The sequence below is a fragment of the Streptomyces sp. NPDC053048 genome (assembly GCF_044547045.1).
Lineage (GTDB): Bacteria > Actinomycetota > Actinomycetes > Streptomycetales > Streptomycetaceae > Streptomyces.
In genome coordinates, this window is the sequence record NZ_JBITZS010000004.1 from 451,906 (window position 1) to 565,806 (window position 113,901).

The 113,901-nt window shown below is 66.6% G+C and carries 112 protein-coding genes, 1 tRNA gene and 1 pseudogene (2 of these 114 cut by a window edge); 44 read left to right on the forward strand and 70 right to left on the reverse strand.

Annotated elements, in window-relative coordinates:
• The 5 genes from ACIG36_RS12970 to ACIG36_RS12990 all read right to left on the reverse strand — a co-directional run.
• A protein-coding gene (locus tag ACIG36_RS12970) for an amidinotransferase (RefSeq protein WP_399926093.1) crosses the window boundary here: on the reverse strand, positions 1–950 show its 5' portion. It extends 172 nt beyond the left edge of the window; only the first 950 of its 1,122 coding nucleotides appear in the window; it begins with the start codon at positions 948–950; its stop codon lies beyond the left edge, outside the window.
• 173 nt (positions 951–1,123) lie between these two features.
• Positions 1,124–1,624 (reverse strand): hypothetical protein, encoded by a 501-nt coding sequence (locus ACIG36_RS12975; RefSeq protein WP_399926095.1) that lies wholly within the window; start codon positions 1,622–1,624, stop codon positions 1,124–1,126.
• A gap of 147 nt (positions 1,625–1,771) precedes the next feature.
• A complete protein-coding gene (locus ACIG36_RS12980; RefSeq protein ID WP_399926097.1) occupies positions 1,772–2,536 on the reverse strand; it encodes a class I SAM-dependent methyltransferase in 765 nt (254 codons plus the stop codon).
• Between the two features lie 72 nt (positions 2,537–2,608).
• On the reverse strand, positions 2,609–4,210 hold the full coding sequence (locus ACIG36_RS12985; protein ID WP_399926099.1) for a serine/threonine-protein kinase: 1,602 nt from the start codon (positions 4,208–4,210) through the stop codon (positions 2,609–2,611).
• On the reverse strand, positions 4,207–5,832 hold the full coding sequence (locus ACIG36_RS12990; RefSeq protein WP_399926101.1) for a protein kinase: 1,626 nt from the start codon (positions 5,830–5,832) through the stop codon (positions 4,207–4,209). Before ACIG36_RS12990 ends, ACIG36_RS12985 begins: the two co-directional genes overlap by 4 nt.
• 152 nt (positions 5,833–5,984) lie before the next feature.
• On the opposite strand from ACIG36_RS12990, the gene ACIG36_RS12995 reads away from it, so the two are divergent.
• On the forward strand, positions 5,985–6,371 hold the full coding sequence (locus tag ACIG36_RS12995; protein WP_399926103.1) for a VOC family protein: 387 nt from the start codon (positions 5,985–5,987) through the stop codon (positions 6,369–6,371).
• 63 nt (positions 6,372–6,434) lie between these two features.
• On the opposite strand, the gene ACIG36_RS13000 is transcribed toward ACIG36_RS12995, so the two are convergent.
• On the reverse strand, positions 6,435–7,760 hold the full coding sequence (locus ACIG36_RS13000) for a tetratricopeptide repeat protein (protein ID WP_399926105.1): 1,326 nt from the start codon (positions 7,758–7,760) through the stop codon (positions 6,435–6,437).
• 334 nt (positions 7,761–8,094) lie between these two features.
• Here ACIG36_RS13000 and ACIG36_RS13005 point away from each other — a divergent pair, with 334 nt between their 5' ends.
• Positions 8,095–9,768 (forward strand): FAD-dependent oxidoreductase, encoded by a 1,674-nt coding sequence (locus ACIG36_RS13005; protein ID WP_399926107.1) that lies wholly within the window; start codon positions 8,095–8,097, stop codon positions 9,766–9,768.
• A 443-nt stretch (positions 9,769–10,211) separates the two neighbouring features.
• Here ACIG36_RS13005 and ACIG36_RS13010 read toward each other — a convergent pair whose 3' ends face one another.
• A complete protein-coding gene (locus tag ACIG36_RS13010) occupies positions 10,212–11,294 on the reverse strand; it encodes a PP2C family protein-serine/threonine phosphatase (protein WP_399926109.1) in 1,083 nt (360 codons plus the stop codon).
• A gap of 123 nt (positions 11,295–11,417) precedes the next feature.
• Here ACIG36_RS13010 and ACIG36_RS13015 point away from each other — a divergent pair, with 123 nt between their 5' ends.
• Positions 11,418–12,116: a protein-L-isoaspartate(D-aspartate) O-methyltransferase gene (locus tag ACIG36_RS13015; protein ID WP_399926111.1), complete on the forward strand. Its 699-nt coding sequence runs from the start codon at positions 11,418–11,420 to the stop codon at positions 12,114–12,116.
• A 16-nt stretch (positions 12,117–12,132) separates the two neighbouring features.
• Here ACIG36_RS13015 and ACIG36_RS13020 read toward each other — a convergent pair whose 3' ends face one another.
• The 8 genes from ACIG36_RS13020 to ACIG36_RS13055 form a co-directional block, all read right to left on the reverse strand.
• Positions 12,133–13,191 carry a 2-aminoethylphosphonate ABC transporter substrate-binding protein gene (locus ACIG36_RS13020; RefSeq protein ID WP_399926113.1) on the reverse strand — a complete coding sequence of 353 codons (1,059 nt, stop codon included), beginning with the start codon at positions 13,189–13,191 and terminating at the stop codon, positions 12,133–12,135.
• Positions 13,192–13,234: 43 nt separating this feature from the next.
• The gene (locus ACIG36_RS13025) at positions 13,235–14,026 is read right to left on the reverse strand and encodes an ABC transporter permease (RefSeq protein WP_399926115.1); all 792 of its coding nucleotides are present in this window, start codon (positions 14,024–14,026) and stop codon (positions 13,235–13,237) included.
• A complete protein-coding gene (locus tag ACIG36_RS13030; RefSeq protein ID WP_399926117.1) occupies positions 14,013–14,903 on the reverse strand; it encodes a 2-aminoethylphosphonate ABC transporter permease subunit in 891 nt (296 codons plus the stop codon). Before ACIG36_RS13030 ends, ACIG36_RS13025 begins: the two co-directional genes overlap by 14 nt.
• Positions 14,896–15,993 carry an ABC transporter ATP-binding protein gene (locus ACIG36_RS13035; RefSeq protein ID WP_399926119.1) on the reverse strand — a complete coding sequence of 366 codons (1,098 nt, stop codon included), beginning with the start codon at positions 15,991–15,993 and terminating at the stop codon, positions 14,896–14,898. The genes ACIG36_RS13030 and ACIG36_RS13035 overlap by 8 nt, the downstream gene beginning before the upstream one ends.
• Positions 15,990–16,691: a phosphonatase-like hydrolase gene (locus tag ACIG36_RS13040; protein ID WP_399926121.1), complete on the reverse strand. Its 702-nt coding sequence runs from the start codon at positions 16,689–16,691 to the stop codon at positions 15,990–15,992. The genes ACIG36_RS13035 and ACIG36_RS13040 overlap by 4 nt, the downstream gene beginning before the upstream one ends.
• A 5-nt stretch (positions 16,692–16,696) precedes the next feature.
• Complete coding sequence (locus ACIG36_RS13045) at positions 16,697–17,827, reverse strand: TIGR03364 family FAD-dependent oxidoreductase (RefSeq protein ID WP_399926123.1); 1,131 nt, start codon at positions 17,825–17,827, stop codon at positions 16,697–16,699.
• 143 nt (positions 17,828–17,970) lie between these two features.
• Positions 17,971–18,747, reverse strand: coding sequence for a GntR family transcriptional regulator (locus tag ACIG36_RS13050; protein WP_399926125.1), 777 nt, complete (start codon positions 18,745–18,747; stop codon positions 17,971–17,973).
• Between the two features lie 33 nt (positions 18,748–18,780).
• On the reverse strand, positions 18,781–19,596 hold the full coding sequence (locus ACIG36_RS13055; RefSeq protein ID WP_399926127.1) for a DUF899 domain-containing protein: 816 nt from the start codon (positions 19,594–19,596) through the stop codon (positions 18,781–18,783).
• A gap of 105 nt (positions 19,597–19,701) precedes the next feature.
• Between ACIG36_RS13055 and ACIG36_RS13060 the strand changes: the two genes are divergently transcribed.
• Positions 19,702–20,118 (forward strand): VOC family protein, encoded by a 417-nt coding sequence (locus ACIG36_RS13060; protein WP_399926129.1) that lies wholly within the window; start codon positions 19,702–19,704, stop codon positions 20,116–20,118.
• A 207-nt stretch (positions 20,119–20,325) separates the two neighbouring features.
• Here the strand turns inward: ACIG36_RS13060 and ligD are convergent, their stop codons facing one another.
• The 5 genes from ligD to ACIG36_RS13085 form a co-directional block, all read right to left on the reverse strand.
• Positions 20,326–21,258 (reverse strand): non-homologous end-joining DNA ligase, encoded by a 933-nt coding sequence (gene ligD / locus ACIG36_RS13065; RefSeq protein WP_399926131.1) that lies wholly within the window; start codon positions 21,256–21,258, stop codon positions 20,326–20,328.
• Entirely contained in the window at positions 21,255–21,890 is a 636-nt protein-coding gene (locus tag ACIG36_RS13070) for a hypothetical protein (RefSeq protein WP_399926133.1), read from the reverse strand. The genes ligD and ACIG36_RS13070 overlap by 4 nt, the downstream gene beginning before the upstream one ends.
• Before the next feature lie 285 nt (positions 21,891–22,175).
• Entirely contained in the window at positions 22,176–22,628 is a 453-nt protein-coding gene (locus ACIG36_RS13075) for a pyridoxamine 5'-phosphate oxidase family protein (RefSeq protein WP_399926135.1), read from the reverse strand.
• Positions 22,625–24,313, reverse strand: coding sequence for a SulP family inorganic anion transporter (locus ACIG36_RS13080; RefSeq protein ID WP_399926456.1), 1,689 nt, complete (start codon positions 24,311–24,313; stop codon positions 22,625–22,627). Before ACIG36_RS13080 ends, ACIG36_RS13075 begins: the two co-directional genes overlap by 4 nt.
• Before the next feature lie 59 nt (positions 24,314–24,372).
• Entirely contained in the window at positions 24,373–24,714 is a 342-nt protein-coding gene (locus tag ACIG36_RS13085) for an ArsR/SmtB family transcription factor (RefSeq protein WP_399926137.1), read from the reverse strand.
• Positions 24,715–24,870: 156 nt separating this feature from the next.
• On the opposite strand from ACIG36_RS13085, the gene ACIG36_RS13090 reads away from it, so the two are divergent.
• Complete coding sequence (locus ACIG36_RS13090; protein ID WP_399926139.1) at positions 24,871–25,224, forward strand: zinc ribbon domain-containing protein YjdM; 354 nt, start codon at positions 24,871–24,873, stop codon at positions 25,222–25,224.
• 543 nt (positions 25,225–25,767) lie between these two features.
• Positions 25,768–26,760, forward strand: coding sequence for a dihydroxyacetone kinase subunit DhaK (gene dhaK, locus ACIG36_RS13095; protein ID WP_399926141.1), 993 nt, complete (start codon positions 25,768–25,770; stop codon positions 26,758–26,760).
• A gap of 181 nt (positions 26,761–26,941) precedes the next feature.
• Here dhaK and ACIG36_RS13100 read toward each other — a convergent pair whose 3' ends face one another.
• Both ACIG36_RS13100 and ACIG36_RS13105 read right to left on the reverse strand, forming a co-directional pair.
• Positions 26,942–28,351, reverse strand: a complete 1,410-nt coding sequence (locus tag ACIG36_RS13100; protein WP_399926143.1) for an NADP-dependent succinic semialdehyde dehydrogenase — start codon at positions 28,349–28,351, stop codon at positions 26,942–26,944.
• A 231-nt stretch (positions 28,352–28,582) separates the two neighbouring features.
• Positions 28,583–30,007, reverse strand: coding sequence for an MFS transporter (locus ACIG36_RS13105; protein WP_399926145.1), 1,425 nt, complete (start codon positions 30,005–30,007; stop codon positions 28,583–28,585).
• A gap of 759 nt (positions 30,008–30,766) precedes the next feature.
• On the opposite strand from ACIG36_RS13105, the gene ACIG36_RS13110 reads away from it, so the two are divergent.
• Entirely contained in the window at positions 30,767–31,636 is an 870-nt protein-coding gene (locus tag ACIG36_RS13110) for a hypothetical protein (protein WP_399926147.1), read from the forward strand.
• Positions 31,637–31,691: 55 nt separating this feature from the next.
• Here ACIG36_RS13110 and ACIG36_RS13115 read toward each other — a convergent pair whose 3' ends face one another.
• From ACIG36_RS13115 to ACIG36_RS13125, 3 genes are all read right to left on the reverse strand, one after another.
• Positions 31,692–32,171: an NUDIX hydrolase gene (locus tag ACIG36_RS13115; RefSeq protein ID WP_399926149.1), complete on the reverse strand. Its 480-nt coding sequence runs from the start codon at positions 32,169–32,171 to the stop codon at positions 31,692–31,694.
• A gap of 105 nt (positions 32,172–32,276) precedes the next feature.
• A complete protein-coding gene (locus ACIG36_RS13120) occupies positions 32,277–32,870 on the reverse strand; it encodes a hypothetical protein (protein ID WP_399926151.1) in 594 nt (197 codons plus the stop codon).
• A 66-nt stretch (positions 32,871–32,936) separates the two neighbouring features.
• The gene (locus tag ACIG36_RS13125) at positions 32,937–33,725 is read right to left on the reverse strand and encodes a glutamate racemase (protein WP_399926153.1); all 789 of its coding nucleotides are present in this window, start codon (positions 33,723–33,725) and stop codon (positions 32,937–32,939) included.
• A gap of 16 nt (positions 33,726–33,741) precedes the next feature.
• On the opposite strand from ACIG36_RS13125, the gene ACIG36_RS13130 reads away from it, so the two are divergent.
• A complete protein-coding gene (locus ACIG36_RS13130; protein ID WP_399926155.1) occupies positions 33,742–34,965 on the forward strand; it encodes a glycosyltransferase in 1,224 nt (407 codons plus the stop codon).
• A 13-nt stretch (positions 34,966–34,978) separates the two neighbouring features.
• Here the strand turns inward: ACIG36_RS13130 and ACIG36_RS13135 are convergent, their stop codons facing one another.
• Complete coding sequence (locus tag ACIG36_RS13135) at positions 34,979–36,253, reverse strand: TerD family protein (protein WP_399926458.1); 1,275 nt, start codon at positions 36,251–36,253, stop codon at positions 34,979–34,981.
• Between the two features lie 168 nt (positions 36,254–36,421).
• Between ACIG36_RS13135 and ACIG36_RS13140 the strand changes: the two genes are divergently transcribed.
• The 6 genes from ACIG36_RS13140 (at position 36,422) to ACIG36_RS13165 (ending at position 42,643) form a co-directional block, all read left to right on the forward strand.
• Positions 36,422–36,937 carry a DUF6643 family protein gene (locus ACIG36_RS13140; protein ID WP_399926156.1) on the forward strand — a complete coding sequence of 172 codons (516 nt, stop codon included), beginning with the start codon at positions 36,422–36,424 and terminating at the stop codon, positions 36,935–36,937.
• A gap of 87 nt (positions 36,938–37,024) precedes the next feature.
• Entirely contained in the window at positions 37,025–37,852 is an 828-nt protein-coding gene (locus ACIG36_RS13145; protein WP_399926158.1) for an MOSC domain-containing protein, read from the forward strand.
• A 157-nt stretch (positions 37,853–38,009) separates the two neighbouring features.
• Positions 38,010–38,612 carry a hypothetical protein gene (locus ACIG36_RS13150; RefSeq protein ID WP_399926160.1) on the forward strand — a complete coding sequence of 201 codons (603 nt, stop codon included), beginning with the start codon at positions 38,010–38,012 and terminating at the stop codon, positions 38,610–38,612.
• A gap of 108 nt (positions 38,613–38,720) precedes the next feature.
• Positions 38,721–41,117, forward strand: coding sequence for a right-handed parallel beta-helix repeat-containing protein (locus ACIG36_RS13155; RefSeq protein ID WP_399926162.1), 2,397 nt, complete (start codon positions 38,721–38,723; stop codon positions 41,115–41,117).
• Between the two features lie 120 nt (positions 41,118–41,237).
• Positions 41,238–42,107: a DeoR/GlpR family DNA-binding transcription regulator gene (locus tag ACIG36_RS13160; protein ID WP_399926164.1), complete on the forward strand. Its 870-nt coding sequence runs from the start codon at positions 41,238–41,240 to the stop codon at positions 42,105–42,107.
• A 41-nt stretch (positions 42,108–42,148) separates the two neighbouring features.
• Entirely contained in the window at positions 42,149–42,643 is a 495-nt protein-coding gene (locus tag ACIG36_RS13165) for an SRPBCC family protein (protein ID WP_399926166.1), read from the forward strand.
• Positions 42,644–42,733: 90 nt separating this feature from the next.
• Here ACIG36_RS13165 and ACIG36_RS13170 read toward each other — a convergent pair.
• A pseudogene (locus ACIG36_RS13170) lies at positions 42,734–43,303 on the reverse strand (pyridoxal-phosphate dependent enzyme); the annotation flags it as partial.
• Between the two features lie 87 nt (positions 43,304–43,390).
• Here ACIG36_RS13170 and ACIG36_RS13175 point away from each other — a divergent pair.
• The gene (locus ACIG36_RS13175) at positions 43,391–45,028 is read left to right on the forward strand and encodes a recombinase family protein (protein WP_399926169.1); all 1,638 of its coding nucleotides are present in this window, start codon (positions 43,391–43,393) and stop codon (positions 45,026–45,028) included.
• A 449-nt stretch (positions 45,029–45,477) separates the two neighbouring features.
• On the opposite strand, the gene ACIG36_RS13180 is transcribed toward ACIG36_RS13175, so the two are convergent.
• The 16 genes from ACIG36_RS13180 to ACIG36_RS13255 form a co-directional block, all read right to left on the reverse strand.
• Entirely contained in the window at positions 45,478–45,669 is a 192-nt protein-coding gene (locus tag ACIG36_RS13180; RefSeq protein ID WP_399926171.1) for a hypothetical protein, read from the reverse strand.
• Positions 45,662–45,820 carry a hypothetical protein gene (locus tag ACIG36_RS13185; RefSeq protein ID WP_399926173.1) on the reverse strand — a complete coding sequence of 53 codons (159 nt, stop codon included), beginning with the start codon at positions 45,818–45,820 and terminating at the stop codon, positions 45,662–45,664. The genes ACIG36_RS13180 and ACIG36_RS13185 overlap by 8 nt, the downstream gene beginning before the upstream one ends.
• Positions 45,820–46,071, reverse strand: a complete 252-nt coding sequence (locus tag ACIG36_RS13190; RefSeq protein ID WP_399926175.1) for a hypothetical protein — start codon at positions 46,069–46,071, stop codon at positions 45,820–45,822. Before ACIG36_RS13190 ends, ACIG36_RS13185 begins: the two co-directional genes overlap by 1 nt.
• A 7-nt stretch (positions 46,072–46,078) precedes the next feature.
• Positions 46,079–47,875, reverse strand: a complete 1,797-nt coding sequence (locus ACIG36_RS13195) for a DNA polymerase (RefSeq protein ID WP_399926176.1) — start codon at positions 47,873–47,875, stop codon at positions 46,079–46,081.
• A 71-nt stretch (positions 47,876–47,946) separates the two neighbouring features.
• Positions 47,947–48,294, reverse strand: coding sequence for a hypothetical protein (locus ACIG36_RS13200; protein ID WP_399926178.1), 348 nt, complete (start codon positions 48,292–48,294; stop codon positions 47,947–47,949).
• Between the two features lie 165 nt (positions 48,295–48,459).
• Positions 48,460–49,008, reverse strand: coding sequence for a hypothetical protein (locus ACIG36_RS13205; protein ID WP_399926180.1), 549 nt, complete (start codon positions 49,006–49,008; stop codon positions 48,460–48,462).
• Positions 49,005–49,811, reverse strand: a complete 807-nt coding sequence (locus ACIG36_RS13210) for a metallophosphoesterase (RefSeq protein WP_399926182.1) — start codon at positions 49,809–49,811, stop codon at positions 49,005–49,007. Before ACIG36_RS13210 ends, ACIG36_RS13205 begins: the two co-directional genes overlap by 4 nt.
• A complete protein-coding gene (locus ACIG36_RS13215; RefSeq protein WP_399926184.1) occupies positions 49,808–50,197 on the reverse strand; it encodes a hypothetical protein in 390 nt (129 codons plus the stop codon). Before ACIG36_RS13215 ends, ACIG36_RS13210 begins: the two co-directional genes overlap by 4 nt.
• Complete coding sequence (locus tag ACIG36_RS13220) at positions 50,190–50,606, reverse strand: DUF3310 domain-containing protein (RefSeq protein ID WP_399926186.1); 417 nt, start codon at positions 50,604–50,606, stop codon at positions 50,190–50,192. Before ACIG36_RS13220 ends, ACIG36_RS13215 begins: the two co-directional genes overlap by 8 nt.
• Positions 50,603–51,232: a topoisomerase gene (locus ACIG36_RS13225; protein WP_399926460.1), complete on the reverse strand. Its 630-nt coding sequence runs from the start codon at positions 51,230–51,232 to the stop codon at positions 50,603–50,605. The genes ACIG36_RS13220 and ACIG36_RS13225 overlap by 4 nt, the downstream gene beginning before the upstream one ends.
• Positions 51,126–51,521, reverse strand: a complete 396-nt coding sequence (locus ACIG36_RS13230) for a CHC2 zinc finger domain-containing protein (RefSeq protein ID WP_399926188.1) — start codon at positions 51,519–51,521, stop codon at positions 51,126–51,128. Before ACIG36_RS13230 ends, ACIG36_RS13225 begins: the two co-directional genes overlap by 107 nt.
• 111 nt (positions 51,522–51,632) lie before the next feature.
• Positions 51,633–51,941: a hypothetical protein gene (locus ACIG36_RS13235; RefSeq protein ID WP_399926190.1), complete on the reverse strand. Its 309-nt coding sequence runs from the start codon at positions 51,939–51,941 to the stop codon at positions 51,633–51,635.
• Entirely contained in the window at positions 51,934–52,371 is a 438-nt protein-coding gene (locus ACIG36_RS13240; protein WP_399926192.1) for an endonuclease VII domain-containing protein, read from the reverse strand. Before ACIG36_RS13240 ends, ACIG36_RS13235 begins: the two co-directional genes overlap by 8 nt.
• Positions 52,371–52,700: a hypothetical protein gene (locus tag ACIG36_RS13245; protein ID WP_399926194.1), complete on the reverse strand. Its 330-nt coding sequence runs from the start codon at positions 52,698–52,700 to the stop codon at positions 52,371–52,373. The genes ACIG36_RS13240 and ACIG36_RS13245 overlap by 1 nt, the downstream gene beginning before the upstream one ends.
• 43 nt (positions 52,701–52,743) lie before the next feature.
• Positions 52,744–53,601, reverse strand: a complete 858-nt coding sequence (locus tag ACIG36_RS13250) for an AAA family ATPase (protein ID WP_399926196.1) — start codon at positions 53,599–53,601, stop codon at positions 52,744–52,746.
• A gap of 84 nt (positions 53,602–53,685) precedes the next feature.
• The gene (locus tag ACIG36_RS13255; RefSeq protein WP_399926198.1) at positions 53,686–54,486 is read right to left on the reverse strand and encodes a RecB family exonuclease; all 801 of its coding nucleotides are present in this window, start codon (positions 54,484–54,486) and stop codon (positions 53,686–53,688) included.
• A gap of 616 nt (positions 54,487–55,102) precedes the next feature.
• Between ACIG36_RS13255 and ACIG36_RS13260 the strand changes: the two genes are divergently transcribed.
• Both ACIG36_RS13260 and ACIG36_RS13265 read left to right on the forward strand, forming a co-directional pair.
• Positions 55,103–55,954, forward strand: a complete 852-nt coding sequence (locus ACIG36_RS13260) for a helix-turn-helix domain-containing protein (RefSeq protein WP_399926200.1) — start codon at positions 55,103–55,105, stop codon at positions 55,952–55,954.
• Between the two features lie 93 nt (positions 55,955–56,047).
• On the forward strand, positions 56,048–57,046 hold the full coding sequence (locus ACIG36_RS13265) for a PhlD (protein ID WP_399926462.1): 999 nt from the start codon (positions 56,048–56,050) through the stop codon (positions 57,044–57,046).
• 53 nt (positions 57,047–57,099) lie between these two features.
• Here the strand turns inward: ACIG36_RS13265 and ACIG36_RS13270 are convergent, their stop codons facing one another.
• A complete protein-coding gene (locus tag ACIG36_RS13270) occupies positions 57,100–57,582 on the reverse strand; it encodes a hypothetical protein (protein ID WP_399926202.1) in 483 nt (160 codons plus the stop codon).
• A gap of 449 nt (positions 57,583–58,031) precedes the next feature.
• Between ACIG36_RS13270 and ACIG36_RS13275 the strand changes: the two genes are divergently transcribed.
• The 18 genes from ACIG36_RS13275 (at position 58,032) to ACIG36_RS13360 (ending at position 78,145) form a co-directional block, all read left to right on the forward strand.
• A complete protein-coding gene (locus ACIG36_RS13275; RefSeq protein WP_399926204.1) occupies positions 58,032–58,364 on the forward strand; it encodes an HNH endonuclease in 333 nt (110 codons plus the stop codon).
• 165 nt (positions 58,365–58,529) lie between these two features.
• Positions 58,530–58,602 (forward strand) — tRNA-Pro (locus ACIG36_RS13280).
• Between the two features lie 1,226 nt (positions 58,603–59,828).
• Positions 59,829–61,442, forward strand: coding sequence for a hypothetical protein (locus ACIG36_RS13285; RefSeq protein ID WP_399926206.1), 1,614 nt, complete (start codon positions 59,829–59,831; stop codon positions 61,440–61,442).
• Positions 61,443–61,700: 258 nt separating this feature from the next.
• Complete coding sequence (locus tag ACIG36_RS13290) at positions 61,701–63,077, forward strand: phage portal protein (protein ID WP_399926208.1); 1,377 nt, start codon at positions 61,701–61,703, stop codon at positions 63,075–63,077.
• A gap of 67 nt (positions 63,078–63,144) precedes the next feature.
• A complete protein-coding gene (locus ACIG36_RS13295) occupies positions 63,145–63,720 on the forward strand; it encodes a hypothetical protein (RefSeq protein ID WP_399926210.1) in 576 nt (191 codons plus the stop codon).
• Positions 63,721–63,733: 13 nt separating this feature from the next.
• Positions 63,734–64,792 (forward strand): hypothetical protein, encoded by a 1,059-nt coding sequence (locus tag ACIG36_RS13300; RefSeq protein WP_399926212.1) that lies wholly within the window; start codon positions 63,734–63,736, stop codon positions 64,790–64,792.
• Between the two features lie 902 nt (positions 64,793–65,694).
• Positions 65,695–66,048: a hypothetical protein gene (locus ACIG36_RS13305; RefSeq protein ID WP_399926213.1), complete on the forward strand. Its 354-nt coding sequence runs from the start codon at positions 65,695–65,697 to the stop codon at positions 66,046–66,048.
• Entirely contained in the window at positions 66,045–66,431 is a 387-nt protein-coding gene (locus ACIG36_RS13310) for a hypothetical protein (protein ID WP_399926215.1), read from the forward strand. Before ACIG36_RS13305 ends, ACIG36_RS13310 begins: the two co-directional genes overlap by 4 nt.
• Positions 66,432–66,560: 129 nt before the next feature.
• Positions 66,561–67,160, forward strand: coding sequence for a hypothetical protein (locus ACIG36_RS13315; RefSeq protein WP_399926217.1), 600 nt, complete (start codon positions 66,561–66,563; stop codon positions 67,158–67,160).
• A 10-nt stretch (positions 67,161–67,170) separates the two neighbouring features.
• On the forward strand, positions 67,171–67,461 hold the full coding sequence (locus tag ACIG36_RS13320; RefSeq protein ID WP_399926219.1) for a hypothetical protein: 291 nt from the start codon (positions 67,171–67,173) through the stop codon (positions 67,459–67,461).
• Positions 67,462–67,514: 53 nt separating this feature from the next.
• Positions 67,515–67,862, forward strand: coding sequence for a hypothetical protein (locus ACIG36_RS13325; protein WP_399926221.1), 348 nt, complete (start codon positions 67,515–67,517; stop codon positions 67,860–67,862).
• A 35-nt stretch (positions 67,863–67,897) separates the two neighbouring features.
• Positions 67,898–72,382, forward strand: coding sequence for a transglycosylase SLT domain-containing protein (locus ACIG36_RS13330; RefSeq protein WP_399926223.1), 4,485 nt, complete (start codon positions 67,898–67,900; stop codon positions 72,380–72,382).
• Between the two features lie 63 nt (positions 72,383–72,445).
• Positions 72,446–73,393, forward strand: coding sequence for a phage tail domain-containing protein (locus tag ACIG36_RS13335; RefSeq protein ID WP_399926224.1), 948 nt, complete (start codon positions 72,446–72,448; stop codon positions 73,391–73,393).
• The gene (locus tag ACIG36_RS13340) at positions 73,285–74,637 is read left to right on the forward strand and encodes a siphovirus ReqiPepy6 Gp37-like family protein (protein WP_399926226.1); all 1,353 of its coding nucleotides are present in this window, start codon (positions 73,285–73,287) and stop codon (positions 74,635–74,637) included. The genes ACIG36_RS13335 and ACIG36_RS13340 overlap by 109 nt, the downstream gene beginning before the upstream one ends.
• A 1-nt stretch (position 74,638) precedes the next feature.
• Positions 74,639–75,700 carry a hypothetical protein gene (locus ACIG36_RS13345; RefSeq protein ID WP_399926228.1) on the forward strand — a complete coding sequence of 354 codons (1,062 nt, stop codon included), beginning with the start codon at positions 74,639–74,641 and terminating at the stop codon, positions 75,698–75,700.
• A 2-nt stretch (positions 75,701–75,702) separates the two neighbouring features.
• Entirely contained in the window at positions 75,703–76,935 is a 1,233-nt protein-coding gene (locus ACIG36_RS13350) for a hypothetical protein (RefSeq protein ID WP_399926230.1), read from the forward strand.
• A gap of 65 nt (positions 76,936–77,000) precedes the next feature.
• Entirely contained in the window at positions 77,001–77,288 is a 288-nt protein-coding gene (locus ACIG36_RS13355; RefSeq protein ID WP_399926232.1) for a hypothetical protein, read from the forward strand.
• Between the two features lie 11 nt (positions 77,289–77,299).
• The gene (locus ACIG36_RS13360) at positions 77,300–78,145 is read left to right on the forward strand and encodes a peptidoglycan-binding protein (RefSeq protein WP_399926233.1); all 846 of its coding nucleotides are present in this window, start codon (positions 77,300–77,302) and stop codon (positions 78,143–78,145) included.
• Between the two features lie 1,239 nt (positions 78,146–79,384).
• Here the strand turns inward: ACIG36_RS13360 and ACIG36_RS13365 are convergent.
• From ACIG36_RS13365 to ACIG36_RS13445, 17 genes are all read right to left on the reverse strand, one after another.
• A complete protein-coding gene (locus tag ACIG36_RS13365) occupies positions 79,385–79,837 on the reverse strand; it encodes a hypothetical protein (protein WP_399926235.1) in 453 nt (150 codons plus the stop codon).
• Positions 79,838–80,141: 304 nt separating this feature from the next.
• Positions 80,142–80,765, reverse strand: a complete 624-nt coding sequence (locus ACIG36_RS13370; RefSeq protein ID WP_399926236.1) for a hypothetical protein — start codon at positions 80,763–80,765, stop codon at positions 80,142–80,144.
• Positions 80,766–80,791: 26 nt separating this feature from the next.
• Positions 80,792–81,604 carry a hypothetical protein gene (locus ACIG36_RS13375; protein WP_399926238.1) on the reverse strand — a complete coding sequence of 271 codons (813 nt, stop codon included), beginning with the start codon at positions 81,602–81,604 and terminating at the stop codon, positions 80,792–80,794.
• Positions 81,605–81,753: 149 nt separating this feature from the next.
• On the reverse strand, positions 81,754–81,966 hold the full coding sequence (locus tag ACIG36_RS13380; protein WP_399926240.1) for a hypothetical protein: 213 nt from the start codon (positions 81,964–81,966) through the stop codon (positions 81,754–81,756).
• A 497-nt stretch (positions 81,967–82,463) separates the two neighbouring features.
• Entirely contained in the window at positions 82,464–82,817 is a 354-nt protein-coding gene (locus tag ACIG36_RS13385; RefSeq protein ID WP_399926242.1) for a hypothetical protein, read from the reverse strand.
• 222 nt (positions 82,818–83,039) lie between these two features.
• Positions 83,040–83,384: an Lsr2 family protein gene (locus ACIG36_RS13390; protein WP_399926244.1), complete on the reverse strand. Its 345-nt coding sequence runs from the start codon at positions 83,382–83,384 to the stop codon at positions 83,040–83,042.
• A gap of 400 nt (positions 83,385–83,784) precedes the next feature.
• Positions 83,785–85,071: a hypothetical protein gene (locus tag ACIG36_RS13395; RefSeq protein WP_399926246.1), complete on the reverse strand. Its 1,287-nt coding sequence runs from the start codon at positions 85,069–85,071 to the stop codon at positions 83,785–83,787.
• A 647-nt stretch (positions 85,072–85,718) separates the two neighbouring features.
• Positions 85,719–87,185 (reverse strand): DUF3987 domain-containing protein, encoded by a 1,467-nt coding sequence (locus tag ACIG36_RS13400; RefSeq protein ID WP_399926248.1) that lies wholly within the window; start codon positions 87,183–87,185, stop codon positions 85,719–85,721.
• A 251-nt stretch (positions 87,186–87,436) separates the two neighbouring features.
• A complete protein-coding gene (locus ACIG36_RS13405; RefSeq protein ID WP_399926250.1) occupies positions 87,437–87,643 on the reverse strand; it encodes a hypothetical protein in 207 nt (68 codons plus the stop codon).
• The gene (locus tag ACIG36_RS13410; protein WP_399926252.1) at positions 87,640–87,903 is read right to left on the reverse strand and encodes a hypothetical protein; all 264 of its coding nucleotides are present in this window, start codon (positions 87,901–87,903) and stop codon (positions 87,640–87,642) included. The genes ACIG36_RS13405 and ACIG36_RS13410 overlap by 4 nt, the downstream gene beginning before the upstream one ends.
• 592 nt (positions 87,904–88,495) lie before the next feature.
• A complete protein-coding gene (locus tag ACIG36_RS13415) occupies positions 88,496–88,699 on the reverse strand; it encodes a hypothetical protein (protein ID WP_399926254.1) in 204 nt (67 codons plus the stop codon).
• Between the two features lie 229 nt (positions 88,700–88,928).
• Complete coding sequence (locus tag ACIG36_RS13420) at positions 88,929–89,255, reverse strand: hypothetical protein (RefSeq protein WP_399926256.1); 327 nt, start codon at positions 89,253–89,255, stop codon at positions 88,929–88,931.
• Positions 89,256–89,291: 36 nt separating this feature from the next.
• Positions 89,292–89,747, reverse strand: coding sequence for a hypothetical protein (locus ACIG36_RS13425; protein WP_399926258.1), 456 nt, complete (start codon positions 89,745–89,747; stop codon positions 89,292–89,294).
• A 310-nt stretch (positions 89,748–90,057) separates the two neighbouring features.
• Positions 90,058–90,336, reverse strand: a complete 279-nt coding sequence (locus tag ACIG36_RS13430) for a hypothetical protein (protein ID WP_399926260.1) — start codon at positions 90,334–90,336, stop codon at positions 90,058–90,060.
• Positions 90,337–90,418: 82 nt separating this feature from the next.
• Positions 90,419–90,739, reverse strand: coding sequence for a hypothetical protein (locus tag ACIG36_RS13435; RefSeq protein WP_399926262.1), 321 nt, complete (start codon positions 90,737–90,739; stop codon positions 90,419–90,421).
• 646 nt (positions 90,740–91,385) lie between these two features.
• Complete coding sequence (locus ACIG36_RS13440; protein WP_399926264.1) at positions 91,386–91,844, reverse strand: hypothetical protein; 459 nt, start codon at positions 91,842–91,844, stop codon at positions 91,386–91,388.
• Positions 91,845–94,354: 2,510 nt separating this feature from the next.
• The gene (locus ACIG36_RS13445) at positions 94,355–94,777 is read right to left on the reverse strand and encodes a hypothetical protein (RefSeq protein ID WP_399926266.1); all 423 of its coding nucleotides are present in this window, start codon (positions 94,775–94,777) and stop codon (positions 94,355–94,357) included.
• Positions 94,778–96,167: 1,390 nt separating this feature from the next.
• Between ACIG36_RS13445 and ACIG36_RS13450 the strand changes: the two genes are divergently transcribed.
• Together ACIG36_RS13450 and ACIG36_RS13455 are read left to right on the forward strand one after the other, a co-directional pair.
• A complete protein-coding gene (locus tag ACIG36_RS13450; RefSeq protein ID WP_399926268.1) occupies positions 96,168–96,989 on the forward strand; it encodes a Scr1 family TA system antitoxin-like transcriptional regulator in 822 nt (273 codons plus the stop codon).
• A complete protein-coding gene (locus ACIG36_RS13455) occupies positions 96,986–97,195 on the forward strand; it encodes a DUF397 domain-containing protein (RefSeq protein WP_399926270.1) in 210 nt (69 codons plus the stop codon). Before ACIG36_RS13450 ends, ACIG36_RS13455 begins: the two co-directional genes overlap by 4 nt.
• Positions 97,196–97,824: 629 nt before the next feature.
• Here the strand turns inward: ACIG36_RS13455 and ACIG36_RS13460 are convergent.
• Positions 97,825–98,472: a pyridoxal-phosphate dependent enzyme gene (locus tag ACIG36_RS13460; RefSeq protein ID WP_399926272.1), complete on the reverse strand. Its 648-nt coding sequence runs from the start codon at positions 98,470–98,472 to the stop codon at positions 97,825–97,827.
• Between the two features lie 139 nt (positions 98,473–98,611).
• Between ACIG36_RS13460 and ACIG36_RS13465 the strand changes: the two genes are divergently transcribed.
• Positions 98,612–98,974 (forward strand): hypothetical protein, encoded by a 363-nt coding sequence (locus tag ACIG36_RS13465; RefSeq protein WP_399926274.1) that lies wholly within the window; start codon positions 98,612–98,614, stop codon positions 98,972–98,974.
• Between the two features lie 207 nt (positions 98,975–99,181).
• Positions 99,182–99,748, forward strand: a complete 567-nt coding sequence (locus tag ACIG36_RS13470) for an ATP-binding protein (protein WP_399926276.1) — start codon at positions 99,182–99,184, stop codon at positions 99,746–99,748.
• A gap of 67 nt (positions 99,749–99,815) precedes the next feature.
• On the opposite strand, the gene ACIG36_RS13475 is transcribed toward ACIG36_RS13470, so the two are convergent.
• Positions 99,816–101,039 carry an ROK family protein gene (locus tag ACIG36_RS13475; RefSeq protein WP_399926278.1) on the reverse strand — a complete coding sequence of 408 codons (1,224 nt, stop codon included), beginning with the start codon at positions 101,037–101,039 and terminating at the stop codon, positions 99,816–99,818.
• Between the two features lie 17 nt (positions 101,040–101,056).
• Here ACIG36_RS13475 and ACIG36_RS13480 point away from each other — a divergent pair, with 17 nt between their 5' ends.
• Together ACIG36_RS13480 and ACIG36_RS13485 are read left to right on the forward strand one after the other, a co-directional pair.
• A complete protein-coding gene (locus ACIG36_RS13480; protein WP_399926280.1) occupies positions 101,057–102,316 on the forward strand; it encodes an MFS transporter in 1,260 nt (419 codons plus the stop codon).
• A gap of 12 nt (positions 102,317–102,328) precedes the next feature.
• Positions 102,329–103,249: a DUF2797 domain-containing protein gene (locus ACIG36_RS13485; RefSeq protein WP_399926282.1), complete on the forward strand. Its 921-nt coding sequence runs from the start codon at positions 102,329–102,331 to the stop codon at positions 103,247–103,249.
• 261 nt (positions 103,250–103,510) lie between these two features.
• Here ACIG36_RS13485 and ACIG36_RS13490 read toward each other — a convergent pair whose 3' ends face one another.
• Positions 103,511–104,683 carry a geranylgeranyl reductase family protein gene (locus ACIG36_RS13490; RefSeq protein WP_399926463.1) on the reverse strand — a complete coding sequence of 391 codons (1,173 nt, stop codon included), beginning with the start codon at positions 104,681–104,683 and terminating at the stop codon, positions 103,511–103,513.
• Between the two features lie 243 nt (positions 104,684–104,926).
• Here ACIG36_RS13490 and ACIG36_RS13495 point away from each other — a divergent pair, with 243 nt between their 5' ends.
• Complete coding sequence (locus ACIG36_RS13495; RefSeq protein WP_399926284.1) at positions 104,927–106,312, forward strand: dipeptidase; 1,386 nt, start codon at positions 104,927–104,929, stop codon at positions 106,310–106,312.
• Positions 106,313–106,575: 263 nt separating this feature from the next.
• On the opposite strand, the gene ACIG36_RS13500 is transcribed toward ACIG36_RS13495, so the two are convergent.
• Entirely contained in the window at positions 106,576–107,610 is a 1,035-nt protein-coding gene (locus ACIG36_RS13500) for an NUDIX domain-containing protein (protein ID WP_399926286.1), read from the reverse strand.
• A 176-nt stretch (positions 107,611–107,786) separates the two neighbouring features.
• Positions 107,787–108,752, reverse strand: a complete 966-nt coding sequence (locus tag ACIG36_RS13505) for an ROK family protein (RefSeq protein ID WP_399926288.1) — start codon at positions 108,750–108,752, stop codon at positions 107,787–107,789.
• Positions 108,753–109,012: 260 nt separating this feature from the next.
• Here ACIG36_RS13505 and ACIG36_RS13510 point away from each other — a divergent pair, with 260 nt between their 5' ends.
• Entirely contained in the window at positions 109,013–110,002 is a 990-nt protein-coding gene (locus tag ACIG36_RS13510) for a LacI family DNA-binding transcriptional regulator (RefSeq protein ID WP_399926465.1), read from the forward strand.
• A gap of 29 nt (positions 110,003–110,031) precedes the next feature.
• Here ACIG36_RS13510 and ACIG36_RS13515 read toward each other — a convergent pair whose 3' ends face one another.
• The 4 genes from ACIG36_RS13515 to ACIG36_RS13530 form a co-directional block, all read right to left on the reverse strand.
• The gene (locus ACIG36_RS13515; protein WP_399926290.1) at positions 110,032–111,327 is read right to left on the reverse strand and encodes a DUF6986 family protein; all 1,296 of its coding nucleotides are present in this window, start codon (positions 111,325–111,327) and stop codon (positions 110,032–110,034) included.
• Positions 111,328–111,424: 97 nt separating this feature from the next.
• Positions 111,425–112,366, reverse strand: a complete 942-nt coding sequence (locus ACIG36_RS13520; RefSeq protein WP_399926292.1) for a M56 family metallopeptidase — start codon at positions 112,364–112,366, stop codon at positions 111,425–111,427.
• An 82-nt stretch (positions 112,367–112,448) separates the two neighbouring features.
• Positions 112,449–113,039, reverse strand: a complete 591-nt coding sequence (locus ACIG36_RS13525) for a DUF5134 domain-containing protein (RefSeq protein ID WP_399926294.1) — start codon at positions 113,037–113,039, stop codon at positions 112,449–112,451.
• 172 nt (positions 113,040–113,211) lie between these two features.
• Positions 113,212–113,604: a VOC family protein gene (locus ACIG36_RS13530; protein WP_399926296.1), complete on the reverse strand. Its 393-nt coding sequence runs from the start codon at positions 113,602–113,604 to the stop codon at positions 113,212–113,214.
• 77 nt (positions 113,605–113,681) lie between these two features.
• Here ACIG36_RS13530 and ACIG36_RS13535 point away from each other — a divergent pair, with 77 nt between their 5' ends.
• Positions 113,682–113,901 carry the start of a GNAT family N-acetyltransferase gene (locus tag ACIG36_RS13535; RefSeq protein WP_399926298.1) on the forward strand. 335 nt of this gene lie beyond the right edge of the window, so the window shows 220 of its 555 coding nt (coding positions 1–220); the start codon lies at positions 113,682–113,684; its stop codon lies off the right edge, out of view.

The following is a 113,901-nucleotide window of genomic DNA, read 5'->3' on the forward strand; positions in this document are numbered from 1 at the left end:
TCGTCGATCATGAGAACGTTCATGCTGAGCCACTTGCCGCACATCGAGGTGATCCTGAGCAGCCGGTCGTCGATCGGGTCGGGCTCGGGGGCGACCAGGACGTCCCACGAGCTCAGGACGTCGGGCAGGTGGTCGACGTCGATGTATTCGGGGTTGATCAGCACCTTGCCGGGCGAGAGCGGGACGAAGGTCGTGTCGATGTGCATCGGTGTGCGGCAGCGGCTTTGGATCTCGTGGATGCGATAGCCCGGTCCGAGATGGCGGCGCAGCCATTCGATGCCCATCCGGTTCGTGACGTTGCTTCGCATCACGAACAGGTCCCGTCCCGCGCGCACGAAATCCGCCGCGTCGAACACCGGCTCGAACTCGGTGAGGATGTAGCGCATGGGCTCGCCGGCCTCGGGGACACGGAAGCCCGCCTCGAACAGCTCGTCGGTCAGCTGCGGTTTCGGCGCCGCCGTCCAGCGCGCGCCGCGCCGGAAGTAGTCCTTGATGAGCGCGCGGTAGGGGTAGGTGTCGAAATACCGGCACGGCCAGGCCATCGGGGTCTCGATGATCTCGTCGCCGATCACGAGCATGCTGTCACGCGGACAGGCGTTGCAGAAACCGCGTGACGACCAGTCGGGCGTGCCGAAGCGTCGTCTGTGGTCGACCGCGTCCGGGCGCCGGACCGTGATGCCGAGGGACCGCAGCAGCGCGACGAACTGGTCGAGCTCCTGCTGGGCCCGCTCGATCAGGGGGCGCGGATACCTGAAGCCGGCGGCCAGCCTCTGCAACCGTGCCGCCCACGGCGGAAGGTTGCAGCCCACGACGGGATGGCCGGAGGGAATCGTCGAGCCGTCGAGCCGCCCGACGATGGTCTCCTCCAGCGGATCCCACTCGTTGTGCGAATTGACCGGCGGGACGAAAGGTTCGGCGGCGTCGCCGTGCGCGGACGGTGGCGCCGGCATCAGGCGTGGCCCACAGCCGCGGCCCGCAGGGGGCCATCACCTTCCGCAGCCGCCGTCGGAATGCCGGGCCTTCGCGCTACCGCCATGCTCATCCGCTTTCGATCACAGAGGTCGGTGACTCACTGTATCCAACGGAGAGCGTTTGCCCCGGCTCCCGACGGCGAAACGGTCCGTCAGTAGATGCGGAAGGACTTCCCCGTGACGAGGGCGCCGCGGAAGTCGGCATAGGTGCGCGGGGGCAGCGGTATCTCGGTGCAGGCCTGGGCCCAGCACGGCTTCGCCTTGTACTTGCCGGTGTAGTAGCCGCTGCGGTAGGGCCAGTCGCCGTGGGACGTGCCCGGTGAGCCGTAGAAGCCCTGGTGGGCGTAGGGGGTACGGCCGCTGTAGAAGCAGCCGTCACTCGCGTCGCAGTAGTTGTGCCGGCCGATGGCCTGAACGGGCGCCCCGGACTCCTTGACGGACTTGGACTCGGACTCCTTGACGGAAAGGATCCTGCCGGTGGCCGGGTCCAGCTCGACGGTCTTAGGAACGGTGGAGCCGAGCAGGGCCCGCTCGTGGGCGGTCAGCGGCGGGATGGGGCCGGGGCCGGCTTCGGCCGGGGCGGCGAGGCCCAGGCCGAGGGCGGCCGCGATCGCGGTCAGGGCGGCGGCGCGGCGCAAGGACGGGCGGGGCATGACGTGTCGCACGAGGATCCCCCCAAAGCACTCGGTGGTGGCGGACTGCCACCCGTGCGGCCCCAGGCTACGCCCGGCGTGCGACGGCGCGAAGGCACAAGCCGGACACATGGCGGGCGGTCGGCTCCCACCGCGCCGTTGCCCGGCTCAGGCGCGGCCGGGCTTGCGGGCCTCGACGAGAGTCCTGGAGGAGTGGGCGACGAAGGGGCCCTCGGCCTCGATCCGCTCGTGCAGCTCGCGCAGCCGGTCGCGGTACCGCTCGACGGTGAAGCCGGGCACCGTCCAGATCACCTTGCGGAGGAAGTAGATCACGGCGCCGACGTCGAAGAACTCCATCCGCAGCCGCTCCGTGCGCACATCGACGACCTCCAGGCCCGCGGCCTTCGCCGCGGCGCTCTCGTCATCGGGGTGCCGCTTCCTGCGCGCCTCGGGCTGCGGCCCCAGGAAGTACTCGACCAGCTCCCACACGCTCGCGGGCCCGACGTGCTGGGCGAAGTACGTCCCGCCCGGCCGCAGTACACGGGCGATCTCCGGCCACCACACGGTCGCGGGGTGGCGGCTGGTCACCAGGTCGAACGCCTCGTCGGCGAAGGGCAGCGGCGGTTCGTCCGGGTCCGCGACGACCACCACCCCGCGCGGGTGCAGCAGCTTCGTCGCCCTGGCCACGTTCGGCGGCCAGGACTCCGTGGCGGCCATGGTGGGCGGCAGCTTCGCGGCTCCCGCCAGGACCTCGCCGCCCCCGGTCTGGATGTCCAGCGCCGCCGACACCGCCGCCAGCCGTCGGCTCATCGACCTCTGGTAACCCCACGAGGGTCGCTCCTCGGTGGCCCGGCCTTCCAGCCAGGAGAAGTCCCAGCCGTCCACGGACGCCGCATCCGCCTCGGCGACAAGTTCTTCGAAAGGGCGTGTCATATCCCCATCATTACGCCCAGTCGCACACGAACGCACGCGTATTTCCGCATCGCCGTCACGATGCCGACGCCGTCACGATGCCCCTGTCCCGGTCAATTCGCTCGGCGGCATGGCCGCCAGTGCGGCCTTCGCGATGTCCCGGGCCTCCGCCTCGCAGGCAGGGTGCTTGTTGCCGTCCAGGTAGACCCGTATCACGAGGTTGCCGTCGCGGACGTTGAGCCGACAGGGCTTCCGGTCGCTCTCGTAGGGGGACGCCGCCGACCAGTACGCCTCGTCGCCGAGGCCGGGACCGGTCTCGCGGCGCTCGCCCTTGCCTCTGCGGGCGAATTCGCTTCGCTGGCGTTCCGTGCCGTTCTCGTCGGGGTCCGAGCGGCGCAGCTCCCAGGAGACGGTCGCGCTGGGAAAGCTGTTCCAGCCGTCCGCCTGGGGCTGGTCCTTGTCGAACCAGGAGCACTGGGTGGATGCCTCGGGGTTCTCCGTGTCGATGTCCTTGTCCTTCCTCCGCTCTTCCCGCAGCGGAAGCTTGGGCACCGCCTCCGGGCACACCGGCCTCGTCACGTACTTGTCCGGAGGGCCGCCGGCACCGTCACCGTCGCGCAGCAGTACGTACGCGCCCGCGCCGAGTCCCGCCGCGAGCACCGCCCCCACCGCCGCCCATGTCACGGGGCGCCGGCGGCGGGGCGCCGGGCCGGGGGTGTCGTGGACGGTGGTGAGCATGGCCGTCCGCGGGGCGGCGGAAGCGGCGCCCGGCAGGAGTACCGTGCGCTCGGCGTCGCCGCCGAGCAGGCCCTCGACGCGGGCCCGCTGTTCGTCGACCATCCGCTGCACGGCGGGCGGCCACGGCCGGGGCGCCGGGACCACCGGGCCCAGGAGGGCGAGCAGTTCGGGCGGCGTGGGCCTCTCGGCCGGATCCTTGGCCAGGCAGCGGGCGACGATCCCGAGCAGGGACCGGGGCACACCGCTCAGGTCGGGTTCGGTGTGGACCACGTTGTAGAGCGTCTGGAGGGCGGAGGGGCCGGCGAACGGGCTGCGGCCCGTCGCCGCCATGACGAGGACCGAGCCGAGCGAGAACACGTCGCTCGCCCCGGTCAGTTCCCGGCTCTGCGCCTGCTCGGGCGACATGAACGGCGGCGAGCCGACCACCCAGCCGGTGCCGGTGAGCTCGGTGACGTCCCCGGACTCCGCCGCCCGTGCGATGCCGAAGTCGATGACCCGGGCGCCGTCCTCGGCGAGCAGGACGTTCTCGGGCTTGAGGTCGCGGTGGACGAGACCGGCCCGGTGGATCTCGTCCAGGGCCGTCGCCAGGCCCACCGCCAGCCGGTGCAGCGCCGTCTCCGGCAGCGCGCCCGCGCGCTCCACGGCCGCTCCCAGCGAGGGACCGGCCACGAATACCGAGGCGAGCCAGGGCAGCTCGGCGTCCGCGTCGGCGTCGAGGACGGCCGCCGTGTACGCACCGGAGACCTTCCGCGAGGCTTCCACCTCGCGCCGGAAGCGGGAGCGGAACCCGTCGTCGGCCGCGTGCCGGGCGTGCACGAGTTTCACCGCCGCCGGCCGGCCGTCCGGGGCGACCCCGAGCAGGACGCGGCCCATGCCGCCCCTGCCGAGCTCGGTGAGGAGTACGTACGGCCCGGCCTTCTCCGGCAACGGGTGCGGCAGTGGGTGCGGCGCGTTCACAGGGACGCCACCGCCGCCACGGCCTGCCGGCCCATGTCCTTCGTGAAGTCCTCGCACGCGCCCTTCGGGTAGTGGACGCCCTGGACCGAGATGTACAGGTACAGGTTGCCGTCCCGGGCGTACAGCACGCAGTTGCTCTCAGTGGAGTTCTTCAGCCACATGCCTTCCTCCGCGAATCCCACTCCGGGGTCGCGCGTGGTCCTTGACCGTATGTAGAAGCCCTCATAGCGCTTCTTCGCCTGCTCGGCGCCGGTGGGCCCGCCCGCGCGGGAGGGGTAGAGGTCCCAGTTGATGTCGATCTTGTCGCCGGAGCGGGTGGTCCAGGCGCAGGCGGTCGACGGATGCGTGCGTCCTTCGCTGTCGGTCTTCTGCCACACCTTGTCGGGGAAGTTGCCCATGGCTTCGCCGAAACCGGCCGGGACCTTCATGCTGCGGCGCACCTGCACACAGGTGGGGACCGTCTTCGTGTACTTGTCGGGCACCTGCGCGAGCGGGGTCGAGCCGGGGGTGGGCACGGGCTCGGGGAAGACCGAGTAGTACACCTCGTCCGGACCGATCGCCAGGACCGTGGCCGCGACCGTCACGAGCACCGAGCCCACCACGATCGCGGCGGTCAGCCACCGGGGCCGGCGGCGCGGCGCGGGAACCCGTACAGCCGCCGCGGGCGACGACCCGAGCGGGGACGCCGGCGGCGGCACGGATCCGGCCGGAGCGGGCGGCACTACGGGTCCGGCCGTGGCCGCGAGCCGGGCCGCCCAGGTCCGGCGGTCCGCGATCCGCCCGTACACCGCCTCCGGCCAGGGGCGCGCGGAGAGCGCGAGCGGGCCGATCATCTCGAGGAGTTGCCCGGGGGTCGGCCGTGCGGCCGGGTCCTTGGCCAGGCACGGCTCGACGATCCGGCGCAGCCGTGGCGGTACGGAGTCCAGGTCGGGGAGCTCGTGGGCGACGGCGTACATGAGGCCGAGCGGCGAGTCCCCGGCGAACGGGCTCCGGCCCCCCGTAGCGGCCGTGGCGAGTGTGACGCCGAGGGAGAACACATCACTGGCCGGGCCCGGCTCGTCACCCCTCACCTGCTCGGGCGACATGAAGGCGGGCGAGCCGATCAGCGCGCCGGTGTGGGTCAGCTTGGTCTCGTGGTCGGCGGCGCGCGCGATGCCGAAGTCGACGACCCGTACGCCGTCCTCCGTCAGGAGCACGTTCGACGGCTTCAGGTCCCGGTGCACGAGCCCCGCCCGGTGGATGTCGACCAGGGCCTGGGCGAGTCCGGCGGCGAGCAGCTGAATCGTTTCCTCGGGCAGTGCCCCGACCGCGTCCAGCACCTCGCTCAGGCTGGGCCCCGGCAGGAAGAGCGAGGCGAGCCACGGCGTCGGGGCGTCCGGGTCGGCGTCGACGACGGGCGCGGTGTAGGCCCCGGAGACCCGGCGCGACGCGTCCACCTCCCGTCGGAACCGTGAACGGAACCCGGGATCCTCCGCCAGATCGGCATGCACCCGCTTGACGGCCACGAGCCGCCCGTCCGGCGCCACCCCGAGCAGCACCTGCCCCATGCCGCCCTGTCCGAGCACCCCGACCGTCCGGAACGGCCCGACGTGCTTCGGGCCGTCCACTCCCAGCATCCGCATGGCGAATCCGCCCTCCCCCTGAATCCGTGGGATCTTACTAGGCGGGCGTCCACGCGATCAGGTGGTCCGGGGACGTCCACTGTGACGAGCACCGAACCGTCCGAGTCCGCCCCGAGCCGACGGCTCGGGCCCGCTGCGCCCGGGAGCACCTGATGAGGATCCACCTGACCAGCGTCTTCGTCGACGACCAGGCCAAGGCCCTGCGCTTCTACACCGACGTGCTGGGCTTCGTGAAGAAGAACGACGTCCCGCTGGGTGCGGACCGGTGGCTGACCGTGGTCTCGCCGGAGGACCCCGACGGGACCGAACTGCTGCTCGAGCCCTCCGGCCACCCCGCGGTGAAGCCCTACAAGGAGGCGCTGGTCACGGACGGCATCCCGGCCACCTCCTTCGCGGTCGACGACGTGCGGGCCGAGTTCGACCGGCTGCGCGGCCTCGGTGTGCGGTTCACCCAGGAGCCGGCCGAGATGGGCCCGGTGACCACGGCGGTGCTGGACGACACCTGCGGCAACCTGATCCAGATCGCCCAGTACACGTAGATCCGGACGGCGCCAGGGGACTCACGGACTCACGGGGGCTCACCCCTCGCCGTCACGGCACCGTCACGGCAGGAGCGGCAGAAGGCGTGCGCGAGCGTTCCGGTCGTAGGGGCACCCGGGGCGCAGGTTGACGCGTTCGCTCAGCAGCGTGCGGGCCAGGTCGTGGCGTCCGGCGTGCAGGGCCGCCTCGAGCAGGGTCTTCTGCAGGGCGTCCCGCTGGGCGTGGCTGCCGCCGAAGGTGTGGAGGCGGTGGCGCAGCGGGAGCAGCAGGTCGACCGCGTCGGCGTGGCGCCCCTGCCCGTAGGCGACGAGCGCCCGGCACACCGGCAGCCCGATCTCGGCCGTCATCAGGACGTTGGAGAGCTCCGGACCGCCGGAGCCGGCGGCCGGAAGCCAGGCTTCCCGGTCGCGGATGAGCCGTTCGGCGTCGCGGACGCGGCCGGCCCCGACATAGGCCATGACGGCGTGGACGTCGTTGAAGGCGTAGTAGGCGCCGTCGTGCCGCCGGGCCCAGGCGTCGGCCAGCGCCGGCCAGCGGTCGCCGGTGTCGGTGCCCGCCAGGTACAGCCGCCAGAGCAACGACGCGGCGTCCAGGAGTTCCATCGCCGCCCCGGCCGAGCCGTCCCGGTGCACGGCGGCGTCGTAGACGGCCAGGACCCCGTCCGTGCGGCCCGTCTCCAGGACGTACAGGGCGTAGTGCCACCAGTTGTGCACGTTCAGGTAGTTGCCGTCCGACCAGTCGTCCGTGCGGGCGTCGAGGTAGCGGATGCCGTCCTCGTACCGGCCCTGCATCTCGTAGGCGTGCACGACGGCGTGGATGCCCCAGACGTCGCGCGCGTTGCGTTCGACGGCCTCCAGGCCCACTCGTTCGGCCTGGCCGTAGTGCCCGGCTTCCTCCAGGCCGAACGCGTACATGCCCTGGAGCAGGCCGTAGTGCGGATCGTCCTCGTCCCAGGCGGACAGCGCGCCGCCGACGCGGTCGCGCAGCAGCACGGCGTTGCCGGTGAAGAAGTCGATCTGGTGGCCGACCGCGAGGGCGAGGGCGTCCCTCGGGTATGCGACGACGAGTTCGGCTAGGACGCGGCCGGCCCCGTGCATGTCGCCGCGCAGCCAGCGGGATACGGCCTCGATGTGCATGCGCTCCCGCGGGGTCACGTCGGCCACGGGCGCGTCCCGGCGGTACGCCCCGAATGCCGTGGCCGCTTCGGCGGCGTCCTTCGCCTCCGTGCCCAGCAGCCCGAGGTACGCCCGGAGGACGTTCCCCATGGCGGACCGGGGCGAGGCCTCGAGCGCCTTCCCCGTCTCCGCGGTGACCTCCTCGCGGAAGAAGAGCAGGTCGTCGAGCGCCTTCTCGTAATGACGCGCGGCATCGGCGTCGGTGTGCGTCATCGTGTGAGCGTGCCGGTCCGTGACCACTGTGTCCTGCCCTCCCGCCGGGTCGCCTCGCGCCGCGGGGATCCATGCCCCGTACCGGAGAGCGGGACACCACCGGGAAGTGGGACGCCACAGCAGGGGTGCGAACCACACGAACCACACGCGCGTGGGGGCCGATGCGTTCGCGCCACGCGGTCTGGCGCGCCATCACCCGATGTGGTGAGGTGTCGAACTCCTCACCTGTGAGTGATTCCACCTCGGAACGTGAAGCCTCGAATGGTCGGAAGACATGAGCGCGACAACCGGAGGACGTATGCCGAGTAGTATCACGCGACCCGCGATCGTGCTGATGGATCAGGACCCGGACCGCAGGGAGGAGATCGTCGCGACGCTCGACGACTGGTACGGCCAGGACTTCCGTGTCCTGACAGTGCCGGCCGGGCAGGAGCTGCCGGGGGCGCTCAACGGTTTAAGCGCGGAGGGCGGGCACATCGCGCTGGTGGCCGGGGTCGGCGCACACGCCGACGGGCTCGCCGGCACGGTGGAGGCCGCCGAACTGCCCAGCGCCGCGGGGCTGGTGGGCCTGCACCCCGACGGACGCCCGTCGGTGACCGCCGACGGAACCCCCGTGGCGGGTCTCACCGGCGGTGGGCTCACCTCCAGCGCCTTCGACGACGCCCACCGGCGCCTGATCGACGGACAGCTGTACCAGTGGTGGCTGAACGCGCCGAAGGAGATCAAGGACACCTACACCCTCGTCGAGATCTCCGGACCGATCAGGTCCAAGAAGGCCTTCGAGATCCGCGAGTTCCTGACCGGCTCCAGCGTGGTGTTCAAGTGGCCGGAGAACTCCCAGGGCACGGACATTGTCGTCAAGGTGACGATGAAGGGGGGTGAGAGCAAGCTTTTGACGAACCCCACGCTCGTGGACCTGGCCATGACGCTGGGGCTTCTGCTCCCCCGGAAGAAGGACTGGTACGACGTCGTCATCGTCGGCGGCGGCCCGGCGGGGCTGTCGGCCGCCGTGTACTCGGGGGCCGAGGGCCTGCAGACGCTCGTCATCGAGGACGACGTCCCGGGCGGCCAGGCCGGCACCTCGTCGAAGATCTCCAACTACCTCGGGTTCCCCGACGGCATCCCGGGCCGCGACCTCGCCAAGAACGCGCTTCAGCAGGCCAGGAACTTCGGCGTGGAGTGGCAGCCCCTGAACGTCGCGAAGAAGCTCCACATCGGTACCGGCGGCGCCACCGACGGAACCCAGCCGCCCAACTTCGTCGAACTCGACGACGGCAAGGGGACGAAGATCAAGGCCGGCGCCGTGGTCGTCGCCTCCGGGCTCGCCTGGCGGCGGCTGGACGACAGCACCAAGGCCAACGAACTCATCGGCAGGGGCGTCTTCTACCAGGCCCTGGTGACCGACGCCGAGTACTTCAAGGGACAGCACATCGCCCTGGTCGGCGGGGGCAATTCCGCGGGACAGGCCATCGTGTACTACGCCCAGTACGCCTCGAAGATCACCGTGATCGTGCGCTCCGAGCTCAAGAAGACGATGTCGAAGTACCTGATCGACGAGATCGAGCAGCTGAGGAAGAGCGGCAAGGTGGAGATCCTGCTCCACACCGAGGTCAAGCTCTGCGACGCCGACACGAACAACCAGCTCACCAGGCTCCACCTCGGCCCCACCGGCACGAACAAGCCGGCCGACCGGACGCTCGACACCCGCTGGCTGTACGTCCTGATCGGCGGCACTCCGAACACCGCCTGGCTCGGCGGCCGGCTCAAGCTGGACGCCAGGACGAAGACCGTCCTCACCGGCCGCGACGTGACGGGCCAGACGGGCCTGACCTCGACCGCCACCAGCGTCCCCGGTGTCTACGCCATCGGCGACGTCCAGTTCGGCACCCCGCCCCGCGTCGGCGGAGCGGTGGGCCGCGGTGCCGCGTTCGTCGCGGAGCTGTTCGGCTACATCGCCAAGGAGCCGCAGAACTTCCCTTCGTACGCGAAGAAGAACGGGAAGCATTGAGCGCGGAGAACTGAGCGCCGGCAGAGCGACGAGGCCCGCCCGATCCAACGGATCGGGCGGGCCTCGTGCCGCTCGGCATGCCTATGGGAAATATTGCACGACCATCATGCGACTCGCTCGAGCGGGTGAACTTCTTGATTGACGCCTTTTCGTATTGCCACGGGGAGCACATCCTGCCTGCAAAGGCGGGACGCCACATCGGCACGACTGCGGGATCCAGCTCCAGGAACGAGAAGGAACGATGATGTCTCCCACCCCGATCACCGAATCGACTCATGAGGATGCCTTCGATCTGGACATCCGCGAGATCAGCACATACGAATCGACGGAATTGGTTCAGACCTACATCGCAACCGCATGCGGCCCCAGTTGCAGTATGTGTGGCGCGACGTGTGTGACATGCATCGGTACATGCGCTCAGTAAGGGCCGCGCAGGCCTTGTGTCACGGCAGGCGCTGGACGGCGACCATCGCCGCGTCGTCGCCGAGGGAGCCGCCCGCGTGCGCCAGCAGGTCGCCGCACAGGTGCCGCAGCAGGCTCTCGGGGCCGTCGCCCGGCCAGGCGGCCATGCGTTCGGCCAGGGGGTAGAACGTCCCCGAGCCGTCGCGCGCCTCGATGACGCCATCGGTGTAGAGGAGCACGACATCGCCCGGCTCGAAGGGGAAGGACTCCACGGTGAAGTCGGGTCGGGCGATGTCGGCGAGGCCCAGCGGGAGCGCGGGGCGGGTCGCCTCCATGGGGGCGGTCCGCCCGTCGCTCAGCCGCAGGGGCGGCGGGTGCCCGCAGCTGACGAGGTGCAGGACGTGCTCGGTGTCGGGGACGTCCAGCACGGCCGCGGTGACGAAGGACTCCTCCTCCTGCGGCACACCGGGAGCGTCCAGGCCGGAGGAGACGGCCCCTTCCAGGTGGGCGACGAGCGCGGACAGTCCCGCCTGCCGGTGGGCGGCCGCCCGGAAGGCGCCGAGGACGAGCGCCGCATCGCTGATGGCCTCCAGACCCTTGCCGCGGACGTCACCGATGACGAGTCTGGTCGCGTCGGCCGTCCGCGCGACCGCGTACAGGTCACCGCCGATCTCCGCCTCGGCCTCGGCCGCGAGATAGACCGAGGCGATGCGCAGCGGGCCGACCCGCTGGGGAAGCGGCCGGAGCAGCACCCCCTGGGTGGCCTCGGCCACCGATCTGAGCCGTGTCATCTGCTGTTCGTGCCGCTCGCGGTGGAGAGCGAACAAGGTCACGATCGCCGAGATCAGAATCAGGGCGATGATCTGCAGGGTGTGGTTGAGGTCGGTGAGGCTGGTGCGGACCACGGCGACGACCGCCTGGGCCACGACGGCGACCACTCCGACGAAGCCGGTCAGCCATGGGCCGCCGAACGACGCGGTGACGGCGGGGGCGGCCACCAGAAAGGGCCCGAGGTGCACCTCGGGCGGAGCCAGGATGTCGACGACGGTGACGACCAGGATCAGAAGGAACGGCACCGCCACCAGCGTCTGGCCACGATCCCGCCGCAGCCGCCGAAGGTCCATGCCCCCTGCTTACACCATGCCCCACGGGTCTCCCCACCGCCGTGCCCGCAGCCGGCAGCACGTCACACGGATTCCGGTGTCACGCGGAATCCCGGGGATAGCCTGGGGACAGAGGTGGACACGATGACCCGTCCCAGCCATGGTTCCAGCCACGGCTCCGGCCACGACCCCGGCCCCGAGCACCTGGTCAGGGCCGCCCGCGCCTCGGGCGTGACGGACGAGCGCCTGCTGCGGGCGCTGCGCGCGATCCCGCGCGCGGCCTTCGTCCCCGCGTCCCGCCGGGCCGCCGCCTACGCGGACGTGCCGGTCCCCATCGACCACGGTCAGGTGACGACGCAGCCCTCCCTCGTGGCGATGATGGTCGCCGCGCTCGGCCTCTCGGGCGACGAGCACGTTCTGGAGATCGGCAGTGGATACGGCTTCCAGACCGCGCTGCTGGCCCGGCTCGCCGCGTCCGTCGTCGGCATCGAGCGGTGGCCGGACATGGCCGAGCGGGCACGGGCCAACCTGGCGGCCCAGGGCATCGAGAACGCCGAGATCCTCACCGGCGACGGCACTCTCGGCATGGCGGACCGCGCTCCCTACGACGCGGTCGTCGTCTCCGCCGCCTTTCCCCGGGTGCCGCCGCCGCTGATCGAGCAGCTGCGGGACGGCGGCCGTCTGGTACAGCCGATCGGGCCCGGCGGCCAGGAGCTCGTCGAGCTCTACGAGCGCACGCCCCGCGGACTCGTGCGCCGCAGGTCCGTCGTGCCGGCTCACTTCGTCCGGCTGTACGGGGAACACGGCTATCCCCCGACGGCACCGTTCGAGGACACGGGCTGACCTGACCGCCCCGCGCTCAGCTGCCGGTGGCCTCCTTCCACGCCGCGACGTAGGAGGTGAGGTTCCTGTCGACGTCGGCCCAGTCGGGGCGGAAGACCTCCACGTCCTTCATGATGCGGGCGAGGGAAGCGGCGTTCGGGTCGGTCGCCTTGACGTCCGTACGGGCGGGGAAGCCGCCGCCGACGGCCGAGACGTCGCGCTGCACCCGCTCGGTGAGGAGGTGGTCCAGGAACTTCTTGGCGTTCTCGGTGTGCGGGGCGTTCCTCACCAGCCCGGCCGTGTAGGGGAGGGCGAAGGTGGTGGGCTTTCCGTTGTCGCCCGCGGGGAAGAAGATGCCCTGGTTGGGCATTGTCCTCATGTTGGCGAAGTTCATCTGGACGTCCCCGTTGGCGACGAGGAGTTCGCCCTTGTCGACCTTCGGGGCGAGCTGGCCGGTGGACTTGGAGGGGCCGACGTTGTTCTTCTGCAGGTCCTTGAGATAGGCCATGGCAGGTTCCTTGCCGCCGAAGTCGTGCATGGCCTTGATGAGGACGGCCGTGCCGTCGCCCGCGACTCCGGGAGTGGAGTACTGCAACTTGCCCTTGAATCCGGCGCCCAGGAGGTCCTTCCAGGTCTTCGGCGGACTGTTCTCCAGCTTCTTGGAGTTGTAGATGAAGCAGAAGTAGTTGTTGGCGAACGCGGTCCACTTGCCGGAGGGATCCTTGTCGCCCTCCGCGACCTTGTCCGAGCCCTCGGGCCGGTAGGCGTCCAGCAGGCCCTTGCCGTCGGCCTGCTGGACGAAGGGCGGCAGGGTGACGACGACGTCAGCCTTGGTGTTGGACTTCTCCCGGGCCAGGCGCTGCACGACTTCGCCGGAGCCGCCCTCGACGTAGTTGACCTTGATGCCGGTCTTCTCCTCGAATTCCTCGAAGACCTTGTCGTAGAAGCCGGAGCCGTCCTCGGCCTTGAGGCCGTCGGCGCTGTAGACGGTGATTTCCTTCGCTCCGGTGCCGGCCGTCCCGCCGCACGCGGTGAGCGGGAGGACGAGCAGGGCGGCGGCCGGCGGGAGCGTCGCACGGAAACGGGGACGGGACACGGGGACTCCTTCGAAGTCGGCCAGGGGGCGGAAGGTGGGGGGATCAGCGGTAGGAGGCTCGTGTGCGGGCCCGGGAGACCGCGAGGAGTACGAGGAGGGTGGTGGCCATGAGGGCTACGGCGAGCGCGGCACCGGGGAAGAGCGCGCCGCGGTCGGTGGCGGCGAAGACCTTGACGGGCAGGGGCAGCCAGTCGGGCGGGTAGAGCATCATCGTGGCGCTGAGCTCGCCCATCGACAGGGCGAAGCAGAGCCCTGCGGCGGCGGAGAGGGACGGCAGGAGCAGCGGCAGCCTCACCCGCAGCAGGACACGCAGGGGGCTTGCGCCGAGACTGGCGGCTGCCTGCTCGAAGGCGGGGTCGAGGCGGTCCAGAGCCGCCGATACGGACTGGTGGGCGAAGGCCGTCACCAGGATCGTGTGCGCGAGGACGACGATCGCGGGCGTGCCGTTGAGCGGGAACGGGGGCTTGGAGAAGGCGACGAGCAGGGCGAGCCCGACGACCACGGACGGTACGGCCACTGGCAGCATGAACAGCAGGTCGATCGCGCGGCGGACGCGCGAGCCCCTGGCCGCGAGGGCCGCCCAGGTGCCGGTGACCAGCGCGATCGCCGAGGCCGCGAGGGCGGTGAGCACGCTGGTGATCAGGGCGTCGAGCGCGTCTCCGTGGGCGACCGCCCGGTAGTGGTCGAGCGTCGCGCCGGAGGGGAGGGCGCCGCTCCACGTGGTGGCCAGGGAGGCGGCCACGACGACGAGGAGCGGCAGCGCGAAGACGGGGAGGAACAGGGCGAGGAAGACGGCCTGGACCGCCCGGCGGGCACGACGGCTATGCACGAGCACGGCGGGCTCCCTCCATGCGAGTGGTGAGCGTCCGGTAGAGCCCGTACAGCGCCAGGGACAGGGCGACGTTGACGACGGCGACCACGCAGGCGCCGGTCCAGTCCCCTTCGAGGATGGCCTTGCCGTGGACGAGTACGGGCAGGGTCGTCACGCCCTTGGCGCCGGTGAACAGGACGATGCCGAATTCGTTGAGGCACATCACCAGGACGAGCGAGCCGCCGGCGGCCAGTGCGGGCAGGGCCTCGGGCAGGATCACCTGCCGGACGATCCGCGGGGCACGGGCGCCGAGCGAGGCCGCGACGTCGAGCTGTGCGGTGTCGAGCTGCGAGAAGGCACCGAGCAGCGGACGCATCACGAACGGCGTGAAGTACGTGATCTCCGCGAGCAGTACGCCCCAGGGCGTGTGCAGGAAGTCGAACGGGCCGGGTGCGGTCCCGGTCACCCCGGTCCATACGCCGTTGGCCATGCCCGCGGTGCCGTAGACGAACAGCAGCGCGAGGGTGATGAGGAAGGAGGGGAAGGACAGGAAGACGTCGACGAACCGTCCGATGGCCTTGCCGCCGGGAAACGGCACGAACGCGATGACCAGGGCGAGGGCGAAGCCGAGGAGCAGGGCGCCGACGGTCGCGCCGGCGGCGATCAGCACCGTGTTGCGCAGGGCGTCACGGAACGCGGCCTGGGCGAACACCTCGGCGTACGCGGAGAGTCCGTGCCCGCCGCCGTCCGGGGAGACGGACTGCCACAGGACGAGGGCGAGGGGGTGGAGGAAGACGATGCCGAGGGCGGCGACGGGCGGGAGCGCGAGCGTCCAGGCCGGAATCCGCCGGGAGGGGGAAGGGGCGGCCACCTGTGCGAGCGGCAGGTCGACGCTAGCCATGGGCGGCACCTCCGGCCTCGCCGGCCTCGCCTGCCGGGAGCAGCACAGCGTCGTCCGCCGCGAAGTGCAGTGTGATCTCGGTGCCGAGCGATGGCGTCTCGCGCAGCTCCCGCACGTCGGCGGTGACGCGGTGCCCCGCGACGTCGACGCACAGGCGGTGCGTGACACCACGCCACTGCACCTCCACGACCGTTCCGCGCAGGGCGTTCGGCCCCTCCCCCAGCCCGACCAGGTGCGGGCGGAGGCACAGCGTGGCCGGGGCGCCCGCTGCGGCGTCACCCGCCGGTACGTCCAGGACCGTGTCGCCGAGGCGTACGCCGTGGGCCGTGACCGTCACCGGCAGGAGGTTGGCGTTGCCGACGAAGGAGGCGGTGAACTCGGTGCGGGGCCGCCGGTAGAGGTCCTGCGGAGTGCCGCAGTCCCGCAGGCGGGCGCGGTCCATGACGGCGATCCGGTCGGCGAGGGTGAGTGCCTCGACCTGGTCGTGGGTGACGTAGAGCATGCTGACGTCCGGCAGGTCTCGGTGCAGCCGGGCGAGCTCGGCGAGCATGCCGGAGCGCAGCTGTGCGTCGAGGGCCGAGAGCGGCTCGTCGAGGAGCAGCACGCCGGGCCGGATGGCCAGCGCGCGGGCGATGGCGACGCGCTGCTGCTGTCCGCCGGAGAGCTCGCGCGGATAGCGTTCGGCGTAGTCGGCCATGCCGGTCGTCTCCAGCGCCTCGGCGACGCGCGCGGCGATCTCCTCCCGCGGCGTCCTGCGTGCCTTGAGTCCGAAGGCGACGTTGGCGTCGACCCTCATGTGGGGGAAGAGCGCGTACTGCTGGACCACCATGCCGATGCCGCGCCGGTGGGGCGGCAGGTCGGTGACGTCGCGGTCCCCGATGAGAACCCGTCCGGCGACCGGCTGCACGAAACCGGCGACCGCGCGCAGGGCGGTGGTCTTGCCGGAGCCGGAGGGCCCGAGCAGTGCCATGACCTCTCCCGGTTCGACGGTGAGGTCGAGCGAGTCGAGGACGACGTTCCTGCCGTAGGCGACCGTCACACCGTCGAATCGGATGCCTGTGCTCGACGGCCTGATCGACGGCCTGTTCAACGGCCGTCCTCCGCCCGTGCGAGCAGGTCGGGGAGTTCCGCCACGGAGCCGAGGACGTGGGTGGCTCCGGCGGCGCGGAGCGCGGCCTCGTCGTGGGCTCCGGTCAGGACGCCGGCGACCACGGCCGCCCCGGCCGTGGTGCCGGAGAGCATGTCGTAGGACGTGTCGCCCGCGACCGCGATCCCCCGTACGTCGTCCGCGGCGCGGGTGCGCAGCAGGGCGGTGAGCACCATGTCGGGGTAGGGGCGGCCGCGCCCGCCGGCGTCGGCCGGGCACAGGGTGAGGTCGGCGAGGTCCGTCCAGCCGAGGGCGGCCAGGACGGCGTCCTGGGTGACGCGGGCGAAGCCGGTGGTGAGGACGACGATGCGGCCGTCGGCGCGGAGCCGTTCGATCGCTTCGCGGGCGTCCGGGACGGGCTCGCAGTGTCCTTCGGTGACGAGCTGTCCGTAGGCGGACTCGAATGCCGTGTTGGCGCGCCGGGCCTGTTCCTCGTCGCCGGCGAAGAGGTGGCGGAAGACGGAGATCTTCGATTCGCCCATCGTCGCGCGGACATGGGCGAGTTGTTCGTCGTGGCGGGCGGTGCCCGGCTCGATGCCGAGGGCCCGTGCGGCGGTGCCGAAGGCCCGCTCGACCAGGCCGTCGTCGGCGACGGTGGTGCCGGCCATGTCCAGCACCACCAGGTTCGTACGCCGGTTCATCCTCCTCACCAGCCCAGCTCGTTCGCGGTGGTTTCGGCGATCGCCGGGGAGCACGTCATGCCGCGCCCGCCGGGGCCGGTCACCAGCCAGGCGTCGTCGCGCACGCGCCGGCGGTGGACGACGCGGGTGGTGTCCACGCACTGTGCGTAGACCCCGGCCCAGCGCCGGCGGACGGGCGGCAGTGGCCGGCCCAGGAGTTGCTCGGCGGCGGAGGTGAGGTGCTCGTACGGGGCCTCGTCGACGTCGAAGGCGAAGGGCTCGGCGTACTCGTGGGTGTCGCCGATGGTCAGCCCGCCGTCGGCGCGCTGCACCATGAGCAGTTGCATCCTGTGCTCGGCGGCGACCGCGGGTTGGGCCTGGGCGGAGGCCATCGCGTCGAGGGCGGCGCCGTCGTAGGCGGGGTAGTAGCGGAAGCTGTCGGCGTCGGCGACGGAGGTGGTGAGCCGCTCGCCCAGCGGGGCGGTCTGCATCATCTGCAGCCGCACGCGGCGGACGGGCAGCTCGGGGGCGAGCTCGCGGACGAGGCCTCCCAGCCAGGCGCCGGTGCACAGCACGACCGCGTCGCCGCTGTGCACCTCGCCGCGGTCGTCGCGGACGGCGGACCCGCCGGCGGTGTCCACGATGTCCCGGACCTCGCGACCGCCGAGGAAGGTGCAGCGGCCGGAGCGGAGCAGGGCCTCCTTCAGGGCGCGCTGGGCCGTGCGGGGTTCCACGGCGGCGTCGCGGTCGCAGGCCAGGGCGCCGAGGAGGTCTCCGCGCAGGGCCGGGTTGACGGCCCGCACCTCGTCGGGGGTAAGGAAGCGGAAGCCCCGGGCGGCGGCATCGGGCCGGGCCAGGGCGTCGCGGGCGACGGCAAGTTCGGCCTCGGTGGTGACGGCCGTCAGCGAACCGTTGGCGCGGAAGCCGAGGCCGGGGACGGCAGCGCCGATCTCCTCCCACAGCTCGCGGGCGCGCAGGGCGGTGGCCAGCTCCTCTCCCGCGGCCCGGCCGCTGACCCAGATCAGGCCGAAGTTGCGGACGGAGGCACCCCGGGCCTCCGCCTCGCGCTCGATGTGCACGACCTCGTGGCCGCGCTGAACTGCTTGCCAGGCGTGCATGGTTCCCAGCACGCCGGCTCCGACGACTATGACTCGCATGACCCGAACAGTCGTCGGGGCGGGTGGCGCGACGGCGACCGTTCGGCGAACCGACGGGAAACCGGGCGTCAAACTTGGACCAGACCCGTTATCTTTCCGTAATAACAATGGGGGCGGGGGTGGTCGGCGGGCCTGACTTCCCCTCAGCTCGTGCCGTGCAGATGGGCGGTGAAGGAGAACCGGTCCCCTCGGTAGAGCGAGCGCACACGCTCCAGCGGCTGCCCCTCCGTGTCCCGCGACACCCGGTGGATCAGCAGCATGGGCAGCGCGGGCGGCGTGCCGATCAGCAGGGCCTCGCGCGGCGTGGCCAGGACGGTCTCCAGCCGCTCGTCCGCGTCCCCGAACCCGATGCCGAGGCGCTCACGCAGATAGCCGTAGAAGGAGGAGTCCGGCTCGAAGTCCGTGTCCAGCCTGGGCACACGCCGCACCGCCACATACGTGCTCTCCAGCCCGACCCGCTCGTCGTCGGCGAGCAGCACGCGCTCCAGGTGCCAGACGGGGGCCAGGGGTTCCACCCCGAGGTCGGGGGCGAGGGCGGCCGGGCAGGCGAGACGGTCCAGGCCGACGAGGGTACGCCCGGGGCGGCGGCCCTGGCGGCGTACACCCTCGGTGTAGCTGGCGAGGGAAAGCGGCTGCTCCAGCTTCGGCCCCGCGACGACCGTACCGCGCCCCATCCGGCGCAACCGCCCCTCGAGCAGCAGCTCGCGCAGGGCCTGACGCAGGGTCTCCCGCGACACCTCGAAGCGCGCGGCGAGCTCCCGCTCGGTGGGCAGCAGGCCCCCCTCCCCCAGCTCGTCGAGCAGGCCGGCGACCTGTGTCTTGACCGCGTAGTACTTGGGAATCCGGCCGTGTTCGGGAATGCCGGCCCGGACCGGGGCTCCGGGCGGCCGACCGGGCTCGTCGTGCGTGTGCGTGTTCACGCCGCGATCCTCGCATCCCCGGCCGGGCGGGGATCAGTGCCGGTGGCCCTGGCGGCCCAGGGTCTGCACGGGGGTCGCGCCGGGCCGCGTCCACTGCGGAACGGGGCGGCTGGTCGGGCCCCAGGTGGCGACGCCGTCGGCGTCCGAGCGCCAGTACCAGCAGATCGGCGAGCCGTGCCCACCGACCGGCGAGCCGGCCTGCGGGGCCTCGGGCCAGCCCTCGGGGTTGTCCTCCCACGCCTCGCGGCGGCCGTAGGGCGTCATGTCGAGCAGGCCCAGGGACCCGTTGACCGGCTCGTTGCCACGGGCTGTCGTGGAGTAGGTGAGGAACACGCGGTCGCCGTCGCGCAGGAAACAGGCGATGTAGCCCATCTCCCCGCCGACCGGCTCGGCCACGTCGCGCACCGAGTACCAGGGCTGGGTGTAGCCCATGAACTCGATGTAGGAGGCCACCTCGTCCCACCGGCCCGTGGTCAGGACGGCGAACGAGACGCCGCGGGCGTTGAGGTAGACGGCGTCCTTCATGTGCCAGACGGTGGTGGTGCAGCCCTCGCACTGCCCCTGGTGCGGCGCGCCGTCGTACCACATGTGCTGGTAGACCACGAGCTCGTCGCGACCCTGGAACAGCTCCAGGAACGGGACCGGTCCGTCGGGTCCGACGACCTCGACCGTCCCGTCGAGCTCGACCATCGGCAGCCGGCGACGGGCCGCGGCGATGGCGTCACCCTCGCGGGTGTGGGCCTTCTCGCGGACCAGAAGCTCGTCACGGGCCGCCTGCCAGGCGGCCATGTCGACGACGGGCGGACGGCCGGGCAGCGCGGCGGCCGGGTCGTTCGGCGTGGTGGTCATGGCGTCCTCCGTGGTCACTCGTGCCGGGCAGCCGTCGTACCACGTCCCGCGCCTCCGACGCGCGTAGGCTGACCGCACTGACCATTCCTCACGAAAGTGATGAACGTGGCATCACACCTCAACCCGTACATCAGCTTCGCCGGTGAAGCGAAACAGGCCATGGAGTTCTACAACGAGGTCTTCGGCGGCACCCTGGAGGTCAAGACCTACAGCGACTTCGGCTCCGAGGTGCCTCCCGGATACGCCGACAAGATCGTGCACAGCAGGCTCGAGACCGCCAGTGGATTCATGCTGATGGCCTCCGACAATCCGCCCGGGATGGAACACCGACCCGGGAACAACATCTCGGTGAGTGTCAGTGGCGACGACGCGAACGAACTGCGCGGCTACTGGGACAAGCTGTCCAAGGGCGGCACGGTCTCCGTCCCCCTGGAGAAGCAGATGTGGGGCGACGTGTTCGGCATGTGCACGGACAAATTCGGCATCACCTGGATGGTCAACGTGAGCGAACGGCAGAGCTGATCCGTGAGCGGCCCCGCGTCCGCTGATACCGCCCGGCTCACGACGAGCCACGCGAGCCGTCGAGGGCCGCCGCCCAGGGGGACGCCTGTGCGGTCGGACTGGTCGCGGGAAGCCTGGGAGTTCTCGCTCTTGGCCACCTCCAGCGGGCTGTCACGCTCCGCGCAGGGCCCTCCCCCCTTGTCCGTGAAGGGCGGAAAGCGCTGGCTGTCAGGCGCATTCGTCTGCGGTGAGGCCCGCAAGTCGCCGTTCGGCCCTGGTCAGGGACCGCCGGCAACGGCTGAGGCCCTTCCAGGCGTCACCGTGCTCGGCCAGGCGGTCGGGCAGGGTGCGCAGGGTCCAGCTCTGCGGGCCGAGTGCCGGGTCGTCGAGCTCGTCCCAGGTCACGGGGGTGGCCACGGGGGCGTGAGGGCGGGCGCGTACGGCGTAGGGGGCGACCGAGCTCTGGGCGTAGGCGTTGCGCTGGACGTCCAGGTAGAGCCGGCCGCGGCGCTTCGCCTTGCGGGGCTCGGTGGTCAACTTGTCGGAATGGCGGGTGGCCAGCAATTCGGCCGCACTGCGTGCGAAGGCGCGGGCGGTGTCGAAATCGGTGCGCCGGTCGAGCAGGACCAGCAGGTGCAGCCCGCGAGAACCGGTGGTCATGACGGCGGGGCGCAGCCCGAGGTCGGTGAGGAGGTCGCCGAGCGCTCCGGCCGCCCACCGGACGATCTCGAAGTCTTCGGCAGGCGGATCGAGGTCGAACACCAGCCGGTCGGGGCAGTTGAGGTGATCGGCGCGGCTGAGCCAAGGATGTGGGGTGATGCACGCCTGATCGGCGAGATAGGCGAGGGTGGCGGCGTCGTCGCAGAGCGCCATGGTGACCGATCCGCCCTCCTTGGGGACCTCTCGGCGATGAATCCAGTCGGGGAAGTAGCCGGGCACATCCTTCTGAATGAAGGACTTCCCGCCGTATCCGTCGGGGTGGCGCTCCATGATCAGCGGACGGCCCTTGAGGTGCGGCAGCATGACGTGGCTGACAGCCCGGTAGTAGTCGACGAGTTCGGCCTTGGTGATCCCGTCGTCCGGGAAGAGTTCCTTGTCCGGGTTGGAAAGCGGCACGACGCGGCCGCCGATGCGCAGCTGTTGCTTGACTTTGGGGCTCATCGCCTCACCTCATCGGGCCGTTCCCTGACGATCTCGGTGGCTGGTTTGTCGGTGCGCAGGCCGAGTTGGCGTGGGTGGCGCAGCTCGCCGTCGCCTGTCCACTCGGTGAAGCCGATCTCGGCCACCAGTTCCGGTCGCACCCAATGGATGCCGCGTTCCCGCGGGCGCCCGCCGGTGAAGGGATGCTCATCGCATTCGAAGACGTCGAGCCGTTTGCGCAGCCACTTCCCTGCCGGTGCGCTCGTTGACCCGGCGGATCCGAATGCGGTCGGAGGTGCCGCAGCTGCAGCCGGTGGAAGTGGACGGCGTGCTCGTCCACGGCGCCGTAGAGGCTCACCGGGGCCGTCACCAGGCCGAAGGTCAGCATCCCCGACCGGATGGGCCGCTTGGCCATGTGACCACCTCACCGTCGCCGTAGGAACCGTTACCCCACCACGGTCACAGCATCCACGGCGGCATGCACCATGAGCCGGGCGGTCGGCGTAGGACGCCACCTCGTCAGGCGCGGACAGCTCTCGATACCGCGAGGAAAACCGGGGACGTGTACGCGGCGGCCGTGGCGGAGGAGGAGCTGGACGACGCCCTGCGGATTGCGGAGGCGCATGGTGTCGACACGGAGGGCGAGCAGTCATGAGGGCTGCGGTTCCGCTGTATCAGGTGAAGGCCGAGTTCGACGTTCGCGGTGAAGTGGCGTCACAGGCGGGCGGTGCAGGCGGCAGCGTGTGAGGATGCGTCTTCGCCTGTATGGCGGCGCATCCTGACGGTTCCGCTGGTTCCGGAGGCAGTACGCCAGGCGCCGCGCGATACGACGACGGCGCTCTCGGAATACGGGCTCCACCCGAACATCGCTTTCGCCGGAGCTGTCCTGCCCGTCGGGCAGGTGAGTACATGCCCGTGCGGCAGGACGGCGAGCCGCTTCACCGTGCCTGCGACCTCCGCGCACCGCCACCGGCCGTGTCGGTGGGGTGACCGAATCGGTAGCCGTGCACCGTGCGGGGGTGGACACGCAGGAGCGCGTCGTGGGGGCCGTGTGCCCAGCCGGGGAGGGTACGGCGGTAGTGGGCAGCTTCGTCGGGGTGAGTGATGAGTTCGGCCAGGCCGGTAGCGGTCACGGCCCAGCCGGTACCGGTGTTGGGGTGGAGGTAGTCGCAGTGGTAGGTGACCGTGGTCCTGGTGGCCAGCGCGGCGGTGGGGGCGGGGGCGCGGACGATCAGGCGCCCGTATTCGAGGACGTGGCTGGCGGGCCGAACCGCGATCGCCTCCCGCTGCTCGTACATCAGCCGACCCTGGGTACCGCCGCCGAGCAGGTAAAGGGCTTCCTCGCCGGAGACATCAACCATCCGGCGGGGTACGGGAAAAGCAGTGGTCATCGGGTGGGCTCCTCAGCTGGGGCAGCGGGCTCCTGGTCGGGGACGGCGGTCTCTTGCGCGGGGATCGTCAGTAACCCGGCACCATGCAGGTGGGCACGGGCGGCGGCGATTGCTTCGGGAGTGGTGGCGTAGTCGCCACCGTTGGTCCTCAGCAAGCCGAGCGCGCCGGTGGAGTCCAGCACCTGGCGCTGGCCGGGGCGTATTCCGGAGGCCAGGACGGTGATGCCGCGCCGCTGCAGCTTGGCGACGGCGTCCTTGAGAACGAGGGCGCCGGTGGCGTCCATCGTGGAGACGCGCGACATGCGCAGGATCACCACGCGCACGTCGGAGACCTCGGAGAGCTCCAGCAGGAAACGGTGGGCCGCGGCGAAGAACAGCGGGCCGTCGATGCGGTAGGCGACGATGTGTTCGGCGAGCAGCGCGTGCTCTTCGTCGCTGTGGTCGCCGGGCAGGTCGGCCTTCAGGGGAACCTGGTCCAGGCGAGCCTGCTTGGCCACCGCCCTCAGGGCGAGCGCGCCCGCCATGAGCAGGCCGATGATCACGGCATACACCAGGTCCAGGGCCACGGTGGCGATCGCTGTCAGCACCAGTACGAGCCCGTCGGAGCGGGTGGCGCGGGCCATGGCCCTCAGGCTGCCGACCTCTACCATGCGGACGGCGGTGGCGATCAGTACACCCGCCAGGGCGGCCAGCGGAATACGGGCGACCAGCGGGGCGGCGGCGAAGACGATGACGGCCAGCACGGCGGCGTGGCTCAGGGCCGCCAGCCGCGAGCTCGCGCCCGAACGGACGTTGACGGCGGTCCGGGCTATCGCGCCGGTGGCCGGGACACCGCCGAACAGCGGGGCGGCGAGGTTGGCCACGCCTTGACCGAACAGCTCCCGGTCGGGGTCGTGCTTCTGGCCCACGGTCATGCCGTCCGCAACGGACGCCGACAGCAGCGACTCCAGCGCGGCCAGGGCGGCCACCGCCACGGCAGGTGCGAGCAGCGAGCCGAGGGCGCCAAGGTCCAGGAAGGCCAGTGACGGGGCGGGGAGCCCCGCGGGCAGGTCACCGATGGGACGAGCGGCGTCCAAGTGGGCCAGCTGTGCCACGATCGTCGCGCCGATCACCGTGATGATGGAGAACGGGATCGCCGGTCGCCACCGCGCACCCAGCAGCATCACGGCGGCCACGGCGGCGGCGAGACCGACGGCGCTCCAGTTCGGTGTCTTCACGAACGCCTCGACCGCGTGCCAGGTGATGGCGAGGACCTTGTCGTCCTCAGGCTTGGCCACGCCCAGTGCGTTCGGCACCTGCTGGAGGCCGATCACGCATGCGATGCCGAGGGTGAAGCCCTCCACCACCGGGGCAGGTATGTACTGCATATAGCGGCCGGCGCGAGCCAGGGCGAGCGCGATCAGCATCAGTCCCGCGAGGAGACCGACCGTGAGGACGCCCCCGGGGCCGTACTGGGCGACGATCGGCACCAGCACCACGGTCATCGCGCCCGTGGGCCCGGAGACCTGCAGACTGGATCCGCCGAATATCGCGGCCAGACCGCCGGCCACCACCGCGGTGGCCAGCCCAGCCTCCGCGCCCAGGCCGGAGGAGACCCCGAAGCCGAGCGCCAGCGGCAGCGCCACGACCGCCACGGTGAGACCCGCCAGCAGATCACGGCGCGGAGTGCGGGCCATGACCGCCATGTCGGCGCGTGCGGGCAACACGGAACGCACCCGGGCCCCTGCCCGGACGGCGAGAGCACTCACCGGCCACCGACCTCGGCGTCCCGCAGCTCCTCCAGCAGCTCGTTCTGCCCGCTGATCATCTCGGTGAGAATGCGGCGCGCGGCGGACATCAGCTCGGCGACATCGCCGCCCGCGAGCTCGTAGACGACCGTCGAGCCGGTGCGGGTGGAGGTCACGATGCCCGAGCGGCGCAACACCGCCAGTTGCTGCGACAGGGCGGAGGGCTCCACCTCGATCGCCGCCAGTAGATCGCGTACCGGCTTCGGCCCGTCCTGGAGCAGTTCCAGCGCCCGGATGCGGACCGGGTGCCCGAGCATCCGGAAGAACTCGGCTTTCGCCTGATACAGCGGAACCGGCACGAAACCCTCAGCCTCTCGCCTCACTGGGCCTCCGACGCGGAGGCAGCGTTTGCTGCTGTACCCGCGGCTACCTGCGGACACAGCGAAACCATCATGTAGCGAATTGCAAACTTTTGCAATTCGTCATCCTTGCGGACCCCGCCATAGACTGTCCTGGTGAACGAGAACCTGCCCCCATGCCCCGAGTGCTCCAGCGCCTACACCTACGAGATGGGCGCGCTGCTCGTCTGCCCCGAATGCGGCCATGAGTGGACCCCCGCGCCCGCCGAACCCGCCGGCGGCCCGGAGGACGGGGTGATCAGGGATGCGGTTGGCAACGTGCTCGCCGACGGCGACACGGTCACCGTCGTCAAGTCCCTGAAGGTCAAGGGCCACCCGACCGGAATCAAGGCGGGCACCAAGGTGCGCAACATCCGCCTCGTGGAGGGTGTGGCCGGCCACGACATCGACTGCAAGATCGAGGGTTTCGGCGCCATGCAGCTCAAGTCCAGCGTGGTAAAGAAGGCCTGACCCGATACGTCGGAGGCGTCGACCTGCACGGCAACCGTGGCGGAGTCCATGGGGCTGGGCTGTTTCGACGTCAGCAGGTCCGGCTCAGGCCGGGTGAGCGAGGCTGTCGCGGCGGTAGCCGATGCCACAAATGTCCCGACACCCGCGCCCCCGCCCGGCCCGGCGGAACCCGCCGACGTGGCACACCGAACCGGGGAATCCGGGCACTGAGCCACGGCCTGCGACCACCGTGCCTTCCAGCTTCGTCACGCCGGCGGCACCGGCACGGGCTCTGAGGTTCGCGGTGGACTCGAAAGAACAACGGCAGTCGAAGCCATCATGCATCCATGAGCGCCACGTAGGCGCGGGCGACAACAGACGGTCAGTGACCCGCCCACCAAACTGATCTCCCGTCAGTAAAGTCGGCATTGGGTCAGCACAAGTACCGCCGGAGACCGTCGTCGACCGCCGGACACCGCCGAGGTCAATTTCTCTCGCCAGCGCGTCCGGCCAGCGAAAATCGAGCTCATCGCCGACTTCTCCCCACACCCTGAGGAGCCCCGCATGAAGAGCATCATCAACGTCCCCGAGACCGTCGTCCCCGACGCCCTGCGCGGGATGGCCGCCGCGCACCCCGAGTTGACCGTTGATGTCGAGCGGCGCGTCATCGTGCGGCGGGACGCGCCCGTGGCGGGGAAGGTGGGGCTGGTGTCGGGGGGCGGGTCCGGGCATGAGCCGTTGCACGGGGGGTTCGTGGGGCCGGGGATGCTGGACGCGGCGTGTCCCGGGGAGGTGTTCACCTCGCCCGTTCCTGATCAGATGGTGCGTGCCGCGGCCGCCGTCGACAGCGGCAAGGGCGTGCTGTTCATCGTGAAGAACTACACGGGCGACGTCCTCAACTTCAACATGGCCGCCGAGCTCGCCGAGGACGAGGGCATCCAGGTCGCGAGCGTGCTCGTCAACGACGACGTGGCCGTCACCGACAGCCTGTACACGGCGGGCCGGCGCGGCACCGGGGCCACGCTCTTCGTGGAGAAGATCGCGGGCGCCGCGGCCGAGGAGGGCGCTCCCCTGGAGCGGGTGGAGGCGATCGCCCGCCGGGTGAACGAGGCGTCACGGAGCTTCGGGGTCGCGCTCGCCGCCTGTACGACCCCGGCCAAGGGCAGCCCCACCTTCGACCTGCCCGCCGGGGAGCTCGAGCTCGGTGTGGGCATCCACGGCGAACCCGGCCGGGAGCGGCGGGCGATGATGACGTCGGGCGAGATCGCGGACTTCGCGGTGCAGGCGGTGCTGGAGGACCTGGGGCCGGGCGGGCCCGTGCTGGTGCTGGTCAATGGCGCCGGCGGGACGCCGCTGCTGGAGCTCTACGGGTTCAACGCCGAGGTGCACCGCGCGCTGCGCGAGCGGGGCGTTCCGGTGGCCCGCACGCTCGTCGGCAACTACGTCACGTCGCTGGACATGGCCGGCGCCTCGGTGACGCTGTGCCGGGTGGACGACGAGATGCTGCGCCTGTACGACGCGCCGGTGCAGACCGCCGGGCTGCGCTGGGGCCGGTGACGGCACCGGCTGCGCCCGGCTAGGGGGTGTCCGATGGGTCGGCGCGGGTCCTGCGGTGTCCGGTGCGGTGGATCGCAAGGCGGAGCATCGGCCTCGGACTGGGCGTCCTTGGCTGATGCGACAACGCGGCGAGGCGCCGTGCCGGGCGCCGCAGGGCCCGTGCCGACCCATCGGACACCCCCTAGGCTCCCGCCCCCGGCTCGGCCCCGTGCCAGACCGTCGTGGCGTTGCAGAACTCGCGGATCCCGTGCCCGGACAGCTCCCGCCCGTACCCCGAGCGTTTGACGCCGCCGAAGGGCAGGGCCGGGTGGGAGGCGGTCATGCCGTTGAAGAAGACCCCGCCGGCCTCCAGGTCGCGCACGAACCGGCGCTGTTCGTCCTCGTCGCGCGTCCAGACGTTGGAACTGAGGCCGAAGGGGGAGTCGTTGGCGATCTCCAGGGCCTCGTCGAGGTCGTTCACCTTGTACAGCGTGGCCACCGGGCCGAAGGCCTCCTCGTGGTGGATGCGCATGGCGGAGGTGACGTCGGCGAGGACCGTCGGTTCGTAGAACCAGCCGCGCTCGTGCTCCGCCGGGCGCCGTCCGCCGCACAGGGCCGTCGCCCCCCGCCCCACGGCGTCGTCGACCAGTTCCTCGAGGTCGGCGCGGCCGCGTTCGGTGGCGAGGGGGCCGACGTCGGTGGTCTCCGCCATCGGGTCGCCGACGGTCAGGCCCGCCATGAGAGCCGTGAAACGCTCGGCGAAGGTGTCGTAGACGTCGGCGTGCACGATGAAGCGCTTGGCGGCGATGCAGGACTGGCCGTTGTTCTGGACGCGGGCCGTCACGGCGGTGCGGATCGCGCGGGCGATGTCGGCGGAGGGCATCACCACGTACGGGTCGCTGCCGCCCAGCTCCAGGACGGTCTTCTTCACCTCGTCCCCCGCGACGGCCGCGACCGCCCGCCCGGCCGGTTCGCTGCCGGTGAGCGTGGCGGCCACGACCCGGGGGTCGCGCAGGACGGACTCGACGGCTCCCGAGCCCACCAGCAGCGTCTGGAAGCAGCCCTGCGGGAAGTCGGCGCGCCGGAAGAGGTCCTCGAGGTAGAGCGCGGTCTGCGGAACGTTCGAGGCGTGCTTGAGCAGCCCGACGTTGCCCGCCATCAGCGCCGGGGCGGCGAAGCGCACCACCTGCCACAGGGGGAAGTTCCACGGCATGACGGCCAGGATCACGCCCAGCGGACGGTAGTGGACTCGGGCGTGGACGGCCCCGGCGTCACGCACCTCGGCGTCGGGGGGCAGCTCGTCGGCCAGCAGTTCCTCCGCGTGCGCGGCGTACCAGCGCATCGCCTTGGCGCACTTGGCCGCCTCCGCGCGGGCGGCGGCCAGCGGCTTGCCCATCTCGGTGGTCATGGTGCGGGCGATGTCGTCCCGGTCGTCGTCGAGCAGGTCCGCGGCGCGGACGAGCCACTGGGCACGCTCGGCGAAGCCGGTGGTGCGGTAGCGGCGGAAGGCCGCGTCGGCGGCGGCCAGGCGGCGCTCGATCTCCTCGGGCCCCAGTTCGTCGAACGTCTTGAGCGTCTCGCCGTTCGCGGGATTCACCGTTGCGATGGGCATGCCTCGACTCTGCGGCGCCCCGCCGCGCCGCGCAAGACATGTACCCGCCCGCGTGTCGCTCGCATCCGCGTGCGCCCGCGCACGACCGGGGGCGGACAGGGCCGAATGGCCCTGTCCGCCCCTCCGGGACGCCGGCCCGCGCGGCGCGCGATGCTCCTCGCGACCTCGCGACCTCGCGACCTCGCGACCGGAACGCCCCGGGGATGACAGGGGGAGCGGCGGGGTTCGCCGTCACAGGGGAGGCTGGTCCGCCGTGTCGTCGCCGGAACGGGACGGGCCGGGCAGCCGGGCCGGGTCCTGCGGGCGGACGATCTCGCTCGCGGAGGCCGCCGATTCCAGCGCGGGTGCGGTGCCATTGGGGGACTTGACGACCGACGGGGCGCCAGGGGCCATGGGGACCACGGGTGCCGCGGCGCGCTTGACGATCGCGGTGCCGGGCGCCGGACCGGACGTCGGCCCCGCGACCTTGCCCACCACCGGGCCCTCCGCCACCGGCGCTCCGGACGGCACGGGCACCACCGGCAGCATCCCGGCGCGGTAGAGCAGCCCCACCGCCGCCGCGGAGGCCAGTCCGAAGGCCAGGCAGCACATCCACGGCAGCCAGTACAGGCCGGTCTGTTCGCCGATGTCCATCGTCCGGCCGACCACGGCGTTGCCGCCGGTGGCGGCGATGCCGGAGAAGACGTAGAAGAGCCCGAAGTAGGTGCCGGTCAGGCTCTCGCGCCCGAACCCCGGGATCATCTCCATCGCCGTCGGATGCGCGATCATGATGCCGAAGAACAGCAGGACCGAGCCGGTGACCATGACGAGCATCCGGGCCACGGCGGCACCGGTCCCGTCCGGCGGCGGGGTGCCGCACACCAGCAGCGGCGGCAGGAAGCTGAGCCCCATGACGACCAGGCCCCAGCTCACCCAGCGGGTGCCGCCGCCGTTGCGCGCCAGGGCTCTGGTGATCCGCAGCTGGAACAGCATGTTGGCGATGGCCCCGGCCGCCAGCAGCACCCCGGCCGCACCTTTCCAGCCCGCCGCCCGCAGGGCCCCTTCGGGCAGCAGGAGGTAGAGCTGGTTCTCCATGGTGAACATGCCGGTGGTGGCGATGGAGAAGAGCAGGAACCGGCGGTTGCAGAAGGCCTCGCGCCAGTCCGACAGCACCTTGGCCGAGGGGCCCTCGGGAGCGACCCCGCGGGTCGGCAGCACCATCGCCTGGGCGACGGTCAGCACACCGAACACCGCCGCGGCCCCCACCGCGCACAGCCGGAAGTCGGCCAGGAACAGCACGCTGCCCAGCAGCAGTCCCATCAGGGAGCCGATGGTGGCGTAGACGTTGAGCAGCGCGAAGGCCTCGGCCTTGCGGTCGCCCGCCTCGAGTGCGACGTAGGTGCGTACGGCCGGGTAGAACAGCGCCGCGGCGAGCCCGGTGAGCACCGAGGCGGACAGCAGCAGCCACAGCGAGTTGCCGAAGGCGAAGAGGCCGAAGCCCACGGTCCGCAGTGCGCACCCGGCGATGATCACCACCCGGGGGCCCAGCCGGTCGGCCATGGAACCGCCGAGGATGAACAGGCCCTGCTGGCTGAGGTTCCGCGCCCCGAGCACCAGTCCGACGAGCGCGGCCGACATGCCGAGGCCCTGTTCCAGATATGCCGCGAGAAACGGCATCAGGAGATAGAACCCGATGTCGATGCCAAACTGATTGAACAATAGCAATCGCAATGCGAGGGAGAACTCGCGGGTGGCCCGAATGTTTCTCATGCGCGTTCCTGATTCCAGCCCGGGTAGGCGAGAACACCCTGAACCAAGGGCGCGCCTTACCGCCGGGGGGTTTGCCGGTGCGCCGGGCGGCAGGGACGGCGGACGGGGCGACCTCAGGCTTCTACCTGATCAGAGGCCTGACCATGGGCCTGATCATGGGTCAGAGTGCCCCGGCGTCCAGCTCGTCGGCTCGCTTTTCCGTTCGCAGGAACGGCGCACTCGCTGACTTTTGCGTGGGCGGTCGATCATATGCTTTTGCGGTGCATCCTCACTGACCCCCGACTGCTCTCGGAAGACGAGCAGAGGACACTTTAGCAAAGCAATCTCTTTCCCAACAGAGTGCGAACACAGCCGGTATCACCATCGGGGTCAAAGGGCTCGCACCGAATTTATTCCGGTTGTTTCTTCGAGCGCTGGAACGGCCGTACCGACGAACGAGCCGTTGACGAACACCCACACGCCTTGCGCCGCAGTGGTGGTGACGACCCGCCGCCATCGGCGCCGGCCGTCGGCGGCCCAAAGAATGCAATTATGTCGACTTATCACCAGATGGCGGATCAGCGCCCACCGCCCGTTCGCCCGCCTCGGCACCCCGGCACATGATGAGGAAGCCCCCCGCAAAGGGGGCGACAAGCCGACAAAATCATGAATCGACAGGAGAGTGCCGTGCCCGTGCCCCGCAGGAAGCGCAACAGATCATCGCTGCCGAGAACCCGCAGGACGCTCACCCGGCGGGCGCTCCTGCTGCCGGTGGTCTCCCTCGCCGCGTTCACGACCACCGCTCCCCCGGCCGCCGCCGAGACGCCGCCCATGCCCGCGGTCCGCGCCTACGACCAGGGCAAGCCGCTCTCCTCCTACGAGCCGGTGCTGCGTCACTGCGCGCGGGCCGGCTGCTCGTTCCACATCCAGCCGGACGGCAACCGCGAGTACACCACCGCCGTGCGCCCGGTCGGGAACGCGATCCTCAACTGCACGAACGCGGACATCACCACCAGACGGACGGTCACGCTCGAGACCAGCAGCACGGACAACATCGGCGGCGGCATCTCGGAGTCGTCCCGCACCGAGGACGGCATCAGCGCCGTCACACAGATCAGCAGCAACGGGAACAACGTCGTCCTCGGCGCCACAGCGGCCTTCCAGCAGGCCTACCAGGCCACGTGGAGTCATCAGTGGGTGTCCCGGCACACCGAGGTCACCGAATACACGATCACGGTCAAGCCGCACGACATGGTGGTCTTCAACGCGGCGAACGCGATGACGAGGACCAAGGGCAGGCTCGGCGACGACCGCGGCGCGATGTACGCCGACGAGGTGACCGTGGACAGCCCCTCCACGACGAACCCCAGCATCGTCCAGGCGCAGTCGTTCGCCGCGCACGACAGGTGCGCGAACGTGCGCTCCCAGGGCGGGGCGGCCAGGGGCGTCACGGCCGATCCCGACGGTCTGCTGCTGATCGCACCGCCCCCGTCGGGCACCAAGCCGTCGTCCTGGCTGACCCTGACCCCCGAGCGCCGCCGGGTGTTCGACAGCTGAGGCAGCTGAGGCAGCTGAGGCGTTCGACGATCGACGCGCCGCCCGCCCCTGCCGTTCAGCTCCGCCCGATGCCCTCGAACCAGGTGGGCCCGGCCCCGGCGGCCTGCTTGATGCGGTGCGTCGCGAAATCCTCCAGCGGCGGCAGGGCGTCCGGCGCGAACCACCCCACCTCCAGCGACTCGTCGTCGTTGACGCGCGCCTCGCCGCCGGTCGCGCGGGCCAGGAAGCAGATGTCCATGTACTGGCAGATGTCGCCGTTGGGGTAGGTGAACGGCCGCAGGGCCTCGACCACCAGAACCCGCTCCGGCACACAGTGCACAGCGGTCTCCTCGTACACCTCGCGCACCACCGCGGCGGCGGGCTGCTCTCCGGGGTCGGGGATGCCCCCGATGATCGACCACATGCCCGTGTCGGAGCGGCGGCCGAGGAGGACGTGGCCGTCGTCGCGCACGACGATCGCGCTGACCCCGGGCAGCCACAGCAGCTGGTGGCCGGCGTCGGCACGGAGGTCACGGAGGAAGTCGGGAATCGCCATGGGCCGAGCCTAGTGGCCCGGCGGACCTCCCGTGACCTCCGCCGGGGGCACGAAACCGGGGGCACGAAAGGGGAGGTCAGGGGCGTCAGGAGGCTCCGGGTCCGGTCACGCCGAGGCCGGGCGGCCGCCGAGCAGGCGCAGGCGGTCGCGGATCACGCGGACGGCCGCCTCCGCGTCGTCCACGGTGACCGTGATCGTCCGGCCGTCACCGAGCCGGACCACGAAGCCCTCGCCGCGGCGCACCACGACGCCCGTGCCCTTCTCCGGCCGCCAGCGGTAGCCCCAGCCGCCCCACTGGCGCGGGGTGACGCGGGGGTCGAAGTCGGCGCCCACGACATGGCTGAGCGGAATGCGGGTGCACGGCACCCCCATGTGACCGCAGCGGATCTCCAGGGTGTCCTTGTCGACCCGCACGGCGACGTGCACGAAGGCGAGGGTTCCGTAGAGCATCAGCAGGCCCGCCGCGACGCAGCCGACGACGGCCATCACCAGCGGTGCGAGCCCGGAGGACCAGGCGCTGTCGACGGCCAGCTCGATGCCGAGCGCGAGGCAGGCCGCGCCGATGGCGGCCATCAGCCACTGGGCCCGGTTGGTCGCCCGCCCCGTCCAGACCTCGGGCGACTCCGTCCCCGGCTGGTTCCCGTTCCCGGCGCCGTGTGAACCCTCGTGCCCCTGCGGGTCCTGGGAGTGGTCCCTCATAGGGCGAAGCCTACTCACGTTCCGCCACGACGGCAGGGGTGCGCGCGGGAACCCGGACGGGGTCGGTCAGAAACGGGCGGGGCTGGGGGTCACGAGCGAGCGACCCTCGGGGTAGAACAGCGAGGCCGGCTCCAGCTCCGCCTCCTGGCCGGCGAACAGCACGGTCAGGCCGCCGGACGGCTCCGCGTCGGGCGCGGGCGCCGCGCCGATGCGGCGCAGTGCCTGGGCGGCGACGGCCTCGGCCGATCCGTAGAGGGTGAGCGGCGGGGCCGCGGGGTCCTGGACGGCGGCGCGGATACGCTCCGCGACGAGCTCGTAATGGGTGCAGCCCAGGACGACGCTCCTTACCCCACGGGGCGTGGCGGCGGCCGCGGCCTCGACGGCGAGGTCGACGGCGTCGGAGTCGGCGCGCTGCACCGCGTCGGCGAGGCCCGGACAGGGCACCTCGGTGACGTCGACGCCGGAGGCGAAGTCACGAATGAGCCCGCGCTGGTAGGGGCTGCCGGTGGTGACCGGGGTGGCCCAGACGGCGACGGGGCCGCCGGCGGCCGCGGCGGGCTTGATCGCGGGGACGGTCCCGATGACCGGCAGGCCGGGCTCCAGCTCGGCGCGTATGGCGTCCAGCGCGTGCACGGAGGCGGTGTTGCAGGCGACGATCAGCGCGTCGGGGCGGCGCTCGGCGGCCGCGCGGGCGCAGGCCAGCGCGCGCTCGACGACGTCCTCGGGGGTCCGGGGTCCCCAGGGCATGCTGGCGGGGTCCGAGGAGAGGACGAGATCGGCGTCGGGCCGCATCCGGTGCACGGCGGCGGCCGCCGCCAGTAGGCCATTGCCGGAGTCCATGAGCGCGATCTTCACCCGGACACTTTAATCGATGCGGCAGTCGGCGCCCTCGCCGTGCGGCAGACTGCGGCGGGTGAGCGCGCTGACATGGATCACCGCGGGTTCCCTGGCCGCCTGGGGATGGCTGCTGCTGGGGCAGGGTTTCTTCTGGCGCACGGACGTCAGGCTGCCGGACCGCGCTCCGCCGGCCGAGTGGCCGGCCGTCGCGGTCGTGGTGCCCGCCCGGGACGAGGCCGAGGTGCTGCCGTCGAGCCTGCCGTCGCTGCTCGCCCAGGACTATCCGGGCCGCGCGGAGATCTTCCTGGTCGACGACGGCAGTACGGACGGCACCGGCGAGCTGGCGCGGGAGCTGGCCCGCGAGCACGGCGGGCTGCCGCTGACCGTGGACTCGCCCGGCGAGCCCGGCCCCGGCTGGACCGGCAAGCTGTGGGCGGTGCGGCACGGCATGGCGCTCGCGCGGGCCCGTACGGATGCCGAGTACCTGCTGCTGACGGACGCGGACATCGCGCACGGGCCGGACAGCCTGCGGGAGCTGGTTTCGGCCGCTCGGTCCTCGGGGCTCGACCTGGTGTCGCAGATGGCCCGGCTGAGGGTGGCGACCGGCTGGGAGCGGATGATCGTCCCGGCCTTCGTGTACTTCTTCGCCCAGCTGTACCCCTTCCGCCGGGTCAACCGGCCGGGCACGTGGACGGCGGCGGCGGCCGGCGGGTGCGTCCTCCTGCGCCAGGAGGCGGCGGAACGGGCGGGCGTGCCGGACACCATCCGGCAGGCGGTGATCGACGACGTGTCGCTGGCGCGCGCGGTCAAGCGGTCCGGTGGCCGGATCTGGCTGGGGCTGGCGGAGCGGGTCGACAGCGTGCGGCCCTATCAGGGGCTCGGCCCGCTGTGGCGGATGGTCTCGCGCAGCGCGTACGCGCAGCTGCTGCACAGTCCGCTGCTGCTGGCCGGGACCGTCGTGGGGCTGGCACTGGTGTACCTGGTGCCACCGGCCGCCGTGGCGGCGGGGGCGCTGACCGGCTCCGTCCCGCCGCTCGTGCTGGGGGCGGGCGCGTGGGCGGTGATGGCGGGGACGTATCTGCCGATGCTGCGCTATTACCGCCGGCCGCCGTGGCTCGCGCCGCTGCTGCCGTTCACGGCGCTGCTGTACCTGCTGATGACGGTGGACTCGGCGGTGCAGCACTACCGGGGCCGGGGCGCGGCCTGGAAGGGGCGGACGTACACCCGTCCCAAGGCCGCGCCACAGGACACACCCTGACGCGCCGGCGGGGTCATTTGCGGCCGGGCGTCCAGTTCATGCCCCACCCGTAGGCGCGGTCGAGGGTGCGCTGCGGGCTGACGCCGCGGTCCGGCACCAGGTAGCGGGCCTCGCGCTGGACGACGAGGTCCCCGCCGGTGTTGGTGATGAGGGCGAGGGCGCAGACGTTGGAGAGCACGGTGCACTCGTCGAGCGAGAAGTCGATCGGGGCGCCGTGCTGCGGCTGGAGGGTGACGGTGGCGTGCAGGCCGGCGAAGCTGCGGGCGCCCTCGTAGATGGTGACGAAGACCAGGATGCGGCGGAACGCGCCGATGTGGTCGAGATTGACGGTGAGGTTCTCGCCGGTCTCCACCGCGCCGGTGCGGTCGTCGCCGTCGAGGTGGATGTAGGGCGGCCGGTGCAGTGCGCCGAAGGAGTTGCCGAGGGCCTGTACGACGCCCTTTGTGCCGTCGCTGAGCTCGAAGAGGGCGCCGAGGTCGAGGTCCAGGTCGCTGTGCACGGCCATGGCCTTGCCCAGTCTGCGGCCCCAGCCCTTGAACTGCTTGTGCACCTGCCAGTTGAGGTTGACGCGCAGGGTGCCGGAGGTGCCGCCCTGTTTGGTGAGGGAGACGGCCGGGGCCTCCTTGGTGAGCGTCACCTTGGTCAGCCGTACGGGCTGCGGCGGAGCCGGGGCGGGGGCCGGGGCGGGCGGCGCGGCGGGCGCGGCTGGGGCCGGGATGACGGGCGCGGGTGCGGGGGGCGCCGGTGCGGCGGGGGCGGCGGCCGGTGCGGGGTCGTCGACGCTGATGCCGAAGTCGGTCGCCAGGCCCGCCAGACCGCTGCCGTAGCCCTGGCCCACGGCCCGGAACTTCCACTCGCCCTGCCGCCGGTAGAGCTCCCCCAGGACGAAGGCCGTCTCCACCGTGGCGTCCCGGCTGTCGAACCGGGCCAGCTCCGCGCCGCCGGCCGCGTCCGTGACCCGGATGTGCAGCTCGGGTACCTGTCCGAAGCTGCCGCCGTCGGCGGAGGCCGCGAGCACCACGCGCTCCACGCCCGGCTCGACCGCGCCGAGGTCGACGGTGAGCGTGTCGGCCATGGCGCCGCCCGCGGGGCGCTTGCCCTCGTGGCGCACGGCGCCGGAGGCGTGGGCGGGCTGGTTGTAGAAGACGAAGTCGGCGTCGGAGCGGACCTTGCCCCCCGTCAGCAGCAGCGCGGAGGCGTCGACATCAGGGACTCCGGGTCCTGCGCGCCAGCCGAGCTCGATCCGTACCACCTGCGCCGGAATCCGGACATTGGCGCCTTTGAGCATTGCCACAATGCACCCCTCCCGAGGGCCGTCTTTACACGATCCCAACGTACCTTGCGACCGTTTTTCCCAGGTTCGCTCGCTTTAGTAATCCGCAGCCCCTCCGAGCACCGCAATCAACCCCCATACCGGCCTCCCCAACCGGCACACCATGGGCTTAACTTATGGGCTATGACCTCCCCCCGCAGCACCTACGGCGGCGGCTACTACGCCTCGTCGTCTTTTCCGGACACCCCCATCTACGACAGCCTGGTCGCCGAGCGCGGTACGCCGCAGATCGCGCCGATCCAGGTGTCGTCCCCGTACGACTTCCGCAGCGGCGGCGGTCTGCCCGCGCTGCCGGCCCTGCCGTCGGGCCCGTCCGCCCACCCCGGGCCGCACGGCCCGCAGGGCGGCTACGCCGGGCAGGCTCCGCAGTACGGCGGCAACGCCGGCCCGGCCGGCCCCGGCCCCGGCCCGGTGCAGCCCATGGGCCTGCAGCAGGCCGCCGGCCCGTACATCCCGCAGCAGGCCTCGGCGCCGCGCGGCCCCGCCGGACCGCAGCAGCAGTACCAGCAGCAGCGCCCCGCGGCGTCCGCGGGCCCGGCCGGTTTCGACGCCATGCGCCCCGTCACGCCCCGGCCCGCCGGAGGGCAGTACGAGGACCCGTACAACAGCCGTCCCTACCCGGAGCAGGGCGGCTACTGACCGGCGCCCTGCCGGGGCTCCGCGAACGCCGCGGATCCGGCAGGCACGGACCGCCCAACTGTCATATCCGGCTGGCAAAATGACCACATGACCAAGCCCGAACTGACAGCGGTCCACTTCTATCCGGTCAAATCGATGGCGGGGTGCTCACCCGGCGAGGCGGCAGTGGAGCCGTGGGGGCTCGCCGGGGACCGGAGATGGGCGGTCGTCGACCAGGACGCCCGGCTGATCACGCAACGGCAGGAGCCCAGGCTCGCGTTGGCCTCGGCCGAGCTCCTGCCGGGCGGCGGGGTCCGGATGACCGCCCCGGGGGTCGCACCGATCGACGTGGCCGTTCCCGGTCCCGGGAACGGCACGGTCGTCGCGGAAGTGTTCAAGGACAAGGTCGAGGTGGTGCCCGCCGGCACCGCCGCCGACGCATGGCTGAGCGCCTACCTGGGGGTCGAGGCCCGGCTCATGCACATGGACGACCCGTCCCGGCGGCGGCCTGTCGACCCGGACCACTCGCTGCCGGGCGACACCGTCACCTTCGCCGACGGCTATCCGCTGCTGGTGACCACGACCGCCTCCCTCCGGGCGCTCAATTCCCTGATAGCCGAGGGCGGCCACGCCGCCGAGGGCCCGCTGCCCATGGACCGCTTCCGGCCCAACGCGGTCGTCGACGGCACCGAGCCCTGGGCCGAGGACGGCTGGCGGCGGGTGCGCATCGGCGAGGTCACCTTCCGGGCCGCCAAGCCCAGCGGCCGCTGCGTGGTGACCACGGTCGACCAGCGCACCGCCGAGAAGGGCAAGGAGCCGCTGCGCACCCTCGCCCGGCACCACCGCATCGGCGGCAGTCTGGTGTTCGGCCAGAACCTCATCCCGGAGCACACCGGCGTGATCCGGGTCGGCGACGCGGTGGAGATACTCGACTGAATCCCGACTTGCCCCGGCCCGCCCCCTCTTGTCACGGCTCTCGTCAACGCGCCGCCCCGCCGGGCATCCGCGAGGGGTGATTTTCCTCTCCACACCGCCTTCCTCCGCATGCGCCGCCCCCGGTGAGGTACTACGGACGGGTAAGGGGGTGAGCACCGTGCGTGCGACGACGTTGGTATGGCGATGGCGGCGCAATCCGCTGCGCCGCCGCAGCGATGTCCTCGAGGCCTGGGCCGGGGTGGCCGCCGTGGTGCTGGTCCTCATGACGGGCCCGGTCGTCGGCTGGGCGGCGGGCTCGGCCGCCCACACGGCGCTGCGCGAGACCGTCCGCGAACAGCACCGGCACCGGCACCTGGTGAGCGCCACGGCCGTGCGGGCCGTGCCGGGCGGGGGCGACGGCACCGACCGCGAGGCGGGCGCGGGCCGCGAGGGCTACCACCGCGTCCTGGCCCGCTGGCCCGGACCGGACGGCCGGGAGCACACCGGGCTGGTGGCCGCCCGTCAGTCCGCCGTCCCCGGCAAGCGGTTCCCGCTGTGGACCGACGACCAGGGGCACGTGGCCCCGCGTCCCATGGACGAGGCCACCGCCGCCGTGCACGCCGTGCTCGCCGGTCTCGGGGCCGCCGCGGGGACGGCCGGGCTGGTGGAGGGGGCGCGCAGGCTCATCGTGTGGCACCTGGCCCGGCGCCGGTACGCCCAGTGGGACCGGGCCTGGGAACGGGCCGGGCACACCTGGGGCCGCGCGGACGCGGGCAGTTGACAACGGGCCGAGCAGCCGCCCCGTGTGCCGCCCGCGCGCTACGGTGGTGCCGCCGGTACGCGTCCGTCCCGGAGGCACGCACACTCGAGGTGGGGGCACAGCAGCACCATGGCACAGGGCTCGGTGGTCCAGGTGACGCACACCGGCACGTCGCGCTGGCGACGGCGCACGGGAGAGTACGACTCGCTCGTGGCGGCCCTGGAGGCGGCGGGCGACGGCGACGTGCTGTCCGTGGCCCCGGGCACCTACCGGGAGAACATCGTCGTCGCGCGAGCCGTCACCCTGCGGGGCAGCGAGGGCGCGCCGGGTTCGGTGCGGATCGCCCCGGCCGAGGGCGTCGCCGTGACCGTACGGTCCTCCGCGACGCTGCGCGATCTGCTGATCGAGGGCCATGACGCGGCCGAGCCGGCCCTGCTGATCGAGGACGGATCGCCGGAGCTGGCGGATCTGCGGGTGGTCACACGCTCGGCGGCGGGCATCGAGGTGCGCGGCGCGGCCCGGCCGGCCGTCCGCCGCTGCACGGTCGACAATCCGGGCGGAGTGGGCATCAGCGTGCTCGACGGCGCGGGCGGTGTCTTCGAGGAGTGCGAGGTGGTGGCCGCCGGGCAGGCGGGCGTCGTCGTGCGCGGCGGCGCGGAACCGCGCCTCGAGCGCTGCCGCGTCCATCATTCCCGCGGTGCGGGGCTGTCCCTGACGGGCGAGGGCAGTGCCCTGGAGGCCGTCGGCTGCGAGGTGTACGAGATCCGGGGCACCGGCGTGCAGGTCGCGGCGCGCGCCGCCGGGCGCCTGACGGACTGCCGGGTGCACCGCACGTCCGCCGACGGCGTGACGCTGGACACCGATGCGGTGCTGGCCCTGGCGGACTGCGACATCCACGACGTGCCGGAGAACGGCGTCGACCTGCGCTCGCGTTCGGTGCTGACGATGACGCGCTCGACGGTGCGCCGCTTCGGCCGCAACGGGCTGTCGGTGTGGGATCCGGGCACCCGGGTGGAGGCCGGGCAGAGCGAGATCCACGACAGCACCGGCGACTATCCGGCGGTGTGGGTGAGCGACGGCGCGAGCGCCGAGCTTGCCTCGTGCCGGGTGCACGACGTGCCGGACGCCCTGTTCGTGCTGGACCGCGGCTCGAGCGCGGAGGTCACCGACAGCGACGTGTCGCGTGTGCGGGGCACCGCGGTGTCGGTGAGCGGCGGCGGGAGCGCGCGGCTGGCCGACTGCCGGATCCGGGAGGCGACCACCGGGGCCTGGTTCCGGGGACACGGCAGCGGCGGCACGCTGACGGGCTGCGCCATCGACGCGACGTCGACCGGCGTCATCGTCACCAAGGGCGCCGATCCCCTCGTCGAGGGCTGCACGGTGACCTCGCCGAGGGAGGCGGGCTTCTACGTGTCGGCGGAGGGCCGGGGGACGTTCGACGGCTGCCGGGTGACGGGCAGTGGCGGCTACGGCTTCCACGTCATCGACGGGTGCCGGGCGACGCTGCGGGGGTGCCGCACGGAGCGGTGCGCGCGCGGCGGCTACGAGTTCGCCGAGGACGGGCCTGTCAGCGAGGGCTGTACGAGCGACGAAGGCCCCGGGCGGGGGGCCGCGGTGACGGCGACGGCCGTGGAGCGGGCCGTCCGGCCGGCCGCGGCGCCGCCGGGGCCCCGCACGCCCGCTCCCCGGGCGCCCGAGCCGGACGGCGACGCGGGACGGTCGTCGGCGGCCGTGCTCGGCGAACTGGACGCGCTGGTGGGCCTGGACAGCGTCAAGCGCGAGGTGCGGGCGCTGACCGACATGATCGAGGTGGGCCGCCGCCGGCAGCAGGCAGGGCTCAAGGCCGCCTCGGTGCGCCGCCATCTGGTCTTCACCGGCTCCCCGGGCACCGGCAAGACCACCGTGGCCCGCCTGTACGGCGAGATCCTGGCCGCCCTCGGGGTGCTGGAGCGCGGCCACCTGGTGGAGGTCTCGCGGGTGGACCTGGTGGGCGAGCACATCGGCTCGACCGCCATCCGCACCCAGGAGGCCTTCGACCGGGCGCGCGGGGGCGTGCTGTTCATCGACGAGGCGTACGCGCTGGCCCCGGAGGACTCCGGGCGGGACTTCGGCCGCGAGGCCATCGACACGCTGGTGAAGCTGATGGAGGACCACCGGGACGAGGTGGTGGTCATCGTCGCCGGCTACACCGCAGAGATGGAGCGCTTCCTGACCGTCAACCCTGGGGTGGCCTCGCGGTTCTCACGCACCATCACCTTCGGCGACTACGCGCCGGACGAGCTGCTGCGGATCGTGCGGCAGCAGGCGGACGAGCACGAGTACCGGATCGGCGAGGGGGCGGCCGAAGCGCTGCTGCGGTACTTCGCCGCCATCCCCAGGGGGCCGGCGTTCGGCAACGGCCGTACCGCCCGGCAGACCTTCGAGGCGATGGTCGAGCGGCACGCGGGCCGGGTGGCCCAGTTGCCTGCGCCGAGCACGGACGATCTCACCCTGCTCTACCCGGAGGATCTGCCCGAACTGCCGTGAACTGGTGGGTCGATGGGAGGTGGTCACCTGACCCCGATGAACGAATACGACCGTTGTCGTACGCGCGTGGGAGGATGTGCGCGCACGGCGAGCAGCGGTCGACCGGAAAGGACGGTTCGGGTGGGCGACAACCAGAATCTCCTGGCGGAGCAGCGTCGCGCCCTGATCCTCGACGAGGTCAGGCGGCGCGGCGGGGTGCGGGTCAACGAGCTGACGCGGCGGCTGAACGTCTCGGACATGACCGTCCGCCGCGACCTGGACGCGCTGGCCCGGCAGGGCGTGGTGGAGAAGGTGCACGGCGGCGCGGTCCCGGTCGCCGAGGCGACCACGCACGAGCCCGGTTTCGAGGCCAAGTCGACGCTGGAGCTCGGCGCCAAGGAGGACATCGCGCGGGCGGCGGCCCGGATGGCCGCGCGGGGCGGCTCGATAGCGCTGGCGGGCGGGACGACGGCGTTCGTGCTGGCTCAGCACCTGGTGGACATCCCGGATCTGACGATCGTCACGAACTCGGTACGGGTCGCCGATGTGTTCCACAACGCCCGGCGCCCACCGGGCGGCTCGGGGCCCGCGGCCCGGCCGGGCGCGCCGACCGTGGTGCTGACGGGCGGGATACGCACCCCGTCGGACACGCTGGTGGGCCCGGTCGCGGACGCGGCGATCCGCTCGCTGCACTTCGACGTGCTCTTCATCGGGGTGCACGGCATATCCGCGGAAGCGGGCCTGTCGACGCCCAATCTGGCGGAGGCCGAGACCAACCGGCACTTCGTGCGCTCCGCCCGGCGCGTGGTGGCACTGGCGGACCACACCAAGTGGGGGACGGTCGGGCTGAGCTCGTTCGCCACCCTCGAGGAGGTCGACGCGCTGGTGACGGACGCGGGGATGCCGGCCGGAGCGCGCGCGGAGATCGCCGAGCGGCTGCCGGAGCTGGTGGTGGCCGGGGGATCCGGGGTGTCCGGGGCGGCCGCAGACATCCAGGGGCCCGCCGGATAACGTGGACGGGCCCGGTCCGGGCCGACTGCGGAGGTTGTCCGATGACGCGAGGGTCACGCTCACGCGCTCTGCGCCCGGTGGGGCTCGGGTTCGCCGACACCGCGCCCGTCCTGCTGGTGTTCTCGGCCAGGATGGCCGCGCCCCCGGCGGACGTCCACCGCGCGCTGGCCGAGGAGGTCGAGGCGTGGCCCCGCTGGTTCCGGGCGGTGACGCTCGCCCGGCAGGTGGAGCGCGCCGGGCGCCGGGGACGGGAGATCAGGCTGGTGGGGCTGGCCCGCTTCACCGAGACGGTCGTGGCGGTGGAGCCCGCCGCGCGCTACGCCTACCGCGTCGACGTCACGAACATGCCGGGCCCGCGGGCGCTGCTGGAGGACTGGCGGCTGGCACCGGCCGGGGGCGGCACACTGCTCGAGTGGCGGATCGCGGTGGACGTCCCGGCGGTGTGGAAGCCGGTGTTCCGGCTGGTCCGGCCGGTGCTCGGCCACGCCTTCCGGGACTCGGTGCGCGCGCTGGACCGGCGCCTGGCGGCCGTCTGACGCCGGTTCTCCTGACGCCGGTCTCCTGACGCCGGTCTCCTGACGCCGGTCTCCTGACGCCGGTCTCCTGACGCCGGTTTCCGGACGGCGTCAGCCGGGCCAGCGGCCGGTCGCCAGGAAGCCGTCGATGGCCATGACGTAGGGCTGGATGTCCAGGCCCTGTTCGGCGAGCCAGGCGTCGGAGTAGTACTTGTCGAGATAGCGCTCGCCGGGGTCGCACAGCAGGGTGACGACGCTGCCCGCGCGCCCCTCGCCGACCATCTCCGCGACGATCCTCAGCGAGCTCCACAGGCCGGTGCCGGTGGATCCGCCCGCCTTGCGCCCGATGGCCCGCTCCAGGGCGCGTACGGCCGCGACGCTCGCCGCGTCGGGCACCTTCATCATCCGGTCGATCGCGCCCGGCAGGAAGCTCGGTTCCATGCGCGGGCGGCCGATGCCCTCGATGCGCGATCCCCGGTCGCTGGTCGCGGCGGGATTGTGGTCACGCCAGCCCTCGAAGAAGCAGGAGTTCTCGGGGTCGGCGACGCACACGCGCGTGTCGTACTGCATGTAGCGCGTGTAGCGGGCGATGGTCGCCGAGGTGCCGCCGGTGCCCGCGGTCGCCACGATCCAGGCGGGCTCGGGATAGCGCTCGAGCCTCAGCTGGCTGTAGACGGACTCCTCCATCTACGCCGGTGTAACCCAGTCATAGGCGGTTGCAGCGCTGTAGACGGACTGGGCGATCTACAGGCGTGTAACCTCCGGTGAATGGCCTCGAAGACCCAAGAGCGAATACTTGCTGCGCTGAACCCTGAGTGGACGGACGCCGAGCTGACAGAGCTTCGGCTTCACGAGGTTCGGCAAGCATCGCTTCCGGACAACGCACCCCGAGCGATCATCTCGGTACGTCTTTCTCTCCTCACGGAAGACAGCACCTCCCCCGCCCGTCAGGAACTAGACCAGCGCGGCGAGTGCGACAAGCGTGGGTGGCGCGTAGTCGAAGTAGTCAAGGATCTCAACGTCAGTGCGTCCAAGCTCGCCCCTTGGAAGCGAAAGGCACTGACCCCCTGGCTGACTGACCGACTTCCGGAATACGACATCTTGATGTTCTGGAAGCTGGATCGCCTTATCCGGCGTCGCCAGGATCTCACCTATATGATCAAGTGGGCAGAAGACCACGACAAGAAGTTGGTATCCTTCTCCGAGCCCAAACTTATGGACATGGCAGGTACAGGAGATCCCATCCTTGACCTGATCAATGAAGCCATCCGAGAGTTCATGGCACTCATGGCCAACATCGAGGCCGCCAATACTTCCAAGCGCGTGGGTGCCGCCTACCGGCATCATCAGGTGAACTCGGACAGGAACCAGGGTCAGCCGGTATTCGGCTATGACTCGGTTAGAGGTGAAGACGGCATTCCCCGCCGGGTACTCAATGAGCGTGAGACTGCAGCTGTGAGGTGGGCAGCCAGAAGGCGAATAGAAGGCGTCGGGCCCACCAGACTAGTCAAAACACTCCGCCGAGCAGGTTTCACAGGAAAGAGCGGAGGCACCCTTACCGAGACGTCTCTTCGCTTCATCCTCAGGAATCCTGCTCTTACCGGCCACCGAACCAGAGTCAAGCCGGGCACGAGGCATGACATGGAATACGTTCTCAACGCAGACGGCGAGAAGATCAAGATAGCCGAAGCGGTACTCGAAGAAGACCTGTTCAAGAAGCTTCAAGAGGTTATGGACAGCCAGTCCAAGCCGAAGCAGAAGTTTGAGTACCGAAGCACCCTCTTCCGCGACTCCCTTATCTGCCCCGACTGCAATAGATCCATTGTCGCTGCAAGGTTCCGGAAACTTGCAGCCGACGGGAACCCTAAACCCACACTCGTCAGGTGCACGGGATGTAAGGGCAAGCCCATGCCGCACGCGGAGGAAATCTATTCCGAGGTTGTCAGGCAAATTCTCGAAAAGATTGGCGGTTACGAAGTAGAAGAGCGCATCTACTACAAGGCCGACAAGATTCGAGAAGAAGCAAAGCTTCTCCACGAACAGGTCAGCTACTACGTATCCGGTCTGGAGCCTGGTGGGCTTCTCACGAGAACTGAACCTATCAAGCTCATGTCGGAGGAGAGGCTAAAGACTCTCATGATGAAGCTTGAGAACCTTCCGCCGGAAGCACTTAAGGACCGATGGGAAGTCAGGGGTACTGGTCGCAGCTACGCAGAAGAGTACAAGAAGCGCGGCGTAGAGGGGCTTGAAGAAGCCCTAGAGCGAGGCGGTGTAAAGATACACCTTCACAGGGAGTACGGGGCAGACAGGAGCGAGAAGATTATCAGAATGAAGGTGCTCATCCCGAAGGACATCCGTAGCCGCCTGGTTATCAAACCTAACCCGTTCGAGGGATTCCCCTCCTGAACATAAAAGGCCCCCTGGCCGGAGCCAGGGGGCTTTGTTCATACCTAGTCAAGGAGGTCAGGATCGTACGGATACTCATTATCCTCGTCGTCCACAATCACAACTTCAACACTCAGATTCACTACGAACCACGCCTCCGGCGGAATTCAGTTCCTGGTCTACAACGACACGCAAAGTTACGACGCTTAGACTGGCCGCACAGGGCCCGCCTCTAGCAGGGTGGACCCTTTCTCGCTATCAAAGCCGGAAAAACCCCTCTACTGACTTTTGGGGCGGGATGTCAGCCGGTACCCCCAATCCATGAACGGGCACCCCTTTTTAGGGCGGGATTCAATCTCAAGCTCCCCAATCCGACCGGAGTTCCCTAAGGCGCCTAGTGCCGTTATCGCTTCCCCAATGACAGCACTAGGTTCAACCAGCCCTTTCATTTCCCATTTCGAGAGGTAGGCTCAGGCATACAGCCCCCGTTTCCGCCACTCGGCAGCAGTAGCGGAGTACAGGTCATCGCTCGCCTGAATCATTTCCGGGCTGTAGGCCAGATCAGAGGCCAAGTGGCCGTGCCGGTCCTTGTCGATCCACTCTTCAGTCATGTCGGAGAGGACTCGTACCTCGTTGTCAGAGAATGATGAGAGGTCAGCCATGGGTGACTTCCAGATCTGAGAGCAGTTGGCTGGTGGCGACCACGTCCTCGTAGTCTCCGTAATCCTTGATGAGTTCCAACCCCCTCCGGATTAGGGCTAGCTCAGCATGCGTCATTTCGATCTTCACTATGCCAACGAGAACTTTCGCCATCAGCTTGTCCCCTCGGGCGTGTCAGCGTCTGCGGGCTGGGTGCCGTCTTCGCCCAGCATTGCTACCCAGCTGTCGGTAGCCATCTCCTGGGCCAGGGAGGCCGGGACGCCTGCCAGCACTGCCTCTGTGTAGACGGCGCCTGAGAGCCGGGCCGCGAGCACTGCCAGGGCTCCTAGGGTCTGGTAGCGGTCTGCGTGGATCTGCCACTCGAGGCCCTTGATCAGGTCCTGGAATGCGCTGTCGTCGTCCATGTGTCTCCTAATGCTTGCTTGCTTCGAGCTCGAGGACGCTCCCCCAGGAGCGTTGGCCGATCTCGGCGTCGGCCGGGATGAGGAGTCCGTTTACGGTGAATTCCATGAGCCTGGCGGCTTCGTGGGCCATGCCTGCGGCCTGCTTCTCAGGGAACGAGAAGACGATTTCATCGTGAATCGGGAGCCGCATGTACGGTGTGAAACCGGCTTCGTCTAGTTCCAGCAGGGCACGGGCTGTGATGTCCCTGGAACCGCTCTGGACGTAGTAGTTCAGGGCTGCATACCAGCGGCCCTTGTCCACGGGCAGGCGGCGGCCAGTGGCCGTGTAGACGTAGCCGGTCTTCCTGGCTTCGTCTGCAAGACGTTTCGAGAACGCCCCGACTCCCGGGTAAGTCTCGTTGAAGGCCTTCAGAGTCTTGCGGGCTGTTTCCTCGTCCACACCGGCTTGGACCCTAAGCGCCTTCCAGCCGCCACCGTAAACGGTAAGGAAGTTCGCCATTTTTCCGATCTTCCGGGCTACTCCGGCAGCGCCTGCCGTGATCTGGTGTAGGTCAAGCCCCTTCTGAAAGGCATTCAGCATCGTGTGGTCTCTGCTGGTCGCAGCCGAGTACCGCAATTCCATGTTGGCGTAGTCGATTGTTGCGCTTACGTGGCCTTCCTCGGCTAGCCACATGTGCCGGACGTAGCCCGATCCGGAGGGGTAGGTTTGTGCTGGTACTGCGCCGGATATGCTCATCCGGGCGGTGCGGGCGCCGACTGTATTAATCGATGCGTGGACGCGGTTGTCAGCGTCTCTGCTGTTGAGGGCGGATTCAAACCAGGTCTTACGCCATTTCCCGGCCTTTCGAGACTTGATGACCGCTTCGGCTAGGGGGTGCTGGAGGGATACCAGTACGGCGTCGTCCATGGCTAGCTCGCCCTTGGGTGTTCTCTTGGTGAGCTTGATTCCCATAGATAGGAAGGCTTCGGCTAGTTGCTTATTGGAGTTCGGATTCTCTACGCCGAACGATTGAGCTACAGCCTCCCAGTGCTCTTGGTCGGCTATCAGTTCGGCGCATCGCTTCTCGGCGTATGCGACGTCGAGGAGGTACCCGGTTCGTTCCAACTTGGCGGTTACGTGGGCTAGTCGGTGTTCCCAGCCGATGAGTCCGTGGATTTTAGAGCGGGCTGGTATGAGGCGGTAGAGGATCTGGAAAAGCCTGAAGGCGAGTATGGGGTCCATTCCCGCGTAGCGGTTGAAGTCCTTATCCTGCAGGCTGACGAGTGCCCAGATCTTGTCTTTGGTCGTCTTGTACCTTTGGGCTAGCTCTCGTATGGAGCCTTTGACTTCTTCGGCCGTCTTCTCGCAGATGTAGAACTTGGTTAGTTCTTCCAGCTTGAGGCCTGGTCCTTGCTCTTTGACGGCTCTCGGGTCCACGAGGTGGGCCAGGATCTTGGTATCCCACATTTTGGGCGCAAGGTCCTCCATGGGAATGCCCAAGCATTGCTCAACGACGTGGAGATCGTAGGTGCCGTTGTGCGCTATCAGGCCTTCGAGGCGCTGCAGGGCTGTGCGCACAGCCTGAGCAAATACCAGACCTTTCTCAACGGGGATGACGAACGCTTCGTCGCCGGTGCCGAACTGGGCCAGTCGGAGGTAGAAGCCACGGCCAGCGTTCCACCAGTCAAGGCCTGTCGTCTCGGTGTCGAATCCGACAATGCGCTGGCGTGAGATCCATTCGGAGAACTCCGAGAGGTCGCGTTCGTCTTCAACTACTCGGATGGATATCGGCTGGCCCTTTATCCGATATGGGATGTGCCGCATCAGCCCCCTAAAGAAAAAAGGGGCCGGGTTACCCCGGCCCCATCACGGTGCCTCTGTCTAGCGGTAAGGCGTCAGGCCCAAGAGCCATCCTTCTGCAGGAACAGCGCCTTGCACTGGTCCGCCTTCTGCGGGGCGCTGCAGAACATGGCTTCCCAGGGCCCACGGGCGGACTCGCCCTTGCGGTGTGTCCGGCCGTGGGGGCAGTCGTCGCCCGGTATGGATCCGGCGGCGGGCGCCTTGGGCTGGACTCGACCATCCCGGAACTCCTTTGGAGCCGCAGAACCTCCAGACGGCGGGCTGTAGGCGGCCTGGGCCCGCATGGCGACGTGCGTCAGGGCCTCCGGTCCCCCGTTCTCGACGAACGCCCTGAGGAGGGCCACGGTGCCCTTAGCGACCTCATCCGGGGTGTTGCCGTGCACACGTGGAGTCCACCACGGAGCATCAAACCCTGCACCAAACTTGATGGTTACTCCGGCTTCAAAAGGTGCGCTAGGGCGCTCGTCTTCTACCACAGGCTTGTTCTCCTTGGGCTTCTCAGGCTCGCCCCACGGGGAGGCTCCATCGAACGGGCTAGGGGTGTGCACTCATCGCCTCCGGAGGTCGCGGTTCATCTGTCGGGCCAGTGCATCGATAGCCCGGTTGCTGGCCTTGCGTTCTGTGTCGTTTGCCGGGGGAAGACCGAATACATAGCGCCGCATGAGCAATTCACGGGTCTGCTTGGGAAGGCGGTTGATGGCCAGAGAGGCGTCAAGGCGGGCGGACATGAGATTGTCTGTGATCCGGCCGATCAGCAGGTCGTCTTCCTTGCCCACCATCTGCCCTATCTCGTCATCGCTGTAGATGAACGTTGAGAGAGCTTGTCTGGCTTCGCCGGGTGTGTAGTAGTACTGATCGTCTGTCACATCGCGTGCGTCTCGTTCAGCAGAGGCGTACTGGGTGCCGACCTTCCGACAGAACTTGTATAGGAAGCCTTCGTTCTCCCAGTGCTCTTCGAGGACGGGGCGGCACTCGTATGCTCGGGTCAAGATCTCCTGCTTGACGTCGTCCTTCTCGACAACGCTCCATGCGGCGGATATGGATCGAGCGGCCTTGTCCGCAAGGTCAGCCATTCGGACCCAGTCGACAGCTGTCATGCTGCCTCCTTGCGTGCGAAGCGCCCGCCTGCACCTCGAAGAATCTTGCCGTAGCGCTCTCCCTCGACGACGAACGAGCCGTCTCGGCGAACGTCAACGGCGTAGGGGGAAACCTCGTGGTCGCCGACGTAGAGGATTCCGAATCCTGCCTGCCAGTTGGCCACGGCCCCAGCTCCGAGGTACTGCGCCTTTCGCGGGTCCATGAGGTGCCCGACTTCGAAGCCCCACCGGAGGCCGCCGAGGTGGCTCGGGCCTTGCCGCCGCACTCCAAGGCGGTGAGTGTGCCCCATCACGACGTTGCGCACGGCCTTAGCTGCGTGGTTGAACGCAGTGGTTCCGGCGATGTTCGACATGCCCTTGATCTCGTGACCGTGGATCAGGGCTGTGTCGGGGCCGACTGGGTGGAAGGAGGGGGTCAGGTCGATGCCGAAGCCGTCGAAGTCGAGAAGTTTGGAGAAGTGGAAGTCGTCGGCGTACTCGGCCAGGGCGGGGGCCTTGTTGGAAAGGTATGTACGGGGCCTCAGGTCGTGGTTTCCTTCGAGGATTCCGAAGAGGCCTTCGTAGACTCGCCGGATCGGCTCCAATACCTTCCGTTTGGTGGTTTCTGAATCACTCCGGACCTGTTGCCGGTACTCCAGCCGTGTCCCCTCATTCCAGCGGGACGGGGTCTCGTAGTCGTTCAGATCACCAATCTGGTAGAGCTCGTCAGGCTGGTAATCACCAATGAAGTTGATGAGGTTACTGAGGGCTTTGGGTTCGTGGTAGGGGACTTGGAGGTCAGAGATTATAACTATTCGCTTCAAATGGTCTTCCCTGTTGCATCCGTATAGGCTTCGCCCCAAGGGCGGCCGTTGTCCTGTGCGCACTGTATATTCTCCAGGGCATTAATAGTGCGCGCGGAGAGGGCAACTGGCAGGCTGTCAAGCAGGCGCATTGCGGCCCAACCTTCGTATTGGGCGAGGTATTCGAGCGGCACACCCAATCGGTGCAAGACCACTCCGACAACACATCCGGGGGACTCGGGAGTCCCGTCCCAACTGGTGTGAACGTAATAGCAGTCGTGTCTATCTTGATGCTGCGGGGGTGAGTACACATAGTGAGGGCTCTCGGCAACCACTTCACGAAGAGTCGTCAGTACCTGGTCGTCGTTCAGTTCCAAGACAGCTGGATCAAATGCTATTTCAGGCATGCTTGGCTCCTCGCTCTATTCGCTCGATCTCGCGATTGACGTACCACCGTGCCTTGCGCAGGTCCTCTAGCTCAGCAGAAGGGTCCTTCTTGCCTGCCCTGGCGATGTACTTGACTGCGTTGCCCCTGTTGAAGTTCAGGTGTTCCGTCAGGTCAATGACCTCGACGCCGTTTGGAAGCCATGTGTAGTGGCTCGGTTGGCTCACGCTGTCGCCGACTGTCAGTGAGGCGTCCGGCTCTAGCTCGTCTTCACCGAATCCCATGCCCTTAGAAGTTCCGTCGATGTTGAGCAGCACTCCGTACGGGTAGGGGGCGGTCGTATAGGAGTTGACTGCGTAGACATAGCCGGTGCAACCGGCATAGCGGTAGCTTGCGGCGACTCGCACTTTGTCGCCAAACTTGTATTTCACAGCCCGATCCTTTCCCGCAGAGCGTTGATGCCGTATTGGAGGTAGGTCGCGTTACTATCCAGGTCTCCGGGCATCTGGATAACTGAGGCGTTAGCCAGCTCTGTTGCTAGCTGGTCCATGAATGTGAGGCCTGCAGCGTCCTCGGCGATAAGGAAAACCCTCTTGTAGCCGTAGAGAGCGGGTGACCAGTAGTCCCGCCACGTTCCGGTACCCGGGGCTCCAATGCTCGGTACGCCTGCCAGGGTCCACGTCATTGCGTCAAACTCGCCTTCGACGAGGACCAGATACGGGCTGGTCTCGATTAGTGAGGCCGTGTTGAACAGCCGTGGCAGGTCGCCCGGCAGCGTCAGGTATTTCCCATGACCCTCGTGACGTTCCTTCTCACCCTTGAAGAAGAGGTAGCTTCCGTCTGCGTCCTTAACGCACCTGTCAGCGATGCAGCGGAATCGAACGGTGGCTACTGAGTTCTTTCCGCCCGCAGGCCGGAGATATGGGATGGCAAGATGGCCCGCATACCGTTCATGACCAGGTATCGCCGAACCTACATAGCCCAGGCCGAATCGCGCTGCTACTTCCTCGAGCCCTCGCGCGGCCACGTAGTCCTCTGCGGGGCTCCCCGCGTACATCCCATGGTAGGCCTTGGCTATCTCCACCGAATTCGCGATGTGCAAATTCTTGGGCTTCACGGAAGCCACAGCTCCTTTCACGCATGATGACTGCATAGCTGTCTTCGCTGAGGTTGCAGACGAAGCAATTCCAGCGGTTTTTGTCGAGGTTGACGGACGCTGACGGTGTGGAGTCAGCATGAAGGGGACAACAGACTCTCTGTCGTCCCCTGGATGCTTCGATATTCAGGCCGTAGTAGTGGGCTAGGACTCTACTTATCGGCGGTTTTTCCGGGCTGTTGGTCGTCACCGATGCGTCTCACTGTCACCGGAAAGTCATACTTGCGGTATGCACCCACCCATGTTCGGTGGTTGCCTCTCCAGCTCCGAATGTACGACGCTCCATGGCGGGTTTCCTCGCTCACCAGATCGGCATTTCGTCTCGGGAGTGGTGCCGGAACGGGCCGATTTCAGAATCGGGTTTGTCCGTGAAGTAGAGGCCGAGCGCATACGCCTTCAGGTACCTGTAGGGGTGTTCGCCTTCGTGAGTGAATCCCTTGACGCCTGCCTGGCTCAGCGCATTGAGTATGGCTTCGAAGTGGCGGCGGTGGCTGTGGAGACGGTCTCCGCCGATCTTTGCGCCGACGGCCATGAGGACTTCCGCTTCCTCCTTGGATAGCACAAGGAGTACTTTCTCGTCGGTGACGGTCTTCATTACGGCTTCAGCCATGGTCGTTTCCCTTGTCGAATGTGTAGCGAGGTCCGAGGGCTTTCCATGCGGGATAGTCCTCTAGGTAATCCGCTGCTCTTCTTAGGACGTCCGGGCGGTCTCTAGCCCCTCGGGCCAAAAGTTGTCCGTTACATCGGGAGCACAGGAGGCCTCGTATGGCCTCTGTCCTGTGGCAGTGATCGACGGCTAGATTGGTTCTTCTGGTCTCCTGGCAGATGGCACAGCGCCCGCCTTGGAATGTAAGTATGCGCTGGTAGTCGTCGGCGGATAGCCCGTAGGTCGCTTGAATCCTTGCGTTACGGGCTGCCGCCTTCTTGGAGGACTTTCGGCAGCTGGAGCAGGTGTGTCCTCTCGCAGAGGTGAAGAAGCGCTCTGCGCGGTTCTTTCCGCATTTTCTGCACTTCCGGTACCCCTTGCGGGGCTCTGTCATCAGGCTGCCGCTCTGATGGCGGACTCCAAGCGGAATTGCTCTTTGAGTTCCGTGTTCTCGTCGACCATCAGCCAGAGGTTACAGAGCGGGAGGATTCGGGAGGGTCCGTTCTCCTGGATCACGACGGCCGTGGTCAAGCCGCCGCTGGCGGCTCCGATCAGCACTCGGGACAGCTGGAACAGGTTGAGGTTTCGCGGATTGTCGATGTGGATAATCAGGGCCACGCCTTCTTCATCCGCCTGAGTGATGTCCAGTTCCGGAAAGCGATCGGCGAGCCGGAATCCGAATTCCCGGTCGGCACGAAAGCCACCCCTGAGACCCTTGATCAACGTTCTCCCCTTTCCCTCATTTACCATCACAGCTACACCCAGATCACGCAGCGAATGTGCTTGGCAGTCCTTCGCCGATCTCCTCAAGTCGCAGATTTGAGCGGTTCAGCCGAAAGCTGGCGAACGTTTGACCAGAGGCATCCTCGAAGCCCTCACGATTCTTGACGGGGCTCACGTTAAGAATGCGACCATTTAGGCCGTCGTCCTCCTTGTGGATCGTCAAGATGAGAGAAGGAACACGGTGAATCTGACCCTTTACCCCACTGAGCGGAATGGGCTCCAGTCCGTCTGAATGCGGCCCCGTCACGTGGTGCAGGCCTAGGACATGAGCCCCCGTTGCCCTTGCCATTTCCGAGAGATATCCGCATAGTTCTTCAAGCCCAAATGTGTAGCTTTCGGCGTCGCCTACCGTTCCCGTATCGATGTCGGACACGTTGTCCACGACGATCAAGTGAGCGACCATTCCGTACACTTCCAGATAGCACAGGAGGGTCCTCTCCAGCTCCTGTGTTGTCGGGCTTGCAGAGTAGTTAAAACGCAGCCACCACCGCTTGCCTATTTCCGTCAAGTACTTGTCAAACTCGCCGTCCAGGAGCGCGGTCTTAACGCTCTTGACGTCTTCCCCCGTGATCATCGTTGTAGCACGGACAGTTTGGGTTGCGGCACTGGAGTCGGCCGAGAAGTACAAGACCGGCATGTTTCCCCAGGTGGCCAGATTGGCGGCGAACAGGCTTTTCCCGGTTCCTGGTCCTGCTACAACGAGGGAGAATTCTGCCCGCCGAAACTCGACCTCCAGTCGTGAGAGCGAAGGGTATGGGTTGGGTATCGGCTCTCCCGCTTCCCCTCGAATATCAACTGACTGAGCCAACGAAAACATGGAATCACCTTCCCCCGAGATCATGCATAGCACGGCAGTGCTCGGATTTGGCTACAAAAATAGGCCCATCGAGGGCCCGGGGTGTCGCTCAGCTTCTACGGCTACGGCCTATCGCCTTTGAGTCCGACCACCAAACGAGCACTGGTGTGAGACGTCGCAGAATCGGCAGTGAAATCCTGGCTTTGCCGGGAAGTCTCCACGCTTGACAGCTCCGTCCATACGGGCATAGGTCTCCCCAACGGAATCCTCTGAGGTCTCTGACAAGTCAAGCGGACGGGAAAGTCCGCCTGTCTTTGCCATATACCAGTCCCCGGTGTTGATATCCAGCGTCAGCGCTTTGCGCGCAAGTATGGCGTACGTTTCGAGCTGGAACCGTGATCGAGTACTTCCCGTCTTGAGGTCCCTAATCCTCGCCGATCCGTCAGGTTCGGCCACCAGTTGGTCTATGTAGCCCTGGACTGTGACCCCAGAGATTTCAGCTGTCAAGTGCAATTCGATGCCAGGAGTCCCAGCAGGGTCTTTCCAGAGCTCAGGCCGGTGTTCCTTCGCCCAGTGCACATAGGCCTCTGTCTGTGCCTGCCCGAGAGTAAACCGGGCCTCAATGTCCGACGTCCCGTCAGGGCCAGCCGTCATCCACCGGTCGGTGTCCGGCTCCTGATCCAGGCCAGCATTCACCGCATCGGCATAGTGCTCGCTGTAGACCTCTACGGCGTCCTGTGCGGTCATCTGCCGGTCGCTGAGCTCGTATGCCTCGCAGGCGGCATGAAAGGCAGTTCCCTGGTGGCTCCAGGCGGCCGGACGTGGCGTCACGTGCTCTACCCGGCGCAGGTAGTACTGCCACGGACACCGCATGTATTGCTCTGCCTGGCTCACCGACCGGGTCATCGTGGCCACTGTGGTGTTCGTCAACGTATCCCCCTGGTTCGTTGTCTCGGCTCTCGAGGTCTCTCCGGGCGCCGTCCCCTTGCCTCTCACAGGTCGCACCGGCCCCTGAGTCGGCATGCAGGGTGTGGCACCCACAGAGCGTCACGGCCAACTGCCCGCGTGTCTGGCGTGTTTGCCATGCCCTGACCGCCCTTCTGCTTCCCGCTCGTGACTTCTCCCCTCAGGCCTGGTCCACGCCGTCTCGCCGAGACTCTCGAGCTCAGGCCGTTGATCGTGCATGCTGCTGCCTCACACCTCGCTGCGGAGGTGATCGTCAGAACACAGATCATCGAACATGCCTTCGGGTCCGCAAGAGGCTGGTTCTCACCGTAGAGGAAAACAGGACGAGAGGTAGGTTTTACTTTGAGTGACGTAACTTGGCGGCGAGCGAGGTCGATGCGCAGCCGAACGGCGCCCGATGCCCCATATCGCCCCGTTCATCCGGGATTAGAGACGCAACGATTCCCCCCAGGGGTTACGCGGTTACCAAGGGTTGCTTACGGTCCGTCATTACATACCGAACTTGCGGTTTCCCTTGCAAAATCATGCGTCCTTAAGGCCTTCCCAAAATCCCTTCCATCTGCTAAAGGCACCACCGCACATGAACCGCTCTGCCCTTGGGGCCCTCCTGCGCGAGGCCCGCTCATTGATCAGCCCTGAGGATGCTGGGCTGAGCCGCACAACCCGGCGCGCTCGCCGCTCTGATGGGCTCTCACAGACCGACATGGACCAGCTCTTGTACCGCTCCCAGGGGACGTACCAGCGCCTGGAGTCTGGCCGTACTCCTAATCCGTCAGCAGCGCTATTGGAAGACGTAGCACGTATTTTGAGGCTCAATCAGCGATCGTGGGAATTGTTGTGGCAGTTTGCCGCAGACGCCCATCCGCCTTACCCAATCCTGCAGAGCTCCGGGCGCGAGATACCGCCCGCATGGCGCGACGTCATGCAGGACATCAATTGCATGGCCTACGTCAATGACCAGTCATGGAATGTCATCACCCACAACGAGGCGTGGGCGGCAATGTTTCCTCGGCGTGAGCCGCCCACAAACACGATGCGGTGGATGCTGCTCGACAAGGAGGCGCGGACCCATGTACTCACACGGTGGGAGACGCATTGGGCTCCTGTTGTCATAGCTCAGCTCAAGGCTGCCCTCGGCGCTCAGGACGATCCGGTGCTGGCGGAGATTGAGCGGGATGTACTGGCAGATCCGGAGGTCCGGCCCCTCTACGAGCGCATACCGGCTCATGGCACCTCGATCGACGGCAACCAGCGGCCACTACGGCACTCGGTGCACGGCGACATGTGGGTGACGATCCTGTCGGCCGAGCCCTCGCACGCGCGCGGCGCCCAGCTGGTGATGCTCGTGCGGTCCTCGGCTCCTACCCTCGGCCAGCCAGCCATGCTGAGAGCCCGAGCACAGGTCAAGCCAAACCCGGCGAACATGACGTAACTTGATCTTGTCTTTACCTTCAGCCACCCCCGGGGGAACGCCGTGCCGTCCTGCTACGTCACCCGTCCAACCATCGTCCTGGCCGACCATGAGGTGACCACCGACGAGATATGCGCCGACATTGAGGCCCACCACTCAACTCACCCGAAGCTAAAAGCACTTATCCGATCTATCCGAGCGTCAACAGTCAAGAAGCGGTACTTTTCTCGCCCGCTTGACTCCGCGTACGTCTCGGGTAGCGCTCCTCTCAGCGAGCGGAACCCGGCCGCCTTCTCAGACGCGTTTGAAATGGCCAAGAAGGCTGTGGAACGCACGCTGAAGGCAAACAGTCTCACGCCTGCCGATATTGACGCTATCGTCACGTCTCACAGCACTTCGTGGACGGTCCCCAGTCTGGATGTGCGCCTGGCTCAGGAACTCGGCTTCCCGCCGGAGATAAGCAGGATCCCTATGACGTCCCTCGCCTGCGCGGGTGGAGCTCAGGCGCTAATTCGGGCTCGCGACTTCGTAACCGCCCACCCTGGCAAGCGAGTTCTTATCGTTGTCAGCGAAACACTGAGCACGACGTACAACCACGAAGAGACCACCACGCCATCGATGATTTTCAAGGGGCTGTTCGGCGACAGCGCCGGGGCATGCATCGTTACCGACACCCCGCTGGGCTCCGGCATCCAGATCGATGACACCTGGGAGTATGTGGTCTCCGAAAGCCACGATTGGTATCGGAGCCGGGTAGAAACATCCGGAGTTCATTTCCCGTCCACCAGGGAGGCTCTAAACTCCATTCGTGCTGTAAAGGGTCCATTGCTGGATTGGCTGGGCGACTGGCGGCCTGACGTACCTGTCATTCATACGGGAGGCCCCCGCATCATCAGCGACCTAGTAGAAGCCCTGGGGCTCGAGGAGAAGGCAGCTCGCCATTCCTGCTCCAGCCTCGAGGAAAACGGAAACCTCGGTGGGGTTGCGGTACTCGATGTGCTGTCACGGACCTATGAAGAACCGCCGGACCATGGAGAGGGCGTCCTGATGGTGGGCTTCGGCCCAGGGTTCGTCATCTCGTCCTGCAAGGGCTCCTGGTACCACTCCAGCTGACAAGCGCAGACGAAAGGCCCGTCAGGCATCACCTGACGGGCCTTTTCTTGTGGCTATTCCTCCTCCAGCGGAGGAGTGTCATTGGGCCAGCGCTCAAAGAGAGCGGTGACAGCGGGGTCCTTCTCTACGCCTTCCGGCCAACGAATCACTAGGCTTCCATCGGAAGGAAGGCGCTTTCGATAGAGGAAGCCTTGTTCATCCAGATCTAGGACTTCTCCGGATTTGACGTGCCCAAGGAAAGCCCTAAGATGCTTCCTCTCCTGTCCCGAAAGCGCCTCTCCGAGTTTCATTTTGATGAACGTCCGTATCCCAAGGTACGGCGAAAGCTTCGAAATTCGGTGCCGATCCGACCTCTCCGAGAGGTCCCATGGAATAGCGGACGTTACTGTCGACTTGGGCCCCTTGGTAAAAACTTTCGCGCGGTTGAGTCGTTCGGACACGGCCTGCTGTGAGACGCCGAAGCGCTTGGCGATCTGAGGTTGTGTCCACCCCTCACCTCTCAGCTTCAGAAGCGTTTCGGTGTCAGGGAGGGGCACGGAGCATCCTTCGAACTGTTGGCCGGGGTCGGCGGTGCACTGATGCAGAGGGTAGCCCCGGCCCGTCGCCAGCTCAACGTCAGATACCTCAGACACCGCCAGCGATGTGACCTGCGTCTCACTTCTACTCTCCGCCGTCCCCTCCGCCTACCCAGGACACCTACATAGAGAGTGAGAGAAGAAGTAAGAATTACTCTTCTAAACCAGAAACTCTAGACTAACTCCTTCAGGGAGTTCTTAGGGAACTCTAGACAGAGAAAGAAAATACTTCTCTTCTTCTAACATTCTCTCTAAGTTTCTAAGGCTCTCTCTGTTGGGTCTCCCTGTCGACTGCCTTGTCCGGGTTGAGAACCGGAGAGATAGTGGCCCCGGCGCCAGATCAGAATCCGCCGGGGCCACGAGGACTTACCGAAAACTAATGGCTGCTGACGCTAGGGGGTGGCGCTGACATGCCTCGTGCGGCATCCATCTGCTACATCCAGGGATGTACCAGGAAGACGGTTCGCTCCGGCCGCTGCGAGGAGCATGCCCCTGCTATTGAGCGCCCCTGGTCCCGCCAGAGCGTCAGGAACCGGGCCAGAGATCGAGTGTGGGAACGCCGTGTCCGGCCTCAGTCTCTGGCTCGCGATGGCTTCGCTTGCGTCGTCTGTGGCGCCAGGCAGCAGCTGCAGGTGGATCACATTGTCCCGATCTCCCGGGGCGGTACGTGGGACCTGGAGAACGCCCAAACCCTCTGTCGTACCTGCCATTTGGAAAAGACTGTCAGGGACAGGAAAAGCTGAGATAGACGAGGCGGTCCGTGCGTGGCTGGCCAGCACGCGCCTGAACTGAAGCGGCGAAGGCCGCAGCGCACTGAGGTAGATCGCAGATGGGGCTACGCCGGTGGGGAACCGGAGCCCGGAGCCGATGACGTGCGCGCTATCCGACGGCGGACCCCGGATAGCTTTCTGGTCGTAGCTCAGTGGTTAGAGCGCTCGCTTTGGGAGCGAGGGGCCGCAGGTTCGAATCCTGTCGACCAGACGAGAAGAAGGCTTCTCCCCAACCCACAATGAAGGGGAGAAGCCTTCATACCCCGATCGACTATCAATCAGTCGGAATACCTCCGCTTGCGCGGAGAGGGTGTTACACGAGTGGACCGAAGCCGGTACAACGCTGGCTCACCTCCGCTCTCGCGGAGAATCCTGCAAGGCCAAGTGCACGCCCGCAAGAAGTCCGACTCACCTCCGCCTGCGCGGAGCGCACTTCTGGCCGGTCCGTGAACGAAACGTGCTAAGCGGGCCACCTCCGCTTGCGCGGAGCTTTTTTACTGCTGTACCCGATTCCGATACACACACGGGCCACCTCCGCTTGCGCGGAGCGGTTTCAGCCGGTCCATGGCCGGAGCGTGCTGAGTGGTGCACCTCCGCTAGCGCGGAGGATGGTGCAATCCCCACATGCGTGGGGAGTAAGACTCTCCGTATTGCTAATGAGAGCCGTCCCCGCTTATGCGGGGAAGTGGTGTTGCTGTGCTCGTAACGAGAGCCATCCCCGCGCACGCGGGGATTATCACCGCCCAACTAGGCGGTGCGCGTGCGACGTTACCAGAACCGCCCCGCGTCCTGCAGGGCTTCTCACTCTCCGGGAGGTCTCGTGTCGTATGACGGCCAGGACCAGGCCGAGGAGCCCCGCCAGCGGCGGGCTGGATCCCCGACTAGGGCTGCCGGGGACCGCAGTTGGCGCCGGGAGGCGCGCTCAGAGCTGGAGGGCCTGAGGGGCCTGTACGAAGGCCTGCCGGAGGTGCGGATATGACTCGAGGCCCTGCCCCCAAGGCGAACGCCATCCGGCGCAACGTGCACGGGCACGCGCAGAGCCTGTCTCCGGACCGGCTGACGGGCCGGGAGCTGCCCAGGGCGCTCGGGGTTCAGACGGGGGGTGCTAAACGCTTCTGGAAGGTGTGGAGCACGGCTCCTCAGACAGCGCGCTGGGCTGAGACGGATTGGGCGGAGCTCGAGCTCACGACCAAGCTGGTTGACGCCTTTTTCCTCGGAGATCCGAAGGTTGCAGGCGAGATTCGTCAGCGGACTGCCAAGTGGGGGGCGACGGTTGAGGACCGTGCGAGGCTCCGCATGACGATCCAAGCGCCAGACGAGGGGGCCGCCCCTGATGAGGGGGGTCTTCCGGCCAATGGCAGCGATCCGCTGACAACAGAGGCAGAGGACTTTCTTAAGGCGTTCGGAGGCCAGTCCCCTGGCTAGAAGGGGGATGGATTGCAGTCGGGCAACATACCTTCTGAAGCTCCCAAGAGAACGCTCGCTTGGGAGCTTCTTTCATGGGCTCAGAAGTACATCGTTCAGCCAGACGGCGAACGTGCTGGAGAGCCCTGGCGGTTCACCGGGGAACAGATTCGCTTCTTGGCCCACTGGTTCTCAGTGGACGACTCGGGGAGGTGGGTCTACTCCTCTGGGTCGCTTCGGCGCTCCAAGGGGTGGGGCAAGAGCCCTCTACTCGCCGCCCTTTGCATCATCGAGTTCATCGGCCCTTGCCGCTTCTCTCATTGGGCGGTCGAGGGCGAGCGATGTTACTCGTGTGAGGTTGCTGGTAAGGGAACTCGTCACACAGGAACTCAGCGACATCCTGTCGGTAAGCGAGTTCCGCTTCCCTTGGTCAACTTGGCGGCAACTTCGATCGATCAAACGAAGAATGTGTATGACGCGATCCGAGGAATGCTTGCCGAGTCTCCCGCCGAGCGCGAGTTTGATCTGGACATCGGTAAGACGATGGTTCAGTTCAAGTCGGGCAAGCCAGGAAAGATCGAGCCTGTCACGGCCTCATCGCGTGGCTTGGAAGGGGCCAGGCAGTCGTTTGTATGCCTGGACGAAAGCCATCACCTTGTTCCAAATAACCAGGGCGTTCACGTCTACGAAGTGCTTGATCGGAACGTTCGCAAAACCTCGGGCGCTGGTTCACGGCTCCTGGAGTCGACGAATGCTTTCAATCCGCTTGAAGAGTCGGTGGCTCAGAGGACTTATGAGGCCTTCACCGCTGGCACGCGCGGGCTGCTCTATGACTGCGTAGAGGCCTCGGACTCTGATCTCGACCTCAAGGACGCCGTACGTGTCCGACAGGCCGTCATAGAGGCCTATGCGGATTCATATTGGGTGGATGTTGACGGCATTGTCGAAGCGATCCAGGACCCGCGTACGACAGCGCCTGTGGCTCACCGGTTCTACCTGAACCAGATCGCCGAGTCCTCGGACGGCTGGATGAGCAAGGCCGAGTGGGACGCATGCTTTGACGACGAGGACCCGATCCAGCCGGGCGACCAGATAGCAATTGGCTTTGATGGGAGCATCCGTGGGGACAGCACAGGCTTGGTAGGTGTCCGTTTGCGAGACGCCAAGCTGTTTGTCCTCGGCCTATGGGAGCGTCCTGAGAGGGCCCCGGTCGACTGGGAAGTCGACGTCTTAGCCGTTGATGCCGCTGTTCGCGAGGCGTTCAAGACGTACCGGGTTGCCTGGAGTTATTTCGACCCTCCTTACTTTCAAGAGGCCATCGGCCGCTGGTCCATTGAGCACGGTGACGACACCGTTTACGAGTTCTGGACAAACAAGCCGACCCGAATGGTTCAGGCTGTTGAGCGCTTCCGAACGGCGGCTACGGTCGGCGACCTTAAGCATGACGGTGACACTCGATTGACCCGACATGTTCTCAACGCTGTCACGAGGGAAGTTCCTCAGGGTCTTCTGATCACTAAGGACAGTCCGCGATCCAAACGAAAGATTGACCTCAGCGTGGCTGCCGTGCTGGCTATGGAAGCTCGAGCGGACGCCATCGCGGATGGCCGTATGCAGATCCGGAGGTCTCGAGTTGTGGGGTGGTAGTCCCAGGCTCTGAGTGTAAAAGGTCCCATCTCGGTAGCTAATCGGGATGGGACCTTGCCTCATCTTCGCAGAGTTCCCGCGTCCGGGATGGCTCGGAAGCCCTCCAGAAAACATGCTTCCCTACGCTGCTCACGTCCGAGAGAGCCCCGGCAAGCGACGCCACACGTAGGGGAGGCGGCGGGCAGTCTAGCACAGGAATTAGGTGACTATTTGGATGGCATAGATGTTGGATCGCCTCCCAACTCCCCCAATGGATGGGTGGATTATCTCCACTCTAAGCTGCTGCGTCGACGGGCTTACCTGAGATTCTGCTCGGACTACTACGACGGCCAGCATCAGAAGATGGTGTTCGCCCAGGCCAAGTATCATTCCGAGTTCGGCCGCCTCTTTGACGGGTGGTCAGATAACTTTTGCGGTCTGATCGTGGACAGCGTCAACGAGCGCATGTTCATTGATGGTTTCCAGATGACGGACGAGCCCGGCGGAGACAAGGACGCTCGGGAGATTTGGCAGCGGAACCACCTGGATGCCGAGTCCAACGCGGCTCACTTGGATGCCATGGTTCATGGCGTCTCGTACGCGGTTGTGTGGGCCGATAAGGACGGCCAGCCGACCATCACGATCGAGTCGGCGCTGCACGTCGTGGTGCAGTACAAGCCTGGTTCACGTCGGGATATTGAGGCTGCCGCAAAGTTTTTTACCGACGATTGGGGTCGAGAGTGGGTCACTCTCTGGCTGGCTGACGAGGTCTACCAGTTTCAGAAAGCGTTTACTACATGGGCTGATTGGAAGGTCGAAGCAAACCCTCTTGGTGTTGTTCCTGTGGTGCCGATCCGGAACAGGTCTCGCCTTACCGGCCCGCCAGCGTCTGACCTCGCTGTGGTCATTCCTCTTCAGGACGCCATCAACAAGACGGTTGCGGATTCCCTCGTTGCATCTGAGTTCGCGGCTTGGCCGCAGCGGTACGTGACCGGCCTGGAGATCCAGGAAGACGATCAGGGACGTCCTACTGAGCCTTACAAGGTGGCCGTCGATAAGCTTCTGCAGGCGGAATCACCAGATGTGAAGTTCGGCCAGTTCGAGGCCGCTGATTTGAAGAACTACGTGAATCTCGTCAACATGCTGGTTCAGCACATGGCTTCGATCTCGCGTATACCCTTCCACTACTTCCTGTTGAACGGCGGCACCGCACCATCCGGAGAAAGCATCACCAGTGCCGAGGCCGGACTAATCGCAAAGACGCGAGAGCGCATGCTTCACTTCGGCGAGGCGTGGGAACGGATCCTGCGTCTCTCATTCAAGGTACTTGGGGACAATCGGGCTGAGGCCTACGGGGCCGAGGTGATTTGGCGAGACCCCGAGAACCGCACCGAGGCTCAGCACATGGACGCTCTCTTGAAGCTCCAGTTGATCGGTGTTCCCAGGGATCAGCTTCTCTCTGATGCGGGATACACGCCTCAGCAGATTGAGCGATTCCGGCCTATGCGGGAGCAAGATGCCAGGGACGAAATGAAGTTGGCGAAGACATATCCTGTCCCGCAACTGGAGCAGGCTAACGGCCAGCAGGCCGTCGAGAAGGCGGCCCGCAAGGCTCCTCAAGGCAACTCGGGCAACGCTGCCCGCAAGTCCGCGTAGTCCTCAGTAACCAAGGACGGCTCCCGAAACGGGAGCCTTTTTGATGCCACCGAAATGGAAGGCTCCCATGAACGACACTACGCAGAAGCAGAACGATCAGCAGGCTAGTAGTTCTGCGTCCGCATCCAATCCGACTGTTGAACAGCTTCAGGCAGACGTGGAGCGGTGGAAGGCCCTTTCTCGCCAAAATGAGAAGCACTTCAACGACGCCCGGACTGAGCTTTCCAAGCTCAAGGAAGCATCGATGACAGACGCCGAGAAGGCGCTTGAGGCGGCGAGGGCTGAGGCCCGGAGCGCTGTTCTGTCTGAGGTCGGTTCGCGTCTTGTAGAGGCTGAGCTTCGTGTTCAGGCTGCGACAGCTGGCGTGACCCTCCCGGGTGCCGAGTACCTGAACCTCAACCGTTTTGTCGGCGCTGACGGCTCGCCGGACACGGAGGCGGTTACTGCGTTTGTTCAGTCTCTTCCGCAGGCGTCCAAGGCGCCTGTTTTTGCCCAGGACATCGGTCTTGGCCGTCAGGGTGAGCCCGGCGGATACGAGGCCGGGCAGATCGGCCATGAGGCGCTCTCCCGTATGTCCCCCCGGGAGATCAATGAGGCGCGCAAGGCGGGCCGTCTCGATGCCCTCATGAAGGGGGACCTCTAGCAGCGAGGTATGCATGACCTTTACTACTCAGCCGGGCAATAACACAGGCGCTGGCCAGCTTCAGACCACTGGCGGCCAGTTCATCCCGGAAATCTGGACCAGTCAGCTCCTTGAGGATCTCGATGATGAGCTGGTTCTAGGCTCCCCGGAGATCGTCAATCGCCAGTACGAGGGTGAGTTCCGGCGAGAAGGAGACGTGGTTCGGATCCCGCACTTCGTAGATGTGGTGCAGGACAAGGGTCTCGTGAAGGCGTACGGCGAGATCGGCACGGCTGACCATGCTCAGCTCGAGTACATCAAGATGACTGTGGCTAAGGGCTCGTCTTTCCATCTGGAGCTGGACAAGCTTCACCAGCTGCAGACCAAGGCTGGCATTGACCTCATGTCCAACCTGGTCAATCAGCGTGCCCGAACCCTTGCCAATACCGTTGACAGTCTGATTGCCAAGACCCTTCTCGCCGCTGTGTCCGGCAAGGACCTCAACGGCAGCGAAGACCGGAACGCTGCCATCTCCGGCCTGCCTGCTCTGCATGGCTCCATCACTAAGATCGCAGACAACGATTTTAGTGCGGCTCAGGATATCTCTGTGTATGACTTCGTTGTGTCCATGCTCGAGAAGCTAGACATTAAGGGTGCCCCGCAGAATCGTTACCTCTTCATCGCTCCTAAGCTCCGCTCGGCGCTTCTGCGTGACCCGAAGTTCATCGACGCCAGCCACTTTGGTGGCGGTGCAGTCATGCCTACGGGCGTGATCGGCACCATCCTTGGTGTCCCTGTCCGTGTGGCAAACACACTCGGCTCTCACGCCCGGCCGACTGAAAAGCTGGTAAAGAACCGTCACCAGGACTTCTCTTCCGTCGACATGTTCATGGGTTCCACTGCCGCTGTTTCCGTCGTCATTCCTTTTGCGGAGATGGAGGCGTACAAGCCGGAGAAGAAGTTCACTTCGGCCGTTAAGTCGCGCGTCATCTATGACGCGAAGGTCATCCGGCCTGAGCAGCTGATTGTGGCCCAGGGTGTTGAGCAGATGATTGCGACGCACAACACTGCCAACAATCCGGCTGGCTCGTAATGGCATTGGCCACCGTGGACGATGTGGCTGCGCGTCTGGGGCGTCCGGTCTCGGCAGATGAGGCGCCCCGCGTTGCCGCTTTCCTCGAGGACGTCACGGGGCTGATTGAGGATTACTGCGGCCGGGAGCTGGTTCGGCGAGAGAACCGTACGTTCCTTGTCCATCCCGATGGGGGCCCGGCTCTCCGTGTACCGGGCCGGTACACCACGGCCCTCACCGTGTCGGCGGTCCACCAGAACAGTCAGGTCGTGACAGGCTGGTCTCTCGCAGGCCTGCAGCTGGTCCGTGCTGACGGCTGGGGCTCGACCGTCGTCACCGTGTCCGGCTCCTGGGGCTACCTGTCGGCTCCGGCCTCACTGAGGGCGGTTGCCTGCTCAGAGGTCATTCGATGGCTGGCGCTCTCCCCTGGCATCCAGTCAGAGCGGGTGGGAGAGGTCGAGGTCCAGTTCGCGGGGGCCACGTCTGGGCAGGCCCTTTCGTCTGCCGCCAGGGCCTCTCTGCGACCGTACCGGCGTCTGTCGGCTGGATCACTGACCTTGCTCAGAGAGGGGCCGATCCTGGACCTGCGGAGGCCTCGTGTACTCCATGACTGAGCCTGTAGAGGCCTGGCGAGCACCGACCCGGGTTCAGTCGGCGTACACCTCTCGTCCGGACTGGGACCAGGCCGTCAAGGTCTGGTCCGGCCTGGCCAGTGTCCAGCCGTTCCGAGTGGAGGAGTCCGCGTCTCCGGACCGTGGCCTCTCCCAGGAACGCCTCATTCTGTTTCTGCCCATTGATGCGGTCGTCGCTGCCACAGACAGGGTCCGTATCAACTCCCGCTGGTACGAGATAGATGGAGAGCCGAAGAAGCATTCGCAGACCTCCCGGAGGCACACCAAGATCACTGTCTGGAGGGCTCTGCGGTGAGTGCACGCACGAAGGTCGTTTTCAAACGTGGTTGGGAGAACCTTCTCTTCCGCTCGACTGAGACAAAGGCTCTGGTTGCCCTTCACACGTCCAAACTGGCGGCCGAAGCAATCAAGGGTGCTCCCCGCCGTACAAACGCTTCCAGGACTCCTTGGAACGCGTCCAAGAAGAATATTGAGGCGTTCGTTCAGAACTCTCTCGAGGGCTGGTACGGCAATGTGGTGGTGGAGCGCAACCCACGGGTGCGCCACGCCATGCTGCAGGATCAGGGATTCACTGACCCTGCCGGGCGCCGCCATCCAGGCCGCCGCTATCTCAAGGCGGCACTGTTGCGGATGAGGGTGGAATGAGGCTGGATCCGGTAGAGGTCTTAGTGACGTATCTCCGATCGCTGCCGGAGATACCTAAGGGCGCCCCTACGGGGGACATGACAGAGCACGTCACTGGAGACACCACGATCTATCTCGAGCACTCCGGCGGCTACCGCATGGTCCGTGACTCTATGGACAGGGCCGACATCGAATACTCCGTGTACTCACTCGACCGTAAGGCGTGCATTGATCTCGCCTTGCTCGTCCGGGAAGGGCTTCTGGAAACGCTTCCTGGTGTCACCGTCGGCGGGGCCCTGGTGCTCGACGTAGAAGATATCTCCCTGCCCGTGTACTACCCCGACGAGGCGTCACGAGAGCACATGTACGGCGGGGAGGTCGCGATCTTCTACATGGCAGTTTGAGATAGTCGGATCAGACCCTCTGACTCTGTGTCGGACGCCAAAGCTCACATCCTGACTTACCTGCCCCCCCCAATCAGGGCCCTCCTTCCCAACGAAGAGGGGCCCTTCTCTATGCCCTCAGGAGGCTCCATGGCCAATGATGCCAAGAAGGTTAGATTCGCCCCTAACGGGGCTCTGTACGTCGCTCCGGCTCCCGGTGGCGGGGCGGGCGGTACAACTGTGCCAACCACACTAGGTGATGGGACAACGCCACCCACCGGCTACAAGGCTTTTGGTTATACCGACGAAGGTGGAGTGACCCTCACACCGAGTGTGGAGACAAAGCCGGTCGCGGCCTGGCAGTCGGCAGTACCAATTCTGTACAACGTGACATCGGCAGCGTTCTCCGTAAAAGCGAGTCTTCTTGAGACCAATGAGGTCACGACTGAGCTCTTCTTCGGTGCTGAGTGGGTTGAGGTGAAGGACGGCCAGGGCGCCGGTACCGGTGTCTATCGGCTTGACCTCGCTTCCACTCCCAACCTCAAGGAAATCAGCCTTGTTGTGGACTGGAGTCAGGCATCCATTCGCTACCGATGCGTGATCCCACGTGCCATGATTTCGGACCGTGGAGCAATTCAGCTTAACCGTACCGAGAGCAACAGGTACGAACTCACCATGGAGGCCCTGGACTTCAACGGGAACCTCGGGTATTTGCTGACGAACGACGACATCCTGACCACGGCTGCGTAAGCGAGATTCCATGACTGGCGTTAAGAAGTCTGCCCCCAAGGCCGCTGCGGCAGAGGCTGAGGCCACGGGCGGCACCATCACCTTCGACTACAACGGCCTCACCTTTGAAGTGCCGGGAGCTCCTGACGACTTCCCGCTCGCCGCGATTATGGCGGATGACGAGTTCACGGCCATCAGTCTCATGCTGGGTGACGAACAGTGGGCGGCTTACATGAAGACCGGCCCCACCCTCAGGGACTTCCGGGCCCTGGTGAACGCTATGAGTCTCGCGCAGGGGCGGGATACTGACGCGGGAAACTAATTGCGGTCGCCCGCGTCATCAAGGCTTTTCAGGACGAGCTAGAAGCCGATCTCTTGGAATTCTTTCGGGTCGATCTTCTCGACCTGTGGCGTGGACGGCTATCTCTTCGCCGTATCGGCGTACTCATCGACTCACTTATGAAGAAGGCCGGGCGCTCAACGCTCCTCATGGCCATGGATGAGCGGGCAGCATGGGCCGACTCTGATCACCTTCTGGCTCGCGTCTCTGATGCGCTCGAGCTCTCCAATTTCCTTTTCCTCAAGGCCAATTCTGAGCACTCGGAAGACCTTGAGCTTCCTGTACCGATACCACGGCCCGGTGAACCGGAGTCGCAGCCCGAGCCGGAGTTTTCCACGCCACAGGAGCTGACGGACTTCTTTGGGCATATGAACAGCCTTTAGGGGGTCCAATGGCGGGGGGCCGCACGCCCATAAAAGTGGGCATTGGCTACATTGAGATTGTCCCCAAGGTCCTGCAAAAGGACATGGCGGAGCTTCGCCAGCGGATCTCTTCTGAGCTCGAAAAGATCGGTCTCACTGCCGCCAGAGAGGTCAATCAGGCGGTTAAGCGGGGCCTCGCTGGGCTTCCTCGCGAGGCAGCGTCTCAGGCCCAGAAGGCCAAAGCGGCTGTCGAGGGAGAGGCGAGGGATGCCGCCGAGACCATTCGTGAGCTCGAGCGGTTCGTCACTCGTCAGTACGGTCAGGAGTCTGCCCGGCGGCTGGCGGAGCTCCGGCAGTTCTACGCCCGGTACAAGGCACTGCAGGAAGGAGCCTCCGATACGACTCGGCGGGCTCTCCGTGAGACTGTGCGCCAGGAGGAGCGGGCCGCCCTCGACCGTATAGCCACTGAGCGCCAGCGAGTTCGTGAAGCTGCGCGTCTGGCCCGGCAGCAGACCCAGGACCAGGAGGCGGAGTATCGCCGCCAGGTCGCCGCCCAGCGCGAGGCTGTCAGGCAGCAGATAGCCGCGATCCGTGAGCAGGCTGCAGCACAGCGGGCGGCTCTCCAGGATGACATTGCTGCACAGCAGCGGATCATTACGAGCCTGCGCGACCGGATGCGCGATGTACAGCGGAGCATCAACGCAACCAACACCACCACCCAAAATCTCTTCAACAGGACTGGCGCCAGTCTCCAGAAAATGGGCGGCTGGTTTGAGCGGGTCGGCACCTCAATCACCGAGACCGGAAACCTGCTCGCTACCAAGTTCCTCGGGCCGCTCGCTACTGCCGGTGCCGCTCTTACGGCTGTCGGCGTGAAGTCTGCCGATTCCCTGATTCTCGGCCAGTTGGGCCTCATGGGGTCTGGGGTCAGTGCTAAGGATTCTGCTGCCGCGCTGACTCGGATCCGGCAGTACGGCGTCGATACGCCGTACTCCATCGAGGACATGCAAACGTACATGACGCGGTATATCCGCTCGTTGTTCTCGCATGAGCCGGGGTCACAGTCCAAGGATCCCGAAGTCCGCTCTAGGGCGGGTCGAAAGGCAGCCAACAGGGCGGCCGACATCGTCATGATGATCGGTGATAACGCCGCTAAGGCGGGAAATCTCGATCCGTACATGGTTCAGCGAGCCATGTACGCCATCGACATGATTCTTGACCTGGAGCGTGTGCCTACCAGGAATCTGAAGCAGTTCACTGCCAGCGCCGGTATTCCGGTGCAGGAGCTGGCTCAGATCATGGACTACCGGGACAAGGTCCAGACAGGTCCGGACGGGAAAGAGCGCAACTACACGGCTGCCGCTCAGATCCTCGACATCATGGCCAAGGCCAAAACCACTGGCGGCCTGCAAGGGCCGGACATGATTGACGCCCTCATCAAAAACTGGGAGGGCAACAAGGACGTCCAGGGATTCGCCAAGAAGGTCACCGCTTCCACGATCACGGGGCGCCTCCAGCAGATGAAGGAGGGCGCCCAGGTCGGACTCGGCAACCTGTTTGCCAAGACCGACCCCAAGACTGGCAAGGTCCAGTACACGGGACTCGGTCAGCGCATCATGGGAACTCCCGTCACCCGTAAGGGCAAGAACGGCGAAGACGTCACTACCTACGAGGGCGGTTACCTCAATGCTCTCGAAAAGGTAGCCAAGGAATACGCTCCGCAGATCCCCAAGTTCCTAGACGTCTTTTTTGATGCCACCGAGTCGTTTGCATCAGAGATCAAAGACATTGCGGACTTCATCCGCGATCACCCCGTGATCAGAGAGACCGTCTCAGCATTCGTCAGATTTCTTGCCGAGTGGGGTCCACTCATCGTTGTTGTCGGCCTGCTGTCCAAGGTCATCGGCAAGACGATCGGTGTCGTAGGGAAGTCGTTTGCGCCGGTCGGGGCCGCAGCGCGCGGAGCCGTTCGAGGGGCCCAGGGGGCTAACGGCGTCCGGTCTCAGGTGAGTGCCCGCAATGAGGCACGGCGTGACGCCCGCGCCGCTGGCGGCTCTCGTCAGGAGATCCGTGCCGCAGGCCGGGACGCCTACCGGCAGCGCCGTGCTGAGCGCCGGGACGGAGACACCCGGGGACCAGGCCGACGGCTCCTCGACAGCTTCACGGGTGTCGACAGCAACCAGCGGGCCCGGCAGCAGGAGCTGCGGGAGCTTGAGCGGCAGATGCGTGTGGCCCGTGATGAGGCTACGCGCCTGCGAGCGGAGATACGTGATGTCAACCGCGAGTCGTTGCGTCAGATCGCGCAAGCGCTGGCAGGCAATGGGAGTGGTTCCGTTCAGGGTTCTGCTAATCAGGCTCAGAGCGCTGTCAGGTCGATCCAGACTCAGGGTATCCAGCCGCTCAACTCCGCTGACCTGGACGGTATTCGGCAGGAGGTTGAGCGGTTCGAGAAGGCGGCCCGGGATGCCGTCGGTCAGCTCGAGCAGGCTCGCACGAAGACCGGGATTCTCAACAGTGCTCAGCTGGACGGAGTCACAAACGAAGTCCAGACGTTCAAGAACGCTGCTGACGATGCAGGTCAGAAGGTCACTAGCATCAATTCCCGCGTTGGGAACCTGAACGGCAAGACCGTTAACGATGTTCGGGCGTCTGTCGACTCTCTGGCTAGGTCGGCCCGGGAGGTAGCCGACCAGGTTGGTACGGGCACCATGAGTTCATCTGTGTCCGGCCGTGTCGCCAACCTGAATCGCCGACGCCTCACGGACATCATCGGCGAGTTCGACAAGCTTCATAGCAATTCCGACGACGTATTCAAGAAAATCGGTCAAGGCACCGGGGCGGGCAGCCTAGCCGGTCGGATTGGGCTCCTCAACGCCCGTTCACTCAAGGACATTACGAACTGGGTCAAAGATCTCGCGAGGGCATTGAAGGATGCCAGGGACGAGGGTGACGGGCTCGATGGCGCCCTCGACCGCATCGGCAGGAGAACACCAGGCGGTGGCGGCAGCTCTGGAAAAGGCCGGACCAGGAAGGCGCGGGGCGGTGTCATCCCCGGCTATCAGCCGTGGGTAGACAGTGTTCCTGCTCTGCTCACGCCTGGTGAGGCAATCCTCCGCCCTGAAGTCACGTCCGCACTCGGCGAAGGCACCATCAACACCTGGAATGAGCTTGCCATTCGGGGGAGGCTTTCCCGCCATGCTCGGGGCGGTGTTGTTGGTGGGGGCAAGCTCAATCTGGATGACATTAAAGAACTGGTTGAGCTCCAGAACATTGCCCCTATTGGTAAGGCAGCCTTCAACGTCATGGGGCTGGCTTCTTCGTCCAACCCGCTTGGCGGTCCGACTCAGCAGGGCATTCTAGGGACCGGTGACGGAGGTTCCCGCTTCCTCGGTTCTGCCGCTGCAGAAAGGTTTCGCCAGTCGTACGACTGGCTGACCGAGGACATGTGGACTGCTCTAAAGCGGGTTCCCACACTGATTGGTCAGGTCGCGGGTGTCCTCGGCGGGGCTCTCGCTCCGACACTTCGAGAGTACTTCTGGGATGACGTCTGGCGGGGCTCGGGGAACATCGTTGAACGAGGCGAGAAGTTCCTTGGTGACGCCTTCAGTCTCAAGACCCTAGGCAGTGTTTGGAAGGACCTTATAGGCGGTGTCTGGGAGTCACTGGGATCCATCTGGGACACGGGCTCATCGCTCATAACTGACCCAATCGGCTCGGTTAAGGGCGCGATTGATGACGTCTTCGATATCACCAAGGGTTCTTACAACAACTTCATCGGCATGGTGGAGACGGTAAAGGACTTCAAGGAGTCCCCTAAGGAGTACGCGGGTCGCGTCTACGGCGAGTTCATGTCGACCGCCCAGGAATCCATGCCGAACACTGAGGGATTGTTTGATTTCAAGAAGGGCTCGAGGGCCAACGGCAAGCCAGAGACTGGGATTCCCATCGAGGGGCTTCCTGGTGGCAGTGGGGCGGGGCAATGGCGTCTCGTCGCTGCCCAGGCGCTTGAACTGCTCGGGCTACCGCAATCGGCGCTCGGCACGGTGCTTTACCGCATCGACCTGGAGTCAGGCGGCAACCCAACCGCCGTCAATCTGTGGGACATCAACGCCCGGGACGGCACGCCCTCCGTCGGGCTGATGCAGGTAATCGGCCCGACATTCGGCGCCTACGCAGGCCCATTTAGGGGCGTTGGCCCGTTCATGTATGGCACCTCCGTTAACCCGCTTGCCAATATATATGCCGGGCTCAATTATGCGACCAATAGGTACGCTTCACGCTGGCAACAGGTCTTGGCAGGAACTACCGGCTATGCATCAGGGACTCTGTCCGCCTCACCGGGCCTGCACCTGGTGGGCGAGCGAGGGCCGGAGCTTCTGCATTTCAAGGGCGGAGAGCGGGTCTACAACGCCCAGGAGACCGAGGCCCTGCTGAACGGCAAGCGCTATGAAATCCACGTGCATGAGGCCCGCAACGAGCCCACGCCGCAGGCGGTTTTGAGGGCGCTTCAGACGGCGGAGGCGCTTTACACAACCCTGTAAGGAGGCAGCAGCATTCCAATACCCGTACGGGCGGCACCGCCGCCAGCAGTGATCAACAGGCCGGTGCCGCCCGTACCCATCGATTGGGGTCGGACCAGCGTTTCCATCACAGGAAACAATGGTCAGGGAGAAGAAATATCCCTGACTTCCTTCGGTGACTCCTCTTGGCCAGCAATCATTATGCAGCCGGGCGCTACCGGCCTTGATATGCCGCCGTTCGGTCTCTTCTCCGACGACAGCCCGAACCTCGATGGCTCCATCTACAGGTCATCGAGGGCTGCTGCCCGCGAAATCATGATCCCGGTATATCTGTATGGCGTCGACCGCACAACCGTCAATGGGCTCAAACGAAAGCTCTATCAGGCCCTCAATCCGAAACGCGGGCATTGCCTGCTCAGGTTCACTGAGGGGAGTTCGGAGACTCGTCAGCTTACGGTCTACTACAAGGGCGGCATGGAAGGCTCGGAGACGGCGGACACCTCCGGGTTTACCTGGGCAAAGTACGGGCTCACCTTCACAGCTTTGGACCCCTGGTTCTATCCGACCCGACCCCAGTCGACGCGTTGGGAATTCGGCGCTGGCACTCCTTTCCTCAGCACGACCGAACGACTCTTCCCGATGCGTATCAGCAGCGGAATCATGGGAGGGTCGGGCCAGCCCCTCACGATCAGCAACCCAGGGGATATTGAGGCTTGGCCCGTCTGGGCCCTTCACGGCCCCATCAAGTCATTCAGCCTCACCAGTCCTTACGGGGACGTAGTGAAGGCTTCCCCGACCCCGGGCGGGGCTGATTTGGTGCCTTCGGGTCGTGTGCTCACGATCGATACTCGTCCGGGGAAGAAGACGGTTCGGGATGATCTGGGGGCGAATTACTGGAGTCGGCTCGACACGGCCCCGCAGTTTTGGGCCGTGGAGCCAGGAGAGACCAGTGCATCAGTTTCTGTGGTCACAGGGGCAGGGCAAGCGGCCGTAGTTCTGTCGTTTCATCCACGGTACGCAAGCTATGTCTAGGGGGAATTCTGGGATACCGCGTTGAGGTCTTCGACCGTGAGCTGAAGCGCATTGGCGAGATAGACGAATGGATCTCTCTTAACTTCACGGTACGATTCTGTCAGGAGGGTTCTTGGCAACTGCTCGTCAAGAGCGGCACTCCTCAAGCCTTGCTGCTTGAAAAAGGCGGCGGTGTTGTCATCTGGCAGGATGGGGTACCCCGTCCCGTCCTGTCTGGGCAGATCGACACCTTTCAAAGATATTGGACGAAGGTTCAGCACACCGGACCCGGTTCTCTATACGTGGCTGGGAAGTGCCATAACACGCTTGCCTATCGGCGTCTTGCCTTCCCTGACCCTGCTAGGCCGGTTTCTCAGCAGTACCGGGCGACGCTGCCTAACCGGCAGCTGAGCGGCAGTGGTACAGCTGGGGAAATGATTTACACGGAGCTGAACCAGGCGCTAGGGCCGGGTGCTCTCTCAGACCGGCAGATCTCAGGCATCAATCTCACGCCTGCCGCGCTTAGTTCGGGCCTGGCCGACTCGCTGAGGTTCGATGTCATCGGCTCCAAACTCGAGGAATGGTGCAAGGCCCGGCAGGTTGCTTATCGGTTCATCTACAACGCCGGTTCCCAAAAAATCGATCTTGACATTTATCAACCTCGCGACCTGTCCAAGGATGTGCGGCTGAGCCCTGAGCTGGGGACCTTGCGCGAGTACACGTGGACGCTCACAGCGCCGAAAGTTACTCGGGCCATCGTGGGCTGCGCCGGGGAGGGCCTTGAGCGCTACTACTACCAGCAGATAGACAGCGCCTCCGAGGCTGAATGGGGGCTGCAGATCGAGCAGTTCATTGACCGTCGGGATATTCAGTTGAAGGTCGACAAGAGCACGGGTCAGCCGGTGAAGTCGGATCCGGCTATGTCTGATGCTGACTTCCAGGCGGCCAAGAAGGCCGTCGTGGAGGCCGCCTCCGCTGCCCTCGATCAGGGGCAGAAGGCGGGCAATTTTCAGATCTACCCTCTCGATACCCCCGACTGTCGGTTTGGTGAACATTATTTCGTGGGCGACATCGTGACGGTTGCCGTGGACGGCACTGAGTACAGCGACGTTGTGCGAGAGGTTGTCGTCTCGGTCGACAGCGGTGGTAGCGCCACCGATGTACAGCCGAAGGTCGGCCAGCAGGGCACAGGTGAGCCTCTGAATCTCTACCGGACTGTGTACGAGATGCAGAAGAAGATTCGTAAGCTCGAGGCGAGGATGTGAATTGGCAGAGATCAGCTATCCGTTCAACGCGGACAACGCAAATGGCGGTTCAGCGGTCGTCGGCCAAGCGCAGTGGCAGCAGATGGCCACCATGTGGGGCGGCGATCGTGTGGATTTCCAGCTCACGGGAACTTCCGGTCAGCTCCCGTTCGATGCCCGAATCGTCAACGGCCGCAGTGTAGAAGTGACTCCGGGGAAGGCATGGGTGGGTGGTTTCTACTACCAGCTCACAGCGGCAATGTCTGTGACGATCGCCCCCAATCCAACTGACCGGGCACGTAGGGATCTCATCGTCCTCCAGGCTGACATAGCCAAGAGTTCGGTGAATCTGGCGGTCCTGCCTGGTACTCCGTCTGCGACCCCTGTTGCGCCTCAGCCACGACGCCAGCCGGGCGGCCTTTGGGAAATGCCCTTGTACGAGGTGCACGCGGCGGCACGGGACGCCAGCATCGCGCTTGACAGTCGTGCACCGTTCAATGTGCCGACGCCTGTTGCGTATCCCTGGAACGTGACTGAGAGCGCCAAACTGCTGCCCTCAGGCTCATTCATCTATGACATGGATACCAACGGGGATGACTCACAGTATGAGGGGTGGGTTGGCCGGGACGGCTATGTCATCACACGGCATTTCGGAAAGTCCAAGACGTACACTCCGAGCCTTGTTGGGGGCACTAATGTCGCAACTCGCCAGGGTCGTTGGCGGTGGATAGCCCCCAACGTGGTGTGGTTCTCCGCCTATTTGGAGAACACGGCTTCCACTGATGCGAAGGTCTCTAACGGGGAGTGGGCATACCGTCTGACGCTTCCCGTTCCGGCTAATGGGCGGACGGGCCAAGTGTTCACGGGCCATATCGACAACAACAGCTCCGGCGGTGCTGCTTCGCTGCCCAACTTCATCCACGTCGTCGGGAAGACAAACCGGGGCTCAACGGCGACACAGATGTATCTGTTCAGCCCTAGTACCAGCAGTGTTGCGTCTGGAATGGATGGACTCGGCGTGATCCCTCGTAGGGGCTATCTGACGATCTCTGGCGTATATGAAGCGGCTGAACTGAGGGAGTAGGAATGACACGGCATCTCTTTGGGGGCACGGCGGCCGATGTGGCCGAGGACGCCTCTGGCGCCCGTGTGCCTGGGGCTCGAGGCACAGTGTGGGACGGCCCGTCCGGCGGGGCGACACAGATCACGGACCTGACTGCCGTCGACGGCTCCCCGATCACAGAGCTGGTCGCCGATGACTTCGGCATGGTGCCATCGTTCTACGGCCCAGACGGTCTCGAGCGGTTGTACGTCGACTTCGGAGCAACGAGGGTCGCGCTCCTGGCGGCGGATGTCGGCGACCGCCTCAGCGATCACCTGACGGCTCTCGACCCGCACGGTGACCGAGCAGCCGTCCTCGGGCTCTTGGGAGCCCCGACAGGGATAGCCACTCTGGGGGCTGACGGGAAGGTCCCATCGGCTCAGTTGCCAGCGGCGTCCGGCGGGGCCTCTGTCACGTCCGTCCAGGGCTACGTCGGGGACGTCATGCTGCAGGCCTCCGACATAGGGGCCGCGCCGACGAGTCACACCCATACAGCCGCTGAGACTGGTGCAGCCCCCGCAGCCCATACACACACGGCGGCCGACGTCGGCGCCCTGGCGCTCGCTGCTCGAGGCGCCGCCGGGGGTGTGGCCTCGCTCGACCCCGCAGGCCGTGTCCCGGCGGCTCAGCTACCGGTCCAGCAGCTGCCGGGCACATGGCAGCCGGATGACTGGGGTCTGCGGTCGTGGTCCTACGACCTGTCGGCAGGTTCCCGGACCCCGGGTGACCGGCCGTCTGAGGCTGGACGCCTCTATCTCGTCGGTGTGCCGCTCAGAGCGGCGTCGACCATTTCCCGGGTCGCGTGTCATGTGATGGGTTTCGACAAACCCAATTCGACTGTCACAGATGCTTATTTGGGCGTCTACAACTCGGCGCTTCAGCGTCTCGCCACCACACCCAGCCTCAAGGCTGCTTTCCCGGAGACGCACAACATAGGCGGCCAGATGGCCGCCTTCTCGCTCTCGAACTCGGTCAGCCTCTCCCCCGGCAGCTACTACATAGCAATCCTGGTCAAGGGGGCGGGTACGACAGTTCCCTACCTGGCTGCAACGAACTGGGGGGCAAGCTCGACGACGGCGGGAGCCAAGGCGGCCGATGTGAACGGGGCCTACAGATGGTTGCAGACGTCCAGCACGACACTGACCAGCCTCCCGGCCTCCCTGACGCTGGGGGACATGGCTGATGGCATGACCTGTTATTGGGCGGGGATGGGCTAGGCCGCATAGACAGCTAGGGCCGGGCGATTGCCCGGCTTTTTTCATGCCCAATGCACAGGAGCCATATGGATGTTTCGCATCTGCTCCAGTCAGCAGGCGCCTTCGCCTCTCTCATAGCGGCCGCCGTTGTCGCTCTCGCAGCCAGCCGCACCAGCTCTGCACGCGTGTGGCGCGAGGAGGCAGAGGCCCAGAAGGAGCGCGCTGACCGGCTGGCAGGCGACCTGACCGAAATCAAGAACCGGCTGTCCCGTATCGAGGCAGAAAACGCACGGCTGGTGCATCTCCTCACCTCAATCGACCCGTCCCGGCTGGCCGTTGTCCGGCTGGCAGACACCACGACACAGGAGGCCTAATGGCTCCCCCTATGACAGCAGATCAGTTCATTGAGGCTCTGGAAGCGGAGGGCATAGACGCTGACGAGTACGACGATTGGCGGTCCCACAACCGTAATCACAAGGGCCCTTGGGGGCCGATGAACGGCGTGGTTATCCATCACACTGCAGACGATGACTCGCTTGACTACTGCTACACAGGAGACGACGAACTTCCAGGCCCTCTGTGTCATTCGCACCTTGCGAAGGACGGCACCATCACGATGATTGGCAACGGCCGGGCCAATCACGCCGGTACCTTCGCAGCTAACGCGCATCAGGCAGTCGTCGACGAGTCCGAGGACCACCCTGACCCGGATCGCGGCGAGCCTGTCGACGGCAACGCCCACTATTACGGCATCGAGATAGAGAACGAGGGGGACGGCGAGGACCCGTACCCTGCCGAGCAGTACGAGGCGGCGGTGAAGTGGGCTGCCGCGATCTGCCGGTTCCACGGCTGGACAGAGAACTCGGTCATCGGCCACGGCGAAGGCACTCGCCGGAAGGTGGACCCATCGTTCGACATGGACCAGTTCCGTAAGGACGTTGCTGCCCAGCTGGGCAGGAAGCCGAGCGACCCGACGCCGTCTAAGCCCGACTATCCGCCCTTCCCTGGGGCCGACTTCTTCGGTCCTGGCGAGGAAAACAAGTACGTGACCATGCTCGGTAAGCGGCTCATTGAGAAGGGCTACAGGCGCTTCTACAGCGTCGGTGCGGGCCCGCAGTGGACAGGGGCCGACAAGGCCGCTACGAGGGCCTTCCAGCTTGCTCAGGGCTGGTCTGGCGGCGACGCGGACGGCTACCCGGGGCCGGTCACGTGGAAGCGGCTGTTCTCCTAACCGGTTTCAGGACACTGACTCGAGAGGTGATGAAGTATTAATAATTTTCTGTCGAAGCATGGCGTGCGAATCCACGCCGTTGTCTCCGCGATCGTCATATCCCTGCCGGTCATCTGGCCAAACATCCCGTGGGAAGCCATGCTGAGCTCTGCAGCCGCCCTTCTGGGCATCGGTGTTGCTGCTGCCCGGCACGAGGACACTAAGACCATCAAGGCCCTGTACACGGACAGTCCGTTTGAGGCTGAGCTTCGCGGAACCCAGGTAGACAAGTAGGCAAAACGAAAAAAGGCCCCTCCCCTCGGACGAATCCGAGGGGAGGGGCCCTTTTTGTGTTCAGCACTTCGAGTGCCTAACTCTGCTCGTTAGTCTCGCGTCGCACTATGACCGTCCAAGATTCGGCCTACTCAGTCTCCGCCCGCTGCGTCATCAACGGCGAGGGATCCTTATCCCGGGCGACCCGGGTGTAGACAGCTACACGCTTCTTCTCGATCACTCGGCTTTACCGTCCTTCACCGTTGTCCAGAACCGCTTCTCGTCGGTCATTCTTTTCCTACCACTCGCATAGTGCGAATTCGTTCAGCACCGCCGCCACCTTCTCGGCACGCTGCCAATCCTTGTACCTGTGGACCTCCTTGCGTGCGCCTCTCAGCGTCACGGCAACAACGACATGGTATTCCCCGAGCCGCTCAGTATGCCGCCGCTCGACGTTGTACTCGACTACTCGCACTTCAGAAAACCCCCAGTCGACTGCATAGCGCGTTCTACCTGGCACCTTACTGCGGGCCTTCCGCCCGGTCGAAACACCTTTCCGCGAAGTCAATAGCCTCTTGAAGGGAAGGGAAGAGGGTCTTTGAGTATCGAACTTGACCCGAGACCACTAACTTCACCTGATACCCGTCTTTCCGCTGGATAATCGAGCCGGTAAGCGCATACCATGGCCAGACGCTTAGCCCGGTCCGACCATCCGTCTTCGCCTCGCCAACATGAATGTGCTTAGCCATAAGCGTCCTTCCTCTGCCTACTCAGCGGGATCCATCCAAATCTAGCAAAGAATCCCCCTCAGGGAGGGGGATTCTAACAACCCACAAAGGGCTTTTGCCGTCACGCTAGATGGCGAAGCTGCCGCATGTGCCGCTCATGCCTTGCGCGTTCAGCGACAAAGATAGGGCCACCGGTCTTACGGCCGCGCTTCTTGTCGGCCACTTGTCCGCGCCTGTCCCTTGTACATTCGTGCCGTCGTCAGTAGCAGGCGTCCCCGCTCGGCCAGACGAGTCTCTGGCGACGCTCACGCCCGTACTTATTGACCTGGATTAGCTCAATACTGTTGTCCATGTAGTGGATCTTCCTCCCGTCCTGCCACTCTGGCTCGATTTCAGAGAGGTAGTGCCAAAGCTCGCGTACGCGCTGCTGTGCAGCGCGCATGGCATACCAGTGATCGATCGTCCACACGTAGTTTGGAAACTGAGAAAAGAGGTCCCCCCACCAGCCAGGATTCCTATTGAAGTGGACTTCGGACACCCGCGCCCGCCGATCGCCATTGCGTGGAAGCTTGTAGCTGTTGATTTCGCCGCTTCGAATAGCCCAGAGGAGCATTTCGATTCCGGAGCGGAACGTCTTGTCTGGAGCACACTTCTGATAGGTTGACCCGTCGGGTCGAGAGACCGTACGTACTTTTCCTTTGACTACGTGCACCAGGTTCCTCCCCATAGACGTCGATCTACGAGTGCCCCGCGCCGGATTCGAACCGGTCCTGTCTCCTCACGGGGCTTACTTAATCACGCGCGAAGTCGTAGGGCATCGCGCTGCCCCAACATTCGTGCCACTTGCATCGTTGGCCGTAGGAGCGGTTGAACAGGTCGGCGTGAGCTCGTAGTTAGTCCCCCATGGTTGGATCAGTTGGTCGCGTCCGCAGTGTGGTTGACATACTCGATCGCGGGCCACCTGCCACACTCGATAAGTGCCCTGATCGCCTCGGTGCTCAGACGCTTGCCCGCCATCAGCTCTCCACTCCAGCCAGCTTCTCCAGTCGCGCGACCCGGTCCTCCAGGGTCATCGCCGACTTCTTCGGCGACCGCGACCAGAAATCCTGTCCGTTGGCACGGTCGGCCCATTCCTGGCAGATGCCCCGCAGCCACGTCGGCGTCTCGAAGACCGGGTTCATCAAGTCCGAAAACAGAGTGGAATAGTGACGGGTCGTGGTGACACTCCCGTCCTTGACCTTGGGGCCCCATACGGCGATGCTTTCCACGCACCAGATCCCCGCCCGGTTGGGTGTGAGGGTGAGCGTCACGGACTTTGGCCGCACCGTGGGGAATCCGGGGCCACGGGTATCTGGAGCGGGGTCGACGAGGTCGACGGGAATCACCCACCGTGCGGCGTCCGCCATGCGGTACTTGACTCCGCCGGGCGATACGGGGTCCGGCAGGGTACCCAGTTCCCATCCCTTGTCCGTCAGTTGGTGTAGCTCCTCGTCGGTGTCCTGATAAGCAATTCCCACTTCTGCGAGCCGATCAAGTACCGCCTCTGGGACATCGCCGAAGTATCCCGATCTCGTGTGAATCGCGTGCTCGAACGCCTCGCGCATCTCTGCATCCATGCATACTGCCGATTCCTCGGACATTACTTGCGCTCCTCCTTGACGTGGTGTCAGCCCCAGGTGTCAGAACTCTTCAAAGACTCTTCCGCCAACAAGTGCCCAAAGCGTTGCTGAAGCTCGAGTACTTTCCGAGCCTGCGCAACGACGTCTGGTCGTGGCTGCACCCACTGATTCCCGGACACTTCCATTCCAGGCCCCCCAAAGCTTGCCAGAAACTCCTCAAACTGTTCATCGCACCATGAGGGCACCCATGCGCCAGACCGGCACACGTACACTGCGTGATACACGGTGTCCGGCTTGGAGCCGTCATCAATACGGCGGTTCACTTCGATGAGGGGGCCAGTTTCGATACCCTCAACGCGCGTGCGCCACGAAGGGTAGACAACCTCAAGGCGGCTACCAAGGTCGTGGTGCACAAGCATCCAGTCTTCGCAGGTGACTGTTCCTCGTTCACGCCATTCTGCGAGGCTCTGATATTTGCGGGGATCTGGATATCCGCTGTCATGGTGTGCATCCCAGAGGGAGACCGTAGACCATGCCTGTTGATCCCAGCCGAAGGTTGCGGGTCGAATGAAAGCAGCGTGTAAGTTGCTGTCCCCGAAGAGAAGTGGAGCGCCCTCTTCGTCGAAGTTGAACCGGCTCCAGAAGTTCTCATAGTCTCGGCATTTCGGCAACGGTAGGTCGTTCCGCAAGAATCCGTTGGCGCGAGTCCCCCAAATAAGTTCGCCGGTATGAAACTGTGTCTCCGCGTGCGTCCAGTCGTACAACAGCACATCTTCCCCGATCCGGGCACCGTACGATGGATTTGGGAAGAAGAAGTCCCAATCCACTACGAGAAGGTTGAGTTCTTGAGATTCACTCATGGTGTCCCTGTCAGTCCGTAGGTTCATCAGTCACCGAGCTGTCGGGCAATGCGCTGACTCGACAGGCTATAGCGACAAACCCCCTCGACGAGGGGTTTCTTGCTGAAGCCCCCTCAGGAAGGGGGCTTCTCATCAGACGGTCCGTTAAGCTACTTTCGGGAGCGTTTAGCGCTCTCACGCAGCGATTCAATGGTTCTGCGTGTTTCTACCAAAGCGTCGAGGATGAGGGGCCAGCCTTCTTCATCGGTGCAGCGCTGCGCGACTACGGCACTGTAGATTCCCTGAACTGTTTCATAGAACGCCTCGTACGCTTCGGCTTCGGGATCGTCCGGGTATTCGATGGGTGCGCTATCCGTAGCCATGATTTCTCCTATAGGTGCGGAGTAGGGGCCAGCACATAGCGGGCCTCAGCGAGGGCCTTGAGGTCTTCAGCGGGAATCACCAGTCCGGGATCGGCTCCGAGTCCTCTCCATCTTCTTCATCGAAGCAGTGGCAATTAGAGCTGTGCAGTGCATCCCACGAAGACAGTCTAGGGTGACCATCCTCGTCCCAGCCTAGGATTCCGTACTGCATGAGGTGCCCGTGCATAGCCCGTGCTTCCCACGTTGTGGGTGTGTTCGTCAAATCGGCTTCCTCGTTGGCACCTGTCGAGTTTTCAGCCATCGCCCTGCCCCTTCTTCCACGTGCGATAATCCACGTCCTGAAGCTGGCCTGTGTCGGTGTTGACTAGGGTGGCCATGCCTGTCGTCGTTACGTATTGAATGGCTTCCGAGTCGGCTGACTGAGGGTGTTCCTCAAATCCCCGGCCGATGGGCTTTTATCTCCTCATCCGGCTCCGGGCCGTGGTCCTGACGTAAGGTCACAATCTGCCTCCCGGGCTCCAGGCGCCGCCTTCGGTCAGCTTCCTGCCATCAGTCGTGAGAACCGCTACGTCCGCCCTGCTGGCTGCATCCCGAAGTTCCATAAGATCCGCAGACTCCATCGAGTAGCTTCCCGCGTCCGCAGCGATCAATGCATCAAACTTCCGGGCCTTCCCAAACACCCTGCCAAGCCGAGAAGCTTCGGCTCCCTCCCTCATGATTCGGAGCGTTTCAGTGAGGACGGGGAGCTTCGAGCCGAGCCCTTCAGAAGCTCGAAAGACGACTGCGACGTCATACCCGTGCTCTTCAACCCACTCGCGGCAAATCCGCTCCTGCTCACGGGACTTAGCCACGATGGCGACACGCCATATGTTGCGCTTCTGATTCAGGGAGAACCCAGGATGGTAAACGTGCCCCCCATATCCCGCTTCGCACCTCCGAATGTGCTCCTCGCGAGTTTCCGCACCACACTTGCACCGCATACCCCAAATCCCTTCCCTTGCTGATCCCTGGTGTACCAGAGGCCCGTCCCTGGTGTCCGGGGAACGGGCCTCCTGGTGATGCAGCACGAGGGATCAGGCGTTGGCCTTCTCGAACGCCTCGCGGATCTCGGCCGGGACACGGCCCCGGTCGTTGACGTTGTAGCCGTTCTCCTTGGCCCAGGCGCGGATCCTGGCGGTGTCCTGCCCGGCCGCCGCCTGCCCCGGCGCCTTGACAGCGGCTGCCTTGCGTCCGGCTGCCGCCTTGCCGGTGCGACGAGCCGCCTTCACGTAGTCGGCCAGCGCCTCACGCAGCTTGCCTGCGTTGTCGGTAGTTAGGTCGATCTCGTACGACTTGCCGTCGAGAGCGAACGTCACGGTCTCGTCCGCCTCTCCGCCGTTGAGGTCGTCGACGAGAAGAACGGTGACCTTCTGTGCCACTTCTGTGTCTCCTGTTTGTGGTGTTGGGTGTACGGAGGCTATCAGTTATGCAGCGCGCAAGGACTTCATTTCCAGCCTGCACACATATTGCAGCCTTCTCGTGGGGTGTAGTCCCTCATGTCCACTACTGGCGCGTCCCTAATTTTCTCCATCCCACACCGGGTCATTTTTCTCAGTCACCCATCCGCAGGACGGGCACCGCCAGCCACGCCCAACAGCGTCTTCGAAATACTCCATCTCCACGCCGTCGGCCTCACATATCGGTGCTGACACGACCACTCCCCTCCTGAAAGAACTGCGCGAATCCGCCGGAAACCTGAACGGTAATCTCATCACCGTTGCTAGACATGGTGTGACCTTTCGATGACCTTCATCGTCCCGCCCTACTTGACCGCTGCCGTCACGAAACCGACAGCCTTTTATCAATGGCGACCACTACGCGCTCGGGCGGTTCTAGCTTCCAAACCTTGCGGCTCTGCCAGTCGCGATCCGTTTTCCGAGGGGCAATTGACCGGCTCTCGCAGAGGAAGGCCACATGTGGTTCACGTGTGTGGGGGGCCAGGAAAATTTCTGTCACGGTGCCGTGCAGAAGGAAGCCGTCAAGTTGTCTGTAAGTGACGCGCCGTCCAAGCTCGTATATAGCTCTGGTAGCCGGATCGCAGTAGACGGTTAGTTGCTGTGTCTGGTCGAGCGGAACTGGCGGCTTTTCCGGCAGTACATCTGCTGCGGCAGGCTGAGGGGCTTCAGTCTTGGTGCGGGGCTCCGGGACAGTCGTCACGGGTTCTGGGGGCTGCGGCGCCCGGGGGTGATCTCCCCAACCTTCCTCCGTGAGTTCCGCAGTCCACCAGCGGCTTCCGCGATCCGAAAGATACGTGGTGATGTGCTTCTCAACAGTAACCAGTCCCGCCTTTTCAAGGGCTCTCATTACTGAGCGGCTGACTCCTGGCACCTCGCTCATCCTCAAGCGACCGCCATTGCGTCGCATGTAGTGAACTGCCCGATCTTGAGCCGCCGATAGCTTGACCTCGCCTCGGGGGATGGCTGGCTCATAATCCCTATTAGTAAGGTAGACAGCGTTCCCGCGCTTGAGCGTCCTGCGGATAGAAACACCGTAGCTTCCTTGTATCCCCGCAGCTTTCACACGCCCGGCGTATCGGCTAAGGAGCTCTTGGCGGAACGTGTCAGGGATGTGAGTACGCAATACTTGTTCAGATCCTGACTTGCCGAGCGCGGCTTGAAGCTCAGCGTCAATTTCTTGATCCGTCAGGGTCTCAAGCTGTTTGCTGCCCGCTGCCCGCGAGGTGATCTTGAAGACGGTCGCGTGAAGGTGCTCGTGCCATGTGTAGGCGAATCCGCCGTCATTCAGGATCTGTTCGACCGTCTTCCTGGCTTGATCAAATCCCTCCACGGTCCAATCTGCATCCCGTCCCCACGGCCGCACGTGTACTCGGACGTGGTCAGCCTCCTGAACCACCGAACAGCCCTCGGAGTCGTGCTCCGCCATACCCCCCGTACGCAGGGCCTGCGCCCCGCGAAGCAGGTCCCGAACTGCGTCAGCGAATTGGCATTCCCTGCGTTTAGTAGGAGCCTGAGCAAGCGCTTCAACCAAGACACGGCTGTCATCGAGACGCACCGTGTAGCGCGCCGATAGCGCCTCTGCGTATGCCTCCGCATATTCAATGGCCATCGGGGGATCCGGAAGGTACTCCCCTTCCGCCAGGGCCCGCCCGCTCGATCGGCGCATGTATTCGTCTAGGCTCTCGACCCAGCACACGTAAACCCGGCCGTCGCCAAGTGGCCGTACACTAAACCCGGAGAAGATGTTTTTCTTTGTCTTATAGGATCGCTTGAAACCTAGTTGCCCTAGGTAGCGGGAGACGACTGGGACGGTGACCCCGTAAGGCGCCTGCTCCCTCTCCCCTTCTTGCCTGCGTGCCATACCTACCCCAATCCCCCGTGCGGTGGTCGTCCCGGCTACTGCTATTTCCTGAGGACCTATTCTATAGGGGTTTCATCGGGCGGGCATTCTTTGAAGGTGCAGCATCGACATGCATCAAGCTCACCCGCCCACGGTCGACTACCCACACATAATCCGGCCCATGGATCATCGATGCAGGACTCTGGTACCAGGTACGGCACTCCCCATATAGGCCATTACTACACCTCCATCCATAGGTTTCGTTAACCCAGATCATTCGATATCGACCTGTAGAGCAGTATGGGCATCGCGCCCCAGCCTGTACCCGATACCTGCTCACCGGATCCCCGCTATTTTCATACCTGGCCACTAAATCGGCCACCTCTCAAATAGATTCACGGGCACAGCTCTCGGGACTAGTGGGAGAAGAGCCCGGCGTACGCCGGTACTGGCACCCCAACGGGTGCCCTCTTCTTAGCAGACTCTGCAGGCCTGCGAGGCGCCGCCTGGAGGCTGACACCTGACGTCTGTACAGCCTCCGGCTCCTGGATGGGTGCCGGGGCGGCCTTCACTCGCGCTAGCCGAGGAGCGGCCGCTTCAGGCGCCCCCTGGCCTGGCTCCGGACTCACATGGGAGGAGGCTCCCGCGAGTCCTTCCGGTTGTACAGCGACCAGCTTGATGACGGTGGGCTTCGGACCCGGCCGCGTGCTCGGCAGCCGCTCGAGCTCAACTTGGGGCGCTTCACTGACGGCAGCGTCGATCTGGGCTGCGCTGAAGCGCCCGCCCAGGGCCTGCAGCAGCTGCGTGCGGGTCATGCTGCCCCCAGCGCCAGTCAGCGCGGTAATGATGCGGTCGATCAGCGGCCGCTTGGGCACTACAGTATTGGCCGCCGAATCAGCTACCAGCTGCTTAACCGAGTCAATGGAGTAGTCCACGAAGTGCCGGGCGGCCTCGAGTGCCTTCTCACTTATGACGCTTTTACGATTGGCCACTGTCAGAACAGACGCGACCCGAAGAACCTGTTCGGCAGCCCTCTCCACGAAGCACGCAACGTTTCTTGGCATCTCGGCCAGCTCATCCTCATAGGATTCCCGAAGCCCGTCGTAGAGTCTTCTCGCAGTCTCGCTGAAGGCTAGCTTATGCTTACCTTTTCGAGCCCATTCATAGGCTGCCGCAAGGGCTCGGCTCGGCTTCACATTGCTTAGCGGGTCCTCATTCGTTGTCGGCAACAGCTTGGATCGGATCGTAAGGACAGGGAGGATCCTGTTATAGGTCCCTCCTTGAGCCGCGACTAGCGAAACATACTTACCCCACAGCTCCGGCTGAATATGAAAGTGCCCGCCGAGCTGTGGACGCCCTACGGTTTGTACAACAGGCTTTCCGTCCTTCCCTTTGGTGGTGTTGGAGACTCGCTTACCGTCCCATGAAGTACGCCAGATACCATGAAACTTCGGGCACCGGTTTGCCAGCTGAAGAGTTTTAGACCACTCGTCATCGAAGAGGATCACGCGGCCGTCCGGCCCGCCCTCTGACGTACGCGTGCTCTCTAGCTGTTCGTGCATTGCCGCTACGAGCGTAGGCCCCGAAGAAACCCCCTCATGACGCCGTTCCGTCAAAAGGTTCCCCAGATCACCGGCCAGTATGGCCTCACCCGTCGCAAGAGCATAGCCCTTACGTCCCAAGTTGGAAGGGCCGACGAGGGCTGTCCAAACGACGATCGGCCGCCCGTTCGGCTGAGTGATGATGCCGTTCAATGCAGCAGAGTAGAACGCGAGTACAGTTGCCAGGACGCCTATGGGATCGGCTTCTGTATGTGGCATGGCATCCTTAACAGCCTTCCCTAAGGCGCCGTATGCCATGTCGTCGAATCTGGTTTTCTCCACCTCTATTGCTCTCCTGTCGTTGTGGCTGCTGGTTCGGCTGGGCGCCTACAGCAAAGGGCCGGACACAGCTTCGTGTCCGGCCCTCACTGAAGATGTTCAGCTACTCGGGCAGTCCTCGTGCTCCTCTGTCACGTCCAACGTGATCTGTGAGGCGCCTCGGGGTACGTCTTGGTAGACCTGGAATTCGTCTTGGCAGTCTCCACACCGATAGGTGATCGTCATGCCCGTTGCGGTGCCGCTCATCCGATCCCCTAGCTCATCCAGGCTTCTTCGTAGCCATACAGTCGGGCCGCCCTGTCCGCTTCGCGCTTCAGGATGGCGTCGAACTCTTCCCTCTGGCCTGAGGGAATCTCCGTTCCGGTATCCCGCCAGTGATGCCAAACCATCGAAATCATGTGCATGATCTCGTCTTGGGCTTTCTTTTTTAACTCGGTACGGGTGAGCCTGTCTTCACTCACGGGCTCTTGCGCCCCTCGTACACGATCACCGGACGGTCATCCGTCGGATGAATCGTCATCCGGCCTGTCGCGTCGTTGAACTCCACGCGGGCGCCGTCATATGCCCCCTGTCCGGCAGCCGCTCTCGCATCAGCGACAGTTCGCTTCAGGTCCCCGCAGCGATAGGACTGGAAGCCATTCCGCTCAGAGAACTCACCAGCCTCACGAACGGCCTTGTCCTGCTTGACGATGCGTTCCGTTTCTGCGTCGTACCTCATCATGACCCCTCCCGCTCTTTTCGCGATTTATCCTGTTGAGCCCTCAGGCCCAATCCCTGCAACGCGCCATGGGGGCTCAGCGTTGCTCTACTGCCTTCCCGTCGTCACCCTCCTTCCACTTCCACATACTCCGACTTCTCCAGCCAGAGCCCTACGTTACGCCCGTTCGTCCCTTCTTCCCAAACAATCACCCTCATTTGGGGACTGAAATCCTGCGCACGGGGCGTGTACTGGACATTCCACCGCTTCCCGTCTCTAAGGATCACGTCTCCTTCGACGAGATTCCGTGCTTCAACCCGTGCCATTTTCTCTCCGTTTCGTCGATTCGCTCCCGCGCTCGGCGGTCCCGACAGGGTCTGACGTCCTGTAGGGCCGTCTGGCATGGCCTCGCTGCCTCTCGCGGGTCAGCGTACCGAGCCGAGCCTTGCTGATGGCCTCAAAGACAAGGCTCAGTGCTCCAGACGCTCATGGAGTTCTGCGGCCCCTCAAGCGCTCCTCTAAGGCCTCATGCGCGATCGTGGGTCCATCCGAAAGCACATGCGACCTAGTTCCTCGTTGGGACCAACACTCTTCGCCCGCTCTGCCGCTCCCATACTCACCCCTTCTTTCGCCCAATCTCGGGAACCCACGTCAGGTCTCCGTGGTCTGCCAATTCCCAAATCACAGTTACTGGATCATTAATCCAGTCCGCCGAATCGCACCCCATGTGCTCAGACCGAAGCGCATCCAGGACCACCCCGTTCAGTTCGGACTGTTCATAGTCCTCATCACTTGGGTCGTAAGGAATCTCGATCTCCATATCTGGCTTGATGCGGCTGACTAGCTCCGTGCCGTCATTTTCGCAAACCGCTAGGTAGGCCCCTGCGACCCCCGGTGTCCACCCGACACGAACCTGGAAACCGAAGATGTTGGGCCCCAACCCGACAGCTGTATGAGTGTGTTTTTGCATCTCGCCTCCTCTGTCGCCGTCCGAATAGACGTCGAGGAAAGAGCACGGGAATATCCCATGCTCTAACCTCGCTGGCTATCTACTGGCCGAGCAATGACGTGCTAGTGCCGCCCTCTTCAGGGCTCGGATTGCCGTAGGTCACCACTCGGGTGCCCAGTTCTGCCAGGCGCTCATTGAAAACCACCCCAGCGCGTTCCGGGGTAAGGTCATAGTGGCCTGAGTAGCCATGCCACTGCACACCATTACTGCTGGAGGCCTCCAGGACCGCGAACCTGCCCCGTTCCGAGAATTCCTCTCCTCTATCGACGATCACAAGACACAGATAGGGTTTTTCGCCGAGCCTGGAAGCGAAGGGGACAGCCCTGATGACCGGGCAGCCAGCAATACGTTTGGGCGTCTTACTCACTCGTTCTCTCCTTTGACGGTATGGAAAATGCCGGGCTCACGGATGGATGGGAGGTCGAGTGGAGGAGATCCGCTCCCCAATGATCGGTTCATTGGGGATGAGCCCGATCTGAGTCCGGTACTCCTCTAGCCGAATTCTTTCCCACCCCTCCAAGACTCCCGAGTGTTCCTCGCACACGATCATGCGCAGCCGCTTGCCCTTGTGAATGGTGGTTAGGATGACCACTCCCGGATAAGGGCAGTGCCCGCTTTCATCATTGCGGTAGATCTCGCACAGGAACTCACCCTTTACGGCCGTCTGTGCGGCCTCACGAGTAGGCGCCTCACCAACCCATACGGTTTCGCCGCTTTCGTTGTCGTACTCGTACGCAAACCACCTTTCAGGATTCGGCGCACTGTCCACCTGGACGACGTAACCGCCGTACTCCTCCGTCCCCTCCTTCCCCAAGTACATGAGCCCGTCCTGCCCGCCGGAAATCCACTCGGCGCACATACCTCTCCCTCCTCGTTTTTCAGAGCCTGTCTCTAGAACCAGGGGCAGGGGTGATCCCGACCGTCTAAGCGGCTGACCTTCCCCTGCCCCTGATATTGAGCGGCTAGCTACTGCGGGTCGACGATCCGCAAGTACTCGTATGAGCCGTAGCGGTTACCACCACTTGCAGACTGCCTCTGTGCACGCGGTAGGCAACCGTCCAAGCAAAGGTCCATGTACTGCGGCGCACTTCTCAGCGCCCGAATCCGGAACTCAATCAGCACGACCCCCCAGAGAATCCCGCACCACTGGCACGGCCTCCTGCTATACCTCACGCCGGATTCTCCGGCAGCTCCGCCGTGATATAGGCACATTCGTATGCCCTCACCCGATCAACCGCGTCCGGATACGAGGTGGCCCGCAGATACGTAGCCGCAACGCCCACACCGCGAAAGACGTGCTCCTTCCTACGAACGGAGATCACCATCACGCGCCCGTCATCCATTAAGGCCACGCTCTTGGAAACCAGCACAGCATCTCTTCCGAGAACGAACGTCTTGCGCCGCACGATCTTGGACAGAATGACCTTGTCCGTGTCCCAATCTTTCATTTCCCCACCCTTCACCGCCCACTGTGAGCGGACATGAAAAAGGCGCCTCACCCGTAGAGGGCAGACGCGCCAGCAAACTGGCTCAAGCTGCGATGGATGCTTCTTTTATGGCAACTCCTATGCGCTGAGCCAAGGCTTCCGCTTCACCATCGATGCCGTGCTCCTGGTACGCCCACATCCGGAGCGAAACCACGACCACGTGCACATGCTCACGCGGTATAGCGATGGCCCCAATGGTGAAGGACTGAAGCAGGGACCGTAACTCCGCCATCCTCAGGTATCGGTCTGCATCAACCAGCCCCTCTTGTACCAAGGCGTCGTAGTTCCACTCAACAGCCTGCCTCAAAAGCAGCCTCTCCGACTCCTCAGCGAGCGTTGTGCGGATGTCTCGGAACACACGCATGCCCCTACCTCTTTGGCTTCTTATTCGGCGCGATCGATGGCACCAGAGGAATTCCCTCCGTGCAGTGCCCGCAGAAACCCCTGCGTTCCATGCCACACGCGATGCGACTCAGTTCCATAACCATTTCAGAACCGACGGGGCCAGCCTGCCAGTGTGTCAATGCCGCCTCCTGATCATCGAAGTACACCGGATATGCCACGCCCGGCCGCACAACTCGCCACATGCGATAAAGGTGCTCCATTACCCTTCCCCTTACTGCCACTGTCAGACGGAGTAGACAGAAGGAGGCACAGACAAGTGCTGTACCCCCGTGCTGCCGACTACGGCTAATACTCGGCGGAGTATGGTCCCGGGTCATCGTGGAAGGAGCAGAGTTCCCATGTGAAGTTCACCAGGTGATCCGTGCCTGTGTCGTAGAAGATTCCTGCATCCGGACACCCTTCGCACACAACGGCATGAGACGGCACCCGAATGTGGCTGTGCCCCGGCCTATCCCGGTTGCGTCGGGCTACCTCAGCATTCGCGTCTTCCCGTGTGCTGAATTTCAGCTCTTCCGAGATAAGAGACCCGCCCATGCAGAGATAGAACCAAATCTCCGGCATACTCGTCGGCCCGCCATCCAATTCGTGAGAGAAGTGACTCATCCCTAGGCCGCCTTTACCTGAACGCCACCCCGGGGGCCCCGTTCGATGACGTAGTCCGGATGGTCAAAGGGGTTACCCAACCCCCGGAAGGTTTCCGCCGACCTCCAATCCTCGGGCGTGAACGGGTACAGAAAAGCCTTGCAGGAAAGCGTGCCTTGTTCGCGGCAGAACTCTGCGTAGAGCGCCCGTGCTTCCGCCAGGTTCTCAGCGCGCTCTAGCTCCCACTCATGGCGCCCCGTGTCAGCCACGTACAGGTAGACGATCCAGCGGAAGCCTGCTATGGCACAGACTTCGCACGTCACTTGAATCGGGGCACCACTCTGCCGGTGTTCAACTCCCGTGATCCCCGTACGGCCACACATGGTTTGGTTATCCGTCCGGCCGTACTGATAATCTCCCCGGATTGCGTGCAACTTTTCACTACTGCCGATCCGGGCAACCACCTCAACGCTCTTACCCATGAGAGCTTCCCTCCCCTGAAACTCACTGCCGGATGCAGTGAATAGAAGAGGGCACGGACTCTTGCCCGTGCCCTCGTACTATCGACTACAGCCTCTACTTGGGTTCGTACTCCCCGCAAATGTTCCCCACGCCGTCCTGAATCCAGCCTCCCCCATCCGTACGGGGATTCAAGGGAAGCGGCTTGCATAATGCGGCGTCAAATCCCTTCTTATAGGAGGAGACCGAGACTCGGTCAACTGCTTTTTGCTTGCCTGACTCCCCCACGGCGAAGCCGAGCACACCGCACCCCGCAGCAATCAGCGCGGCAGCAGCAGCCGCGACACACACTCTGCCCATGTTCACCCTCTATCCCTTCCTTACGCCTACGCTCTCGTAGCAGGCGAAAGGGCACACGAGAACCCCCATGTGCCCGACTCCTCTACGAAATCGCTGTGACTCGAATATTGGCCCCCTCAACCGTCCCGTACCCAGTCCGGTAGATGTCTACTAGACACTGAGTCGCAGAGGCTCTATCGGCAACACTCTCCGCATAGCTCCTGACATACCGCATGGCGTTTGCCCACCCCCGGAACGTCTTCTCAGACTGCCCTCGTTCATCCATGATGTTCAAGCGAAATAATTCCGCCCGAGCAAACTCATGGAAGAACTCGAACCAGGCAGGTACAAACCCGGTAAGCGGCGTCGACGACATAAGACGCCAGCCATCCCCATAAACTGTGGGATCGGCATGCTTCCAGCACTGGTTTTCCGTCCAAGGGTAGTGACCAACGCCCTCAGGGTTAGTGTCCTGGTAACGGGCCAGCCTTACGGCAGGGACCAGACGGGGAGACCCGTCAGGCATCAAGCCATGGCTGTAATCGCAGTACTCCACAACCCCTCCAAGGGTCGCTGTGTGGCCCTTACGGGCCTTATGAGCGCCTAACCGACACTCCCTCCGACCCATCTCGTCTCAGACGCTTAAGGAGCACTCAGGGGGCCGGGTGAGTATCAGTCACCCTGGCCCCGTGTACGCCGGACACGTCATGTTGAGAGATGAGCCGTAGACAATCTCAGTTGTGCAATCCCGGCCTGTTTGGCAGTCCCGCCGGGCGAACTCATGCGCCATACGACTAGTTACTGGGGGACGCAATCACTGCACACTGCCCAAGTCTTACCCGCATCCTCACAATGGCTCATACCGCGCCGCTCAATCACTCAGTGAAGAGTGAGAACATACGGCGTACGCCATGTTGCTGGCTCGAACAGTATCAGTGACCTTGTTTCGCTTCACTGTCTTCTGTCACGCATGGACCTATTGGCTATCAGGGTCGGTCAGTTTCCCTGCTTAGCAGTGCACCCGAGCCTTTCGGCCTCTAGCCCTGTCATTGCACGGTCTCGGCCGCGCTCTAGCAACTTGGGATCGCACCCCCGATTCGCTTCAGGGTGCGTGCACCGCCCTATGGAGTTATCAAGGAACTACGGGGCCGCCTCACGGGCGCCTTACGCGTCTGAGTAGGTATCCGCTTAGGTCGACCTGAAAGGCCGCCATTCGCGTCGTCAGGGCCGATACCGACCCGGTGAGTGATGGCCACTCACCCGCGCTTTGGGTGGCGGGGAACGTGCACTCATTTGCTTCCCTCCTAAACCGCCGCCCCGGCGGGGCGGCGTCTCGCTGGACACCATTAGGGGGGAAGGATCTCGGCAACACAAGTCAGGATTTCGGCAACACAAGTCAGCTCGAGGCCCCCCGTAAAGACATAAGGAGAGGTCAGGCTGTTGGCCGACCCCGCATTTCGGAATAGTCGGCATAAATCGACCACATCTCGGCAACACAAGACTTTGCTTTTCCTTGACCTTTACAAGCACACCTATAGGGCGAACCAGACACGCCCTCAGCACCCTCGAGCACCCCAAACAGCAACCCCACCCGCCATCAACTCCCACACCAAAAATCCCCATCAGGGCCACATGTCCCAAATGTCAATCAGACGGTGACACCGCCCGCCACCCACCAGCCGACACACCCACACCCTGCTGATGAATAATTAATTCTTTGTGCGCTTGTGAATAATATTTCTACGCACCCACAATTCCCCACCCACACATCCCGGGGGTAATACATTTAAATTTCTTCCACAGGGACCGCAGGGGGCGCCTCCCTCCAACCGTGTACGGGTTTTAGAAGTTCACAAGGGCACAAGCTAGGGGTCGGTGAAGGCCTTGAAGGGCAGGCCCCAATGGCCTGCAGTACTGTCAGCGCCCTCCTGGAGGACTCCCGAGAGGCTGCAGCGGCCTCGATCGGGGCTCAGAAGTGGGGCTCAGAGCCTCAACACCTCGAGATGAAGAATTATTGTTGTGGTCTCGGCTACAGAGACGTCCTGAAACGGAGCAGAGGACAGGTACGTTATTTATGGCGGGGGTCTCTATACCCCGCCCCAGATCCTCTGCTTGAGGGCATCCCACCAAGGAGATGCCCTCAGGTCCGGATCCAGGCTGTTATCTTCCGCTCTTCAGACGGTGTCTCGGCGGCTCAGCGGGAGCCTGCAGGGCACTTGTATTCAGGGCGCCACCAGTTGGGGCAGGCGACCAGGGAAACGGACAGGAATGTTCTTCCGTCCTTGTACCACCAACCGCCCACAGCGTCTCGCCCGTCCTTCATGGACTGCCGAACGCCCTCGAGTTGATTGCGGATCGTATCCTCTTCCCGGGCATGGTCTGGAATTGATTCGGCATGCGCTTTGACCACAGACTCGAACCAGGCCAGGGCCTTATCGATCTCTGACTCGGAATATGTTCCCTTGATGAACCGTGGGTTCTTCAACAGCCAGTTTGCCGGTTCGATGGGGGCAACTGAGGTCGAGCTGAACTGCTCATTGGACCGGCGACGGATGGAATCGTTTCCGTAATCCGCCCCTGAGCCAAGCCACATGTAGGCGTGGTGGTGAACTCCCATTTGGATGCCTCCGAACTGGAAAGGGGCGACCCTCCCCGAAGAGAGGGCCGCCCCGGTTCACTGGTGAGCGGAGCCTAGCGGCTACTTGCGCCCGCAGCCGTCACCATCACCGCAGCCGCCGGAGGGGTTGCCCCCCTGCCCGTCGCTGCCGTCGCCGGAGTCGCCTCCGGAACCGCCGGAACCGCCGTTTCCTCCAAAGCGCAGTGCATCCTTGAGTGTCACGGTGGTACCTCCCAACGCTGTGCCGACACAGGGACCGTCCCCATGCCGCCGTGCGTGGTGCGGTGGTACACCCGTCCAGCCGCCAACCGTCATGCCGGACGACCGGACGGGCGTTTGAGCCTGCCCCTCCCTCAGGGAGCCGTCGGGGGACGGCCAGCTCTCCATCCGAAGGAGGGACAGGGGTCAGGAAGGAATCTCGGTTCCCTTGCTGGGCAAGGAGTTCGGTGGGGGCGAGGGCCTAGCAGGAACGCTCACTCCACATTCGTGGAGGGCTGCCACAAGCTCTAGGGCGTCGGCGTGTGCTGCTGCCTCCCCCAGCTCGTAGCTGCCGTACCCGATGCGCAAGCGCTCGTGCTCCTCGCACCCAAAGATGTGGATGTCATGCAGCCGGATGCCAAGTCGGGCAAGAGCCTCGTGGAGTCGGTTAGCGCTCTCCTCGGCTGCAATGCGGTCAGGGCTGCGGAACTCTAAGGACACTGTTGCTCCCGCTCTCCGCACTCCGGGCAAGGCGCCATCAAGTCCAAGCGAAGCCGAGCGGCATTCTTGCGGTCCCCTCGCCTCAGAGCCTCAGCCAGAGCCTCCCTGCGGCGTCGGTGCAGGGTGCAGGGATTGGTGGGCGGTCCGCTGGTGTGTGGGAGCGGCACCGGTACGCGTGGCCTGGGCAGCATCAGCAGTGCCCCCCATGTGCAGGACTCAGAGTCTGGCCTACCGGGCATAGATGCTCTGGGGTTCGTCCGCATCCGCAGGACGGCAGCCCCAACGGATCGTCTTGGGCAGTCCTGGCCCTTTTCACGTGGCGCTCTTGGCCCCAGGTCCGCCCGCTGTCCTGTGACACTCGCAGTGTCATTCCCCGGGGCTGGCGGCGCGGGTCGTCTCCTCCGCGTACAACGACGCCGCTCCTGCTAACCACAAACGGGTGACGTTGTTCGAAGCCTCCGTCGCTGGGTGTCTGGTGTCTGTGCGTGTTGGTCGCCCTGTCCTGCTGCGTGTCCACCAGCCACGCAGTAGGGAGGTTTGTCATAGACGTCATTTTGTTCGAGCCTCCATGGTGTCCCGGCCCTCTCTGCCGGGCAACTGCCTTACTGGAGACCAGCGTTATGGTTGTCGCGTTAGATCAACAGCCCCGGGACGTTGACTCTGCCCGTAGTCAACGGGGAGGACTGGACGCATGGCCTATGCAGATGAGCTAGACCCAGCCGGATCCGTACTGTGGTTCTACGCCGAGGACTTGCGAAGGCGGCGAGAAGCAGCCGGTATGACACAGCGGGCCTTGGCGTCGGCCGCCTACATGAGCCCGTCCATGCTGAACAAGATCGAAGCGGGCAAGCGGCTTCCGACCAAAGACCTGTCAGAGGTGGCCGACAGAGAGTTCGGGACGGAGGACCACTTTCAGCGGCTGTGGCGTCTCGTCATCAGATACGCCTACCCGCCGTGGTTCCGGCCGTTCGTTGACCTGGAGGAAGCGGCTTCGGCCATACGGTCGTTCCAAGTGCAGGTGGTTCCGGGCTTGTTGCAGACCGAGGACTACGCACGGGCGGTTCTGTCTGCCGGTCGACCAGATCGCGAAGCCCTCGAAGAGCAGGTGGCGGCTCGACTAGAGCGACAGCGCATCTTGACCCGCGATACACCGCCAGAGCTATGGATTGTCCTGGATGAGAACGTCTTGCGTCGCCCGATGGGCAGTACCGACACGATGCGGAACCAACTCGAGCGACTGATTGAAGCTGCCCAAACCCCTAGCAACGTCATCCAAATCGTCCCCTACTCGGCAGGGGGGCACGCAGGAGTGGCAGGGCCGTTTGCCGCCCTGACGCTCGATGAGGGGCCGGACGTGGTCTATGTGGACGGCTTCTTGCAAGGGCAGATCCTTGCCGACCCAGCAGATGTGAAGGCAGCTACGCGTGCCTATGATCTGCTGACGGCCGTCGCCTTGTCTCCTGACCAATCAATCGACTTGATTGCCGATGCCTTAAAGGATCATTCATCATGAGCAGCGCCTGTGTGGTATGGCGTAAGTCCACCTACAGCAGCAACAACGGGGGTGACTGCCTCGAGTGGGCCCCCTCCGTTGCCGCCTCCGGCGTCGTACCCGTACGCGACAGCAAGCGCCCCACAGGGCCTACGCTGACCCTCTCTGCGGGCTCCTGGTCAGCTTTCGTGACGAGCATGAAGGATGAGGCAGCGTCGCGCCTGTAGTCTCGTGCTGCCCCCTACCGTCGGCTACGGCGAGTTGGGAGGTCGGCGCCCCGGTCTGCCCACCAGCGGACCGGGGCTCGATCGTTTACGGCATGGCAGCTAGCGCGACGTCCGTGATGTCTTCCCTGCGGCTCCTGCCAGTGAAAACGCCCCACTCGCCCCCTGGTTCACTGTCATCCATGGGAAGCGCTACGCACCAGACGTAGCCTTGGGCTCGGTAGTTCCTCGCCCACGCTTCAGCCTCTTCCTGGGTCACTGCCTCTGACGGCACGCTGTCCTCTCCCCAGTTGCCCGTGATGTATCTATCCAGTGCTGCGCCGTCCAGGCGCCCCATGTCGCTCATGGCGACACCCTAGAGGTGGGCACTGACAACGGGTTGAGAAGTGTGGGGAGTTGGAGGTGCCCACATATGGCAAAACACCTTCGTCAGCGCAAGGCCTCCGCCTCATGTCCACTCCACCTCAACAATCACCTCGGAGGACCTGTCCAGGTCTAACGCCACCTGTGCGGGCCGCCGCCGCTTCGCGTGCTTCGGTTGGGGCTGCGGGGGCTCGATACGGCTCGCCAGGTCGTCAAGCACCTGCCGTAGCCTCTCTGGCGGTTGTGACTCCGCCCACACTCGAACCTGCTCATACGAGGCGTCCATGTGGGGTCTCCTTCCGACATCCTCGCAGGTCAGGGGAGGATGCATCAGTGTGAATCGACTCGGCGATGTTGTTGTTGCCGCGCCAGTCGGTGGCCCGTTCGGCGTAGGTGAACTGGTCGATGTAATGGCCTCCGGACCGCTCGGCGAGGGCGGCCGCCTCCTCGTACATGGTGCGCGGGTCGTCCACGAAGTGGCACCGCCCGCCGTGGAACTCGATCAGGCGGCACTTCTCGCGGCTCGTCGTGCGGGGCATGACGGCGATGAAGGGCACGCCGATCAGCTTGGCGAAGTAGGCCTCGGAGACGGCGGTGGAGCCGCTGGAGGCCTCGATGACGCAGGCCTCGGGCCGGATCCAGCCGTTGCACAGGCCGTAGAGGAAGAGGGAGCGGGCGAGGCGGTGCTTGAGGCTGCCGGTGGGGTGGGTGGACTCGTCCTTGAGATAGAGGTCGATCGCCCACTCCTCGGGCAGCGGAAAGCGCAGCAGGTGGGTGTCGGCGGAGCGGTTGGCGTCCGCGTGCACCTTGCGGACCGCTTCTTTGAGCCAGGCCCGGTAGGCCGGATCGCTGCGGTCCACGTCGACGGTGGGGACGGCCCGGCCCGCGGCGGGCCCCGTGTGCCCTGTGCTGTTCACGTGCCGCTCCTCAGGACGTCGGTACGCGCCGATGCGGATCACTCGGGCGTTTCGATCATAAACGGGCACTGGTGCGCGGGCCTCCCCGAGGGCAGACTGCGCAGGGGACGAGCGACGTTCGGCAGAGAGGCGGTGCGCCGTGGCGGAACCGGAGTTCAATGCGACAGGGGTGCGGATCGACCGGTCGCTCCGTTCCCTGACCCGGGCCGGCCAGGTGCGGATCCAGGACGGCAGGCTGGAGCTGCTGACCAGTTACGGGCGGGAGATCGACAGCGCGCCGGTGGGCTCGGTGCACGCGAGCAAGCCGTGGTTCGCCTCCCGCGACCGGGCACGGGCCACCGTCAACGGCCACCGCTATGTGCTCACGCTGGGCGCGGCGGCGTACGGCCCGCCCGGGGGCCGGGCCGGGGACGGGACGTCACCGGACAACACGGGCGAGGCGGCGGTCAACCGCTTTCTGGAGGTCGTTCGCTCGGCGCACGGAAGCACGGAGAAGCACTGAAGGGTGCAGGAGTTGCGAAGGTGGCCGCGAGAGTCGACCCTTGACTCGTACCGGCATCACTGAGGGTTTTCGGCGGTCACGCACGGGATCAGTTGCCGCCGATCGGGCCGGTGGCCCGCGCCGCCGGACCGGAACAGGCGTGTACGGCAGGACACCGCAACGCGTAACTGCATCAGGCTAGCCCTACTTCTTCAGGGAGTCGCAGCCGTGATCAGCCGAGTGAACAAGCACTGCACCGTCGAGCTCCAGGCTCTGCCCCAACGGATCGGCCAGGTCCGCAGAATCGTATCTGCGCAGCTGCGCTACTGGCATCTCGATGCCCTCATCGACCCCGCGGCGCTGGCCGTGACCGAGTTGCTGACCAACGTCCACCAGCACGCGGAACCCGACAAGCACTGCACCGTGGAGATGGACCTCGCACTCGACCGGCTCACCGTGTCGGTGCGGGACCACGATCCCCGGCTGCCGCGCATCGGTGAGGTGGACGCCGTCAGTACGCACGGCCGGGGGCTGGCCCTGGTGGCGGCGGTCAGTACGAGCTGGGGTGTGCGGGAGCGTCAGGACGGTGGCAAGGTCGTCTGGTTCACCCTCCGCGTCCCGTCGGCCTCTCCCGCCGCCACGCCGCGCCTCGCGCGCGTCACCGAGACCGCGCTGCCCTTCGAACGGCCCTCCCCCGTGCCCGCCCTGGACGAGCCCGCGTTCGCGCGCGCCCCGGCGGACCTGCGCCCGGCGGCGCTGCGCCGGCCGGTGGCCCCCTCCGTCGTTCCCGGCTGACCGGGGAGGGGACGGGGGCCGCTCCCGAGGGGCACGCGCGCGTACCGCTCGCCGGGCGCCGGCGTGCTCAGCCGAGTACCACCAGCGGATCGTCCAGGACCGGCTGCCAGGCCGCCTCGGCGGCGCCGATGAGGCTGTTGAAGTCCAGGGTGCAGGCGAGGATCGGCACGCTCCCGCTGCGGCCCCACAGGCTGCGGTCGGCGACGACCGCGCGCAGCCGCTCGGGGTCCGCCTCCAGGAGCTCGCGGTGGAGCCCGCCCAGCAGGATGCGGTCCGGATTGAGGATGTTGACCAGCCCGGCGAGCCCGAGGCCCAGCCGGTCGACGATCAGCTCGGCGGCGGTCCGTACCGACGGATCCCCGTACTCCGAGCGCAGCAGGTCACGGGCCTGCTGCAGCAGTGACACGGCAGGGCCCGGCGTGCGGCCCGCGGCGGTGAGGAAGGCCAGCGGGTCCGTCTCGACGTCGAGGCAGCCCCGGCTGCCGCAGTGGCAGGGCAGCCCGGCGGGATTGACCGTCAGGTGCCCGACCTCCAGGGCCAGGCCCGAACTGCCGCTGTGCACGCGGCCGTCGAGGACGAGCGCACCGCCCACACCACGGTGGCCGGTGGCCACGCACAGCAGGTGACGGGCGCCCCGGCCCGCGCCGTGGCGGTGTTCGGCGAGGGCGGCGAGGTTGACGTCGTTGCCCGCGACGCCGGGGACGGGAGTGCCCGCCGGACCGAGCACCGCGGACTTGGCCAGCGCCTCGGTGAAGAGCTCGCTGACGGGGGCACCGGCGGGCCAGGACAGGTGCAGCGGGTTGAGGGCCGTACCGTCCGGCTCGGCGACCGCCGACGGCACGGCGAGCCCCGCCCCCAGGCAGCGGCGGCCGCTCGACCTGAGCAGCCCGGCCCCGGCCTCGACGACGGCGTCGATGATGCGCGAGGGGTCGGCGGGCACCGTCATGCAGCCCGGCGCCGTGGCCACCAGCCGGCCGCCGAGGCCCACCAGGGCGGCCCGGAATCCGTCGGCGTGGATCTGCGCGGCGAGCACCACCGGCCCGTCCGGCGCGACGGACAACCGGTGCGACGGCCGCCCCTGGGAGCCCGCGGGCGCCGTCGGGTGCGCGTCCACCTGGATCAGCCCGAGCGCCTCGAGCTCGGCGGCCACGGCTCCGGCGGTCGCACGGGTCACACCGAGTTCGGCCGTGAGCACCGCGCGCGTGGGGGCGCGGCCGGTGTGCACGAGCTCCAGGGCGGGACCGAGGGCGCCACGGCCCCGCTCCAAACGTGTTGTCCGAGTCTGGGTCACCCCCCTATTCTGACTTTGTGCCGACGCTGAACAAAATACGGACGGCCCTTCTGGGGGAACGACGACCGATCGCGGACGGAACCGGACTGCGCCGACTGCGCACCGCCCTGACCCTCTTCTTCGCCCTCGACGGCTTCCTCTTCGCCGGCTGGGTGGTCCGCATCCCCGCGATCAAGGAACAGACGGGCGCCTCCGCGGGCGCCCTGGGACTCGCCCTGCTCGGCGTGTCCGCCGGAGCGGTCGCCACCATGATGGTGACCGGCCGGCTGTGCCGGCGCCTGGGCAGCCACCCGGTGACGGTCGCCGCGGCCGTGCTGATGTCCCTCGGCATCGCGCTGCCTCCGCTGACCCACTCCGCGCTCACCCTCGGGCTGGTCCTGCTCGTCTTCGGCGCCGCCTACGGCGGCATCAACGTCGCCATGAACAGCGCGGCCGTCGACCTCGTCGCGGCCCTGCGCAAGCCGGTGATGCCGAGCTTCCACGCCGCGTTCAGCGTCGGCGGGATGCTCGGCGCCGGGCTCGGCGCGCTGGTCGCCGGGCATCTGTCGGCCACCCGCCACCTGTTGCTGCTGACCGCTACCGGGCTCCTGGTGGCGGCCGTCGCGGGACGCACCCTCCTCGCCCACCCGGCGCCCTCGCGGCCCGACCGCTCCCCCACCGGCTCGGCGGGGAAGCCGGGCGCACCGAGCGCCCCGAACACCCCGGGCACCGGCCGGGAACGCCGGCTGGTCGCCGTGTTCGGGCTGATCGCCCTGTGCACGGCCTACGGAGAGGGAGCGCTCGCCGACTGGGGCGCGCTCCATCTCCAGCAGGACCTCTCCGCCCGGCCTGGCGTCGCCGCCGTCGGCTACTCCGTCTTCGCGCTCGCCATGACCGCCGGACGGCTGGCGGGCAGCACGCTCCTCGAACGGCTGGGCCAGACGCGGCTGCTGGTCGCGGGCGGCGCGACCGCCGCCGCGGGCATGCTGCTCGGCTCGCTGGCACCGACCGTCTGGGCGGCCCTGGCCGGGTTCGCGGTGGCCGGTCTCGGCCTGGCCAACATCTTCCCGGTCGCCATCGGCCGGGCCGGCGAGCTGGCCGGACCCGGCGGGGTCGCCGCCGCCTCCACGTTCGGCTACGGCGGCATGCTCCTGGGGCCGCCGGCCATCGGGTTCCTGGCGGACTGGTTCTCCCTGCCCGTCGCCCTGACCACGGTCGCCGCGCTCGCGGCGGGAGCGGCCGTGATCGCCTACAGGACGCGGGGTGCCGTGCGCGGGCCCGCTGTCAGTGGCCGCTGACACCATGGAGGCATGGCGGGGACGGAAGCGATGAGGCACACCGGCTGGCACTGCGCGGGCCTGCGCTGGAATACCGGCACGGGCGGTGCGGCGCCCGAGCCCGCGCTGCTGTGGCGGCACCCCGTACACGGCGAGCGGCTCTCCCCTCTGCCGGTGGGCCGACCGCTGGCGTTCACCACCGGCGAGGGCCGGACGTGCGTCGGAGTGCGCAGGGGCGGCAGGCACACGCCCTGCCCGGCCGGAGCCGAGGTGCCGGCGCAGGCCGTCTCGGCGCAGTGCCCCGAGTGCGCGCGCCTGGACCGTTCGCACTCGGTGGCGGCCGACACCATGGCCGACGACCCCCGCCCGTACGACGTCTACCTGGCGTGGTTCGGCCCCGGGCTGATCAAGGTCGGCATCACGGCCGCCGAGCGGGAGGGCGCGCGCCTGCTCGAACAGGCCGCGCTGTCCTACGCGCTGCTGGGGCGCGGCCCGCTGATGGCGGCCCGCCGGGCGGAGGCCGTACTGGGCTCGGCACTCGCGGTGCCGGACCGCTTCCCCTACGCGGCCAAGCGCGCCGCCCGCCATCCGGTGCCCTCGCCGGAGCGACGTGCGGCGGAGCTGGCCGGGCTGCACGAGCGGGCGCGGGGCCTGGTGGGCCTGCCGGAGTCGCTGACGGTGCGGGACTTCGCGCCCGTGCACCACGATGCGGCGTTCCACCTGGCCGGCCTACGGCCGGTCGAGGGGGTGGTCCTGCTCGCCGGTGGGCGCACGGTGGCGGGGCGGGTGGTGGCGGTGGTCGGCCCGGACGTCTATGTGGACGTGGTGGACGGGCGGTTGCTGCTGGTCGATGCGCGGCAGTTGGCGGGGTGGCCTCTGGTGGGTGCGGCGCCCGATGCGCCGACTACGGCGTCGACGGCGATACGGCCCCCTGAGCCGGAGGGGCTGTTCTGACGCACCGGTGCGTCGGGGTCGTGCCGGTGCGTCGGGGTGCGGGGCCGGGGCGTCGTGGTGCGGGGCCGGGGCGGGCTGGACCGGGCCCTTCCGGGACTGGATTATTTACGGCCCCCCTTGCCTGTCCGGGTCACCCCGAACGTCGCCGCAAATAACCCTTACGTCCCGAAAGGACCCGGCCCATCCCACCCCGGCCCCTCCCGTTGGCCCCTCGGCTCCCCGCCGGTGGGCGGGCCGGCGGCCCGAGCCGGTAGCGGTCTCTCAGGGGCGGCGGTCCATCGCGGAGAGCGTGCGGCGGGCCAGTGGGTGGGTCCGTACGATCTCCGCGAGCGTGGTCGTGCCGCGCACGATGCGCGCGAACGCGTTCCAGGCCGGCCGGAAGCCGGTGACCGCGGCGTGGACGAGTCCCGGGCGACGCTCGAAGAGCGCCAGCATGCGCCGGCCGACGCCCATCTCCACACCCAGGCCTGCCTTGATGGCGAAGGCGTAGTTCAGGGCCTGGCGCCGCGCGTCGACCGCGTCCTGCGCCTCGGCGATGCGAACGGCCCACTCCCCCGCGAGCCGCCCCGAACGCAGCGCGAAGGAGATGCCCTCGCGGGTCCACGGCTCGAGCAGCCCGGCCGCGTCACCGCACACGATCACCCGGCCGCGCGACAGCGGGGAGTCGTCGGCCCGGCAGCGGGTCAGGTGGCCGGAGGAGATGCTCGGCTCGAAGCCCGCCAGCCCCAGCCGGGCGATGAAGTCCTCGAGGTAGCGCTTGGTGGCGGCGCCGTCCCCGCGTGCGGAGATCACGCCGACCGTCAGGGTGTCGCCCTTGGGGAAGACCCAGCCGTAACTGCCCGGCATCGGGCCCCAGTCGATCTGCACGCGGCCCGCCCAGTCCTCGGCGACCGTCGGAGGCACCGGGATCTCGGCCTCCAGGCCGAGGTCCACCTGCTCGAGCTTCACCCCGACGTGTGCTCCTATGCGCCCCGCACTGCCGTCCGCTCCGACGACCGCGCGGGCGTGCAGGGTGCTGCCGTCACCGAGCACTATGGCCACGGTGCGCCGGTCGGGCACGGCCGGGCCGTGCTGCTCGACCTTGGAGACGGTCACACCGGTGCGCACCTCCGCGCCCGCGGCCTGGGCGACCTCCACCAGCCCGGCGTCGAACTCCGGCCGGTTGATGAGCCCGAAGAGCATCCGCTTCGAGCGCCGGGTGCGCGTCAGCTTTCCGTTGAGCGAGAACGTGACGGCGTGCACGCGGTCACGCAGGGGAAGTTCGAAACCGGGCGGCAGCGCGTCCCGCGAGGGGCCGATGATGCCGCCGCCGCAGGTCTTGTACCGCGGCAGTTCCGCCTTCTCCAGGAGCAGCACGCGCCGTCCCGCGGCGGCCGCGGCATGGGCCGCCGACGCACCCGCGGGGCCCGCGCCCACCACCACGACGTCCCACACCGGCTCGCTTGCCGCATGTACGTCCGGGCCCGGCTCCCGGGCTGCGCTGTCGCTGCTCACGTGTGCTTCTACTCCCGCTCGATCACCGGCTACGACTACCGTGCGCATCCTACGGCCCACCGTCCGGCGGCCCGTTCGGGGGAAGGCCGATGCCCCGAGGAGGGCTCGAGCCGGCCATGGCAGGATCAGTGACGCAATCGCCCGTACGTACGGACATAACGTCGCGCCCTCAAGGAGCGTTCCATGGACACGTCCTCGACCCGCCTGCCCGACCCGGCCGCGCTCGCGGCGACCGTCGCGTCGCTGCAGTCCCGCGCCAGGACGGAGCTGGCCGAGCTCGTCGCCTTCAAGTCGGTCGCGGACGAGGCGCAGTTCCCGAAGAGCGAGTGCGAGGGCGCGGCGAACTGGGTGGCCGGCGCGCTGCGCGCGGAGGGCTTCGAGGATGTGGCCCTCCTCGACACCCCCGACGGCACCCAGTCGGTCTACGGCTGCCTGCCGGGCCCGGCCGGCGCCCCCACCGTGCTGCTGTACGCGCACTACGACGTGCAGCCCACCCTGGACGAGGCCGCCTGGATCTCCCCGCCCTTCGAGCTGACCGAGCGCGACGGCCGCTGGTACGGGCGGGGCGCCGCCGACTGCAAGGGCGGCGTGATCATGCACCTGACCGCGCTGCGGGCGCTGAAGGCCAACGGTGGCGTCCCTGTGAACGTCAAGGTGATCGTGGAGGGCTCGGAGGAGCAGGGCACCGGCGGCCTCCAGCAGTACGCCGAGGCGCACCCCGAGCTGCTGGCGGCCGACGCGATCGTCATCGGCGACGCCGGCAACTTCCGCCTGGGCCTGCCGACCGTGACGGCGACGCTGCGCGGCATGACCCTGGTCCGGGTCCAGGTGGACACCATCGAGGGCAACCTGCACTCCGGCATGTTCGGCGGCGCGGCCCCGGACGCCCTCGCGGCGCTGATCCGCGCCCTGGACTCGCTGCGCGCCGAGGACGGCTCGACGACCGTCGACGGGCTGACGGCGGACGAGCGCTGGACGGGCCTGCAGTACCCGGAGGAGGACTTCCGCCAGGACGCCAGGGTCCTCGACGGCGTGGAGCTGATCGGCTCGGGCACCGTCGCCGACCGCCTCTGGGCGCGCCCGGCCGTCACCGTCCTGGGCATCGACTGCCCGCCGGTGGTCGGCGCGACCCCGTCGGTGCAGGCGAGCGCGCGGGCGCTGATCAGCCTGCGGGTGCCGCCGGGCCAGGACGCGGCGGAGGCGACGAAGCTGCTGATGTCCCACCTGGAGGCGCACGTCCCGTGGAACGCGCGCGTGACGACGGAACAGATCGGCGAGGGCCAGCCGTTCCAGGCCGACACCGGCAGCCCGGCGTACGCGTCGATGGCCGCGGCGATGCGCGTCGCCTACCCGGGCGAGGAGATGCAGACGGCGGGCATGGGCGGCTCGATCCCGCTGTGCAACACCCTCTCCACGCTCTACCCGGACACCGAGATCCTCCTCATCGGCCTGAGCGAGCCGGAGGCCCAGATCCACGCCGTGAACGAGAGCGTCTCCCCGCAGGAACTGGAACGCCTCTCCCTGACGGAGGCCCTGTTCCTGACGAACTACGCGGAGAGCAAGCGCTAGAGGCAGCCCCTCGCGTCCCCACTCCCCGTCGGGAGTGGGGCACCGAGCCACCGGCCGGAGGGAGCTGCGGGCCCGGAACGGACGGAAGGGGGCGGGGCGGGGAGGGTGATTCTGGGGCGTAAAGCGTTATTTGCGGCCCAAGTGCGGGGCCACGCGGGAAACAGGGGGCAACGGGCCGTAAATAATGCAGCCCCAGAAGCGCCCTCCCCGCCCCGCCCCCGACCCACACGAACCGGCACCGACGACCCGGCACCGACCACCCGTCACACCGGCTCGCCGCCCTCCAAATTCAGGGCCCGCCCGAACTCCCGGGCGCGCAGCGCCCACCGCAGCCGACGAAACCGCACCGCCGGCAACATCTCCTCCGCCTGCCTCTCCGTCACGAACCGCCAGCCCCGCAACTCCGCCCCCGGCAGCAGCAGACGCCGCGCCTCCGCCCCGGTGAGCCGCCCCCCGTCGAACAGGAACCGCAAGCCGCCGAAGCCCGGCGGCTTCGGCGGCTCCCAGTCGACGACCAGCAACCGCGGCACGGCGGCGAGCTCGATGCCGAGTTCCTCCGCGACCTCCCTCACCCCCGCACGCGCCGGCGCCTCGCCCGGCTCCACGACCCCGCCCGGGAACTCCCACCCCGCCTTGTACGTGGGGTCCACCAGCAACACCCGGTCGTGCTCGTCGAAGAGCAGCACGCCGGAGGCGACGGTCGCGGCCGTCGGCTGCGGCGTCTGGACGATCGGGCAGTACGCGGCACTGCCGTCGCGCACGGCCGCGGCCACGCGTTCGGCCGCCTGGCGCGGCGTCAGCCCGCCGGTGTCGACGGTGAGCGCGTCCTCGCGCAGCCACGGCAGTGCCTCGCGGTAGGGGGCGATGTGGTCCCGTGCCCACTGGCGGACGGACTCGCTGTGCGCGGGGTCGTCCGGGAACTCGACCCGGCCCTCGATCCGCCCCCGCAGGATCGTTTCGTCGGTGTCGAGCAGCACATGCCGCACCTTGATCCGCCGCGAGGCCAGGGCCCCGAAGATCTCGTCGCGGTACTCCTGGCGCAGCAGTGTCATCGGCACCACGAGAACCCCGCCCAGCTCCGCGAGGAGCGCCGCCGCCGTGTCCACGACCATGCTCCGCCAGACGGGCAGGTCCTGGTAGTCGTGGACCTCGCTCAGTCTCTTCGGCGGCAGCAGGTAGCGCAGCGCCCCGCCGGTGACCTCGGGGTCGTAGAGGTTGCCGCCCGGGATGAGCTCGGCCAGGTGTTTCGCCGTACTGGTCTTGCCCGCACCGAACGCACCGTTCAGCCAGACGATCACGGTTCCCCCTTCTCCGTAGCGCCCCCTGTGGCGCGCCCGGAACACGGCGGCCGCAAACGGCGGCCGCAACTCGGCGCCCGCAACACAGTGCCCGCAACACCTTGCCACGGAAACGTGTGCGAGCGGCATGGTGCGCGGTCAGGCCACAGGGCAGTTGACGGACGCCCCGGCGTCTGTCAACTGCCCGTGGCCACTCCCCATATGCCCAGTTCCCCCGCCGCGGCGGCGGCCGCGCCCACCAGGCCCGCGTCGGAGCCCAGCCGGGCGGGCAGGACCTCGACGCCCGAGGCGAACGAGAGGGTGGCGTAGTCGCGAAGGCGCTCGCGCAGCGGGCCGAAGAGGAGGTCGCCGGCCCCGGCGACGCCGCCGCCTATGACGGCCACCTCGATCTCGACGAGCGTGGCGGTCGCGGCGATCCCGGCCGCCAGCGCCTGCGCGGCGCGCGCGAACGAGGCGAGCGCGATCGCGTCGCCCGCGCGGGCGGAGGCGGCCACGGCCGCCGCCCCGGCGTCGCCGTCCGGTCCCGGCCGCCAGCCACCCTCGACCGCGCGGCGGGCGATGTTCGGGCCGCTGGCGATGCGTTCGACGCAGCCCCGGCCGCCGCAGGGGCAGGGATCGCCGTCGAGGTCGACGCTGATGTGGCCGATATGGCCGGCATTGCCCGTGGGTCCGGGGTGCAGCCGCCCGTCGAGGACGAGTCCGCCCCCGACCCCCGTGGACACCACCATGCACAGCGCGTTGACCCGTCCCCGGGCCGCGCCCTGCCAGTGCTCGGCGGCGGTCATGGCCACCCCGTCGCCGACCAGCGTCACCGGCAGCCCGCCCACCAGCCGCGCCACCTCGGCGACCAGCGGAAAGTCCCGCCAGCCGGGCACGTTGACGGGGCTGACGCTGCCGGCCGAGGCGTCGACGGGGCCCGCGCTGCCGATGCCGACGGCCCGCACCCGGGGCCAGTCGGCCGAACGGAGCAGTTCCTCCAGGACGGCGGCCACCGCGCCCATCACCGTCGCCGCGTCCTCCCGCGCCGGGGTGGGCCGCCGGGCGGCGGCGAGCAGGCGCCCGCCGGAGTCGACCAGCGCACCGGCGATCTTGGTTCCGCCGATGTCGAGAGCGGCGACGAGGTCGGCCGGGGTGGTGTGCACGGTGACGTTCTCTCCTGGTCCAACGAGCGGCGAAGGGCCGGTGGGGCCGGTTCGGGAAGCCAGTCTCGCGGGGGTTGACAACGTTGTCCAGGCTCTATGCTCGACGTCACCTCCGTGCATCAGACGGCTCTCTGCGCAAAGGACGAGCGTCCATGGCCCACCCCGACACCCCCCGCACCGCCGGCGCCTCCCCTGCCGCCGGCTCCTCCGCGCCGGCCCGCCACGGCCTCCCCCGGCCGCGCTACGGCGCCCGCCCGACCATGAAGGACGTCGCCGCCCGCGCCAACGTGGGCCTCAAGACCGTCTCGCGCGTGGTCAACGGCGAGCCCGGCGTCACCCCCGACACCGAACGGCGCGTCCAGGAGGCCATCACCGCCCTCGGCTTCCGCCGCAACGACAGCGCCCGCATCCTGCGCAAAGGGCGCACCGCCTCCATCGGGCTGGTCCTCGAGGACCTCGCCGACCCCTTCTACGCGCCGCTCAACCGTGCCGTCGAGGAGGTCGCCCGCGCCCATGGAGCGCTGCTCATCAACGGATCCAGCGCCGAGGACGCCGAACGGGAACGCGAACTGGCCCTCGCCTTCTGCGCCCGCCGCGTCGACGGACTGATCGTCATCCCGGCGGGCAGCGACCACCGTTATCTGGAACCGGAGATCGCCGCGGGCGTCGCCACCGTCTTCGCCGACCGCCCGGCCGGGCGGATAGAGGCCGACGCGGTGCTCTCGGACAGCTTCGGCGGCGCCCGCGAAGGCGTGGCCCACCTCATCGCGCACGGCCACCGCCGCATCGGCTTCATCGGCGACCAGCCGCGCATCCACACCGCCGCCGAACGACTGCGCGGCTACCGCGCCGCGATGGCCGCCGCCGGACTGCCCGTGGACGACGCCTGGGTCTCGCTGGGCCCCACCGCCCCGGAGCGGGTACGGGCCGAGGCGGAGCGCATGCTCACCGGCGCGCGCCCGGTCACCGCGCTGTTCACGGGCAACAACCGGGTGACGGTCACCGCCCTGCGCGTCATAGCAGGGCTCCCCCGCCCCCTCGCGCTCGTCGGCTTCGACGACCTCGAACTGGCCGATCTGCTCTCCCCCGGCGTCACGGTCGTCGCCCAGGACGCGGCCCGCCTGGGCCGTACCGCGGCGGAGCTGCTCTTCCGCCGGCTGGAGGGAGCCCACGACGCGCCCCGCCGCGTGGAGCTGCCCACCCGCCTCGTCGTCCGCGGCTCGGGCGAACTCCCGCCGGCGGCGGACTGAGCGCGGCGATGCGCGTCTGCCCCGAGCGGCTACCCGGAGACGGCAGACGGCCTCACGCGCCCCGCCAGCCCCTCCAGCTCTCCACGGTCCATCCCCGTCAGGTCGGCCACCTCCCGTGCGTCCACGGCACCGCAGTCCAGCCCCCGCAGCAGGTAGCCGCTGAGCGCCCGTGCCGTGGCCGGCTCGTCCAGCACGGCGCCGCCCCCCGGCCCTCCGGTGTAGGCGACCAGGCGCGCGGCGGCCGGCGCCAGCCCTTCCCGGTAGAAGGCGTAGACGGCGGCGTAGCGGGTCGGCAGCTGGGCCGGGTGCATGTCCCAGCCCTGGTAGTACGCCCGTGCCAACGACCTGCGTACGAGGTCGTGGTGGAGCCGCCAGGCGGCGTGGACGCGGTCGGTGGTGCCGACGGGCAGCACGTTGGTCGAGCCGTCCGACAGGCGGACCCCGGTGCCGGCCGCCGCGACCTGCATGACGGCCTTGGCGTGGTCGGCCACCGGGTGGTCCGGGGACTGGTGGGCGGCGCCGACGCCACAGGCGGCGCTGTAGTCGAACGTGCCGTAGTGCAGGGACGTCAGGCGCCCCTCGGCGGCGTCGATCAGGCGGGCGACCGTGGCCCGCCCGTCGGCGCCGAGTATCGCCTGGGTGGTCTCGATCTGTATCTCGAAGCGGATCCGGCCGGCCGCCAGCCCGCGCGCCTTCTCGAACTCCTCGGCCAGCCGCACCATCGCGGTGACCTGTTGGGGATGGGTCACCTTGGGCAGGGTGAGCACCAGCCCGTCCGGCAGACCGCCCGCCGCCATCAGGCCGGTGAGGAAGATGTCGAGGGTGCGGATCCCGCGGTCGCGTACGGGGGCCTCCATGCACTTGAGGCGGATGCCCATGTACGGGGCGGCCGTTCCGGCGTCGAAGGCGCGCGCGACCAGTGCGGCCGCCCGCGCCGCCGCCGCGTCCTCCTCGGCGTCCGGGCGCGAGCCGTACCCGTCCTCGAAGTCGATGCGCAGGTCCTCCACGGGTTCGCGTCCGAGCTTGGCGCGCACCCGCTCGTACACCGGCCCGGCCAGGTCGTCGGTCAGGCCCAGGACCCGGGCGAACGCCGCCGGGTCGGGGGCGTGTTCACCGAGCGCGGCGAGCGCCCGGTCGCCCCAGGAGCGGATGGTCCCGGCGTCGAAGGCGTCGGCCGGGACGTAGACCGTGTGCACGGGCTGCCGGCTGCCCGGGTCGCCCGGATACCGCCGCGCGAGCTCCGCGTCGACCCCTGCCAGGAGAGCGTCGACGCGCTCGCCGACGGCGCTGGTGAACGTGGTGGCCACGGCCTGGTGCTGCCCCATCCGACACCCCCGAACTTCCGCTGCACGGAATCGACTGTCCGTCCGGCGAAGCTATCCAGGCCCTGACGGAAGGTCAACAGGGCGGTCCGGACAGCCCCTAACCCCCCAGCGCGCTCAGGCCCGGCACGAACGTCACCAGCAGCGGGACGAACGGCACCAGTGCCGCCACCGCCGTCAGCCGCAGCCGCCGGGCCGCCGTCAGGCGGGGGGCCGGGGCCAGGAGGCGGTGGACGCGGTCGGGGACCTGGGCGAGCGGTGTGGGGCAGGGGCCGAAGACGCCGCGGTCCTCGTTGAGTTCGACCAGGGCAAGGGCCGTCGTCAGCCGGCCGAAGCGCCGGGAGGCCGCGTCGTCCGCGGCCAGTTCGACGAGGTGGTGGACCTGGTCGCGGAAGGCGGCGAAGACCGGGACCTGGGGGAAGCCGTTGGCCAGGGCCGCGGAGCAGTGCAGGAGCCAGTCGTGGCGGGCGCGGGCGTGGCCCTGTTCGTGGGCCAGGACCGCGTCGAGCTGGGAGCCCTTGAGCCGCTGCAGGGCGGCCGTGGTGATGACCAGCTGGGGTGTGGCGCCGCCCCGCAGCAGCCAGGCCTCGGCGCGCTCGCCCTCGAGCACCACCAGGCGGTCGGCGCCGCGCTCCTCGCCGGGCAGGAGGGGGGAGCGTACGAGCAGTTCGGCGCGGCGGCGCCGGCGACGGGCGCGGGCGTCGCGGATCTCGCGGGTGAGCATCGCGGCGGTCCACACGGCGCCGGAGGCGAGGAGCATGGCCAGCGGGGCCGCCCAGGGTCCGTAGGCGGTGAGGGCGTAGGCCTCCATCACCCCGTGCGGGGCGGGCGCGAAGACGTTGCCTCGGACGGCTTCCCAGGCCGCGGCGGCGCTCAGCGACATCGCGAGCCCGCAGCACAGGAGCACGGCGCCCACCACGCACTGCCACACCCACAGGGCCAGTACGGGTTCGCGGCCGGGCCAGTCGGCGCGGGTCAGCACGCGCGGGGCCATGGCCGCGGCCAGCCCTCCGAGGACCAGCAGCGCGAGCGGGACCATCATGCGATCAGCCTATGAGGGCGGCACCGTGCCCGGACATGGTCCCGCGCCCGAAGTGACGCAGACCACGGGAGCCCGGTGGCGCTCACATGGTGAGCAGCATGGCCAGCATGCCGATGCCCATGGACAGCCGGCAGGCCGTGGTCAGCTCCGGGCCGCCGGCCCGTTCGTGGCACGGTTCGGGCCACGGGGCGTCCGCCGGGGCGACGGCAGTCACCGGGACCATCCCCGCCGCGGTCCGTACGACGTACACCGCGAAGTACACCAGCAACAGGCCCGTGACCAGCGGGCTGCCCGCCGGCTCACGGCCGGCCGCGGCGTGCGCGGCGTGGCCCGCGACGGGGGCGGCGGCCATCGCGAGGGCCATGTAGACCATCGCGAACGCGCCCACCGCGTGGTGCAGGTGGTGCATGCCCGCGCCGCCGCCCCTGGCCAGGGTGAGGGCGCGCAGCCCCACCGCCCCGAAGACCAGGGCGAAGAGGGCGTGGCCCCACGGCCGGGTGTCCAGGACCGGGGCCGGTACGGCCATGGCGGCCATGCCCAGCCCCATCAGGGCGTCGCCTCCCGCGGCCCGGCGCTCCCCCGCCGCGCCGGCCCGCGTCCTGAAGAGGCAGTACGCGCCCGTGGCGGCGCACAGTGCGACCAGCAACCAGCCGACCAGCGGCGGTCCGTGCACGGCACACCTCCCCGGATCCCCGGACGCGACCCACCTCCGGAGAATGCCCGCCGTGAGGACGTCACATGGGAGCGCACGGGCGCACGGGGGGAGCACTGCCCCTCCCCGCCGTGCGCCCGCGCGCGCCGTCACGGGGCGCCGGAGATCGGGCACCAGGGTTCGGATACCGGGCTCAGATACCGGGCCGGTACCGCATCGGGTGTCCCTCCGGCACCTCCACCACCGCGATGCGCACCCCGTCCGGATCGGCGATCCACATCTCGATCAGCCCCCACGGCTTGCGCTCGGGCGGCTCCAGCACCGCCACCCCGCGCCGCGTGAACTCCTCGTGCGCCGCCGCGGCGTCCGCGACCTGCATCCACAGCTCCAGCCCCGGCGCCGGCGGCGCTTCCGAGCGCCCCGAGACCTCCAGGAAGCCACCGCCCAGGAAGTAGACGACCCCGCGCTCCGACCCGGTGCCGAACTCGCGGTAGACCGCGAGCCCCAGCGCCTCGCCGTAGAACGCCCTCGACCGCTCCGGATCGGTCGGCCGGAGTAACACCCTGCTGCTCAGTACGTGCACCATGCCCGCGACTGTACGCACACCCCACCCGTTAGGGTCGTATGTGCGCCCTACACCTACGGAGAGGACCCCGGGTACACATGGAGACCGCCAGGAGCCGCATCGCAGAGCCGACCTTCCGGTCCGCGACCGCCGCCGACGTGCCCGCCCTCGTCGAACTGGTCGAGTCGGCCTACCGCGGTGACAGCAGCCGCGCGGGCTGGACCACCGAGGCCGACCTGCTGGAGGGGCAGCGCACCGACGCCGACGGTGTCATGGCCGTGGTCACCGACGAGAACAGCCGGCTGCTGGTGGCGGACC

Excerpts from the sequence above, each read along its gene's own strand:
- ACIG36_RS12975 (WP_399926095.1), bottom strand. The coding sequence starts at position 1,624 with ATGCCCCGCCCGTCCTTGCGCCGCGCCGCCGCCCTGACCGCGATCGCG.
- ACIG36_RS12980 (WP_399926097.1), bottom strand. The coding sequence starts at position 2,536 with ATGACACGCCCTTTCGAAGAACTTGTCGCCGAGGCGGATGCGGCGTCC.
- ACIG36_RS12990 (WP_399926101.1), bottom strand. The coding sequence starts at position 5,832 with ATGCGGATGCTGGGAGTGGACGGCCCGAAGCACGTCGGGCCGTTCCGG.
- ACIG36_RS12995 (WP_399926103.1), top strand. The coding sequence starts at position 5,985 with ATGAGGATCCACCTGACCAGCGTCTTCGTCGACGACCAGGCCAAGGCC.
- ACIG36_RS13000 (WP_399926105.1), bottom strand. The coding sequence starts at position 7,760 with ATGACGCACACCGACGCCGATGCCGCGCGTCATTACGAGAAGGCGCTC.
- ACIG36_RS13005 (WP_399926107.1), top strand. The coding sequence starts at position 8,095 with ATGGATCAGGACCCGGACCGCAGGGAGGAGATCGTCGCGACGCTCGAC.
- ACIG36_RS13010 (WP_399926109.1), bottom strand. The coding sequence starts at position 11,294 with ATGGACCTTCGGCGGCTGCGGCGGGATCGTGGCCAGACGCTGGTGGCG.
- ACIG36_RS13015 (WP_399926111.1), top strand. The coding sequence starts at position 11,418 with ATGACCCGTCCCAGCCATGGTTCCAGCCACGGCTCCGGCCACGACCCC.
- ACIG36_RS13030 (WP_399926117.1), bottom strand. The coding sequence starts at position 14,903 with ATGGCTAGCGTCGACCTGCCGCTCGCACAGGTGGCCGCCCCTTCCCCC.
- ACIG36_RS13040 (WP_399926121.1), bottom strand. The coding sequence starts at position 16,691 with ATGAACCGGCGTACGAACCTGGTGGTGCTGGACATGGCCGGCACCACC.
- ACIG36_RS13045 (WP_399926123.1), bottom strand. The coding sequence starts at position 17,827 with ATGCGAGTCATAGTCGTCGGAGCCGGCGTGCTGGGAACCATGCACGCC.
- ACIG36_RS13055 (WP_399926127.1), bottom strand. The coding sequence starts at position 19,596 with ATGACCACCACGCCGAACGACCCGGCCGCCGCGCTGCCCGGCCGTCCG.
- ligD (WP_399926131.1), bottom strand. The coding sequence starts at position 21,258 with ATGAGCCCCAAAGTCAAGCAACAGCTGCGCATCGGCGGCCGCGTCGTG.
- ACIG36_RS13070 (WP_399926133.1), bottom strand. The coding sequence starts at position 21,890 with ATGACTGCTCGCCCTCCGTGTCGACACCATGCGCCTCCGCAATCCGCA.
- ACIG36_RS13075 (WP_399926135.1), bottom strand. The coding sequence starts at position 22,628 with ATGACCACTGCTTTTCCCGTACCCCGCCGGATGGTTGATGTCTCCGGC.
- ACIG36_RS13080 (WP_399926456.1), bottom strand. The coding sequence starts at position 24,313 with ATGGCGGTCATGGCCCGCACTCCGCGCCGTGATCTGCTGGCGGGTCTC.
- dhaK (WP_399926141.1), top strand. The coding sequence starts at position 25,768 with ATGAAGAGCATCATCAACGTCCCCGAGACCGTCGTCCCCGACGCCCTG.
- ACIG36_RS13100 (WP_399926143.1), bottom strand. The coding sequence starts at position 28,351 with ATGCCCATCGCAACGGTGAATCCCGCGAACGGCGAGACGCTCAAGACG.
- ACIG36_RS13105 (WP_399926145.1), bottom strand. The coding sequence starts at position 30,007 with ATGCCGTTTCTCGCGGCATATCTGGAACAGGGCCTCGGCATGTCGGCC.
- ACIG36_RS13115 (WP_399926149.1), bottom strand. The coding sequence starts at position 32,171 with ATGGCGATTCCCGACTTCCTCCGTGACCTCCGTGCCGACGCCGGCCAC.
- ACIG36_RS13120 (WP_399926151.1), bottom strand. The coding sequence starts at position 32,870 with ATGAGGGACCACTCCCAGGACCCGCAGGGGCACGAGGGTTCACACGGC.
- ACIG36_RS13130 (WP_399926155.1), top strand. The coding sequence starts at position 33,742 with ATGCGGCAGTCGGCGCCCTCGCCGTGCGGCAGACTGCGGCGGGTGAGC.
- ACIG36_RS13135 (WP_399926458.1), bottom strand. The coding sequence starts at position 36,253 with ATGCTCAAAGGCGCCAATGTCCGGATTCCGGCGCAGGTGGTACGGATC.
- ACIG36_RS13140 (WP_399926156.1), top strand. The coding sequence starts at position 36,422 with ATGACCTCCCCCCGCAGCACCTACGGCGGCGGCTACTACGCCTCGTCG.
- ACIG36_RS13145 (WP_399926158.1), top strand. The coding sequence starts at position 37,025 with ATGACCAAGCCCGAACTGACAGCGGTCCACTTCTATCCGGTCAAATCG.
- ACIG36_RS13155 (WP_399926162.1), top strand. The coding sequence starts at position 38,721 with ATGGCACAGGGCTCGGTGGTCCAGGTGACGCACACCGGCACGTCGCGC.
- ACIG36_RS13165 (WP_399926166.1), top strand. The coding sequence starts at position 42,149 with ATGACGCGAGGGTCACGCTCACGCGCTCTGCGCCCGGTGGGGCTCGGG.
- ACIG36_RS13175 (WP_399926169.1), top strand. The coding sequence starts at position 43,391 with ATGGCCTCGAAGACCCAAGAGCGAATACTTGCTGCGCTGAACCCTGAG.
- ACIG36_RS13180 (WP_399926171.1), bottom strand. The coding sequence starts at position 45,669 with ATGGCTGACCTCTCATCATTCTCTGACAACGAGGTACGAGTCCTCTCC.
- ACIG36_RS13185 (WP_399926173.1), bottom strand. The coding sequence starts at position 45,820 with ATGGCGAAAGTTCTCGTTGGCATAGTGAAGATCGAAATGACGCATGCT.
- ACIG36_RS13190 (WP_399926175.1), bottom strand. The coding sequence starts at position 46,071 with ATGGACGACGACAGCGCATTCCAGGACCTGATCAAGGGCCTCGAGTGG.
- ACIG36_RS13195 (WP_399926176.1), bottom strand. The coding sequence starts at position 47,875 with ATGCGGCACATCCCATATCGGATAAAGGGCCAGCCGATATCCATCCGA.
- ACIG36_RS13205 (WP_399926180.1), bottom strand. The coding sequence starts at position 49,008 with ATGACAGCTGTCGACTGGGTCCGAATGGCTGACCTTGCGGACAAGGCC.
- ACIG36_RS13215 (WP_399926184.1), bottom strand. The coding sequence starts at position 50,197 with ATGCCTGAAATAGCATTTGATCCAGCTGTCTTGGAACTGAACGACGAC.
- ACIG36_RS13225 (WP_399926460.1), bottom strand. The coding sequence starts at position 51,232 with ATGTACGCGGGGAGCCCCGCAGAGGACTACGTGGCCGCGCGAGGGCTC.
- ACIG36_RS13235 (WP_399926190.1), bottom strand. The coding sequence starts at position 51,941 with ATGGCTGAAGCCGTAATGAAGACCGTCACCGACGAGAAAGTACTCCTT.
- ACIG36_RS13240 (WP_399926192.1), bottom strand. The coding sequence starts at position 52,371 with ATGACAGAGCCCCGCAAGGGGTACCGGAAGTGCAGAAAATGCGGAAAG.
- ACIG36_RS13250 (WP_399926196.1), bottom strand. The coding sequence starts at position 53,601 with ATGATCTCGGGGGAAGGTGATTCCATGTTTTCGTTGGCTCAGTCAGTT.
- ACIG36_RS13260 (WP_399926200.1), top strand. The coding sequence starts at position 55,103 with ATGAACCGCTCTGCCCTTGGGGCCCTCCTGCGCGAGGCCCGCTCATTG.
- ACIG36_RS13275 (WP_399926204.1), top strand. The coding sequence starts at position 58,032 with ATGCCTCGTGCGGCATCCATCTGCTACATCCAGGGATGTACCAGGAAG.
- ACIG36_RS13295 (WP_399926210.1), top strand. The coding sequence starts at position 63,145 with ATGAACGACACTACGCAGAAGCAGAACGATCAGCAGGCTAGTAGTTCT.
- ACIG36_RS13300 (WP_399926212.1), top strand. The coding sequence starts at position 63,734 with ATGACCTTTACTACTCAGCCGGGCAATAACACAGGCGCTGGCCAGCTT.
- ACIG36_RS13310 (WP_399926215.1), top strand. The coding sequence starts at position 66,045 with ATGAGGCTGGATCCGGTAGAGGTCTTAGTGACGTATCTCCGATCGCTG.
- ACIG36_RS13315 (WP_399926217.1), top strand. The coding sequence starts at position 66,561 with ATGGCCAATGATGCCAAGAAGGTTAGATTCGCCCCTAACGGGGCTCTG.
- ACIG36_RS13320 (WP_399926219.1), top strand. The coding sequence starts at position 67,171 with ATGACTGGCGTTAAGAAGTCTGCCCCCAAGGCCGCTGCGGCAGAGGCT.
- ACIG36_RS13350 (WP_399926230.1), top strand. The coding sequence starts at position 75,703 with ATGACACGGCATCTCTTTGGGGGCACGGCGGCCGATGTGGCCGAGGAC.
- ACIG36_RS13355 (WP_399926232.1), top strand. The coding sequence starts at position 77,001 with ATGGATGTTTCGCATCTGCTCCAGTCAGCAGGCGCCTTCGCCTCTCTC.
- ACIG36_RS13360 (WP_399926233.1), top strand. The coding sequence starts at position 77,300 with ATGACAGCAGATCAGTTCATTGAGGCTCTGGAAGCGGAGGGCATAGAC.
- ACIG36_RS13370 (WP_399926236.1), bottom strand. The coding sequence starts at position 80,765 with ATGTCCGAGGAATCGGCAGTATGCATGGATGCAGAGATGCGCGAGGCG.
- ACIG36_RS13375 (WP_399926238.1), bottom strand. The coding sequence starts at position 81,604 with ATGAGTGAATCTCAAGAACTCAACCTTCTCGTAGTGGATTGGGACTTC.
- ACIG36_RS13380 (WP_399926240.1), bottom strand. The coding sequence starts at position 81,966 with ATGGCTACGGATAGCGCACCCATCGAATACCCGGACGATCCCGAAGCC.
- ACIG36_RS13395 (WP_399926246.1), bottom strand. The coding sequence starts at position 85,071 with ATGGCCATTGAATATGCGGAGGCATACGCAGAGGCGCTATCGGCGCGC.
- ACIG36_RS13410 (WP_399926252.1), bottom strand. The coding sequence starts at position 87,903 with ATGATGAGGTACGACGCAGAAACGGAACGCATCGTCAAGCAGGACAAG.
- ACIG36_RS13415 (WP_399926254.1), bottom strand. The coding sequence starts at position 88,699 with ATGGAGATCGAGATTCCTTACGACCCAAGTGATGAGGACTATGAACAG.
- ACIG36_RS13425 (WP_399926258.1), bottom strand. The coding sequence starts at position 89,747 with ATGTGCGCCGAGTGGATTTCCGGCGGGCAGGACGGGCTCATGTACTTG.
- ACIG36_RS13430 (WP_399926260.1), bottom strand. The coding sequence starts at position 90,336 with ATGAAAGATTGGGACACGGACAAGGTCATTCTGTCCAAGATCGTGCGG.
- ACIG36_RS13435 (WP_399926262.1), bottom strand. The coding sequence starts at position 90,739 with ATGCGTGTGTTCCGAGACATCCGCACAACGCTCGCTGAGGAGTCGGAG.
- ACIG36_RS13440 (WP_399926264.1), bottom strand. The coding sequence starts at position 91,844 with ATGGGTAAGAGCGTTGAGGTGGTTGCCCGGATCGGCAGTAGTGAAAAG.
- ACIG36_RS13445 (WP_399926266.1), bottom strand. The coding sequence starts at position 94,777 with ATGGGAGTTCACCACCACGCCTACATGTGGCTTGGCTCAGGGGCGGAT.
- ACIG36_RS13450 (WP_399926268.1), top strand. The coding sequence starts at position 96,168 with ATGGCCTATGCAGATGAGCTAGACCCAGCCGGATCCGTACTGTGGTTC.
- ACIG36_RS13455 (WP_399926270.1), top strand. The coding sequence starts at position 96,986 with ATGAGCAGCGCCTGTGTGGTATGGCGTAAGTCCACCTACAGCAGCAAC.
- ACIG36_RS13485 (WP_399926282.1), top strand. The coding sequence starts at position 102,329 with ATGGCGGGGACGGAAGCGATGAGGCACACCGGCTGGCACTGCGCGGGC.
- ACIG36_RS13495 (WP_399926284.1), top strand. The coding sequence starts at position 104,927 with ATGGACACGTCCTCGACCCGCCTGCCCGACCCGGCCGCGCTCGCGGCG.
- ACIG36_RS13510 (WP_399926465.1), top strand. The coding sequence starts at position 109,013 with ATGAAGGACGTCGCCGCCCGCGCCAACGTGGGCCTCAAGACCGTCTCG.
- ACIG36_RS13515 (WP_399926290.1), bottom strand. The coding sequence starts at position 111,327 with ATGGGGCAGCACCAGGCCGTGGCCACCACGTTCACCAGCGCCGTCGGC.
- ACIG36_RS13520 (WP_399926292.1), bottom strand. The coding sequence starts at position 112,366 with ATGATGGTCCCGCTCGCGCTGCTGGTCCTCGGAGGGCTGGCCGCGGCC.
- ACIG36_RS13530 (WP_399926296.1), bottom strand. The coding sequence starts at position 113,604 with ATGGTGCACGTACTGAGCAGCAGGGTGTTACTCCGGCCGACCGATCCG.